We start from the raw sequence: 109,332 nt of genomic DNA, 5'->3' as shown, positions 1-109,332 counted from the left end.
ATAATTCAATGAGAGCTTGGTTTACAACAAATCACGACGAAAACTCCTGGAACGGGACGGAATATGAAAAATATGGATTGATTACAAAACCAATGGCCGTTTTTTCTGCTACTTGGAATGGTGTTCCGTTATTATATTCAGGGCAAGAACTTCCGAATATGAAAAGATTGGAGTTTTTTGAAAAAGATGTCATTAAGTGGACGAATACGTATCAGATGGCAGATTTTTATAAGACATTATTAAATTTAAAATCATCAAACTCTGCATTAAGAGGTGGCGATTCAAATGTTACAACGTATCTTTTAAACACAACTGCAAACGACAAAATTTTAGCTTATATCAGAAAAAATGGGAACGATGAAGTTCTAGTTGTTTTGAATATGTCAAAAGAAGTTGTCAATTTCTCTATTGAAGATGAGCACTTATCAGGCAGTTTTAAAAATATATTTGATAAGATGAAAAGAGATTTTAATGAAGAAAAAAACTTCAATTTCAAACCTGGTGATTATGCCGTTTTTGAAAAGTAATTGTTTAAAATTTGAATGAAAATAAAAATCCCCGTTACTATATCTGTGACGGGGATTTATGTTTGTGTTTCTAAAATCTGTTATTGTGCCTGTAGTTTTACGTTATCTATTACCCAAAGTTCAGAAGAAGCATTATTTCTTAAACCAATTCTTACTCTTAGTTGACTTGAATTTGGAATTCCGGTTACAGATAATTTTGTGATTGCCTGTGCCCCGGTAAGTGTAATTCCAGATGTAGATGATGTACTAGGTGACGTTACATTCAGGTTGGATGATGCAAAATCATTTGTACCAGTTCCAGTTCCTGAGAATGCCCATCTTGTATTTGAACCTGAACCTGCGTTTCCTCCAAGCAGGGTAAGTTTTGTTGCATAATTAGATCCTCCATCTGTACTTATTTCAACAGAAACAAGATCTGCAGATTCCATTCCGTTTCCGGTACTTCCTATAGAGAATGCAGCAACATCAAAACTTAATGTAATATTATTTGTATACGATGAAGCATCAATTGTATTGAATTCTACATAAGTGCTTGTTACAGTACCTGTTGTAGGGTTTGAATATCCATAACCTCTTGCTCCTGTAGAGAATAGTGGTGATGAAGCTGGGGCGTCTCCAGATGCTGCTGTATTTCCTGAAGTGAAGTTTAAACTTGATGTTGAGAATCCTGAAGTTGTATAGTTAGCAGTTTCGCCTGTTTCGAATCCTTGTGTGAAAATAGTTCCCGAATTAAGCGTTATAATTGGACCTTTGAAAGGTGAACCGGTTTCTGATCCTGTTGTAGTACCTGTAGAAGCAACAGGAGTTACATAAAATTTGATGTATTTTCCGGCATCTCCCGCTGTAATAGTGTAAGTTGTGCTATTAGCTCCGGAAATATTAGATTCATTTGTTCCTGAAGAATCATCAGAATGAGTCCATCTAAATGTTGATGCTCCCTGAGCGTTTCCTTCAGCATCGCTATATGTGTAAGTTCCCGTTAGGATTTGTCCGATTGCTGTATTTCCTGTGATATTTACAGAAGAAGCTGTCGGAGCCTGATTCGCAATTACTGAGCCTCCCCATGGAGAACATTTGATGCTTCCTGGTGATGCACCCACAGATGATCCCGGAGTTACACAAAACTGAAGATATTTTCCCTGATCTGCTGCAACAAGAGTATAGTTCTGTGTCGTAGCAGAAGGTATAATCATTGTATTTGTGCCAGAACCATTATCTGCTCTTTTCCATATAAATGTACTCGCATCATCCGGATTACTTTGAGCATCAGAGAACATATAATTTCCGGTTAATAATGAACCTGTAGAGTAATTTCCTGTAATTGTTACATTGGTTGCAGTAGGAACTGTGTTAATTTCCTCATACCCTAAGTTTTGCCATTTTGTACCATCCCATCCAAAGAATGTTTTTTTGTCTTTATCGAAAACAATTAGACCTTCATTTGCAGCTGTAGAAAGATCATTCACTGCAGTTGTTGTAAGTCTTGGAATCAGCAGTCCTTTTGTATCAGAGGTCACATCCAAAACAGAAGAAGGGTGTGGTGTAGTAGTGTTAATTCCAACTTGCGAAAAAAAGGATGTAGATGTTGAAATTAATGTAATAACGAATATTTTTTTAGTCATGATTAATTAAAGTAAAAATTAGAAGGCAAATATATATATTATAGTATTTTAAAAATTAAATCGTAAAAAAATTAAATATTTGTTAATAATGTGATAAAAATTTAAATTAAGTAATGTTGTTTTATTTTTAATAAATGATATTGAAATTTAATTATTATGTTAATTGTTTTTATTTTATATCTAAAAATTGGGAATATTTCACCATTGGAAATAGCTTTGTATTAGGATGTGCAGAGAATTAATAATTCAAAAAGAATAGATATAATTGAAGTGTTGGTAATATTATGTTATCTACAAATGAGATAATTTTAAATTGAATTAATTTAATACATTTGAAGTTTAACATTAAATTTCAACAATTAATTTCATGGACAAATCAAAAATATTAGATATCATAAAGAATAAAATCACCGAAAAAATTCAAAATTTTGAAAATTTGATCGCAGAAACCCGTGCTTCGAACAACGATACCAAAAGTTCAATGGGAGATAAATACGAAACTGGTCGCGAAATGCTTCAACAGGAAATCAATAATTTGCAAAGGCAATTGAATGAATGTCTCAACCAACAGACGATTATTCAAAAAATAAGCGGTGAGTCTTCTTCAAAAGTGCAAAACGGAGCTTTAGTGAAAACTAATAAAGGCTTATTTTATGTTTCAGCTTCTGTTGGAGAAATTGTTTTTGATAATGTTAAAATAATGACCGTTTCCGCAGAATCCCCTTTGGTAAAAGCAATGAATGGATTGAATAAAGGGCAGGCTTTTTCAATTAACAATACAAATCAAATTATTGAAGAGATTTGGTAAGTAAAAAAGATTGATAATTTTAAATTTTACTTTATTAAATTAAATGTCTTATACAAACCTATGTGTTTAACATATTTAATATTTCATTTGAAAATTTAAGAAAATTTTATTGCTTACTTTTGAAGCAATAAGCATTTTAAGTCGTAAATTGTATACAATTAATTTAATAAAAATCATATTAAAATTTTATCAATATGGGAATTTTAAATAATAAAGTAGCCTTGGTTACAGGTGCCGGTTCAGGAATCGGATTGGCGATTGCTCAGGCGTATGCAAAGGAAGGTGCAAAAGTAATTGTATCAGACATCAACGAAGAACATGGCAACGAAGCCGTTGAAAAAATTAAATCAGAAGGAGGTGAAGCGTCTTTTGTAAAGGCAGATACATCCAATGCAGAGCAGGTTGAAGCCCTTGTAAAGAAAACTGTTGAAATCTACGGAAAATTGGATATCGCCTGCAATAATGCCGGAATCGGTGGCGAACAGGAACTGACGGGAGATTACAGCCTTGATAGTTGGAGAAAAGTATTGAGCGTGAATTTGGATGGTGTTTTCTATGGTTGTAAATATGCGTTAGAACAAATGGATAAAAATGGAGGCGGAGTAATTGTAAATATCGCTTCCATCCACGGAACAGTTGCAGCACCGTTTTCTTCTGCGTATACTTCTGCAAAACACGCAGTGGTAGGACTTACAAAAAATATAGGTGCAGAATACGGACAGAAAAATATCCGTTGTAATGCGGTTGGTCCAGCCTATATCGAAACCCCACTTTTGGAAAGCGCAAGTGGAGATATGAAAGAAGCTCTGATTGCAAAACATCCAATGGGAAGATTGGGCAGACCGGAAGAAGTTGCAGAATTGGTTTTATTTCTAAGTTCTGATAAATCTTCGTTTATGACAGGAGGTTATTATCTTGTAGACGGTGGTTATACTGCAATATAATTGGCTGGAAGCTAGAAAAAGGAAGCTGGAAGTTTATATCACGATTAAAAAATAATCATATAATAGTAAAACTTCCAGCTACCAACTTTTCAAAAACTTTTCCCATTAATATATTCCATCAAAGAATCTTTATAATTCGGGGCGATAGTAATGTGTTGATCTCCAATGATGATGTGATTTCTTTCAATCGCTTCAATTTTATCGAGCGCGATGATGTACGAGCGATGAACTCTCATGAAATTTTCTGATGGAAGTTCTTCTTCGAGTTTCTTTAAACTCATTAAAGTTAATACTGGTTTTGGATTGTCTTTAAGGAAAATTTTCACATAATCTTTTAATCCTTCAATAAATAATATTTCAGAAAAATTGATTTTAATTTGTTTGTATTCAGATTTAACAAAGAAAAATTCATGTTTTTTTTCTGTTTTTTCTAAACTTGGCTGAAGGTTTTCAAAATAATTTTTAGCTTTTGTTGCAGCATTTAAAAATTCAGTATAATCGAATGGTTTTAAAAGATAATCTAATGCATTTACCTTATAACCGTCAATTGCATATTGTTCGAAAGCTGTTGTAAAAATCACTTTACTTTTTTGTGGAAGCAGTTTAGAAAATTCCAAACCTGTCAAATCCGGCATCTGAATATCAAGAAAAAACAGATCGATTTCTTTTTCATCCTCCAGCTTTTGCATGGCTTCGATCGCGCTGCTGCATTTCGCTTTTAATTCTAAAAAAGGCGTTTTCAGAACGTAGCTTTCAATTAAATTTAAAGCCATTGGTTCATCGTCGGCAATCAGGCAGGTTAGTTTTTTCATGCTTATTTTAGTTTATCCAAGTTCCTCCGCTTTCAAGAATTTTCCATTTATTGTTTTCTTTTTTCAGAATGTATGCCATTCCTTGACCAAAATAGCCTTTAGAATGATAATCTAATTCGATATATGCAGTTTTGTGATCTGCTGAGAAAACAGGAATTGAAAATTCGTAATATTGGTAATACTTTTTATTTTTTCTGTCTAATAAGATTTTAGGAAGGTTAGAAAAATTATATCTTGATTTCAACTCATTGCTAATTTCCAAAGTATCAGGATTAATATTTTGAGATAAAAGATAAATTGAATCATTTTTACTAAATGGTTTTTTCAGATTGAAATTAAGAATCCAATCTAATGTTCTTTCATTTTCATTTATCGGACGGATTTCTTCAGGTTTCGGAGTAATAATTTTAATTTTTTTAAAAAACTGTGTCATTGTATTTTTCTCAATATTATTTTTCTCAATATCGATCCTGTCAGTTTCTATAATTGTGGTAATAATTGCGTTAATGTCATCTTTTCTTTCTTGAATATTAAATTCAGACTTAGAGCAACTAATAAAAATTAACAGTAAAATAAACAATGCAAAAAATTTTTTCATAAATTGATCTTATTTTGTATCCAATTTCACTTCCGCAATATACATTCCATTGTTCAGGTGAGAATGAAATTCGTGTTTTTCTGGATATAGCAAAGTAAGTCTTTTTTTAAGATTTTCAACACCGATTCCAGAACCGCTTTTATCCGTATCCGTCTTCGGAAAATTAGAATTGGAAGCCGTAAAATGAATTTCATTTTCTATAATTTCCATTTTGAAATAAATATCAGAATGTTGCGTTGCCGAAATTCCATGTTTAAAAGCATTTTCAACAATGGAAATAAAAAGTAACGGTGCAATTTTCATATCAGGAATCGTCTTTGGAAAATTGGTATAAACTTTTGTATTATCCGTCAATCTTAAAGACATCAACTCGATATATTTATTTAAAAATTCAACTTCTTCGGAAATGCTAATTCTCTCAACATCAGTTTTATATAAAAGATGTCGCATCAATTTACTTAAACTGTGAATGCTGTGTTTTGCTTTTTCCTGGTCGAAATCTATTAACGAATAAATATTATTTAATGAATTAAAGAAAAAATGTGGCTGTAATTGATATTTTAAATGTTGAAGTTCAGATTGCAATTTAATATTATCAGCTTCAATTTTCATTTCTTCCGCTTTCTGAATTTTCTTTCCTGCATTAATAGCGATTGAAAATGCTACCGGAATCATATAAATCAGGGTATCCATAAAATAAAATACTGCTGCCGGAGGTCTTCTGCCATTAGGATTGTATCGACGGGGTTCTAGCCAGTCGGTAATCTGATTTTTTAAAAATATTAAGGATAAAATCAACAGAAGATTAACTAAGAAAAACCATACTTTTTTATTTTCGAAAAGATGTTTTGTGAAATAGATATAATTGGCATAAAAGACAACAGCAAGGAAAATAAGCTGTATCCAAAAGCGACGGAAAAGATCTTTCCAGTCTGCGTCCGAGCCAAAGGAAAAAGCGGCAGGAAGAAAGAATAAAACCAACCAAATCAGGAAATGTAGGCTGATTTCAACGTTTTTATTTTTTAGATTAACCATTTACAGGTTGTGTATTTTAAAATTTATATTTTTTTAAACCTTCAAAAAATCTGAATCTGTGAAACTTTTGAAGCAGTGAATTTAGAATTTTTTCTACCATTTCTTCGACATTTTTATTAAACTTGCTTAAACAATTATTATGATTCCAAAAGTCATAAAAGGTTAATACTTTATTTGCAAACATTTATTTTATTAATATTTGAAATTTTCTGATTACTGTTCTAAAATTCTATTATTTAAGAAAGAAAATCAAAACTATTAGACAAACAGTACTATTTTATAGAAGTATTGCTTTTTTCTATCGTTACAGATTTTTAATTTCCAATTATAAAAGAACTATTTTAAATTAAAAATCCTTTATTTTGCAAAAAATCAATGGCGGTTTTTTAACGATAAAATTTCAGGAAGATGCAAAATTACTTAGACCTTTTACAACATATTTTAGATAACGGGACAGATAAAACCGACAGAACAGGAACGGGAACAAGAAGCGTTTTCGGATACCAATTGAGATATGATTTGTCGAAAGGTTTTCCTTTGGTGACGACTAAAAAGGTGCATTTGAAATCTATTATTTATGAATTGCTTTGGTTCTTAAAAGGCGATACAAATATCAAATATTTAAAAGATAACGGAGTTTCAATCTGGGACGAATGGGCGAACGAAAACGGAGATTTAGGTCCGGTTTACGGAGCACAATGGAGAAGCTGGAACGGAGCAGATGGAAAAGTTGTTGATCAGATTACAGAAGTTATCGACCAGATCAAAAAAAATCCGGATTCCAGAAGACTGATTGTTTCAGCATGGAATGTTGCAGAAATTCCGAATATGGCTTTAGCGCCTTGTCATGCGTTATTTCAGTTTTATGTAGCGGATGGAAAATTGTCACTTCAATTGTATCAGAGAAGTGCGGATGTTTTCTTGGGTGTTCCTTTTAATATTGCAAGCTATGCTTTGTTATTGATGATGGTTGCGCAGGTTTGCGATTTGGAAGTTGGAGATTATGTTCACAGTTTTGGTGATGTTCATATTTATAATAATCACTTTGAACAAGTTCAGAGACAGCTTTCAAGAGATCCAAGACCGCTTCCGACGATGAAATTAAATCCTGAAATTAAAGATATTTTTGGTTTCGATTTTGAAGATTTTACACTGGAAAATTACGATCCGCATCCGGGAATTAAGGCTCCTGTTGCTATTTAAAGAATTATTTTAATTATATACATACATAACCAAAAGTGAAGCTCAAAACTTCACTTTTTTTGTAACATCTTCTGAAATTTTTCAACCTATTGATAAATCTCAAAGTATGTTTAAAAAGTTACTTCTTCTATCAGCAATCGGTATTTCCAGCATAGCATTTTCGCAAAGTCAGGAGAGACAGAAATTAATGGATTATCTGGATTCTCTGAATGTACATCATAAAGTAATGGGAAGCTTTGCGTTTGCATACAAAGATGAGCCTACTTTCCTTAAAGTTACGGGGTTTTCTGATGCCGATAAGCAGCAAAAAGCCAATATTAATACACAATATCGTATCGGTTCTATTTCTAAAACCTTCACCGCGGTATTGATTATGAAAGCTATTGAAGATAAAAAGCTTTCTTTAACTACAAAATTATCGGATTTTTACCCTGAAATAGAAAAAGCCAATAAAATATCCATTGAGCAATTATTGCAGCACAGAACGGGAATCCATAATCTTACCGACGACGAGGAATATTTTACTTATAATACTCAACCTCAAACTGAGAATAGTTTAATTTCAATCATAAAAAAATATAAAAGCGATTTTAATCCGGGAATTAAGTATGAATATAGTAATTCAAACTATATTCTGTTGGGATATATTTTGGAGAAAGTATATAAGAAAAGCTATGCCCAACTTATTCAGGATAAAATTGCAAAACCTTTAAAACTCACTCTTACTAAAGTCGGCGGGAAAATTAATCCGGCAGAAAATCAGGCACTTTCGTATAATTACGAGGGCGACAAATATGTTGCTTGGCAAGAAACGGATATGAGCGTTCCTATCGGGGCAGGAAATATTATTTCTACGCCTACAGAACTTTTAAAATTTATTATCGGACTTGAAAATGGAAAGCTTATTACCAAAGCAAGTCTTAAAGAAATGAAAAACTATGTTGATAATTACGGTTTCGGGCTCACGAAGGTTCCGTTTGGGGGAAGCTGGGGATTTGGTCATAATGGAGGAATCGATCAGTTTAGATCAGTCTTGTATTACTTTCCGGATTTGAAAGTTGCTATCAGTTTTGTTACCAACCAATCAAATTACAATAACAATGATATTTCGATCAAAATGTTGCAGACTGCTACAGGGCAGAATTTTGAAATGCCGGAGTTTAAGGATGTCGCTGTTTCTACGGAAGTTTTGAAAAAGTATGAAGGAAATTATAAAACCAAAGATTTTCCTTTAGATATTAAAATTTTTATAGAAAACGGCGAATTAAAGGGACAGGCAACCGGGCAAGGAGCTTTTCCTTTGGAAGCGGTTTCTGAAAATGAATTTAAATTTGATATGGCGGGAATTAAAATGAAATTTAATGCAGAAAAAGGAACAATGGATTTTGCTCAGGAAGCCAATAAGTTTACCTTTAAAAAAGAATAAATACAATGAAATATTTAAAAATAAATACAGAAGAAACCGTAGATCTTGAAGCGCTGAAAAACGCAATACTTCAAATGAAAGGTGTAGATTCTGTAGAAATTATCGACGACGAAAATCCTGAAAGTGAACTGAAAAAAGCTTTTAATAAAACTAAGGAGCAGTTCAAAAAAGGGGACTACGAAACGGTAGTCAATGATATTTTTGACATTTTAACAAAAAATAATTCTAAAAAATAATAATGAAAAAAGCCATTTTATCGATTGCTTTATTGAGTGGAGTTTTCTTTTCCACAAATGTAGCAGCACAAACCGAAACTTCGGGTAGAGAAAAGGTGTACAGAGCCACTCACACGAAAGTGACGGAACTAAAACATACGAAGCTAAAAGTAAATTTCGACTATCAGAAGGAACAAATGAATGGGGAAGAATGGCTTACTGCTGCTCCTTTTTTCTATCCAACCAACGAATTGACGCTAGATGCAAAAGGAATGTTGATTCATGAAGTAGCTTTGGATATCAATGGTAAAAAATCTCCTTTAAAATATGATTATAAGGATGATGTATTGAAAATCACTTTAGATAAGACCTATCAGAAAAATCAGGATTACACGGTTTATATTAAATATACAGCACGTCCGAATGAGGTGAAACAACAGGGAAGTGCTGCAATTAATGATGCTAAAGGTTTGTATTTCATTAATGCACAAGGAAAAGATCCGGATAAACCAACACAAATCTGGACTCAAGGTGAAACTGAATCTTCTTCGGCATGGTTCCCGACGATTGATAAATCGAATCAGAAAACAACTCAGGAGATCTACATGACGGTTCCTGATAAATATGTGACGCTTTCCAACGGACTTTTAAAAGATTCTCAAAAAGAAGCAAATGGTTTAAGAACAGATCATTGGGTGATGGATAAAAGACATTCAACTTATCTTTTCTTCATGGGAGTGGGTGAATACGCGATTGTGAAAGACAAATGGAGAAATATTGCGGTGGATTATTATATCGAAAAAGAGTACGAACCTTACGCAAAACAGATCTACGGAAATACTCCGGAAATGATCGAGTTTTTCTCTAAAAAATTGGGTTACGATTATCCTTGGGCGAAATATGCGCAGATTTCAGGAAGAGATTATGTGAGTGGTGCGATGGAAAATACAACAGCAACGCTTCACGGAAGTGATATTTTGCAAAAACCGGGACAATTAATCGACGAAAATACTTGGGAAGATACAATCGCTCACGAATTATTCCACCAATGGTTTGGAGATTTGGTAACGGCAGAAAGCTGGAGTAACCTGACTGTAAATGAATCTTTTGCAAATTATTCTGAATATCTTTGGAACGAATATAAATATGGAAAAGACCAGGCAGATTATCATCAGATGAAAGATGTGGGCAACTACATTCACAATCCTGCCGATTTCAAGAAAGATTTGGTAAGATTCGATTATGATTCTCGTGAAGATGTTTTCGACTTGGTGACGTATCAAAAAGGTGGAGGAATTCTTCATATGTTAAGAAATTATTTGGGTGACGATGCTTTCTTTGCCGGTTTAAACGATTATCTGAAAACGTATGAATATCAAAACGGTGAAGCGCATCAATTAAGATTATCTTTTGAAAAAGTTTCAGGACGAGACCTGAATTGGTTCTTCAATCAATGGTATTTTGGAAGCGGACATCCGAAAATTAAATATTCTTACACCTTCGAACCGGTTAAAAAACAAACAACTGTTGTTATTGAGCAAACTCAGGATCAGCCATTCGAATTTCCTTTGGCAATCGATGTTTACGACAACGGAAAACCTAAAAGATATAATGTTTGGGTAAATGCAACGGCTAAAAACAGCTTCAATTTTGATGTTTCTAAAAATGCAGATTTAGTAAATATCAACGCAGATGGAATTTTGGTTGCAGATATTACCGATACAAAAACTCCTGAGCAAAATTTGATGCAATTCTTAGGTTCGAAAGAATTTAAAAGCAAATACAATGCTCTAAACGGAATAAAAGATCAGGTTGGCAAAAATCCTGCAGCGACAAAATTATTGGCGGCAGCGATCAAAGATCCTTTCTTCAGAACAAGAATTAAGGCTTTGCAGTTGATGGATTTATCAAATCCGGAGCAATTTAAAGCGATGGGTTCTGATGTTGAAAAATTAGCAGCAAATGATCCGAAAACCTTGGTTCAGGCAGCTGCCATTTCAGCTTTAGCAAAGACAAAAGATAAAAAATACATTCCTCTTTTCGAAAAAGGAGTAAATGCAGTTTCAAACGCTGTGAAAGGTAGCTCTGTAAGTGCAATCGTGGAAATCGATCCTTCAAAAGCAAGTGCTTATGCTGATAAAATCGATTTGGAAGGCGCTCCGGACAGTTTGCTGGATAAATTATTGCCAATTATCGTTAAAAATAAAGTAACTTCTCAGATGGCGAATATCGCTCAGGTGGCGGCTTTCTATCCTTTCATTAAATTCCAAAATGCTGAATTAGGAAAGTCTGCGGAAGAAGGATACAACTGGATCATGAGTTCAGATAACTTAAAAGCAACAGAAAGCATCACCAAAATGTTGGGTCAGGCAAAAGGACAAATGGGTGACAATCCTCAAGTAAAAATGATGATAAGCCAGATGTTGAAAGAGGGTCTTGCTAAGAAAATGGAGCTTTTGAAACAAAATCCTCAAAACGCGGCAAGCATTAATAAACAGATTGACGCTATTAATAAATCAATTGAAGATTTTAAATAAATTTCAATTAAAATAATTAATTAAAAAAATATGATAACCGTTATTTTTATAGCGGTTATTTTTGTTTTTAAAATTGATTATTGTTAAGTTTAATTTAAATATTTCGTTAAAATATTGATTATTTAATTTTATAATTATAATTTTGTTGCGAAATTAATATAATTAAATTTATTCAATGAAAACAACTTTATTTTCTAAAAATTTAAAAAATCGGTATTTTTTGCCGTCCATATTGGCGTTTTTGTCAATAGGTGTACAAGCGCAGGTTTCTACCTTTCCCTGGACAGAAACTTTTGAAGATAATTCTCCAACAAGATCGAGCTGGACGCAGATTTATGAAACCAACAACATGACTTGGACTTTTGCATCATCTGCAACAACAGGAAGTTCGGGAGTTACAGCTTTCGGAGGAACAAAATTTGCAAATTTTCCTGCTAATTCTTCGAATGCCGACAAGACTAAACTGGTGAGTCCGCCACTGAATTCGTCTGCACTTTCTTCTCCGAAAATAAGTTTTTACCTCATCAATCCTCAGCAGAACGGAAATGCAAATTGGGTAAGAATCTACTATCGTATGTCTGCAAATGATCCATGGAATACTTTAATGGGGTTTCAGCCGCCATTTAATTCGTGGTATTTTTTCGGAAACATCGGAATGCCGCCTAATATTTATCAGATTGCCATCGAATGTGAAAATGCTCAGGGATATTCTACATTAATTGATAATGTGACGATCAGCAATGATGTTCTAAGTGTAAATGATGTTTTAAATTCTAAATCAACGATTAAATTTTATCCAAATCCTGTAAAAAGCATATTGAGTTATACAGGTAGGGAAAAGATCAACGAAATTACTATTTATGATGCGAACGGAAGGAAAGTTAGGACGGAGAAAGCAAATTCGGAACAGGGAAGTGTTGATTTTTCTGCATTAAATAAAGGAATGTATATTATTTCGGGAAAAACAGATCAGAGAACGGAGACTTTTAAAATCATTAAAAATTAAATAAAAGCAACAGGAAGATTTAAACTTAATTGATAATTTACAGTAAGACATCTCTTTTGGGATGTCTTTTTTAGTAAAATTGTTTTTATTCAAAAAAATCAAAAAATTTGGTAAAAATCATAGATGATTAAACGTTTACATTTTTTAAATTCGTATAAAATTAAAATAGTATGACTTTTGGAATTGAGGCGGCAAGCTATTATGTGCCCTCTTTATATTTGGAAATTAAGGATTTAGCAGAGAAAAGAGGAATTGAACCTGCAAAATTGGAAAAAGGTTTGGGGTTGCATAAGATGGGGTTTCCTGATGTTCATGAAGATGCAGCAACGTTTGCAGCAGAAGCTTTAATGAAACTGATTAAAGATTACAACATCAATCCAAAAGAAATATCAAGGATTTATCTAGGTACTGAAAGTGCCTTGGATGCGGCAAAACCAACAGCTTCCTACGCGATGCAGATGGTTGAAGAAGTTTTGGAGGCAGAATTTGGAGAAAGGTGCTTCAAAAACTGTGACGTTGTAGACATGACTTTTGCATGCATTGGTGCAGTGGATGCGTTACATAATTCGTTGGATTTTGTAAGAGCAAATCCTGATAAAAAAGCGGTTGTAATTGCAAGTGATTATGCTAAATACGAATTGGCTTCTTCCGGAGAATACACACAGGGTGGTGGTGCAGTAGCTGTTTTGGTTTCTTCAAAACCGGACTTAATTGAGATTGAAAATAATTGGGGTGTTGCAACAGAAAGTGTGTTCGATTTTTTTAAGCCTAGACGTCATTTCAAAAAAGAAGACTTGACAAGTGCCCCCGAGAATTTCCCTGAAAAAATTGAAATTTTTACGGACGAGCCCGTTTTTGATGGACAATATTCCAATCAATGTTATCAGGATAGAATTCGTGAAGCATATAACCATTACAAAGAAATCACAGGAAAAAATAAACCATATGAAGCTTGGAAGTATCTTATTTTTCATCTTCCTTATGCTTTCCACGGAAAAAGAGTTTTCACAGAAATTTACAGCTTAGAAAATGAGTTGTCTTTCAAAACGCCTGAAGACCAAAAAGCAGTGGCAAAATCAGAGAATTATATTCAGTTTATTAATGATAAAATTGAAAAATCTCAACGTGCTTCTTCCGAAATTGGAAATATGTACACAGCCTCGATTTTTATGGCTCTACTTTCTGCGTTACAGACCTCTTTCAATGAAAATGAAGAATTGGCAGACCAAGAAATTGGTTTTTTAGGTTATGGAAGCGGTTCAAAATCCAAAGTTTTTGCCGGAAAAGTTTCAGAAAACTGGAAAAATGTGGTGGCAAAATGGGATTTATTTGAAGGTTTGAAAAACAGAACAGCTATTGATTTTAATACTTATGAAAAGCTTCACAGAAAGCAATTGGAAAAGTCTGTTAATGAAAATTACAAAGGTTTTGGATTGAAATCTGTGGAATTGGAAAATCCGGTTTTGAAAGGAGCAAGGTATTATGATTATCAAGGATAATTAAATTCAAATATAAAATTTTAAAAACATCTCAAGTATGAGGTGTTTTTTTAGTGGGTTAAATTGTCATTTTGTGAATTAATTTCATTATTAATCTTAAAGGAACTTTTTTAATAAAATTTTTTCGTTTGAAATTAAATTTTAAGAATTGTTATTAATTAATTGTCAAAAATATTAATCTGAATAATATTTTTTTTATAATTTAAAAAAAATCACAATAATTAGTATGGATAAAATATTTTTAATAGACTTAAATTAAATTATAATTAAATCTTTAATCTAAAATTGCATTTTATTGAAATTTTTCGTTTTATTTATTTGATTTTCAAATAAATAAAACTTTGATTCTTTAAAACTTATTAACATTTTTGTTTCGTAAAAATGCAAAAATTTAAAAACATGAATGTTAAACTGTGTCTTGTGACAACTGGTGTTTTATTTTTCACCGGTCAGTTTGTAATGGGGCAAAAAAAAGAAAAAGATTCTTTAAAAGAAAAATCTATTGATGAGGTAGTTGTAACAGGATACCAAAAAAAATCTAAAGACGAGGTAACTTCCGCAATTACGGTAGTTTCTGCAAAAGCACTATCCAATTTTTCTTCTTCCACTATGGGTACTAACGCTTTACAAGGGAAAGCAGCAGGCGTAAATATTTCAGCTTTAAATGGTAAGCCCGGAGGGGGATCTGTAATTAATATACGTGGTCTTGGAAATATTACGACAAGTGTAGGAGCCTCAAATCCATTGTTTGTAATCGATGGCTTTATTGTAGGAAATGATCAAAGAGCCCAGGATGTTTTCAATTCAATTAATCCTAATGATTATGAAAATATTTCTATTTTAAAAGATGCAGCAGCAGCTGCTATTTACGGATCTCAGGGTGCGAATGGAGTTATAGTTTTGACTACAAAAAGTGGAAAATCAGGGAAACCGGTTATTACTTTAAGCTCACGTATTGGCTTCTCAGAAAAGATAAAGGATATCAATTTCAGAATGATGAACGCTTCTGAAAAGATCGATTATGAGAAGAAAATGTTGGCGCTAGGTATTGCAGGATACACATCTTGGACGGATGCAAATATGGCTACAGCATTATCCATGGATCATGATTGGCAAAAAGATATTTTAAGAACTTCGGCTATTGAATCTTACCAAGTTGGGATAAGAGGCGGAAACGATAAGTCAAAGTACACTTTCTCTTTAGGATATGATTCGGATAACGGGATTGTTGAGAATATTCACGCTTACAAACGTTATACAGGAAGAATGAAATATGAAGCCAATCCTACAGACAGATTGAGTTTCGGAGCTTCAATGGGGGTAAATTACAGTATGTCTCAAGAAATTAGAGATAGAAATAATGCTCAAAACCCTTTTAGAGCTATGTATTCCTATAATCCTTATGAACCTGTTTATAATGCTGATGGTTCTTATAATCCAACAAAACAGGGCTTCCCGATTTTAGAGGCTCTTAAATATAACCCCGAAAATATTAATTCATTAATTTTTGACGGAAACGTTTTTGCTCAATATAAAATAGTAGAAGGCTTAAATTTCAAAACACAGCTTGGCGGATATTTTAATAATTTAAGAAGAACGAGTAAAGTTCTTAGAGGATCTTATTTAGATACTGTTTTAGGTATTAATGGAAGTGTAGTTGAACAAAACCAAAATCGTTTCAGATATATTAATTCTAATACTCTTAATTACGTTAAAACTTTTGGTGATCATAGCATAGATTTATTAGGATTGGTGGAGTATGCAGAGTTTAAAAATGATTATATAAGTGGAACCGGAAGAAACTTTTCATCTCCTTCTTTAAGCGAATTAGATAATGCTTCTACCCCCTTTGCCGTTGCAGGATATGATGAATTATACAGAACTTTCTCATATGGTGCTTTTTTAACATATGATTTTGCTAAAAAATATATTTTGACAGCATCAATAAGACAGGATAAGGATTCCAGATTTGGTAAAAATAATGTTTTGTCTGAACCATTCTGGTCATTAAGTGGAGCTTGGAACATTACAAATGAAGATTTCCTAAAGGGCAATAATATTCTTTCTTTATTGAAGCTTAGAGCATCCATAGGTACAAGAGGTTATAACAATATTGGACTTAATTTAAATAATATTTTGATGTCTGGTGGCGCAATTGGAACTTTTCCTACAATAAATCCAAATTTAAACTATGGTAATGTTGATCTAAAATGGGAGATTACAAAATCTCAAAACTATGGAGCTGAATTTGGATTGTTGAAAAATAGAATAAGAGGTATTGTAGATTATTTTATTGATCAGAAAAAAGATTTTATTTTGTTTGTTCCAAATCTTGGTTCTGAAGGAGGAGCTTATACACAAAGTATTAATGCTGGAAACCTGAAAAATAAGGGATTAGAAGTTAGTTTATCGGCAGACCTAATAAAATCAAAAGATTTTGTTTGGAGCGTAAGAGCCAATACTAGTTTAATGAGCTATAAGTTGAATAAATTGAGAGAAGGAGAAAAAGAAAGAATTCAAGGTATTAATATACTGAGAGAGGGTGAAGAACCATTTTCTTTCTATTTAGTAAGAAGTGCAGGTATTAATCCAAATAATGGAAATGAGATTTATTATACCAAAGACGGCGGTACAACTGAAATATATAATGCAAATGATGCGGTATTACTACAAGGAAAATCTCCTCTTCCAAAATTATTCGGAGGTTTTGGTACATCAGTTTCGTACAAAGGGTTAGATATTCAGGCAGATTTCACTTACAAATCAGGAAATTATACTTATAACTACATGACTCGAGATATGCTTAATTACTCTAGTGGTGCAACAAGTAATATGAGAGCAGATGCTGTGAATTATTGGACAACTCCAGGTCATACAGATGTTTTGCCAAGACCTAATAATACTACAAATGCCCCAGGAGGAATTACAGGGTTGCAAACTACAGACAGGTTTTTACAAGATGCTTCTTATATAAGATTACGAAATGTAAGTATAGGATATACATTCGATAAGAAATCCTTTGGAGAATCTTTTCCTGTAAATAAAATTCGAGTTTCATTAACAGGACAAAACTTGGCAACTTGGACGAAATTTCAAGGAGATCCGGAAGTTTCTGTAGGATCTGGAGAAAATCAGACGGGAGCAGGGCAAACATTTATCAATGGAGCCTTTGCACAATACAGTTATCCTGCTGTAAAAACTTACTTATTTGGAATAGAAGTAGAATTTTAAAACACAACGAAATATGAAAAAAATAATTAGTATATCTTTATTATCACTAGCAATGTTATCATTATTGCAATGTAGTGATGAAAGATTTGATATCCTTCCGAATAATCAAGATGCGCCTTCAACTATTTTTACAACTGAGTCAAATTATCGATTGGTTTTGGATGGTGCTTATGACGCTTTTAAAAGTCCAACTTATTACAATGGAGATACTGGAAGTTCTATCATTTTAGGGGATGTATTGGCAGATAATCTTATTTTAAATCCACAAGGAAGACAAACCAATAAAAAAGCTTATGAATGGTCATATACTCCGCAAGATAATGCTGTTACGGCATTATATGCTTCAGCATATCAGGTAATATCAAGAGCAAATTATGTTTTAGATAATCTAAACAAAGTTCCTTATACAAATTTCATGAAAAATGTAGAAGCGGAGGCAAAGGCTATAAGAGCAATAGCACACTTTGATTTGGTGAGAGCTTATGCCAAAATTCCGACTCAAAGTTCAGGTGCCTCATCTTCATTAGGTATTGCTTATGTTACAACTTTTAATCCGGAAATAAAGCCTTCCAGAGATGCTACAGTAACTGCTTCTTATGATAAAATTATAGCCGATTTACAGGATGCGTTAGCTAAAATTAATGCTAATAATGGTTCAATAGGGCGATTAAATAAAACTTCAATTTTAGGATTTTTATCAAGAGTATATCTATATAAAGGTGATTATAATAATGCTGTTTTATATGGTGAACAATGTATTGCAGCAAATCCTTCTGTAGGTACGAATGCCAATTTCATAAATATTTGGAGAGATGCTTCAGATGATGGAGAATTATTTACAATTTTAAATTCAAATTTAAGTACTGATAATGTTACAGTTGGTGTAGCCTATAATCAAAATTCATCTGGAATTCGTTCAGAATATAATGTGGATTATGATTTGTTTAATAAGTATGGAGGAACAGGTGCAAATGCAGATATAAGAAAACCAGCTTATCTACTTACTGCAAATTTTGGCAGCATACCATATAATCATGTTATTAAGTATAGATCAAGAACAGGTTCAACAGTAGGTCAAGTCGTAGACATAAAATTTCTTAGATCGGCAGAAGTTTATTTAAATGTTGCAGAAGCATATATGAAATCTACAGCTCCTAATCCTACAAGAGCGCTTCAGTTACTTAATATTTTAAGAACTCAAAGATATGGAACTACAGATTCTCCATATGTCCCGGGAACAGAAACCGGAACAGCTTTATTAAATGCAATTTACAACGAAAGAAGATTAGAATTAGCTTTTGAAAACGATAGATTCTGGACAATCAAAAGATTAGGACAATCTGTAGTGAGATCCGATTTTGGATCGTCAGCAAACGGCGGTGGTGGAGATGCTCCAACAGGAGCTTTAAAAACTCTTCCGGCAGGTAACTTCAGATTTGTTTTACCTATTCCTCAAGATGCAATTAATTTAAATCCAAACTTGGTTCAAAATACTGGTTACTAAACACTTCATACAACAAATTTAATATTTTGGCTCTGTCTTTGGACAGGGCTTTTTCATTCCAAAAATAAGATCTTATCCTGATAACTCTTCGGCGTCACCCCCACAAATTGCTTAAAAACTCTAGTAAAATAATTCGCATCCGAAAAACCAGTCTGATAAGCTGTTTCCTTTATACTATTCTGACTTGCTAATAATTCTTTAGCACGATTAATTCTTTCCTGCAAAATAAACTCATTAGGTGAAGTTCCTAACTCATCTTTAAACATTTTAAAGAAATTGGATTTACTTACATACGCCAATTTTGCGATACTATCAATAGATAATTTTTGATGAAGATTTTTTCGTATATAATCTACTGCAAAACCAATTCTGGATTTATTTTTAGCAATATTTTTCTCTACCATACTTCTCGCCTGAGTCTGCATCAATCGGATTAAAAGCTCCTTCAATGCAAAATCTGCCATAATATCTTTTTGTGAATTATCATCCATCGCAATTCTCATAATATTGTTGGTGGCAGAAGCAAGAGATTGATTATTAAATAAAAAATATTCATCCAGCTCAATATTCCACCGGGAAGTTTCATCAACTTTTGGAAGATGATAATTTAAATGATTTAGAGAATTTTCAATAAATTCAGGATTTAGGCTCAAAGAAATGCACTGTGATGGGGTTTCATCGGCTTCAGGAAAATCAATAACCATCGTTTCTCCTGGCGAAACCAATACACTTTCTCCGGGGAAATAATCAAAATAATTCGTTTTATGATCAATTTTCATGTGCTTTTTGCCGCGAAGCATTGCAGTGAATGCAATCGTTTCAAAATGCAGTTTTATGTCAAAAGCTGCTTTGTGAGTCTCATAAATACTGAATTCACAATTGTTTAGATTGAATTTTGTCTGATTTTCAACTAAACTCATTAGCTGGTTTTCCCTTTTCAGTTCAGGAGTTTTTAATAAAATCTTGCTATTGTTCATTTCTAAACATTTTTTATTGCCTATATATTCAAATATAGAAAATTATCAACGTATTCGATTGTTAATGAAATTATAAAATTAGCACTCTGCACGATTTTGAAGTTTTTTTGTACGATTGTGCTATTCGAATGTTGTAGGTAAGTGTAATTTGGTGAGATAAAAAAATTAAAACGTACGAATATGAGCACTACAACACAACAACAATCAGACACGCTATTGCAGTGGCCTGAGTTCAAAAACAGATACGATAACTATATCAATGGAAAATTTTCAGCTCCCGTAAACGGACAGTATTTTGATGTAGTTTCTCCGGTTGACGGCAAAAATTTCACTCAGGCAGCCCATTCCTCCAAAGAAGATTTGGAATTGGCGGTAAATGCTGCTGAAAAAGCCATCCAAACCTGGAAAGACACTTCCTCAACAGAAAGAAGCATTATTTTAAATAAAATTGCCGACAGAATCGAGCAGAATTTAGAATACATTGCAACGGTAGAAACCATCGACAACGGGAAAGCAGTAAGAGAAACTTTGGCAGCAGATATCCCTTTGGCAATAGACCATTTCAGATATTTTGCTTCGGTAATCAGAGCAGAAGAAGGTTCTCACAACGAATTGGATAAAGATACGGTTTCTTTAATCGTTCACGAACCGCTTGGCGTTATCGCTCAAATCATCCCATGGAATTTCCCTATTTTGATGGCGGTTTGGAAATTAGCTCCGGCTTTGGCAGCAGGAAACTGTGTCGTTTTAAAACCGGCAGAAAGTACTCCGATTTCTATCATGATTTTAATGGAAATCATTGGCGATTTGCTTCCTCCTGGAGTCGTGAACATCGTTAATGGTTTCGGGGCAGAATTAGGAAGAGCATTGGTTACCAATCCAAAAGTGAATAAGGCAGCGTTTACTGGTTCTACAGCGACAGGTCGTTTGGTGATGCAGTACGCTACAGAAAATATTATTCCTGTAACATTGGAATTGGGAGGAAAATCTCCAAACGTTTTTTTCAGTTCGGTAATGGATGCGGATGACGAATTTTTAGATAAAGCCATCGAAGGAGCAGTTCTTTTCGCTTTAAATCAGGGTGAAATTTGTACTTGCCCGTCAAGACTATTGGTTCAGGAAGATATTGCAGATGCTTTCATCGCAAAAGTTATTGAAAGAGTAAAAGCAATTAAAGTCGGAAATCCTTTGGATAAAACGGTGATGATGGGCGCTCAGGCTTCTCAGATTCAAAAAGATAAAATCCTTTCTTACATCAAATTAGGAAAAGAAGAGGGTGCGGAAGTGCTTGTAGGAGGAGATACCAACAATGTAGGAGATGGTCTGGAAAGCGGTTATTACATCCAGCCAACGATTTTTAAAGGCAACAATAGAATGAGAATCTTTCAGGAAGAAATCTTCGGACCTGTCTTAGCGTTCACAACATTTAAAGATGAAGAAGAAGCGATAAAAATTGCCAACGACACAATTTACGGATTGGGAGCAGGAGTTTGGACTAGAGATGCGCATCAATTATACAACATTCCGCGTCAGATTCAGGCGGGTAGAGTTTGGGTGAATCAATATCATTCTTACCCTGCAGGAGCACCTTTTGGAGGATACAAGCAGTCAGGAATCGGTCGTGAAAACCATAAAATGATGCTGGATCATTACCGTCAGACTAAAAACATGTTGATTTCGTACAACAAAAACAAACTAGGTTTCTTTTAATTTTAAATATTAGGGCGTGCCCGTTTTCCCCGTCTCGGCAACGGGGAAAAACGGTCGGGCTATCCAGGGCTACACTTCGTTTCGGTGCTTTGCACTCTCGTTTTTCAAACGAGACCCTTCCTATCCCTCACGCGCAGCACAACTTTAGAAGCGGTGTTCAGTAAAAGAAAGTGACATCAAATTTTTAATTTTAATAAAAAACGACCTAGGAAATGGAGGCGTTAAGAAAATGATTTTTGTGAACGTTAAGAAAATTCTACGCGAGTTTTAGAATTTTTAGAGAATAAAATTCATTTTTAGCCGGAGTTTCCAAGTCTTGAATTTTTCGTTCTTTTGTTTCAATACAAAAGGACATTTAATAAAAAATATTATGCAAACCAAAATATCAAGACTCTCAGCAACAGAAAAAGCCTTAGAAGTAATTTGGGAGTTAGAAAAAAAGTACGGTAATTTGATGTTCTATCAAGCCGGAGGTTGTTGCGAAGGAACTCAACCACAATGTTTCGAAAAAGGTGGATTTTTCCCAAGAATGAATGATGCTATGATTGGAACCATCAATAACCACGAATTCTGGATCGACCGAGATTTATTCGAATATTGGCAATATTCACACTTTACATTGGATGTTGTAGACGGTTTCGGACCGGGTGGGTTTTCTTTGGAAACACCTTTAGGAAAAACATTTAAAGTTATTTATACACTTTTCACTCCCGAAGAGCTTAAAAATCTAGAACCTGTAAAACGTAGTGAGTAAAAATCTGCTCAATCAGCAAAATCTGCGAGATAAAAAAATATAAAGTTTCACGCAGATGACGCAGATGTTTATGTTTAAAAAGTCATTAATGAAAATTCGTGTAAACATTAGTGTAATTTGTGTTTAAATAATCAAACCTTCACAAACCGACTCACAAACATCGAAGCTACCAATTGTCCAACTGCATTCAAGACTGTTGCCAAAGGATCAACCAAAGTTCCGATAATCATCACAGCAGGAATGGCTTCCTGAGGTAATTTATAAACAGAAATCATCAACATTTCCCCAATATATCCACCATTCGGAATTCCTCCTGCAACAATGCTGACAAAAACAGTAATTCCTAAAGCCAACAGTAAATTCATCGGATCAAAAAAATCTCTTCCGATAATTAAAAAAGCCACATAAATTTTAATAATCGAAGACATCGACGAGCCATTTTTATGCAAAGTCGTTCCAATCGGAATCACAATATTTGAAATTTGACTTGGAACTCCAATTTTTGAGGCAGCCTGTAAATTGGCAGGCATTGTTGCAAAACTACTGCAAGTACTTAAAGCTGTTAAAGTCGGATAAATCGCGTTAGTCCAGAAACTTTTCACACCATTCTGACCTTTTGCCATAAAAGCATACAATGAAAAAAATACTAAGAAATAAACAATTCCTGCAATATAATACAGTCCCAAAGGTTTAGCATAAAATCCGAAAAGCTGAGGTCCTAAAGTGGCCACCTGAAATGCAAAATATGCTCCCAAACCAATCGGAGCAACCTTCATGATTAATAAAAGCAATTCTTTCATCACCTCATATCCTGAAGCAATAAACGACCTGAAAGCCTGTCCTTTTTCTCCTGCTTTTCTTGCGGAAAATCCTGTCATGAAAGCAAAAATTAAAAGAGCTAACATATTTTGTCTTGAAAAAAGCTGAGTAAATTCTCCAACAGTAAAAAATCCTACAATTCTGTTTCCCCAGCTATCATTATTCGTTGCTTCTTCAACAATTTCCTTACTTCCAGAAACTCCCGAAACAGGAAAAACGTACACTGCACAAATCGTGAAAATTGCTGCTGTTAAGATAAAAAACAAGAAAGTAAAAGCCATCGTCACCATGATTTTTCCAAATTTAGATTCCTGTTCTAACGATGCAATCGAATTAGAAACCGCAAAAAATACCAATGGGACAACGCTTACGAAAAGTAAATTCAGAAAGATATCTCCTAAAGGTTTTATATAATCGACAATGGAAGGAGCAACAATTCCGATGATGCTTCCAACCGTGATCCCTAAAAGTAAAAGTATGATTCCCGAATAGTTTTTCAACACTTCTTTCATGCGGTGCTTTTTAATCAAAGATAGGTTTATTTTTAACATTCCGTTATATTAATTTCATTCATAAAATCCTTAAATTTGAGTAAAAACGTTTCTATGGCTTATATAGATTACTATAAAATTTTAGGCGTAGACAAGAATGCAACGCAAGATGATATCAAAAAAGCTTATCGAAAATTAGCAAGAAAGCATCATCCGGATTTGAATCCTGATAATAAAGAAGCTGAAAAAAAATTCAAAGAGCTGAATGAAGCCAATGAAGTTCTCAGCAATCCTGAAAATCGTGAAAAGTATGATAAATACGGTGAAAACTGGAAGCATGGTGAAGAATATGAAAAAGCTCAGCAACAGCAAAGGCAATATCAACAAAGTCAGGGTGGAAATTTCGGAGGTGGATTTTCAGGTGCTGATTTTGGGGAAGGTGAGGATTTTTCAGATTTTTTCCAGAATATGTTTGGTGGAGCAGGAGGTGGTTTTGGTAGAAGTTCGAGGGGAAGTGCTTCGGGAAAATTTAAAGGTCAGGATGTCAATGCAGAATTGAATTTAAGTTTAAAACAAGCCTCAACAACACATCAGCAGACTTTTGATATTAATGGTAAAAAAGTGAGAATTACTATCCCTGCAGGAGTTTATGACGGACAACAAATCAAGTTGAAAGGTCACGGAAATCCGGGTTTTAATAATGGTCCAAACGGAGATTTATACATCACTTTTAATATTTCTGCTGATCCGAATTTTGAAAGAATTGGTGACGATTTGAAAACAAAAGTTTCAATTGATTTGTACACTGCGGTTTTAGGTGGAGACGTAAAAGTAAATACGTTGGATGGAAGCGTAAATCTTAAAGTAAAACCTGAAACCCAAAACGGAACAACAGTTAGATTAAAAGGAAAAGGTTTTCCTGTCTATAAAAAAGACGGTGAATTTGGTGATTTATTTGTAACCTACGAAGTGAAATTACCAACCCATCTTACCGAAAAGCAGAAAGAACTTTTTGAACAACTTAAAAATTCCTAAGCCATGAGTGAAAGAATATCACGAGAAGAACTCGTAAAAATATACAATATCGAAATTACTTTTTTTGATGAATTGGTAGATTCCGGTTTGTTGAATATTCAGACAGAAAATGAAATCCGTTATCTGATGTACGAAGATTTACCTTCTTTTGAACGGTTCACCAATTGGCATTACGATTTGGAAATCAATCTTCCCGGACTGGAAGTTATTCATGAAATGCTGAAAAAAATGGAGGATTTAAAACAAAGAAACCGAGAATTGATGAATAAACTTTCGGCAATCGGGGATGGGTTTGTTGATGGTTGATGGTTTTTGGTTGATAGTTGCGCGGATTTATTGATGATAGAATGAAAAAACTATATTTGCAAACAGAAATTAATAAGTATGAGTGACGAAAAGGTAATTGTTTTAAAACCTAAAAGAAAAGATTTCGAGGATATATATTTTAGTGGAAACCAAGGAAGTTTGTTCTTTTCATCGACGACAAGAGGAAAAATGATTACTACAATTGTTGTAGGATTAATCTTACTGTTAATGTTTTTCTTTAAAGATGATTTTACAAAAGAAAAAGCAGGAATTTTATATTTTGTGAGCTTTCTGTTTTTATTGTGTGCAATTTTCCTTTCTGTCAGCATTAATAAAGTTTCAAGATGGAAAAAGCAGGTGAACAGTTATTTAACCAAACTTGAAAACTGCAAAGTCTACGAAATCACATTCGACCAGAATTTCTTCACTGTAAATATTGATAGCGAAAAAGAAACCAGCGAATGGAAAGACTTCGAATATTTCGATAGCAATAGCGAATTTATTACCGTTGAGGGAAAATACAGTTATATGTTTCCCAAAAAATCGATGAGTGAGAAAGATTACAGTATTTTAAAACAGGTTTTAAAGCAAAAGATTAAAGAATAAAAAAACTCAGAGCAAATACTCTGAGTTTTAATTTTATATGAAAAGCTGATTAATCCAACCAACCCATTTCCTTCATCCAATCATCGTTGTAAATTTTTCCGACGTATCTTGAACCGTGGTCATGAAGAAGTACAACAATAACATCATCTTTCGTGAACTGATCTTTCATCTGAACCAAAGAAGCAATCGCACTTCCCGCAGAATATCCACAGAAAATTCCTTCTTCTTTTGCTAATTTTCTGGCATAAACAGCTCCATCTTTATCAGTAACTTTTTCAAAATGATCGATCACAGACATATCGTAGTTTTCAGGAAGAATATCTTCCCCGATCCCTTCTGTAATATAAGTGTAAGCATTTTCTAAATGAATTTCACCTGTTTCGTGGATTTCTTTCAAGATCGAACCATAAGTGTCGACTCCAATCACCTTAATATCAGAATTTTTCTCTTTAAAGAATTTTCCACAACCTGTAATGGTACCTCCTGTTCCGGCTCCGACTACGAAGTGTGTCAGTTTACCTTCTGTCTGTTCCCAGATTTCCGGTGCAGTAGACTCATAATGAGCCGCTCTGTTCGATAAATTATCATATTGATTCACGTACCAGCCATTTTCCGTTTCCTTAGCCAATCTCTTTGAAACTGAATAATAAGAACGTGGATCTGTAGGTTTAACGTCTGTAGGACAAACAATTACTTCAGCTCCAACGGCACGAAGAATATCACATTTTTCTTTTGACTGCTTAGAATTCGTAACAAAAATACATTTGTAACCTTTGATGATAGCGGCAAGAGCCAGTCCCATCCCCGTATTTCCGGAAGTACCTTCAATAATGGTTCCTCCAGGTTTTAATCTTCCATCTTTTTCTGCGTCTTCAATCATTTTCAGAGCCATTCTGTCTTTCACAGAGTTCCCTGGATTGAATGTTTCAACCTTTGCCAAAACCAAAGCCGGAAAATCTTCACCCAATACTTTATTAAGTTTTACAACTGGCGTATTTCCTATGGTTTCAAGGATGTTTTGTGCGTATTTCATAAATGTTTTTTAAAGCGATGCAAAGATACGGCTTTAAAATGATTATCCGAGTTAAGGGAGAGTTAAAGAAGTGAATTGTGAATTTGCTTCCCTTGTGAATTTTTTAATTGACCATTCACCAATTAATTATACTTAATCGCCTTCACAGGAGAAATTTTACTAATCAGGTAGCTTGGAATAATTAAAGCCAAACCTGAAATAATTAAAATTCCAACAGAAATTGAAATAATTGCAATAGGATTTAAATCTACCGGAACAGTACTTACATAGTAGTTTTCAGGATTTAATTTAATTACACCAAAGAATTTTTGAATTAAAATTAAACCAAGACCAATTGCATTTCCATACAGCAATCCGGGGATCATGATAATTAAAGTATAATTAATAAAAGTCGCTCTAATCTGAGAATTACTTGCTCCTAAAGTCTTCAATAAACCGATAGAATTTGTTCTTTCGATAATCAAAATTAAAAGAACCATGATGATATTAATAACAACAACGATTAGCATAATGATGATAATCAATGCAATATTTGTATCGAAAATACTGATCCAATCTGTGATTTGAGGGAATTTTTCAGTTGCTTTTTCAGCGTAATTTTTATAACCTATCAACTTTTCGATTTCTGGAAAATCTTTGTCGATATCGTTTACATTTTGCAGAAAAATATCAATTCCACCCACTTCATCGGGTTTCATATCCTGAATTTTTCTTACATGATTGATATCTCCGATAACAAATTGATCGTCAATCATTTTAATGTCAGTTTTGTAAATTCCCAAAACCTCAAATTTCCTGTAAATAGGCTTTTGATCTGCTTTCGAAAAAACCGTCACAATGCTGTCTTTTACTTTTAAATGGAGGTCATTCGCAATTTTCTGAGAAATCGTAACGCCATTGTTGTAACCTTTGTCTTCCATTTTTGGAGTGGTTCCGGAAACAAGAAATTTTTTGAATCTTAAACTGTCAAAATCTTTTCCGACACCTTTAAAAATAATTCCTGCAAAGCTGTGTTCATTTCGCATAATTCCTGTAATCGTAGCATATTTTTGAACAGTTTCTACATCAGGAATTTCTTTTATTTTCTGAATATTTAAACCCTGATTATCAAGAACGGAAGTATTGTACGAAGAATTTGATCTTGTAGATTTTACAGTAATATGTCCGCTGAAATCTGCCAATCGCTCTTTAATCGCTTTTTTAGAACCGAATCCTGTGGAAACGGTAATCAAAGAAACAATGATTCCCAGCGCGACGGAAAGTCTGCCGATGAAGATGATAACCCTTGATAGGTTATTTTTGTTATCTTTGGAAAACGCTATTTTTCTAGAGAAATATAAAGGAAATTTCAAGCTTATGAATTTAGATTTCAAAATTAAAAATTTACTTCTGATTTGCCTAATTTTTTTAGGAGTATTCAACCAATATTATTCTCAAACTCAAGATAAAGTTGATTTTAAAACGGGTGCAGATCAACCGGAATTGTATTTACCTTTATTAAAAGGAAAAACAATCGGAGTTGTCACCAACCAAACCGGATTGATGAGCGACCGAACTCACGTTGTCGACTTTTTGGTGAAAAATGGAATCAATATAAAATCAATTTTTGCTCCTGAACATGGTTTCCGAGGAGATGCAGATGCAGGAGAAAAAGTAAAAAACGGAGTTGATGTAAAAACCGGAATTTCTATCGTTTCTTTGTATGGAAACAATAAAAAACCAAAGCCGGAACAATTAAAAGGAATTGATGTTGTTGTGTTTGATATTCAGGATGTTGGAGTAAGATTTTATACCTATATATCAACATTGGCTTATTTAATGGAAGCCGGAGCAGAAAATAATGTTGAGGTGATGGTTTTAGACCGACCAAATCCGCATGATGGCTATACAGATGGACCTGTTTTAAAGAAGAAATGGACAAGTTTTGTGGGAATGCATGAAGTTCCTGTTGTTTATGGTTTAACTATTGGTGAATATGGAAAAATGGTAAACGGGGAGAAATGGCTGAAGAATGGAGTGGAGGCAAAATATACTTTAATTCCGATGAAAAATTATCATAAGAATCAACGTTATCCAATTTTAGATAAACCTTCACCGAATTTACCGAATGATAAGTCGATTAATTTATATCCAAGTTTATGTTTTTTTGAAGGAACGCAGGTTTCTGTGGGAAGAGGAACGGATCTGCCTTTCCAAATTTATGGTTCACCTTGGACAACAGATTTGCCTTATCAATTTACACCCAAACCAAACTTTGGAGCAAAAGAACCTTTCTTGAACGGAAAACTTTGTTATGGTGAAAATCTTTCTGGTTATCCTAATGATTTAAGAGAATTAAATTTAGAATGGGTAATTAAAGCATATAAAAATTATAAGAATCCACAACAAGATTTCTTCCTTAAAAATCTTTGGTTTGATACTTTGTCCGGAACGGATGAATTGAGAAAGCAGATTATCGCGGGAAAATCTATTGCTGAAATTAAAAAGTCGTGGAAATCTGATTTAGATAAATTCGAAAAGATTAGAACGAAATATATTGTTTACGAAAAATAAAAAAGTGAATTGTCAATATTCAATTTGCTTTGCAAGTCAATTTTTAAAATTCACAAGCGAAAGCGAATTCACTATTGACAATTCACCCTAAACATTAGTCAAAATTCTGAGGAGGAGTTTTATCATTCTTTCCTTTATTTAAGATAAAAAGTCCGATTGATAATCCGATAACTCCGGCTCCTGCAGTCATTAATGCTCTTTCCAGTTTATCAGCTTCTTGGCTGCCAATGTAATTCATTAAAAAAAGGATCACAAAAGTAATAAGCGAGATAATAATATGGTTTCTTCCGAATAGTTTCATAAGATTATTTTAATTTATAAGAAATCATTACACCTCCTCTGTAAGGAACAATTTCTCCACTTTTGTTATAGTCTTTTGCTTTGTCGTAACGATCACCTCGTACTCGATCATATCCTTTGTAGAAATCCTGAGAAGTACCAATTCCAGCATAAATATCGACATTCCAACGGTCTGAAATTTTAAATTGATAACCTCCCGTTACACCAAATATTACAGAATATCCTTTTTGGTATAGATCGGAATTGTTACGAGTAATCCCGGTTTCTTCATCAGTAAAAACAAAATCTTTCCAATAATTCCACTTTTGAGCATTAAAACGAGAACCTGCAATATTTGCACCGATGTACCAATGCTTAAAGGCTTCATCAAAATAATATCTTCCTTCTAATGAAACCGAATAATACTGCAATTCGTGACCTGCAAAAGATTTCCAAGGAGAGATCAAAACGTCACCCTGAACGGTGAATTTTTTGCTTAATTGGTGCTCCAGACCAAGATTTACAATTCCGATTGGGATGAATAAAGCGTTTCCTTTCAGATAAACACTTGTTTCGTGGTTTTGCTCTTGTTCCTGAGCATTTAAGCTTCCTAATAAAAATAGGGTTAGAAAACCTGTGATAAATTTAATTTTCGACATTTGTTATTTTATTTGTTTTAATAACTCATCAGCTAAAGTGGAATCTTTTTGTGCCTGATTAGCCAGATTTTTCGACATTTCGGCATATGTTTTTGCCATATCTTTATTTCCAGTCAAGAAATAAAGTTTAGCTAAAATAAACGTATTCTCGGAAGTTTCGCCCCTCATTACAGATTTTTCTGCCCATTCTGCTGCTTTTTTTAATGAAGAAACAGTTTTTACATGTTCAGAAAATACCCATGCTGCTTTTAATAATTCGTTGGGTTCGAAAGCTTCTGAATTTTTATAATAAGCTAAGGCAGCCTTTTCATATTCCGGAAAATTGGCGTTTTGTTCATAGAAGCTTAACTTGGTTTGATTTAATTTCACTTCTGCATCATGTTTTCCAACCAAAGGTTCGGCAATTTTCATGAAATAATCATCATTGATTCTTTTGTTGGTTTGATCAATAGATTGCTCAACAACTTTTGCTAATTTAATTTGATTATCAAACTCTTTATAAGTTTCTTCCGGTAAAAATTTGATGATCTCTGCTTTTCTGTCTGCAAAAACTTTATAATTTTTATCATCTGTTGATTTTAGGAAAAATAATAATAATCCAACATCATCCTTTGAAAATTCTTCAGTTTTTTTCTTGTTTTCGAAATATCTTTCAGATGCCTGTTTAGCAAAATTAAAATCTGAAGAAGAGTTTAATTTCATGATATTGATCAAAAATTCAGGATCTTTTTCACCTTTTGCAAATCGTTCTTTTAATGAACCTTTTTTGTTGTTGGGAGAATTTACATCCTGTGCCATTGTAAGAAACATACTTTCTTCCATGTATCCGAAGTTTTGGGAAACCAGCTCTCCGTCTCCGTTTAGGAATAGATAAGTGGGATAGGAACGAACGCCATATTTTGCAGCAATTTCTCTTCCTTCTCCTTTTTCCATATCGAATCTTGCGTTCACAAAGCTGGAATTGAAATAGTCTCCGACAGATTTCTGAGTGAATACATTTTTCTCCATCATTTTACATGGGCCACACCAAGAAGCATAGGCATCAATAAAAACAATTTTGTTTTCTTTTTTTGCTTTTGCAACAAGGTCTTTGAACGGCATATCCTGAAACTGAATAGCTTCCTGAGCAAAGGCAATTACAGAACTTAAAATAAACAATCCGGAGATAAACTTCTTCATTTGTCAATAAAATTAAAAAAGCGAAGATACTGTTTTCAACGTAAATGGAAGATGATTATTGCTGGAAATATAACTTGTTTTCATGAGTTTAACTAAGATTTAACATATAATTTTAACAAGAATTAGTTAAATATTGATGATTTAAAAATAAGAAAACCATCCTCTTGGGAAGGATGGCTTTCTGACCTTATATATGAACTGTGAAATTACTTTTTAATAATTTTTTTGACAATTGTAGAGTCATTTTCCTGATCTATTTTCAGAAGATAAACTCCTTTTGTAAGACCTGAGATGTCAATAATATTTTTGTCGTTAGCTGTAAGAATTAATTGACCTGCTGCGCTGTATAAGGTTGCTTTGAACTTCGGCGTGTTTTTACCAAATTTAATATTGATCACATCTGAAGCCGGATTTGGATAAATACTGATATCATCTTTTGTGATCACCGGATCTGTAGTTCCAAGTGTTGAGAAGTTGATAATATCTTTAATGATACCTAAAGAATTTGTAGTTAAATAAACTTCAGCCGTCGTAGGATTTACGAATCTAGCTGTTCCGTCTATCACTGTTGTATTGAAGTAAGTTGAGGCATTTTTTGTCTGCCAGTTTGCCCCGTTGTCATTAGTATAAACAACTCTTGGAAGCGTATCTAGATATGAATTGGTAATTGCGATGATTTGTCCGTTTTGTTTTGTTGAATGTTCAACTTTGTGGATCATTCCGTCATAGATCTTCGTCCACGTGTTTCCGGAATCGGTAGAAGTGTATATTCCGTTTGAAGCAGCCATTGTGTACTGATTCATATTTAAAGGGTTTTGAACTAAACTTAAAGCAATATTAGGTAAGGAAAGTCCCTGCAAACCTGCTGTAATTTCTGTCCAGCTTGTTCCTCCGTTTATTGTTTTAAATAATCTATTTCCTACCGTTACCAAAACTTCGTTGGAGTTATTTTGATTTACTTTAATTCCATAAATATAATCTCCATCATAAGGCAATGTGATAAAATCATTCACAACATTATTTGGATCAAGGAAATTAGATTTAAGCAAAGTAGCATTTGCCCCATTGAAAGTGGCAATCCAAGTTGTAGTTGGAGTGTTCGGATCTGTTTCTGCTGCAGTGAAGCCTGTATCGTAAGTTGTGTAAATAGGAGTTACGGTTGCTCCATAATCATTACTTACATTAATTGTATTACCCATGAAAGAAGTTGAGTAAGTATACACTCTTCCAGCTTTATTTCTGTCGGTATATATCAATCCGATTTGTCCACCAAGAGGGAATTCGCTTAAAGGGTATACGTTGATCGGTGTTTCCTGGTTTGTAATAAGATTTTTCACAGTATAACCATATTGTACACCATAAATTAGTTTATCAACATTATTATCATTCACAACATTGATTTTTCCCATTCCGATAAAAAAAGGATTTGTCATTGTAGTTAATGTAATTCCCTTATCAATCGATTTTTTTGAATATCTGTTGTTGGCAATTAAAACTTCATTAGAATTACTAGGATTAAAAGCAGTATTGATTCCGTAAAAATAAGAAGATCCATCAACAAGACCATTATGTACAGTAGTCGTCCAAGTACTTCCACCGTTCGTAGTTACCGCAATTCTGTCATCTCCTAATACTACCACATGGTTTGCATTATTAGGGTTTATCGAAATTTCAGGAACATTTCTTAGACCTGTTCCACTTGTAGACCACGAAATTCCTGTTTGTTCTGTCCAAGATGCAGCAGCATCTGTCGTTTTATAAATTGCTTGATGCTGAGTAGGATATGCCCAAAGAACTCCTGTTCCTGCATACAAAACTCCAGATTCATTTGGATCAATTGCAAGAGATTCAAGAATTAAACCGTTTAAAGATTCCGTCCATGTAGCTCCGGCATTTGTGGATTTTAATAGTCCGCCATCAACATTTCCGGGGCCACCACCACGAGCAATGTATAAAATCTGAGGATTGCTGAAATCCATTGCAATATCAGCTAACTGCACATTTCCAAAATCTCCTCCATCGTAGATTTTAGACCATGTTGTACTGCCATTTGTTGTGTAGAAAGCTTTGTCATAATTTCCGCTTGTTAATAACATTGCTTTACTCATAGTTCCATCATCATAAATCGCATAATTATTGATCTGTTGAACGGATTCATTCGTCGGAATATTAAATTGCTTGATGATGCTTAATGATTGGATATCTAATACAATTACCTTGTTTAAGGTGCTTCCTGGACCAAAATATTGAATGAAACTAAGTGCAGATCCATTATTTGTAAGTCGCATTTCCTGAATGTTTGGAGCGTATTCCGGATAGGGAAGAGTGTAAAGCACACTCCAGGTTGTTCCATTGTCATTAGAAACCATAATGTGTTTATCGACATAAGTCGTAGCGTAGATTTTGTTTTGAATAGTTTTGTCATAAACAAAATTCTTCAATCGTCCGTATTCCGGATTTCCTACAAAACTTACCTGAGCAAAGGCAAGCTGTAGAAACAGAATAAAAAATAAAGTAAATGTAGCTTTCTTCATAATACTGTTCTATTTGTTAACAGATACAAATTTATTTTTTGAAGAAAATAGTAAAGAAATTATGCAGGGAAATAGTAAGACTTCATACGGAAAAAGCGTGACATTTTTATTTAAATATTTGAAATGTAATTAAATAGATCATTAGAGTTAGAAAGATTCATTTTCTTTGAAATTCTTTCTTTTCTCTTTCTACACGCCTCGATTGTTATATTAAAAATAGACGAAATTTCCTTTGTGGAAAGATTCATGTAGACATAGCAGATGTATCTTATGTCGTTCAAAGTAAGATCAGGATGTTTTTCTTTAAGATGATCGATAAATTTACTGTTGATTCTTTCGAAGTGAGTTAAAAAATCGTCGTTATTATCTTCTTTCGTTAAAATTATTTTTAACTGATCCAATTGTTTTGAAAGCTGATCATTTTTTAAAATCTCCGGATTTTGCTTTAATTTTAAAATATATTGCTCAATCTTATCATTTCTCTGAGCAATGTGAATAGCATTTGCAGCCAATTTTCTGTTGCGACTTTCAAGCTCATTTTTCAACTTTTCTTTTTCAAGAAGAGCTTCAGTTTCTTTTTCTTTAATTTGTTGTTCAAGCAAAAGATTATAATTTTCTTTATTTTTTAATTCTAAAGAAATAATTTTCTCGTTCCTTTCAGCAATTGTCCTTTTTTGTTTGTTTTTTAAATGTAAAGTTCTAAAAAGCCAACTCAGCAAAGCTAAAAGTAAGATGCAAAATGCCGCAATATAAAACTTCAGTCTTTTTTCGCTTTTTAATTCCTTTTGCGAATCCTGAAGCTTCATTTTGATCTCGCTGTTTTGATACATCGCTTGATTTTTTATCGCATTGATGGAATCTTTAACAACAATCACTGAATCCTTGTACTGGAGTGATTTTGAATGATCTCCCATACTGAAATAGATACTCGAAAACTGATTGTAAATATCTTTTGTGTAAATATAATCCAGACTCTCTTTTTGGGCTTGTCTTACATAAGCAAGAGCCTGTTCGTTTTGTTTTTTTCCCTGATATAATTGAGATAGGATTATTAATGCTTCAATTTTATTATCGTTTTGATCCTTTCCATTTAATTTTTGCATTAAAGGTTGAATAATGCTTAAAGTCTTATCATAATCTTTTCTGAGCAGGTAATTTTGAGCTTCACTTATCGCAATATCAATAATAGATCGTTCTTCCTTTTTAGCAACAGCAATAGGTTTAGCGATATTAATGAATTCCAAAGCTCTTTCCAGTTGATGGGTTTTATTGTATAAACCAGCGAGATTGTTGGCATAAATGGCAATTCCTACACTGTCTTTATTATTGATGGCAAGTTCGTAGGCTCTTCTTTGATGTTTTTCGGATTCCTTATATTTACCCTGTTTGAGATAGACGAGAGCGATATTATTTAAAATCGTTTTTTCATTGTCTTTGTTCAAATGCTTCATGGCAATCGTATAGGCTTCCAGATAATAATCAAGTGCCTCACTGTAGTCTGCCATTTCATAATAGTTGAGTCCAATGCAGTTGGTTGCAATAAATTCTTGATTATAGAAATTACTTTGTTCCGAAATAGTTTTTACCTCCGTGAAAATTTCCAATGAAGCATTATGATCTTTTTTGTACAAGGCATCGACTCCTTTCTTAATCAAAGCATCACAATATTCTACAGAATTTTTATCGCTCTGAGCAGCAAAAAGAAACACAAATAAAATGTATAAATACTTCATTAATTTAGAATAATATTATGGTGTAAATCCCAATCTGAGACTAAAAGTACGTAAAATTATTCTATAAGCTCCTTGCTCATTAGTACTTCAATTATACTTTATAAATAAAAAATAATATTTTTTATAATTTTTAATTACTTGATTATTAATTTGATAAGTGTTTGTTGTAGAGCTTTAGTAATGCTTTTTTAAGCAACGTACAATATATTTGTAAAACAAATTTCAGCAAAATATACTAGCCAAAAAAATTATAATTTCTTTATAATATTTTTTTCATTCATGATTTTCATTGTGTATTGTGTTTTTAGAAGCAGGGATAGTTATCACTATCTCTGTTTTTTATTACAAGGTATTTATCCAATTATTCAAATTTGTATCTTCACTTAAATTTAGTTTCTTTTTAAGACGGTATTTTGTAGTTTCTGTGCTTCTTAGAGTCAAATTTTTAAATGAAGCAATCTCTTTATTGCTAAGATTAAGTCGTATATATGCACAAAACATAATATCATTGTCTTTAAGATTGGGAGCATGTTTTAATAATTTTACATAAAAATCAGGATAAACTTCTCTGAATCGATTAAGAAAAAAGATATCATTTTTTTTAGCGAGCTGGGTAAGCTCGTCAAAATAATTATTATCGTTTGTCTTTCTTTGAAGTTGAATTAATTTTAAAGATTCTTGTTCAAGCAACCTGTCTTTTTCCACTTGTTTTGAAAGATTAATTCTTCGGATAGTATAAATTACAATAAGAGAAAGCAGGCATATTCCTAAAATGAAAAGGTACATTTTATTTTTTTCTGTTCTTTTTTCGGCAGCTTCATCTAATGCTATTTTATTGACTACGATATTGATAGCTTCTTTTTCCTGATTTTTTATATCAGTATTAATAGATTTAAATTTCTTTAAATAATAATCGGTCATCGGAATATTATTCATCAAATTATAAGTCCCCGCGATAGAATCGTAAGCTGCTCTAATATGGTTTTTTGAATTTGCATTTTCATACATTTTAAGGGCTTCCATGTAGTAATTAAGTGCCTGTGCATAGTTTTTCTCAGTATAAGATAAGTTTCCAAAACCAAATAATGTCATTCCCTTTATTACTTTTACATCTTTATCTGTTGCTGTAAGAGCTTTATTAAGAAAATATTTTGCAGAATCTAAATTACTTTTATTATCAATAAACTTATCAGCCATTCTTGCATATACAATACCACTGGGCATTGCTTTCAGTGCTTTTTTTTCTACAATTCTTAAAGAGTCGTATTTGTGTGGAAAGTTCAGACGCTTCCATATATTGGCATAAAATAAAAGATAGTTTTGCTGTTTTTTATCTTTAATTCTTTTGGCGTAATTTATTGCTTTATCATATGTTGCGTTTGATTTGTCAAACATCCCTAAACGAGTATAGTTTTTCGCATATTCATTATAAAGTCTAGCCATAAGAAGAGGATTATTTTCTCTATTCCCAATTTCTTTTTGAGCTTTTTCTAAATAATCAAGACTTTTTGGGTAATCTGTATAGGAAAACAACAAAAAACCAATATTAATATATACATGAGCAATGGCTTCTTTATCATTATCCTTATAATATTTCTTAAGGGCTTCTCTATTATATTCCATTGCTTTTAAATATTCCCCTTTATTATAATATTCGGCTGTATTGCGAATACTTTCGGGAAAGAAAGAATAATCCTGTGATGAAAGTTTTAAAGAGGCCAAAGTAAGAACTAATAAAAGTCTTTTAAAAAAATTATTATCTAATGACATTCATTGAGGTTTTGGATTATCAAATGTATAAAAAAAACTGCCATTATAGAATTTTATATTCTACTGCAAATACACTGCTGCTTTAGTTGTAATTACATGATTAATAGTTTTTTATGTCTTTTGTTGCACACTTGTAGTAACAATTTTTTGAGCTGTTGGTTATAAATTTGCAACCACAAAGAACATCGAAATACTTGAACAATACTAGTTCCTTTTTGAGTATTGAGATACGATTCTAATTACACAAAATAAGGATAATAAAATTTTACTAATTTCAAAAAATTCAAGACAATGAAAAAAATTACGATAGCACTACTTACACTAGTGTGTTCTCAATTTACTCTTGCTCAGATAGGAGTCAATACACCAGATCCTAAATCAACTTTCGATATTACAGCAAAAGCTTCCACTGGCAAATCAAACGTTCCCGAAGGCTTATTAGTTCCTCGAGTAGATAGAGAAAGGGCTCAGTCTATGATTGGGACAGCTATTTCTACTTTAATATATGTAAACGACATTTCAACAGGATTACAGACAGGAACAGCTATTAATATTGATGCTGTAGGATACTACTATTTTGATGGTAGATTCTGGATAAAACTAAATAATGATTCTGCAATTAGCCCTATGGTAAATATATATAATACCAATGGGGAACTTACAAGTAATCGTACTGTAGAGCAGAAAGATAAAAACATTATTTTTAATAGTACCAGTGGAAACTTTCAAGTTTTAGGAAATAACAATACACTTACACGTAGTTTCTTCAAAAATACAAATACTGGTTCTACATCTCGAATGGATCTAAATGTGGGAGCTGGTTCTTCAAATATTTATTTAGGTATTGATAACGGTTCAGGAATTTTTGGGGCTGATGCCAAGGGATATCTGGATAATCGTACAGGTGGTCGCTTTGTAATAGGTACGGCAGGTGTAGAACATCTTACTGTTGATAAAACCGGGAATATAGGAATTAGAACATCTGCTCCCGCTACACCACTAGATATTCTTACAGGAAGAGGATATGGTTTGCAACATAGTGATGGCAATATTAAATTACGTACTTTTTTAGGAGCTAATGCGGCTAATGGTAACGTACAAGCAGGATGGATAGGTACATCTTCTAATCATTCATTGGATTTAATGACAAATGATCTCCCAAGAATAAGAGTATCTGAAACCGGAAATGTAGGAATTGGAACATCCACTCCACAAATAAAATTAGACGTTAATGGTGGTGTGGCAATCGATGCTGCCACTACTGCAAGTACAACAAAAAATGTTCTAGATATTAATATGGGAAGAGATGGATATGCTTACGGTAACAGAGGAAACGATTTTGGAATTAATATGAAAACATCATCTTCTGTACATGCAGGAAATGTTGCACGTATTAATTTCGGAGATATAGGAACTTCTGCCAATGTAGGAAATAGATATCTATCATTCAGTGTAGGAAAAACTTTAAAGGAAGTTATGTATATAGATGATGTAAATGATGGTAGAGTGGGAATAGGAACAAGCAATCCTTCGTCGAGTGCTATACTAGAATTATCTTCTACCAATCAAGGGTTCCTACCTCCAAGACTAACTACAGCACAAAGAGATGCCATTCCAGCAGCAAATAGACCAGCCGGTCTAATGATTTATAATACCAATACCAACTGTTTGAATTTTTGGAATTCATCCGAATGGGTTTCTACATGCGGCGGTTCAACTCCTGTTGCAGGTTCTATTACAGGTATTACCTGTACCTCAGCAACAAATTCAGGAAATTTATATGCGGGAAGTCCAGCTTCTGGAGTAATATCTACTATCCCTTATACGGGAGGAAATGGAGGATCGCATGGAGGGCAGACAGTATCTTCAACAGGAGTTACAGGTCTCACAGCTACTCTGTCAGCAGGCAGCTTTGCAAATGGAAACGGGAGCATTTCATATTCAATTTCTGGAACACCTTCAGCAGTAGGAACAGCAAGTTTTGCCATCAATATTGGAGGAAGAGTATGTACATTAACAAGAACAGTCGCTGAGGTACCTCCACCAACTCCAGATTTAAGCAAATCATGTACAGGTAGTCTTTTACCTCTAGGAGCTTTGGGTGTTACTAAAAATTTTACAGTTGATGGTAAAGCTATGCAAATAAGCTGGTCATCTTATAATAATGTTAGAACTTCTTCCGCTATAAATGGTAGTTGTGACTTAAATCTTGAAAGCAGTTCTTATTCATATTTTTTAGGAAGCAACGGTAGCGGAGGAGATCAAGCTTCTTCTTATACAGTTAAATTCACTAGAGCAGTAAGCAATCTTAAAGTAACTCAGATAAGAACAAGTATAGGAGAGAATTTTACCTATACTTTCAAAAGAGGAGGTGTTGTAGTAAAGCCAAATGTTACTTTTTCTAATCAATATGGGTGTGTTGGTGGTTTTAAATCTACTTCTTCAGGCGATAATACGATAATAGAAAATAGTTCTAGTGATGATTCATATAGCAGCACTCTTTACAATTTTGGAGGAGTTTGGTTTGATGAAATGATAGTTTCAACACCAGGAACTAGAGCAGGATCTATGTTTAATTATTGTGTTGGTGCTGCTAAATAAGAATAATAATTAATCTTCAACAGGTATTTTATTAGTGTTTATACCTGTTTAAAAAAAAATTATTTTAAACATAATTTTAAGTTAAAGTAATTTTTTTCTATATGTGTTTGGCCGGAGGTTTTGTTTTGACCCTCCGGCTTTTTTGTATACTTTATTGATTTCAGTTTATATTAATTAGGTCACGTTTTGTATTTTTCTTTTTTGAAATGATCTTTTACTTTATTTATTACTATTTAAATCCAAGCATGAAGTAATAGATCATTCCAAATGTTATACTGTCTATATTCAAAAGGTGGAGTAGTACCCGCTCTTTGAAACTGCAACATCAATTATTCTGTACTAAAAGGATTTTCATTATACCGAGCCCATTCTTCTAATACTTCGTAAGCTTGTCATTTACACAAAAATCTTAAATCCCGTTTCCTTTTTTGTTCAGATATTCGCAGGAAAACAACATCTTTTCTCGTAATCATTGTCTATTGCAATGTGCTTTCTAAGGTTTTCAAAAAAGTGTAATGTTCAGAGTTCTATTTTTGTTTCAAAATTAGTCTCTGATACAATCGAAAATCTTTTTAAATTGTCCTCAGGGACAGTATAGGGACAAAAAAGGACTAAATTTGGTGAAACATTATTAAACATCACTAAAATAAAAATCCCTTCTAAACATTGTTTAAAAGGAATTTTATTGATTGTTTAAGTTAAATTGTGTTTAACTTCTGTGGTTTCTCCAGGAATCGAACCAGGGACACATGGATTTTCAATCCATTGCTCTACCAACTGAGCTAAGAAACCATTTAATTTTTACTTCTTTTTTGAAGTGGTGCAAAAGTAATAATAATTATCGACTCCCGCAAATCTTATTTAAAACTTTGAAAATAAAACCACCTTTTTACAGGTGGTTTTTATTAAGTGGTTTCTCCAGGAATCGAACCAGGGACACATGGATTTTCAATCCATTGCTCTACCAACTGAGCTAAGAAACCATTCTTGTTACTTCGTTGTTTTAAAGTGATGCAAAAGTAGTAAGTTTTGGTATATGAAGCAAGTATTAACAATACTTTTTTTAACAAAACTTAAAAACTTATTGATTCTCAGTCTGATTATTTTCCTGTTCCTTGCGGATTTGATCGCTCATTTCCTCTAATACAGGCTTTATCGTGCTTTCCGGAAGATCACTAATTCGGATATACATCAACCCATCGATCGCATCATTGAAGTTTGGATCAACATTAAAGGCAATAACTTTGGCGTTTTGCTTGATGTATTTCTTAATTAAAACAGGCAATCTCAACTCCGGTTCAAGGTCGTCGATGATTTTATCTAATTTATTTAAATCAGATTCCATTTCCTCGAAAAACAGATGCTTGTCTCTGTCGCGAAGTTTTACCTTATATTCATTTCTTGGAGTGATGTATTGAGCAACAGCAGAATCGTAATAATTCGAACGCATAAACTCAATCATTAAAGATTTTGAAAACTCAGAAAATTTATTGGAAATACTTACACCTCCCATCAAAAATTTATGATCCGGATTTCGTAAGCAAACGTGTACAATTCCTCTCCACAAAAGGAAAAGTGGAAGTGGTTTCTGTTGGTATTCCTGACAAATATAAGCACGTCCCATTTCAATCACTTTTTTAAAGAAAGGATGAATGTCCTGCTCAAATTCAAACAAAGAACTTGTATAAAATCCTTTAATTCCAGATTTTTTCATGACTTCTTTACCCAAAGCCATTCTGTAAGCTCCTACCAGTTTTTCCTCTGCATTATCCCAAAGGAAAAGATGATGATAATGTTTGTCGTATTCGTCCAAATCGAACGGAAGATTGCTTCCTTCACCCACCGCACGGAAAGTAAGTTCTCTCTGACGACCGATTTCCCTCATGATAGAAGGAATTTCTTCGTAAGCCGTAAAATAAACTTCATAATTTCCGTTGCTGAAAAACATTTTATCAGTGCCTTTCAGTTTACTGATGTCTTTAAGAATATCTTCTTTTGGCGTTTCATCAATGATATTCTGAACGATATTTTCTTCCTTTAATAAAGGAAATTTTACCGATAAATTCTGAAGATTAATAACCTGCGCAAGCGATTTTCTTTTTTCATAGTAAGATTTCATCATGTAAACCTTACGTTTAAGAAATTCTCCAAGTTCTTCGATGGTCTCCATGTCATCCATCGCTTTTACAGTGATTGGCTTTCCAATTCTTATACGGATTGGCTTTTCCCTGTCGTTCATCATCTCTGCAGGAAGCATCAACGTCTGTAAATTTGGATGTATTTTGGAAACCTGATAAAATAATCGGCTGTTTTTTGCATGAAAATACATAGGAACGACCGGCACTTTTGCCATTTTGATAAGCTTAAGAGCCGGTTTTTCCCATTCTTTATCTAAAATTTCTCCGTAAGGATTGTTCTTGTTCGAAACTTCTCCTGCCGGAAAAATACCTACGCAACCTCCGTTTTGCAAATGCTTCAATGTTTCGCGCATTCCGGAAGAGCTGCTGTAAGCTCCTTTTCTATTTTCAAAAGGGTTTACAGAAATTACGTACGGTTCCATTGGCTTGATTTTTTCCAGAAGAAAATTACCCATTACCTTAAAATCCGGACGTACTTCTGATAAGACTTTGCACATTAAAATCCCGTCTATCGCACCAAGCGGATGATTCGAAACCAAGATAAACGGTCCCGTTTTCGGAATTTTTGCCAAATCTTCTTCAAAAGCTATATAGCTTAAGTTTCGCTCCCTTACAAATGAGTCGAAAAAGTCTTTACCTTCCTTGTCCTTTAGTTTGTCGTATAATTTATTTACTTCATTTATTTTAGCAATGCTCATCACAGCAGATGCTACAGGATTCTTTAGAAACCCTATTTTACTTAAGCCGGAAGCTTGAATTAAATCGTTTTTCGAAATTAAACTCATATTGTGTTTAGTCGCAATTTATTTTAATGTGTTACCATTTGAAGTGTATTCTTCGAAATTTGCTCCAATAATACACTTTTTTCTTGGTAAAATTTATCAATATTCTCCATCTTCGCATTTCTTACGGTAAATAAAGATACATTTTTTACAACTTCTGTTTTGAATACTTTTTGAAGTTCTTCATTTAGTTCGTCTACATTGTTGAATTTATCTTCCAAACATAAAGCTAGTGAAATTGCAGAATTCTGCATCAGAGAAACTTTAATTTTATTCTTAGATAAATGTCCGAAAACCATACTCATATGATCTTCAGCGATAAAAGAGAAATCTCTCGTTGATATTTTCAACAAAGTTTGATTTTCTTTCAAAATATAAGATTCTTCACTTTGATTTTTGTCTGAACTTCCAACTTTCGTCCCTTCTTTTGTAGGATCTACAAAAGATTTTACATAAAAAGGAATGTTTTTTTGCTGAAGCGGCTGTAATGTTTTTGGGTGAATTACGCTTGCTCCGTAATACGCCATCTCAATGGCTTCTTCATATGAAATATTCGAAAGTAAAGTAACATCCTTGAATTTTCTTGGATCTCCCGTCATTACTCCCGGAACATCTTTCCAAATCGTCATTGCTTCTGCATTTAAACAATAAGCGAAAATTGCCGCTGAATAATCCGAACCTTCTCTTCCTAAAGTTACGGTGAAATTGTTATCATCTGAACCGATAAAACCTTGAGTAACGTAGCAGATTTCTTTATTTAAATTGGAAATAAATTCTTCTGTTTTTGCCCAATCAACCGTTCCTTCTCTGTAAGAATTGTCGGTTTTTACATAATCTCTCGCGTCCAGCCATTGATTGGTAAACTGAATTTCGTTTAAATATTCACTCACTATTTTAGTTGAAATCATTTCTCCGCAACTTACAACCTGATCATAAACGAAGTTGTAATTCGGAGATTTGTTTCTTCTTAAAAAAGAATCGATATCATCGAAAAATAAATCGATTTCCGCAAAAACAGCATGGTTTTCAGGGAATAGACCCTCCGCGATTTCCATGTGTTTTCGTTTTATCTTTTCAATTTCAGTTTGATAGTTATCCTTCTTGAAATAAAGTTCTACAACTTTTTCCAACTCATTAGTCGTCTTGCCCATTGCTGAAATTACCAGCAAGCATTTGGCAAATCCCTGGCTTTGTAATACCATGGATACATTTTTTACACTGTCAGCATCCTTTACTGATGCTCCACCAAACTTGAAAATTTTCATTAAATTGTTAATAATAAAATTGTTAGATAAAATTTGTGGGAATATTTTACGGGTGTCAAAATTATAAATTTACAACGAGATATGAAATAGCCTGGCGAACGGATAGGCTTAAGATTTTATTAAAATTAAAAATTGGTTGAATTTATTAGCCCTGCTTCTACAAAATGGGAGAAGTTTTTTATGATAAGGTTGATTATTTAATATGAAATATATCTTGTATGATATTGATAAACAAGGGGTAAAGTCTTTTATGAATATTATTTTCCAAATGTAATAAATTTTACGAAATTTGGAGAAAACGTAAAAAGAAAAATATGTCAGAGCAACCATTACAAACTTTAGGAGAGTTTCTTATTGATAGACAAGATGATTTTCAGTATTCTACAGGTGAATTTTCTCGTCTTCTGAGTGCGATAAGATTGGCTTCAAAAGTTGTAAACAGAGAAGTAAACAAAGCAGGAATTGTAGATATTGCAGGTGCTGCCGGAAACCAAAATGTTCAGGGTGAAGAACAGCAGAAACTGGATGTGATTGCCAACGAAATTTTTATTACGGCTTTGTCTCAAAGAGAGGTTGTTTGCGGAATTGCTTCTGAGGAAAACGACGATTTTATTGATATTAAATGTGGCGAAAACGGACATTTAAGTAAATATGTCGTACTAATCGATCCTCTTGACGGCTCTTCAAATATCGACGTAAATGTTTCTGTAGGAACGATTTTCTCAATTTATAGAAGGGTTACCGAGCCAGGAACTCCTGTTCAGCTGGAAGATTTTTTACAAAAAGGGGTTAACCAAATTGCGGCAGGTTATGTGATTTACGGTTCATCTACAATGATCGTTTACACAACAGGAAATGGCGTGAACGGATTTACTTTGGATCCATCTTTGGGAACATACTATCTTTCTCACCCAAATATGCAATTTCCGAAAACGGGTAAAATTTATTCTATTAATGAAGGAAATTATATTAAATTCCCTCAAGGAGTTAAAAATTACCTTAAATATTGCCAGATGGAAGAAGGTGACAGACCTTATACTTCAAGATATATCGGTTCTTTAGTTGCTGATTTTCATCGAAATATGCTAAAAGGTGGAATTTATATTTATCCATCTTATTCACAAGCTCCAAACGGGAAATTAAGATTGTTATACGAATGTAACCCAATGGCTTTCCTGGCTGAACAAGCAGGGGGAAAAGCTACAGACGGTTTCAGAAGAATCCTGGAAGTTGAGCCGACAGAATTACATCAAAGAATTCCGTTTTTCTGTGGAAGTATCGATATGGTGGAAAAAGCAGAGGAATTTATGAGAATCGATAGTGTAAAATAAATGAAAGCAGAATATTCTAAATATTTATTACAATTTAAACGCCCGAGTGGAACATCTCGCGGCGTTTTGCTTGAAAAAGAGACTTTTATTCTTGAAATTTCCGAAAACGAAGAAAGAGGAATAGGAGAGTGCGCGATTTTCAGAGGATTAAGTTTTGATGATCGGCCAGATTATGAAGAAAAACTGCAATGGCTTTGCGAAAATATTCAACAGGATTCTGAGTTTTTAAAGGAAAATTTAAAAGAATTTCCATCGATTTGGTTTGGTTACGAACAAGCTATTCTGAATATAAAGCACGGGAAAAATCTTTATTTCCCAAGTGAATTTACGGAAGGTAAAGCTCCAATTATCATCAATGGTTTGATTTGGATGGGCAATATCAATTATATGGAAGAACAAATTCAGGATAAACTTGAAAATGGATTTCATTGCATTAAATTAAAAATCGGTGTCGACTGGAAATCAGAGCACGAAATTCTTCAGAAATTAAGACAAAAATTCTCAAAAGAGACTTTGGAATTGCGTGTTGACGCTAATGGAGGTTTTACAAAAGAAGAAGCAAAAGTTGTTTTACAGCAATTGGCAGATTTAGATATTCATTCCATCGAACAGCCGATAAAAGCAGGAAATTGGAATGATATGGCAGAATTATGTGCCGAAACTCCAACTCCAATTGCATTAGATGAAGAATTAATTGGAATTGTTGATTTTAATGAAAAGAAAAAGCTTTTAGAAGCAATAAAACCACAATATATTATCTTAAAGCCAGCTTTAATAGGAGGTTTTTCCGGTTCAGATGAGTGGATTTCTCTTGCTGAAGAACAAAATATCGGTTGGTGGATTACTTCCGCTTTGGAAAGTAATATCGGATTGAATGCAATTGCACAGTATACGTTTACCAAAAAAAATCCGATGCCTCAAGGTTTGGGCACCGGAGCTTTATTTACTAATAATTTTGAATCCGATTTGGAACTCAAAAATGAGCTATTATGGTTCAAAATATGATTGAGAAAAGTTTGATTAACAACTTGGAGATGGTGAATCCGGACAAGTAGCATTACCACAGTAATCCGGAGCCCAAGATCTACAACACATCGCTGCAGGATTCCAGTTGTTGCATCCTAGAGGTGGTCTTCCTCCTTGAATTGTCTTTAATGTTTCTCTTTTGATTTTTTGTAAATTTTTCATAATGAACATTTTAATTTGATTTGTAATGTAAATATGAAATTCTTTTTTTATTGGACAAAAAATTTAACTTAAATTAACGCACATTGTTGTGAATTAAATAAATTTTAAACAATAAAAACTATGCAAAGCTCTGAAACTTTGAAAAAATAAAATGAGATATGAAAGGTGAAGACTATTTTTATGAAAAGTAATTGTAGGTTCGAATAATTTTGTGTGTTTTTAATGGTTAGTACTCCGTTGATTAAATCACGTCTTTTACGAAAATCGCTTTCTTAATGTATTCCAACATTGAAGAAAACTTTCTTTTTACTTTTTCCATGATGTAAAATTTAGTATTTCTCTGTTTGATGATTTTGCAATCTTTATGCCAACTTGAGCGTTTAAATTAGGCTTTAACATTGAGTTTTATGGTTTATTTAATTTTAATTGATTATTAAGAAATAATTGTGAAAATATTTTCGTTATTTTTGGATCGATGGGTAATAAGATTCCTATCTATACCATATAAATTTTGAAAGATATCACTTTGAACTTGCGAGCTTGAAAGGTATCCCCAATGATTTCCGACATCATACTTAAATCCGGTGAGGACATCATCTTCCACAAAAGTACAATCGATAATAGAGACTACATCTTTGAATTTATCAATATCACTTGGCCCATTTTTACCCAATCTTGGAGTGAGAATATTTTTGGTAAACTGCGAAATTCCGAGAATGGTGTCTTTTCTGTTTAAATAAATCGAAATTCGGTTTGCCAGTAACGGAAGTTTGTTAAATGAATCTTCAGAGTCCTCAAAAACCTTATAAGTCACATCCGAATTCAGCAATAAAACCTGGTCGATTACTCTTAAAATATTTTCTTTTTTCAAACTATACAGCATGCTTTGAAGCACCCGGTTTCCCATCGAATGTGCCATAATATGAATTCTCTGATTACATGGAATCAAATCGCGATTAGAAAAAATATCCTTTAAAAACTGAGTATAAAAGTAAAATAACCTCATCAGTGAAGCTCCTGAATTAATGCTTGAAGCCTTATCATCGAAATAAGTTAAAGGCATGATGGTGCTCGAAGCTGGCCAGCTCACAAATAAAATATGCTCAACAGGTGACGCGGGATTGTCAATAAATAATTTTTTAAGATCAAGAATGGCTTTCAATTCATCATCAAAATCATAAGCATACCCATGAATAAATAGTAAAACATCGCTTCTATCCTTTGTAGAAGACATATTTTTATATAATTCATAAAACATTCTTTGTGTTCCACCGAGATTATTAGCCGTTAAAGTTGATTTTTTAATGCCCTTTTCACTCAGCAAAACATCCAAAACATCTTGATACCCTTGTTTTTCGGGTTCAGAGAAAAGTTTGTAGTTTAAAATATTTCGATTGGTATAATCTTTCTTCTTTTTGGCTGCAGCAGTAGGCTCTTTATAATTTTCAAAATCACATTTCGCAATCCTAAAATTAGGAATGGAGTATTCATCATTGGAAAAAGAATCTGCTTTTTCACCTTTATGACGAACAATTTTCCGATTGCTTAAAATGTAAACAGCCATGTTCGATAGATTTGAGTACGGGTTTTTAGTTCTTTCGAAGTTAAACAAAAATATTGAATCATTAACAATTATTGTTTTAAATTATAATTTCCTTAAACCCTTTAATTTTCTTAAATTTGCAAATTGTCGTCTCAATCGACATTTTAAAGCGAATTTTAATGGAAGAAGAAAAAAAATCACTCAATTTTATTGAGCAAATTATCGAAGATGATTTGGCAAACGGTCTTAAAAGAGATGAGATCCGTTTCCGTTTTCCGCCTGAACCAAACGGTTATCTGCATGTAGGTCATACAAAAGCGATCTGCATCAACTTCGGTTTGGGTGAAAAATACAATGCTCCCGTAAACCTTCGTTTCGACGATACGAATCCTGAAAAAGAAGAACAGGAATTCGTAGATTCTATCATGAAAGACGTTGAATGGCTAGGTTTCAAATGGGATAAAGTTTTGTACGCATCCGATTACTTCCAGCAGCTTTACGATTGGGCAGTTCAGTTGATTAAAGATGGAAAAGCTTACGTGGATGAGCAGCCATCTGAAGTGATTACTGAGCAAAGAAAAAATCCTGCAGAACCGGGAATTGAATCACCATACAGAAATCGTCCTATTGAAGAATCTTTAGACTTATTCGAAAGAATGAAAAATGGTGAATTCGAAAGCGGTTCAATGTCTCTTCGTGCTAAAATCGACATGACTTCACCAAACATGAATATGCGTGATCCTGTGATGTACAGAATTTTGAACAAACCTCACCACAGAACAGGAACGGCTTGGAAAATTTATCCAATGTATGACTGGGCACATGGCGAATCCGATTATATCGAGCAAATTTCACACTCGCTTTGTTCTTTGGAATTTGAAAACCACAGACCGCTTTATAACTGGTATTTAGATCAGGTTTATGAAGAAGGAAAGGTGAAAAATAAGCAAAGAGAATTTGCTAGAATGAATGTTTCTTACATGATTACTTCCAAAAGAAAACTACAAAGGCTTATTGCTGAAAATGTAGTCAACGGTTGGGATGATCCTAGAATGCCTACGATTTCCGGAATGAGAAGAAAAGGTTTTACACCGACTTCTATCAGGAATTTTATTGAAAAAGTTGGCGTTGCCAAAAGAGAAAACTTAATTGAACTTCAGTTATTGGAATTCTGCGTTCGAGAAGACTTGAACAAAGTCGCAAAACGTGTAATGACTGTTGTTGATCCTATTAAATTAGTCATCGAAAACTATCCTGAAGGAAAAGAAGAATGGCTGGAAACTGAAAACAATCCTGAACAGGAAAATGCAGGGACAAGAGAAATTCCGTTTTCGAGAGAATTATATATTGAGCGTGAAGACTTTAAGGAAGAAGCTAACAATAAATTCTTTAGACTAAAATTGGGTGGCGAAGTTCGTCTGAAATCTGCTTACATCATTAAAGGTGAAAGAGTAGAGAAAGACGAAAATGGAGAAATCACAACAATTTATGCAACTTATGACGAAAAATCTAAGTCAGGAAGCGGAACTGAAGAAAGTTTAAGAAAAGTAAAAGGTACGATTCACTGGGTTTCTGCGAAACATGCAATTCCTGTGGAAGTAAGAAATTACGATAAGTTATTCACTGTGGAACAGCCTGATGCTGAGAAAGATGTAGATTTTTTAAACTTCATCAATCCAGAATCTGTTACAACAGTTCAGGGATTTGCTGAACCTAGCTTAAAAGATGTGGCAGTTGGAGAACCTCTTCAATTCCAGAGAATTGGCTATTTCACGAAGGATCAGGATTCTACGGATACAAATTTTGTATTCAACAGAACTGTGACTTTAAAAGACTCTTATAAGCCGGAGTAAAAATTATTTATATCAAAATAAATGAAACAGGGCTTAATTTTTTAAGTCCTGTTTTTTTTTCGTCAGTTCGAATGTTTTATGAAATAAAATAAAGAAAAATGTATTGAGAACATTACAATAAAAATTTCTTGATACGGTTTTCAAACTTACTCGAAATGAATTCGATGAATTGATCATCAAATTAAAAGAGTCCCGAAGGGACGAATTAACATAGGATAGAATCCTATCAAAAAATAAAATAAATTAAAACTTGAGAAATTGTGAAAATTATAAACATATATACCAACTCATTCAAAGGTCTTTCGAAAGAGAGCTGGATGTTGGCGCTCGTGATGCTCATCAACCGTGCGGGCTCGATGGTGCTTCCGTTTTTGGGCGTTTACATGACCAATCATTTACATTTTAGCATTGAAAATACAGGAGTTGTACTGAGTTTTTTCGGAATAGGTTCCGTATTAGGTTCTTGGCTGGGCGGATTTATTACAGATAAAATCGGAGAATATAAAGTTCAGTATATGAGCTTATTGCTGAGCGTTCCTTTATTTTGTTTAATTCCTGTTTTTAAAACTGAAATCGGAGTTGCTTCCATCATTTTACTGCAAAGTATTGTAAGCGACACTTTTCGCCCTGCAAACTCGGTAGCGATTACAAAATATGCAAAACCAGAAAATATCACAAGAGCATTTTCATTAAACCGAATGGCAGTAAATTTAGGATTCTCAATCGGTCCTGCTTTGGGAGGAATTTTATCGTCGATATCGTATGAATTTTTGTTTTACAGCAATGCTTTAACGGCTTTATTGGCAGGGATTTTATACATTTCATTCTTTTCAAAACGAAATAAATTAGCCAAAATAAAAGCGAAAAAAGTAAAAGAAGCCATCGAAATCAAAAAAGAAAATTCACCTTACCGAGACGGCAGATTCTTGGTTTACTGTTTTTTTTGTATGCTATTTTCAATCTGCTTTTTCCAGTTATTCAGCACATTAACGATCTTTTACAAAGACGTAGCAAAATTAAGTCAACAAAACATTGGCTACATTTTAGGATACAGCGGATTTTTAATCGTATTACTCGAAATGGGATTCGTACAAATTGCCGAAAAATATTTCAATTTGGCTGTCACCATGTTGCTGGGAACCTTCATTTGCGGAATTTCATACGCAATGATGGCATTCGATTATAGCATCATTACGCTGGTTATTTCCATGACCATCCTTTGTATCGGAGAAATTTGGACACTTCCTTTTATGTCAACAATTACCGCATTAAGATCCGGTGAAAACAACAAAGGCGCTTACATGGGACTCAACGGGATTTCGTTTTCTATTGCATTTATTGTGACTCCATATTTGGGAACGATGTTGGCAGAAAAGTTCGGTTTCAATGCTTTGTGGATCGGAACAGGAGTTTTGGCAACCCTCATTGCGATTGTGTTTTACTTCATCATTCCATGGCTGATTGGGGATAAGAAAAAAGAAGCATAATATTTTTATTGGCGTGTCCCTTCGTTTCCCAAGCTGGAACCATCCCAACCTCGGGTCGGGCTGCTTCGGGGGACGCTTCGCTTCCGTACTCGTTCGTTCCTCACTCGCACCGGCTCCTTCGTCGCCGCCCTGCACATCCCTCACGCAAAAGTACGTCCTGTCAAGATTTCAGAATGTTGGCAGGATGTTTTTCTTTATATCATCAACCGTGTCAAGGTTCAAACTTTGATACGGTTTTTTTTTGTAAAATGGGATATTCACAAAGTTTTAATATTTTAAATCAAAAAAAAGAATAATTTTTGCTATAACTCATCCAATGGCAAAAATTTATTTTCTACTTTCCGTATTTTCTGTTTCATTTTTCTTTTCACAAAAGAAAGATTCAGCAACATTGATTTCAGAAGTTCAGATCGACGCTTACAAAAAAGCGACACCTTTTATGGCTTCAACCAAATCCGTTTCAGTGGTTTCCGAAAATTTACTGAGTCAAAATACACCCGAAAGGATGTTAGAATCCATCAACCAAATTGCCGGAGCAAGAATGGAAGAACGTTCACCCGGAAGCTACAGGATTTCCCTTCGTGGAAGCACGTTGAGGTCGCCTTTTGGGGTACGGAATGTGAAAGTTTATCTAGATGATTTTATTTTATCAGATGCTTCCGGAAATACATATTTAAATATCATTTCTCCGGAGTTGATCGATCGTATGGAGATTTACAAAGGTCCGGAAAGTGGAGATTACGACGCCGTGACGGGCGGAACCATTTTGCTTCAAACCAAAAAATCAGAAAATCTTTCAGCCAATTTATCGATAGGAAGTTACGGAACTTTCAACCAGAGTTTTGATTTTTCGAAGCAGTTGGGGAAACACTTTTTTGAGATCTTTCAGAATTATTATCAAACAGATTCTTACCGTGAACAATCTTCTGTGCAGAGAAAACAAATTTTCATGAAAGACAATTTTCAATATTCAAAAAAAGGATTGTTGAAGGCAATGGTTTTGTATTCAGATTTAAATTACGAAACTCCGGGTGGTTTGACATTACAGCAAATGGAAGCCAACAGAAAACAGGCGAGACCAGCGACTGCAGCCGTTCCGGGAGCAAAAGATCAGGATGCAGGAATTCAAAACAAAATGATTTTAGCCGGAATTTCTCATGAATTTAATTTTAATCCAAATTTTTCGCATTTTATTTTAATTCAAGGGTCTTATGTTGATTTTGAAAATCCATTTATCACCAATTTTGAAAATCGCTTTGAAAAGAATTTTGCTTTAAGAACGCATTTTAATTATGAGAAAAATTGGAACAAAGTTTCTCTAGCCTACAGATTTGGTTTTGAAGGTGGAATCAACGATATTTTAGTCAAAAATTACGATAATAATAAAGGAATTGAAGGAAACCCACAGAATTTTGATCAAATAAAAAACAGATCAGGATTTTATTTTCTTTCGCAAAAACTGAATTTTGGCGAAAAATTATTTACAGATATTTCAATCAGCTTAAATTCGAATTCTTACGATTGGGAAAGGACGTATCCAAGGTCTGAAAGCGGAAATGTTCATTTTAAAAATCAATGGCTGCCGAATTTTGGATTTACTTATCTTTTAAGTAAAGGTTTTTCCGTGAGGGGGAAGGTTGGAAAAGGAAATTCTGCGCCGACAAATGAAGAGATCCGTTCTTCCAATCAAGAATTTAACCAAAATTTAAATCCGGAATACGGTTGGAATAAAGAAATTGGAATCAGGAAACAATTTGGAAATTCCTTTTTTGCTGAAGGAAATTATTTCGATTTCCGGATGAAAAATGCGATTGTAAGACGGCAAAATGAAGCAGGGCAGGAGTATTTTGTCAATTCCGGCGCAACGGTGCAAAAAGGATTCGAAGTCTTGCTAGAATCTAAAAACTTCAGCCTGAAAAATAATTTTCTGAGCAATTTTAAATTCAGATTTTCAGGAAGCTTTTACAATTTTAAGTTTGAAAATTATAAACAGGTTGACAGCGATTTTTCAGGAAATGATTTAACCGGAGTTCCAAAAACAACGATTAATAGTTTGTTGAATTTTACTTTCTTTAAGAGGCTTTCTGTTGATTATTCACATTTTTACACATCAAAAATTCCTTTGAATGATGCCAATTCTGTTTGGTCAGACTCAAGTTTGGTCGGGAATATTCAATTTAGATTTCCTGTAGATTTTGATAAGACAAAATTGAATTTATATTTACAAATTCAGAATCTTTACAATACCGATTATGTTTTGGGTTTTGATATTAATGCTTTTGGAAGCCGTTTTTATAATCCTGCTGCAAAACGGAATTTTATTTTTGGAGCGAGGATTGATTTTTAATGTAAAAGAATATTCTGAATGATCATCTCTGCATGAATTCTTGAGTTTTCAATGAACCACAGATGCGTGTCTTTTCCACCACAAACAACGCCTGCCAAATACAAGTTTGCAACATTGGTTTCCATTGTTTCCGGATGATAAAGTGGATTCAGACAATCTCCTTGTAATTCTATTCCTGAATTTTTTAAGAACTCAAAATCTGGAAGATAACCGGTCATTGCCAAGACAAAATCGTTTTGAATTTCGTGATTTTCTCCATTTTTATCTTTAAAAATGACAGAATTTTCTTTAATTTCTGTAAGTTCAGAATTAAAATGGGCTGTAATGCTTCCTTCTGCAATTCGGTTTTCTATATCTGGTTTTACCCAATATTTCACACTGTTTGAAATCTCGGAATGTCTGATAATCATCGTTACCTCGGCTCCCTTTCTGTAGGTTTCCAGCGCAGCATCAACAGCAGAATTACTGCACCCAACAACCACAACTTTTTGTTTTGCGTAAGGATATGGTTCTGTATAATAATGTTTTACTTTCGGTAGATTTTCTCCCGGAATATTCATCATATTCGGAATATCATAGAAACCTGTTGAAATAATTACATTTTTTGCGAAATATTTTCCTTTCGTGGTTTCGATGGTGAAAACATCATTTTCTTTGATAACTTTTTCAACCTTTTCGTATAAATTGATGTTTAAATTTCGCTGTCTAGTAATTCCCTGATAATATTCTAAAGCTTCCTGTCTACCGGGTTTGGGTGCTGTCGAAATAAATGGAATGCCTGCAATCTCCAACTTTTCAGCAGTCGAGAAAAACCTCATATATAAAGGATAGTTGTAGAGAGAATTTACGATTGTTCCTTTTTCAATAATTAAATAAGAGAGATTGTTTTTCTGAGCTTCCAAGGCACAATTCAATCCAATTGGGCCACCTCCGATGATAAGAATATCTAGAATTTCCATGAAACAAAAGTACAAAAAAGCTATAAGCAATAGGCTTTAAGCAATAAGCAAAAAACTATATTCAAAATAATTAAAGTCTATGTTACGAACTCCAATATTAAAACATTCAAAATGCTGCAACACTCAGGCTCTCAAATGCTAAAAAACCTTCAACGCAAACATGGCATTGGATTTGGTAAATTTTAATCTTAACATTAAAAATATGAAAAAATTATTCTTTTCAGTATTGATTCTGAGTATTGTGGCATGTACCAAAAATCCTGAAAAATTTGTAAATGACAAAGCAGATTCTACTTCTAAGATAAAATCTGACAGCGCAACTGTTGATCAAAATATTGTGAATAAAGAAGTGGCTTTAAAACAAATTAATGAAGAAGTTGTACAAACTTTAAAGGATAAGGATTATAAAAAAATCGCAGAGTTTATTCATCCTGAAAAAGGAGTTACATTTTCGATGTATGGTTTTGTAAATCCAAAAGAAGATAAACATTTTTCCAAAGCGGATTTTGAAAAATATGAATCAACGAAAACCCTTTTTACTTGGGGAACAATGGACGGATCTGGAGATTTGTACAAATCAACGATTGATGATTATTTAACGAAATGGGTGTATTCAAAAGATTTTGCGACAGGGCAGGTTTCGTTTAATGAATTTCAAGGAAAAGGAAATTCGCAGAATAATTTAAAGGAAATTTATCCAAAATCCGATTTTACAGAAAATTTCATCAAAGGTTCTGAAGCCAATGCTGAAATGGATTGGAAATCGCTTCGATTGGTTTTCGAAGAATATCAGGGAAAGTATTATTTGGTAGGCATTATAAACGATCAGTGGACAATTTAATATAGAAATTTACCGCAAAAGATTTTAACATATTAGAACACTTAAGAAAGTTTTAAATTTTAATTTTAACTATTAAGAAATATTTAAGAGATTTAGAAAATTAAGAATAACTATGCTTTTATCTTTTAAGATAAATGATATTGCTTAAACTAAGCTCCTTAAATATTTCTTAATAGTTTAATAATAAAATTATGAATCTAAAATTTCAACCAATTTTTTAGTCAGATTCTTTCTTGAGAATTGCTCAATATTTTGAACGTTTTCAACAAGATTCCCGTTTTTCCAAAGATCGAATTTTTCTAAAATAAACTCTTTAATTTTTTCAGAATCTTCATAACTGAAATGTTTTCCAGCTTGGGTTTCATCTAAAATTTTTGCAACATCTGCATCGTTTGGCCCAAACGAAATGATTTGCTTTCCCGTAGCCAAATATTCGAAAATTTTTCCAGGGATAATTCCTTTTGAAGATTCATTTGGAAAGTTTGTAATTAATAAGATATCAGAAGTTTGCATTTCTGAAACAGCTTTATCATGAGATAAATATCCCAAATTCAAAATGTGATGTTGCAAACTTGAATTCTCAATTGAGGATAAAATTTTATCATCGATTCTTCCTGCAAACTTTAAAGTGAAATTCTCTGCAAAATCGGAATTGGTTTTAATTAAATTATCCAACGTTTTCCATAGATTCTCAGGATTTCTCAATTGTTCCAAAACACCAATATAACTTAGCGTGAATTTGGGTTTAAGAGTTTGAGGGTTTGAGGATTTGAGAGTTTCTGTGCTTGTATCTGTTTGATCAAAACCGTTTGTGATGCAAATTGCATTGGCTCCGTTTTTTTTGAAATTTTCTGCATCCGTGTAGCTTGTCGCTAATGTAATATCTGCAATTTTAAAGACATCACTTTCTAATTGGCGATGTTTTTTATCGGAGCCTTTTGTGAGTTTTAAATGTTTATAATAAGAAATTTCCGTCCAAGGATCGCGGAAATCGGCAATCCATTTTAGGTTGGGAAGTTTCTTTTTTAAATTTAAACCAATCAAATGCAGGGAATGTGGCGGTCCGGAAGTTACGACCACATCAATTTTATTTTCTTTTAAATACTGTTCTAGGAATTTTACCGAAGGTTTTACCCAAAAAACTCTGGCATCGGGAATGAAAAAATTTCCTCTTACCCAAATCGAAAGTTTAGATTTCCAGTTTTGGTTTTTCCCAACATCAAACTGCCCGGCTTTGAATTTTTTATTGCTTTTATTGAGTTTTTCGGCTAACTGATAAGGTTCCCAGATTTTGGTTTTTACAATTTCCAGATCTTGCGGAACATCTTTCATCAGGCTTTCATCCAATAAAGGATAGCTCGGATTCTCCGGTGTGTAGATCACAGGTTTCCATCCGAATTCGGGTAAATATTTTGCAAATTTCAACCACCTTTGAACACCAGGACCTCCCGCAGGAGGCCAGTAATAAGTGATGATTAATATTTTTTTTTGAGAATTCATTTATAATTGTTTTAACCGCAAAAGTGGCAAAAGATTACTATTACTTTTTAAGTTATTTAAAAGTTTACAAAATGCAACCCAATATTTTAGTCATATTGCTCAAAATATTTATTGATAAACGTTTCTTGACCGAAATGATAAATATTTTTGACGTTAAAATTTACTAAAATTCCTTTTGGAACTTTTAATAGATTCATATAATTCAAAATCTGAGATTTATGAATTTCCAAAAGAGAAGACACAGCTTTTATTTCTAAAACAATTAAATCTTCAATTAAGAAGTCACATTTAAAATCACAATTTAAATTTTCATCCTTGTAAATTACAGGAATCTGAAACTCAGATTTATATTCAATATTTCTTAATTTAAATTCTTTTTCTAAAGCTTTATGATATACAATTTCTGATAATCCTGCTCCCAAGATTTTATGGACTTCTATACAAGCTCCATTAATTCTATAGGTAAGATCTGTAATATATTTTTGAGTAATCATAAACACAAAGCTTTTTCAAACTTTTGAATTTCTAAATATTTTCGAGTTGTCTTTTGTCTCTTTTGCGGTAAACGATATAAATTCCAAATCCGCTTAATAAAATAAACAGTCCGAAACAAATAAGCGAAATCCATTTTCCTTTTTCAATAACTTCTGGTTCGAAAACCATTCTTACATGGTGATTTCCTGCAGGAACATGAACGGCACGAAGCAAATAATCTGCTTTGATGTAAGGAACTTCCTTCTCATCAATGAAAAATTTCCATCCGTGAGGATAATAAATCTCAGAGAATACAGCCAATTGCGGTGTTTTTGATTGAGATTTGAATTCCAGTTCGTTCGGTTGATATTTTGTTAAATTGATGAACGCTGTCGAATCTGCCTTAACAGGTTTTCCATCAAAATATTTTTTATCAGAAGCAGCAATTACAGCTGTTTTTTTACTATCAATTGTACCGATTGCCTTAATTTCCTGATTTGGAGATTCAACAAATTTAAGATCGCTTACAAACCAGGCATTTCCGTTTGCCTTTGGATTTGGCATTGCCTGAGGCTGTTCAGGTCCGCCTGCAACCCAATATTTTGCATTTAATAAATTTAAAATATTAGGAACTTTTACAGAATCCATCGTCTGGAAATATTCGTTGATAACGTCGTCGTATCTTCTCAATTTCACAGCGTGATAACCACCAATTGAAGATTTAAAATAAGAAGTATTTGTCTCACTGAACGTTCCTAAAATATTATTGAAAATTCTGTAATGTGTTTTATCTCTTTCTGCAATTGTTTCAAGCGTTTTATTAACATTTACATTCGCAACTATCGATTCTAGACTTGGATTTCCCTGAACTTTTTCAGCCAAAAGATCTGAACTTTCTGTCTGGAAAGGATTTTCTGCAAAAATTTTATCAACGTAATTATCATCGTTTAAGTAACGTTTGTTTACTGTCCAAAGATCAAATAAACTTACAACGCCAAGGATAACTAAAGCGATATTCTGATTTAATTTTTGTTTTAAAACCATGAACAAAGCTCCAACGGCAATCGCAACATAGATGAATGCTTTAATGGCATCAATTCTGAATAATTTAAATCTTTCCTCAGTTAGATAATCTAATAGGAAAGGAGGAAGATAAGTTTTTTCGTTTTCTGTATGGAAACCTAATAAAGATTTTCCGAAAACTAATAAAATCAAAACAAAACCTAAAGTTCCGCCACCAACGTAAAGAAGAATTTTCTTTTTGTATTCTTCCGTTAATTCATTATCTGTGAAAAATCTATAAAGTCCAATAATTGCAATTAATGGAAATAATAATTCCACAACAACCAAAATTGAAGACGGCGCTCTGAATTTATTATAAAAAGGTACGAAATCGATAAAGAAATCTGATAGAGGCATGAAGTTGCTTCCCCAAGCCAAAAAGACTGTTAAAATAGAAGCTCCTAAAATCCAGTAACGGTATTTTTTTGATGCGAAAAAGAATCCTAAAAGTGCTAAGAAACATACAATTGCACCTTGGTAAGCAGGACCTGAAGTTCCCGGTTGATCTCCCCAATAAGTTAAATTTCCAAAACCTTTGGAAATTCTGTCCATTTCAGCTTGTGAACCTACATTTTCCTGCACCAGTTCCTGAACTTTGTTCATCATTTCTTTTCCCTCCGGCTCCTGACTTCCGCCGCCCATTAGTCTAGGAATGAATAGATTAAGTGTTTCCAGTTTTCCGTAACTCCACATTAGCATACTTTCTTTGTCCATTCCGGAATTTCCTTCTGTATGACTGTCATTCGTTAAAATTTGCTTTCCACGAACGGTTTCTTTTACATATTCGGAATTCGCCATGATTCTTTGTGAATTCATTCCAACTCCGATTAAACATGAAGCGGCAACTATTCCCGAAGAAATCAGGAAGTGCTTCATTGGCATTTTTTTCTGAATGGCTCTGATTAATTCAGATAAAAATAAAAATCCTAAAGCCAGGAACAGATAATAGGTCATCTGTGGGTGATTCGCTGCGATCTGAAGTCCCATAAATAGGGTAGTGACGATGAATCCCCAAATGTATTGTTTTCGAATATAGACGAGTAAAATTCCGGCTAAAAGTGGCGCGAAATACTCAATAGTATTAATTTTACCATTGTGTCCGGCTGCAATTGCAATATAAAAATAGGTTGAAAGTCCGAAAAATGTTGCTCCCAAAAGCGCATATTTCCAGTTTCTTACCACGACCATTCCCAAAAGAAAAAATCCGGCAGAAAGCAGGAAAAGATAATTAACCGGTCTTGGAAGGAAGTTTAATTTACTGTCAAGATTTTTAATGATGTCGCCTTTAAATTGGCTTCCCATCTGGTAAGTCGGCATTCCTCCAAACATGGAATCACTCCAATAAGTTTCGTTTCCGGTATCGGCTCTGTAGTCGAGAAGTTCTTTTGCGCCGCCTCGATATTGCACAATATCATGCTGGAAAAGTTGTTTTCCCGAAAAAACGGGAGTGGAGTATAAAAATGCTAAAACTATAAATACAACTAATGAAATTGCAATATAAATTAAGTTTTTATTTTTCGCCATGTTGATGGTTATTATCTTTTATTTTCGGAATTATTACCTTTTTTCATTATTATCTTTCACTTCTTCGTAGTCTACGGTTTCTGCATCCCACTTCAGATTTTGGTTATCCTTATTTGAGTTTTGTATGTCCTGCTGCCTGTTATTCTGATTATTGTTATTGAATCTGTAACTATAAAACGTCTTGAAGAAAATTCTTTTAAGAATATTCCAGACAAAGAAAATAATGATAGCGCTGAGTACGAGCTCAAGAATATATTTCATAATAATTAAATGTTTAAAGTTCAGGGATTAAAGCTCAAATTTTTTAAATTCTAAAACAGTCCAATCCCAAAACTCATTTACTTTTATTTAGCAGACGGATTCACCATCACAGAAGATTTGTTTACACTCTTCATCGATTGAGACTCTTTTCCATTAGAAATTGTTTCAATCTGAGTCGTCACCACATTAATGTTTTGGTTCGTGATCCATCCTGTATTTTGGTCAAACTTAATGGTTCCGTTTTGTGTAAGTTCGCTGCTTAGGCTGTGCGTAACCTCTCCCTGATTTTGTTTTTCAACTTTTTTAGGAATTCCGCCCGTTACACCAATTTCAGCAATACCGTTTCCAACACTGTTTAAAACATAGTTTGATGTTACTTTAATTTTTCCATTTGGATCAGCATTTTCGCTATTTGTCCATTTTTCTCCAATTTTTGCTCCCTTTTTAGGAATAATGGTTAAATTTTTACTGAATTGGTCTTTCAATACTTTTTCATTAAAAGATTCTTTCAAACTTGCCACAACGCTTGCTTTTTGATTGGCATCTTTCACTAAAGTACCGACAGCATTAGAAACTTTAGTATAAACGGCATCAAAACCAGTAATAGAAATTACATTACCTTTTGTGTCCATTTTCATGTTTAACTTATTGCCTGTCAATGCTCTGTTGATGTTCCAGATCATTTTTAAATCATCTTCTTTTGGAATTGGCAATTTTGTATCCACAACGATTGTTTTCCCTTGTGCTGTCTGAGAATTTCTTTTCGCAATAAGGTTTAAAGTAATATCATAAATATTTCCTTTAATATCATTTACTGTGAAAGACATTTCATCCGTAGATTCGCTTGTTCCGTTCATGGTTTGACCTTTCGGATCAGTCATTGTTTTCGTATCTCTCTGATATGTTGTTAAAGGATACGTTTTCCCTTTTTCCAATTTAAAAGTCTGAGTGAAAACTCCCGCAGAATCTTTGATTGCAGGGTTTGCTTCTACTTTTGCCACAGAATCCGCCGGAACTTCTACCGTGATTGTTTTTCCTGTTTTAGGATCTACTTTTGTAATTTTTGTCGTCTCTTTTTTATTACAAGAAACTACTGCTATTGCTGAGATTAGCGCTAATGCTGCTATATTTTTCATTTGAATTTTTTTAAATTTTTACTACTTCTTTTTAAATTTTGAAAGCTTTTACAGACTTGAATTTGCAGTCATTTTCTGTCTTACCGCTTCATATAAAATCGCTCCACAAGCCACGGAAACGTTTAGAGATTGAGTTTTTCCTTCAATTGGCAGCTTTATTTTTTCGTCTGCGTGATGCAAAACTTCTTTTGAAATTCCAGTTTCTTCGTTACCCATTACAACAGCACAAGGTTCTTTAAAATCTACATCATAAATTAATTTTTGAGCCTTTTCACTTGCTGCAAACACAGAGATTCCGCTTTGTTGAAGGAAATCTACAACGTGAGCCAAATTGGGAACTTTACAAATTTTAATATTATAAATACCTCCGGCTGAAGTTTTTATCGCATCTGAATTAATTGGCGCAGCTCCTTTTTCCGGAATAATAACCGCATCAACTCCCACACATTCTGCTGTTCTGCAAATTGCTCCAAAATTTCTAACATCTGTCAATCGATCCAAAATCAATAAAAACGGCGTTTTTCCTTCTTCAAACAATTGAGGAACAATATCTTCAATTTTATGGAACGGAACATCCGAAATAAATGCCACAACACCTTGGTGATTTTTTCTTGTAAATCTGTTCAGTTTTTCAACCGGAACATAATTGGGACGGATTTTATTTTTCGCTAAAATTGTTTTCAATTCGGCATAAATATCTCCCTGCAATGCGTTTTGTACGAAAATTTTATCAATCGTTTTTCCCGCTTCAATAGCTTCAATCACGGGACGCAGCCCGAAAATAAAATCGTCTTTTTTATCTGTCATTTTAATAATTTAAATAGTGAATTGTTAAATGTAAATCTAGCTTTAAAAATCAATTTTTAGTTGAAAAAAATCACGCTTAATAATTGACTTGCGTAGCAAACTTACCCTCAAAACTATCTTCCTTTTTCTCCTAAAATTGCTCGTTTTTGCGATAAAATATATCCATAATGGATGCTTTCGTGCATATTGTTGAAAATAATTGCATCCTGAATACTCTTCAGATCCATCCCGAAACTTGTAGTGTAAGGTGTGTAATCTGCAAAAAAATCGCTGTCGTAATCTTTCATTAAAATCTTTGATGTTTCCACTAATAAAAACTCCAGATCTTCAACTTCCGATTTTTGAACATCCAAATTGGGAAGCGTTCCTTTTTTGTAGGTTTCAACCCAATATTTATCGATTCTGAAAGGGTTTCCGCTCAGATAATAATGCAAAAGTTGCTGTGTGGCAACAGTGTGAGCAATATTCCAGTAAATATTGTTGTTAAAACCATCCGGAATCAACAAAAGATCATCATGAGATGTATTCTGCAGGATATCCAAAAGGTTCTTTCTTACTTGTCTGTGAGCTTGAAAATGATAATTCATTTTGCAAAAATTTTAATCACCAAAAATAGTTTAATAAACTGGAAATGACAATTTTTGAACGGTCGATTAAAGCAAAATTTATATATTTTTATGAAAAATTTTAATAATCTTATTGAGTTTTAAGGTTTCATCTATTCTGAATCTCGCATCAATGCTGGAATATTTAACAAACTTTAACTCAAAAATGGCATTTTTTGTGTTGATTAATGCAAGTATTTATTAGAAATTTACCAATTATTTTAAATAAGACTATGTCAGATACATATCAAGCGGAAGATATTCGTCAGTTAACGGAGCAGGTAAAGGAAGCCAACTTCTATTTTGCCCGTCTTCGAGAGGAAATCAATAAAGTTATTATCGGTCAGGAATATATGATTGATCGCCTTTTGGTGGGACTTTTGGGGAACGGCCACGTTCTTTTGGAAGGAGTTCCGGGATTGGCAAAAACATTGGCTATTAAAACATTGGCAGAAGCAGTTCATGGAGAATTTTCGAGGATTCAGTTTACGCCGGATTTGCTTCCTGCAGATGTTGTAGGAACCATGATTTACAATGTGAAAGACAATGATTTTTCGATTAAAAAAGGTCCTGTTTTTGCAAATTTTGTGTTGGCGGATGAGATCAACCGTGCTCCCGCAAAAGTGCAGTCAGCTCTTTTGGAGGTGATGCAGGAAAAGCAAGTAACAATCGGTGATGAAACGATGAAACTTCCAAAGCCATTCTTGGTGTTGGCGACTCAAAACCCTATCGATCAGGAAGGTACGTATCTTTTGCCAGAAGCGCAAAGCGATCGATTTATGCTGAAATGTACGATCGATTATCCTAAATTTGAGGATGAAAGAACGGTCATGAGAATGGTTTCGACTTCTCATCAACCAACAATTAAACCTGTAATTTCTCTTGAACATATCGTTGCGGCAAAAGAACTAATCAACCAGATTTACCTTGATGAAAAAATTGAGAAATATATTCTGGATATGGTTTTTGCTACCCGTTTCCCTGAAAATTACGGACTTTCCGAGCTTAAAAATTATATAAGTTTCGGAGCTTCTCCGAGAGCGTCGATCAATTTGGCGATTGCTTCAAGAGCCTATGCATTCTTGAAAGGAAGAGCTTTTGTTATTCCTGAAGATGTAAAATCTTTAGCAAAAGATGTTTTAAGACACAGAATTGGTCTAACTTTCGAAGCTGAGGCGGAAGAAATTTCATCAGAAGAAATCATTAATAGAATTTTAGCGAAAATTCAAGCTCCGTAATGAGTGAAGTTGTCATTAGAAAAGCCATTCAGGAAGATTGTGCTTCAATGTTGGAGTTAATCAAAGAATTGGCTGATTATGAAAAGGCTTTGCATGAAGTTACGCTCACCCTTGAACAGTTTATTGAAGATGGGTTCGGAAAATCTCCGGTTTGGGGAGCTTTTGTAGCGGAATTTAATGGAGAAATTGTTGGAATTTCATTGTATTACGATAGATATTCTACATGGAAAGGCAGAAGATTGTATCTGGAAGATCTGGTGGTGACGGAAAAATTAAGAGGAAAGCAAATCGGAAAGAAATTGTTTGAAGCAACCCTGGAACACGGAAAATCTAACCAATACAGCGGAATGGTTTTTCAAGTTTTAAATTGGAACGAACCAGCCATTAATTTCTACAAAAAATACAGCCCGAAATTCGATGATGAATGGTTTAATGTTTCGATCGAGTTTTAAGTTATAAATTATGAGTTATGAATTTCCGGCTAATTATCATCTAAAACCTGCAACCTAAATGAAAATAAAAGATATTGTAAAAAAAGTCAAGCAAATAGAAATCCGCACTCGTAAGAAGACGGAAGCTACTTTGATGGGGCAATATCACAGTGCTTTTAAAGGTCAGGGAATGACTTTTTCTGAGGTTCGACCATATCAGTTTGGTGACGAAATTAGAAGAATCGACTGGAATAAAACAGCTCGTTTCCGTGAGCCATTTGTAAAAGTAATGGAAGAGGAAAGGGAGCTGACGATGATGTTGGTTGTCGATATTTCTGCTTCAATGGATTATGGGACTAAAACTCAGTTGAAAAGAGAATACGTGGCAGAAATTGCAGCCAGTTTAGGCTTTTCAGCAGCAGGAAATAATGATAAAGTGGGATTGATTTTATTTGCTGATAAAGTGTATAAAGTAATTCCGCCACAAAAAGGAAGAAAACATATTCTTTCGATTATCAGTACGATTCTAACGGCTGATTATGTTCCGGCAGAATCGAAGATTGATAAAGCTTTAGAATACATGATGGGAATTTTTAAAAGAAAATCTCTGGTTTTCTTATTCTCGGATTTTGAAGATGAATATGATTCTAAAATGTTGAGAGTAGCTTCTAAAAAACACCAATTGTTGGGAATGAGAATTTTTGATGAAAAAGACAATGAAATTCCCGATGTAGGATATACCTTATTATATGATGCGGAAACCGGAAAGCAGGTCTGGGCAAATACTTCCAGCGCTAGATGGCGATATACGTTTGCAGAGGCTCAAAAGAAGAAATTGAGAGCTTTGGAAGAAGATTTTGCCAACAGTTCCGCGAGTTTTATGAATATTAATACCGGTGAGGATTATTCTAAATTGTTATATAATTATTTTCAGAAGAAATAACATCAATAGGAATAAGTATATCATCCTGAGCTTAGTCGAAGGAAGTCCATTTAAAAATTTAAAGTAAACATTAGGCTTTAGCCAAAACCTATTAATTGAAATTGAAAAAACTATTATTTATATTTTGTTTTTTAATCTGTGCAAACGCCTTTTCACAGATCCTTTCTTCCAGTGTTGAGAAGAGAACTATTGCTTTGGGAGAAGTGAATCATATCGTTATTACGATCAATAATCTACATAACGAAAAGGTTTCTGCGGCTCCCGAAAACGAACTCCTGCCTTTCCATTTTGAAGAGGTAAAAGACAGTATTGCGCAAACTCAGGATGTGTATTACAGAAGAATAGAATTTGCTGTTTTTGATGAAGGAAAATTTACGATTCCCGAACTGGAATTTAAAGTTGGAGGTAAAGTTTTAAAAACAATTCCTTACGAAATAGATGTAATCAACACGGCTCAAAAAGGCGATCCGATCACAGATATCATGAATAATAAAAATGTAAAATTGGAAGCGACGGATTATTGGGAGCTTTATAAGTTTTATATTTTAGTGGCAATTGCAGTTATTGCTTTAATTATTTCCATCATAATGTTTGTAAAATACGGAAGGAAACCGAAGGATTCACCTGTTGTAACGACCAATCAAACATTAAAGGAATTAGATTCTCTCAAGAAGAAAAAATACGTGGAAGCAGGGAATTACCGTTCATTTTATGTTGAATTAATTGATATTTCAAGAAAATTTATCGCTAAACAATACAACTTACCTGCAGATGTTTTACTAACAGATGATTTAATTGATCTGATGAAGAAAAATAACACTATTTCTCAGGAAAACGAAAGGGTAGTGGAAGATGTGTTTTTAAGAGGTGATTTGGTGAAATTCGCGAAAACTTTCCCGGATAAAGAAGCAATGGAGAAAGATTTTAAAGATATTACTGACTTTGTGAAAAGATCATCAAAGGATTTGGAATTCGAAAATTTGAGAAAAGATGCCTGATTTTGAGTTTTATAGTCCTTGGTTTTTAGCGCTTTTTTTGCTGTTTATTCCGCTTTTATTTAGAGATGCAAGTAGACAGAAAAAGAAAGGTATCAAAGTTCCCACTGTTAAAAATATGGGCGACAGTGGCGGAATTCAGTTTGTGATGTTTATTCTGAGAATTTCAAAATACATCATTCTTTCATCTTTAATTATTGCGATGGCAAGACCAAGAACTTTTACCGTTTCTCAGGACAGAGACGATACGAAAGGGATTGATATCATGCTTTCTGTTGACGTTTCATTGAGTATGTTGGCTAAAGATCTTACGCCGGATCGTTTAACGGCTTTGAAAGATATTGCGATAAAATTTGTTCAAAAACGTCCGAATGACAGGCTAGGTTTGGTGACCTATTCAGGAGAAGCGTTTACGAAAGTTCCGGTAACTTCTGATCATCAGGTTGTTATTGATGAACTTCAAAATTTAAATCCATTGGAATTGCAACCCGGAACTGCGATTGGAGAAGGACTTTCTGTTGCGGTCAATCACCTTAAAAACAGTAAAGCAAAAAGTAAGATCATCATTCTGATGACAGATGGTGTAAATACGATTGAAAACGCAATGCCTCCTGCAATTGCAGCAGAGTTAGCAAAGAATAACGGAATTAAAGTGTATTCCATCGGAATCGGAACAAACGGATATGCTTTGATGCCAACTCAGACAGATATTTTTGGTGATTTGGTTTTCACAGAAACGGAAGTGAAAATTGATGAACCTATTTTAAAGGAAATTGCTCAGATGACGGGTGGAAAATATTTCAGAGCGACATCCAACAGCAGCTTGGAAGAAGTATATGATGAAATTAATCAATTGGAGAAATCTGATGTAAAAGTTTCTAAACTGTACAATTATCAGGAATATTTTAAAATTTTCCTTTGGATTGCTTTGGGAATGTTGTTCATTGATGCCTTATTGAGATGGGTGTTTTATAAAATTTTAAGTTAATGGATTGGTATTTAGGTAATTATTGGTATTTGTTGTTGCTGTTGCTTTTGCCGCTGTTAGCTGTCTTTTTGGTTCGATTTTTAAAATGGAAAAAAAGAAAAGAGAAATTTTTGCAGATAGCCAGTTTCACGAACATTTATTTGAGAAAAGATCAGGATTTACGAAATTTTTTCCTGCTTTATATTTGATTGCAACATTATTTTTAATTTTTTCTATTATTGATTTATTAAATGGTTCAGAAGAAATTAAATCCAATCAAAAACTGAATAATGTAATTTTCTTACTGGATGTTTCTAACTCGATGAATGCGGAAGATATTAATCCAAGTCGTTTGACAGAGGCTAAAAACCTAATGATTCAGACGATGCAGAAAATGAAGAGTGATAAGGTCGGAATTGTGATTTTTGCGGGACAGGCAACGTCAATCATGCCTTTAACAACAGATTACAACTCGGCGGAAACTTATATTAGCGGAATTGAAACGAATTCAATGCAAATTCAGGGAACAGATTTTCTGGACGGTATGAAAACTGCTGCTGAAAAGTTTAAGAATGTAAGCAAAGACGCAAGAAAAGTTATTTTGTTAAGTGACGGTGAAGATAACGAAGGAAATGACGATGCTGCAATAAGATTAGCCAAGAAAGAAGGAATCATGATAACTTCTGTCGGAATCGGAACCGAGGAAGGAGCTCCTGTTCCGGAATATGTCTTCGGACAGTTGATGGGATATAAAAACGATATGAATGGGCAAACCGTCATTTCGAAAAGACAAACAGAGGCTTTAAAAAAGATGGCTGATGCAACAGGCGGATCATACATCGACGGAAATAACATTAATGAAGCTCCGGACAGAATTGTTGATGCTTTAAGCAAGAAAATGACTTCTTCCGAAACATTGGTGAAATCGCAAAACGCAAATCATTATTATCAATATTTCCTCGCTGTTTCACTGCTTTTCTTCTTTTTAATTTATATTTTTAATCCGAAAAGAGATTTTAATGTTTAATATTCAAATTGTGTGTCTCATTTTCAGACAATCATTTTAACCCAATTTTAACAATTAAACACCTGTTTATTAACATTTAAAGGAATAATTTTGCACTGGATGAATACTAAAATCATTTTTTTATCGTTTATATCTGCTTTCTTGTTTTCAGGATTTCTGTTTGGTCAGAAAAACTACAGAACTTTAGTGTATGAAGGAAACGAGAAATTTAATGGTAAAGATTATGATGGAGCGTCCTCAAAGTACATGGAAGCGATCAAAATAAATGGAAAAGATTTTGCTGCACATTACAATTTGGGAAACGCATTGTATAAAAGCAAGAAGTATGAAGAGGCAAAGGCAGAGTTTGAAAAAGCACAGAAACTTTCTCAGACAATTCCTGATAAAGCGGCAGCGCTTCACAATTTAGGAAATGCTTACATGCAGATGAACCAGCCGGAAAAAGCTGCGGAATTTTATAAGCAATCCTTAAAACAAAATCCTTACAGCGAGGCAACAAGAAAAAATTACCAGATTGCCAAGCTGAAAGAAAAAGAAAACCAACAAAAGAAAAACCAGCAAAATAACTCAGGTAAAGGAGGCGGTGGTAAAGACCAAAAACAAAATGATGATCAAAAAGGAAATCCTAAAGATCAAAAACAAGATCAGGGACAAGGGCAACAAAATCAAGGAAAAGGACAAGGGAATGACCCCAGCCAAAATCCTAGTAATGAAGGCAAACTTCCCAAAGATCTTGAAAATCAAATACTGAATAAAGTAAGCGACAAAGAAAAAGAAACCGCCAGAAGAATTTTGAACAAAAATTCTTATTCGATGCCTGAAAGCAACGAGAAAGATTGGTGATGCAAAGCAGATTTACCTACATAATGTTCCTTTTTATATCCGTAATTTCTTACGGACAGGTAAATCTTAGTGTCGTTCCGGATAAAACAACCTACAGTGGAAACGAAATCGTAAATCTTAATATTGTCCTTGAGATTGAAGGTAGTGAATACAATCAGCAGACAAAACTGCGCTTACCAGATTTTTCTAAATTTAATCTTATCGGAAGCGGATCTGTGAATAATGCCTTTATGGATCCCGAAACCAATACGGTTGTTTCTCAGTATGTAACGAGATTGGCTCTTGAACCTAAACAAAAAGGAAAGGTAAAGGTCGGGTCATTTCTAGTCACGATTAATAACAGAATTTACAAAACAGAACCTTTCGACATTTTTATAAAAGATGCCGAGAAAAAAACTGTTGCCACAAATACTTCGAAAGATGTTTATCTGAACATGGAAATCGAAGATAAAGATGTTTATCAGGATCAGCCGACTATTGCGGTTTTGAAGGTCTATTCTAAAAATATGGATAACTTCAGAAAAGTGAAAAATATTCACCTACCTGAACAAAATAATCTGGATGTTTTCCCTGTAAGCTTTGCTAAATCCGATATCGATCCTTCTGATATAGGAAATATGTCTTCACAGATATTAGCCGTATTCATGGTATTTCCAAATGCAGCGGGATATGTAGATGTTCCGGGAGTTTCTGCCACAGTGAATTCTTATTCCAACAAAAATAAAATTGTTTCCAATAAAGTAAAAATCAACGTTAAAAAGCTTCCGGAAGGCTCTCCTGAATCCTTTAAAAATGCTGTTGGTAACTTCAATGTAAGTGTTTACAATGCCTCAAAAGAAAAAGCGGAGGTGAAAAAACCGATCAACGTTGTTGTAAAAATAAGTGGCGAAGGAAATTTGAAAACAATGGAGCTGCCTAAGCTGGCAGCATCTCCGGATTATGAAGTTTTCGCTCCGAAAATTACCTCAAATGTTGCTGTCGGAACTACGGGAATGAAGGGAGATATTTTTGCTAATTATGTTGTAATTCCCAAAAAAGCGGGTGACATTGCTATCAAAACAGAGCAGTTTGCATTTTTCGACCCTTCAAATAAAGAATATATAGATCTTGGCGAGCAGACTTTGGCAGTGAATGCTTTTTCTCATGAGCAGATTATGGATGCCAAAACAACGGTTGAGAAAGTGAATGAATACACCAATACTTTTCTGGAAACGGTAAATACTCCTGTTCTGAAAACAACTTCATTCAAGGTAAAAGAAAAAAGTAAATTCCACTGGAATACGCTTTTAATCAATATTGCTATTTTACTAGGATTATTTATAGTTTATCTTTTATTTAAAACTTGGCAAAAAAAGCGTAAATTAGTTAAGGAAACTGTACCTGTAAAACCATTGGGTTCTGTGGCTGAAACCGAGCGGGAAATAAGAGAAAGTTTGAAAACCGATATCAACGATTATTTCAGCTATCTGGAAAATCTTAAAGATAATGGCGATTATCAGACATTCTTTCAAACGGTGGATGAATTGGATGCTGAGGTTAGAAATCAATATTCTCAAAGCTCTGCCGAGGATTTCAGAAGTTTTCTTGAAAGTTATAAAGGTTCTACGATTGCTGAAGAATACAGAAATCTTTCTCAAAGAATTCAGATAGAGAAATATGCTCCGGTAAAATCTGCAGAAGGAATTGAGGAACTTTTAAGAGCGATTGTTAATTTGTATTCTCAGATTAGCAAATAATCAATTTATTTTCATATTTTTGCGAAATTTTTAATTACAAAGAGATGGAAATTTTTAATGATTTTTCTATAAAAGAGATCATAACCTGTTTTATGGTTCTTTTTGCAGTGATTGATATCATTGGTTCTATTCCTATTATCGTAAGTTTACAACAGAAATTCGGACAAATAGAGTCTCGAAAAGCATCTCTTACGGCCGGAGGAATTATGCTTGTTTTCTTATTTGTAGGAAATAAAATTCTAAAATTTATCGGAGTTGATGTAAATTCTTTCGCAATAGCAGGTGCTTTTGTGATTTTTATCATTGCTTTGGAAATGATTTTAGGAATTGAAATCAATAAAAGCTCTGAGGCAAAGGCCGCATCCATTGTTCCCATCGCATTTCCGCTGGTTGCAGGAGCGGGAACTTTAACGACGACGCTCTCCCTGAAAGCTGAATTCCATGATATTAATATTATTTTTGGAATCATTCTCAATACAATTTTCGTATATTTGGTGCTGAAATCTGCGACCTGGCTGGAGAAGAAAATGGGCGACGCCACATTGGCTATTTTACAGAAAGTTTTCGGAATCATCCTTTTGGCAATTTCAATTAAATTATTCACCGCAAATTTTGCGCAGTTGGTGCAGAATTATATTAATTTTTAAGAATCATGCAGAAGTTTTATAAAGTATTTTTTATACTGTTTATCGTTTTCATCGCAATCAATCTTTACGCTGTAGACTGGCAGACAGATGTTCTATCTGAAGACAACCTGAAATTTATCTTTTCAGCAGCTGCGGCAATTATCGGTTTAATCATCGTTTTCGTTATGAATACGTGGAGCAAAATCGGCGTGAAGAAATAATTTTCAACACATTTTATTCTATATAAAAACCTCTTTCAATGCGAAAGAGGTTTTTTTAAGAACTTAACTTTAATTTATTTTTTATTTAAGAAGCTTAATCCCGCTTTCCACTATATCTTTTTGGTTACGGCTCCGCTTCGCTCCGCCGCAACCAAAAAGGATGCCGTTGCAATCGGGGCTAGGAACTTGCGACCGTTGAAACTGTTAAATCTCATAGGCTTCAAAACTTATAAGGATTGAAGCCACGAAGTTTGTCTTTCCGTAGGAATTTAAACTTAGTATTAGAAATTTATATGAAAGATTCGTGCTTAGATCCTTGACAGAATAAAAAGTTCAATGAAATTTTATTTTTAAGAAACCACCAAATTTTTCAAAATCGCTTCAGACTTCAGCTCCGTTTCTCTCCATTCTTTTTCTGGGTTACTTTGTGCGGTAATTCCGCCTCCAACAAATAAATGAACAGAGTCTTTGTACAATTTAGAACAACGAAGATTTACAAAATACTGAACCGTTTCTTCTGTTTCGATTTTAATATATCCCGCATATAATTCACGTGGAAATTTTTCAACCTTTTGAATATTTTTTTTACAAAAATCCTTAGGAATTCCGCAAACTGCCGGGGTTGGGTGCAATTCCTTAATAATTTTATCCAAATCAGAAGGTCGTATTTTTGCTTTGAAATCTGTTCTTAAATGTTTAATATTTCCCGAAATATGATCGTATGTTTCGGATTCATCAATATTTTCAGAATAATTATTTAAAATATTTCTGATGTAGTTTGTAACTGGTTTTTGTTCTTCAATTTCTTTTTCTGACCAATTTTCTGAAACGGGAAGTGTTCCGGCAAGACTCATCGTCTCGAAATCATGAGTTGATTTATTGAATTTTCCTAAAACTTCTGAAAATGCTCCCATCCACGAAGTTTCGCCATCAATAAAAATATATCGGAAAGCATTGGGATAAGATTGACAAAGTTTTTTAAAACTTTCTTTTACATCAATTGTACTAAAATCAGTGAAAATTTTTCTTCGGGAATAAACCAATTTCGGAAGCTGATTTTCTTTAATAATTTCAATTACTTTTCCTAAATTATTTAAATATTCTTCTTTAGTTTCAGCAATAAAATTGTTTTCATCGTTAGCTAAAGAATCGTTCGAGATAATTAGCTGATCGAAGTTTTCATGATTTATTTCAATAATTTTTCCGTTAAAATTGATTTGATCTAAGCCATCAAAAGAATGAAAATTAATATGGGTTTCATCTGTATTTTCATCTGTTGAATACAGCTTTTCGTCGAATGGAAATTTGAAATAAATCATCGTATAAAGGATTTTTAGAAAAACTATTTCGAAATCGTATAAACAATTCCAAGGTTTATTTTTCTTTCTGCAAAGGTATTATTAGTCTTAAAGATGTCAAAATCAAACGAGCTGTTTTTTAAGGAAACATTGTTCATTTGGTATTGCTGATAATCCAGAGCCAGCAAAATTTTCCTGAAAAGCCTGTATTGGATTCCTAGCGAAAACCCCATATTGATCTGTTTACTTTTAAAGTCTTCCAATTTATTCAAAACTCCATTTTCCGGAACTAAAAATTGCATTTTGTAAGAATTTCTGTTGACTAAGAATCCTGCAAACGGACGAAAATTGTTCCATTCGTAGAATAATTTTAACTGTAAAGCGTATTCAAAGTGTTTATTATTAAATTTTTGAAAGAGTAGTGGTTGCGCATCTTTCGTAAAATAAAAACCGTTGAAATTTGTATCTTCTTTATTTGCATCCAGATCAAAACTGGAATTCCAATCATAAACATTAGCTGATAATTGCAATGATAGTCGGGGATCAAAAATGTTTTTAGAAAACCAAATTCCAAGGTTTTCGCCAAATTGAGGATTATTAGAAAAGTCTTTCGCCCAAGAACTAAAATGTAAACCTGTTCCCGCTTCCAATCCAAATTCGAAAGTTCTTACTTTTCGTCTTCTTGCTCGATTTATAGCTCTTTGTTTTTCGATTTCTTCTTTGTAAATGTTTCGGACAAATTTCGTTTCTTCAACTTTAAACTCAGGAAATATTACGTCATTTTGAGCAAATTTTGTTGGTTTCATCAAGTATACCGTATCGTAAACAACAACATTTTCGTATACGTAGACTGTATCGACTTTTTTCCTTTTCTTATGTTTTTGAGCAAACGAAAAATTTACAGTTATGACTAAAAAAAGAAATAATAGTTTTTTTAAGAACATCATTTGTTATCCAATTTATTTATCTACAAAAATGGTATCTCGCTTAATAATTTTCTTTACGACGATTACTTTCTGCGGAGTTTCATTTTCATCTTCTACAACGTCTTTTTGACTTATTTTTTTTGCAGTTTTTGTTTTTACAACCTCTTTTTCATCTGAATTTATTTGAGCTTCTGTGAATTTTGTTTGAGGATTTATTTTATTTTCAGAACTTAGTTTTTCATTTGAAATTTTATTTAAAGTAATTTCAGAAGTCTTTTCGACAGTAGATTCTTGAATTTTATTTGTTGAAACTTCCTGCCTTTCTTTAATCAATTTAGATTTTACAATTAAATTATTTTGTGAAGAAAGCGAATTCTTCGGACTCAATAAAAAGACAGAACCGGCTACAATAACTAAAGTTGTACTTCCAAAAATGACCTTCTGAGTTAAAGCCTGACCTGAAATTTTTGAAAATCCTGTGCTAAAATTATTAATGGAAATGTTCTCCGGGATAGTAAAATTTTTGGAAGGTGAAATTTTAAAATCTGAAAATTTACTTTTAAAAGTCTGTGCCCATAACAATCCTCCCAAACCGAAAATTACCAGAAGCTGAGCCTTTTTTTTGTTTTTCGGTGTATCTTGATTCACGAAATTATTCATCAGAAAATTCTGAACGGCTTTCTTTGCTCTCATCAAATGAGATTTAGACGTATTCACAGTGATTCCCAACATGCCCGATATTTCTGCATGTGAATGGTTTTCAATAAAGAATAAATTGAAAACCGACTTGTGATGTTCCGGCAAACTGTCGATCGATGACAAAAGCTGATCTCTTGTGAAATCGTAAATGAAAATATTTTTTTCGTCTAAAGGGGGATTCATCTCGTAAAGGGTATCTGGAATTTCTGAGGGTTCGGTGCTTACAAAAACCGCTTTGCTGTGTTTTCGCAAGTGCATCAATGCATTATTTACAACAATTTTTTTGAGCCAGCCCATCAAAGCTTTCTCATCTTTCAGCTGATGATTGTTTTGTATGGCCGTAATAAAGCTGTCCTGAACAATATCTTCAGCAGTATAAATGTCCGGAATGTATCTACGGCAGATCCCCAAAAGTTTTGGGGAATACTCGCCGTAGACCTTTTGCCAGTCTATATTATTATTGCTTTGCTTCATATTTTTTAATTTGGAACGACAACAACAGAGTTAAAACATCCTCTTGATGTATCTGGAAGGCTCATGATTTCTGTATTGTTAATAAAGAATTTTACGGCTGTTCCATTTGTGTTTGTTCTTGTCATGTAAATATTTTGATCTTTTGCTATAAAATGCCCAATATTGTTAAAATTATTCGGATCTGAAATTTGTACCTGATTGTTGTTTTTAAAATAGAAATTTTTTCCAATATAATATATATCGGATCCATCCCAGGAAAAATCTGTAATACCGCTTTGTGAAATATTTGTTGGCACTGTAACATCGGTGTTGGTAAGAATATTTTTCAGATAAAAATTACCATTCATATCAACTAAAGATAAGTAAAGTACTGAATTGTCGGACAAGAATTTGCGCGGAATAAGACTGTTTGTAAGAAAGTGATAAACATTATTTTTATAGTATCCGACCTCCCAGTTGGTCCAGTTACCCGGTGTCCCATAATAACGTTTTGAGATATAAACATCGTTATTAAAAAAGCCATAGGCTCCTAAAGTTAAGCTTGCTGCAGTTTCGCTTGTTTCTAGAACTGTCCTAACACCATTTTTCCAAGAACAAAACAAATATTGGTCTGTTGTAGATGTTGGGGTAGGATTTTTCATAATTCCATTAAAATAAATATCTCCATTTTTTATTGTCAGATTATTATAAAGCTGAAAATTATTAGGTTCATTTATTGTATTTGGAGTAACATTTAGATATTGAGCAACATTATATTTTACACCATTTTTCCAAAAATACCACGCGGGAATTGTATTGCTTCCACCAAGCGAACCGATATTATTGGCGAGCATATAAACGTTGTTATTTTCTACAGCAATGTAAGTTCCCTGTAAATTTTCTCCGCCGGCTAATGAAACTTTTTGTCCGTTTTTCCAGTAACAGGCGTTGAATTCATCGACACCGCCAACATAAACGTCGTAGGATGTTGTTTTTTCCTGAATGGTTTCCATATCGTTTGTTGTACAAGAGATTACAAACGTTAATAAAAATAAGAAAGATAAAATGTGAGTTCTCATGGTTGTTATTTTTTCTTATAAGATGCAAGAAAAGAAAAAGGTTGCAGTATAAAAACAAAAAAAGCTCAAAATTATTTTTGAGCTTTGTATTTTAACTTTGTTTGAAGCTTATTTTTTATCTGAAATTATTCATTTAGTTTAATTTAGATTCGAGTCTTTCCTTTCAACTTTCTAGTACAGTACTTATATTCCTACGGAATTACAAACGTTGTGGTATTTTTCGAATGTTTAATTGAACGACAAAAACCCTAGCCCCGATTGAAACGGCATCCTTTTTGGTTGCGGGCGGAGCGAAGCGAAGTCCGTAACCAAAAAGATACAGTGGAAAGCGGGAAAAAGCTTCAAATAAAAATTAATTTTATCGATTAATAATATTATTCGTCATCGTTGTATGATTGATCAACTGACCTTTTTCATCACGAATTTCAATTTCAGAAACGTGCATGGTTTTTCCTTTTCGGATGAATCTCGCAACGGCTGTTACAAGTCCGTCTTTTTTGCTTCTTAAATGGTTTGAATTGATATTCGTCCCAACTCCATAATATTTTGAACCGTCTATAAAAATATTAGACAGGCTAGAACCCATCGTTTCTGCCAATACACAGCTTGCTCCGCCGTGAAGAATTCCAAAAGGTTGGTGAACTTTCGGTTGCACGGGCATTGTAGCCGTCATCGTCTCGTTTTCAAGATCGATATCGATGAATTTTATTTCTAAATTTTTCGCTAAAGTAACTTCGCCACCCCAACTGTTTAGAAATGCTAATATTTCTTCCTTCGTTTTATCTTTAGTATAGTACATTATTTTGTTGATCGTTATTAGTTGCTGGTTGTTGGTTGAGATTCAGAGTCGCTTCCCATGATGTTGGGATTCCAGTTTTCTGGGATTTTAGGAACGATGTCATTTTTTACGTAATAATCCTGAATTTCCTGCATGATTTCTACAAAAGGAACGGATGCAATTCTTTCATAAGGAATGGTATAACCTAAGTAAACGATTTTTCTTTTAAAATCTCCCGCTGCCAAAACGATCGGAACTTTTGCTGCTAAAGCCATGTGATAGAAGCCTTTTCTCCATTTCGGAACCCAGCTTCTTGTTCCTTCCGGAGTGATTACCAAACTGAAATCGTCTTTTGCAAACTGTTTTGCCACAAAATTCACAAGGTCATTTTTCTGGCTTCTGTCGATTCCGATTCCGCCCAACCCTTTTACTATGCTTCCGTACCAGGCTTTTGTGTGGGCGTCTTTAATAATGATTTTTAATGGTTTTTTTAATGACCAATAGGCAAGATTTCCTAAAATGTATTCCATGTTGTGGGTGTGTGGAGCGACCACAAGAATACATCGGTTGAGACTGCTTTCGTCGCCCTGAAGAACGACTTTCCAGCCCATTAATTTTAACATCAGTTTGCCAATCAGCTTTCTCATATAGTTTTAGATTAAAAACAAAAAAGTATAACCAAAGTGGTTATACTTTACAAATATATTGAAATATTATCGCTCTTAAAACAAACTGCTGATTAAATCAACAATTTTCATTATAATTTCTAGTGCTAACTGTACCATGATTATTTAATATTTTTTGAGTGTTTTTGGTTATTAATTTTTTTCCTCTACAAATGTAAACTTTTTTATTAACATGAAGAACAATTATCTTATATATTTTTGTTCTTTCTGAGAGAAGAAGAGTGTGAATTTCAAACGGTTGTGTTATTCATTCACACCTTCTGCCACTCTCTGCAGTTAATTATTTAGTTTTTATAGAAATTTCGTTTTTACCTTCGTTTACTTTGATGTCTACGTTACCGCCTTTCATTTTTTTGATGCTGTTTTTCATAGAATCAATTACCTGATCTGCCTGGTTGCTCGGAACTTTTTTTCCGTTTACGATGATGCTGTCGCTGTCTTCATCGTTAGAATTATATTCAATCGTAGAACCGTTTACTGTGATCTTATTTTTTTCGATTCTGATGTTTCCATCTTCATCTCTGTCCTGATCGTCGTCATTGATTCCGTCTCCGTTTAAATCTCCGTCGAAATCGATTCCGTCTCTTTTTACCGGTATTACAACTGATTTTGAAGGAATTACCAATTCATAATCGATGCTGTAATCTCTGAATCTGTGTTCGTAAGGATATTTAATATAGTTTGGAAGAATTACTCTGTTGTTTACAATTTCTACCGGAACATTTACATTCAATGGCAGATTGTATCCTTTAGCTTCTTTTTTAATAATCAGATAAGGAGTTTTGATATCTGCTTTTCTTGTAACATCTACATGAATCCAATCTTTTTTATAAACTGAAACTTTATCAGAATAAAGATCATCATCGTATCCTTTAAAGTTTTGAGGAATGGTAACTTGCTTGAAATCAACATAAATACTGTCCGATTGTGTGTTGATAGAAACTTCTTCTGTATCTTCTTTATGACCTTTCAGGAACATTTCTTTTTTCGCCATGCTGAATCCAAAATAAGTACCCAAAGAGATCAATGCAAGAAATATCGCCCCGATTACCCAACCTGTGTTTCTTAATTTTGTTTTAGGAGAAATTAGTTTAATACTTAAAATTCCGAAAACCATTGCAGGCAGTAAGCTTCCTAATGTGATCAATGCCATGATTACATATCTCATGTTATCATTATCGAAATAGAAATTCATTTCGCTGATAGGAGGGAAGTCGCTGTCTGCTCCCATGAAACCGAATACTACAAATACTCCGATTAAGCAAGAAATAGACATTAAAGCGAAGATTCCACCTAAAATATATCTTATCACATTCCAAAGTCCGCTCCCGGCGTTGTTGATGTATGGTTTGTTTTCGATATAGATTTCTCCGACCCTCTGAGTAGATTCATTGGCAAATTGCACCAACTTATTAGACTCATTCTTAAGATTGTCGAAGTTCATAGGCTTTCCCTTCATTTTCAGGAAATCTGCCGCAGTTTCTGCTTTTGGCAACACCGCCCAAAGGATGATGTAAAGCAGGAAAACCAACGTTGATGAAACGGCTGCTGTGAAAATTCCTAAGATGAAAATTCCCAGCCAGATTGCTCTCATTGCAGTAATATCCATTCCTACGTAATGAGCCAGACCTGCGCAAACACCGGCAATTTTTTGTCTTTCAGGGTCACGGAATAATTGTTTTTTATCAGAATATTCAGTTCCTGTTGTGTTATTTCTTTTTGTATTTTTTTCAGAATAGTAAGCTTCTTCCTGTTCTTCGATTTTTTCAGGAGAACCGATCTGTGCGATTACTTTCTCTACATCTGTATCGTTGATTACTTCACGTTTTCCTAAAGAATCTCTGAAGATTTCCACCATTCTGATTTCTATGTCATGCATTACCTCATCTGCTTCCGAAGCGTCCAGAGAGCTTCTAAGAGCATTCAGGTAGTCGCTCAGCTTTATATATGCGTGTTCTTCTATAGTAAAAGAAAAACCTGCGAGTCCTATTGAGAGTGTCTTGTTCATAGCTTTGTTTTTATTTGATTTGAGTGATTTGGTTTACGGAATCTGTTAATTCGTTCCAGGTATTTTGAAGTTCATCTAAAAATAATTTACCTTTTTCTGTAATCTGGTAATATTTTCTTGGTGGTCCTCCTGTAGATTCTTCCCATCTATATGAAAGAAACTCGCCGTTTTTTAATCTTGTTAAAAGAGGGTAGAGTGTTCCTTCCACTACATCCAGTTTTCCTTTTTTTAGTTCATCTATTAAGTCGGAAACATACATTTCGCGATGATTGATGAGACTTAAAATACAGAATTCCAGAATTCCTTTTCGCATTTGCGCTTTGGTATTTTCAGTATTCATCTTTAATAAGTTTTGTTAATTAGTTATATAATTTTCGAAGTTCGGAACCTAGCTAGATGTACCTGCTTCGATTTTACATTACAAAGATATGTAAATAAAATGGTATTATGCAATACAAAGTAGTGAAAAAATATAAATAATTATTGTAACTAATTGAAAATCAGATTAATTATTTTTATTATTGAATTTTATGAATGTGGATTTTAGAAAAACTAGGCTAAATTTTTAATAATCTTTCCATTTAAGCTGGTTGTTCTTAAAGTTACCAATGCTTTTTTCTCCAATTCTTTCTGATATGATACAAAACTGTAGTTTTTGTAGAATTTACGGACGATAAGAACCATCTCCATCATAGCAAAATGTTCACCGATGCAAAGTCTTGGACCTGCGCCGAAAGGATAGTAAGCGAAATTCTTTGCATTTTCATCGTCAAAACGTTCCGGAATAAAGGAATTTGGATCATTCCAATACTTCGGATTTCTGTGCAAACCTGCAATATAAAGAATAATTAGTGTTCCTTTTTTCCAGGAATAATCTTTAAAGCTGTCGTCTTCTAAAGCCTGTCTATCGATTGCCCAAGCCGGAGAATGCAGTCGCATCGCCTCTTTAATAATATTGGAGGTATAAGATTTTTTCATTAAACTTTCTGTTGTGAAAATATTTTCGCCTTCTTCCTCAATTTCTAGTTTTAATTTCTTTTCCGCTTCAGGATTCTGGCTGATTTCAAAAAAGATAAAGCTTAAAGCATTTGCAGTCGTTTCGTGACCGGCGATGAAGAGAATAAGCATTTCATCAACAAGCTGTTCATCGGACATAGGAAGTTGTGTATCTTCATATCGCGTATGAATAAGCATATCCAGCAAATCGTTTTTTTCTTCCCCCGAATCTCTTCGTTTATCCAAAACGCTTTGAATAATGGCTTTTGATCTTTTACTTTTTTCAATTGTTTTGCCAATCACACCAAATATTTTAAAGATCTGAGTGTAAAATGGCAAACGAACTTCTTTTGCAAAAACTTCCTGAACTTCGGTAATAATTTTACCTAATTCTTTCACCTTACTTTCATCAATATCTGAACTGAAAAGGGTTTTAGCAACAATATTAAAAGCCAGCGTATGAAATAAATCGTATAAATCGATTTCTGGTTCTTTATCAAAAGATTGGAAAGCGGCATCAATTTCTTCTTCCATAATGGAAACCAGATTCGCAATTTTTGCTTTGCTAAAACCAGGTTGAATCAATCTTCTTTGTTTGAGCCAATCTTTACCGTTATTTGTCAGCAAACCGTTTCCAAGATATTTTCCTAATGTGACGGATTGTATTTCAGATTTGAAGTAATTTTTATGATTTTGTTTTAAAATGTATTCAATAAATTCTTTATCCTGAGAAAAAATAAAGTTTTTATTGGTAAAACTTGCTTTAATATAATAACTATCCCCTGCAATTTTGTGGTTTCCGCTGATGACTTCTAGAGGATCCTTCACCCCTCTAAATAATGAATACAACTTTCTTGTTCCTTTTATTTCTGTCGGATAATTGAATTTTGAAGTCATGTAGAATATTTCCATTAAAAGTACGACTTATGGTTTAAATTATTTGAAATTTTATTGATCATGTTTGTTACTTTTTCTTTTGATTTCTTTTTCACAGTGTTTGTCATTCCGGAGGAATCTAAGCGTAGTATTAGAGAAAAGTTTTGGGTCATTGCGAACCGTAGGTGAAGCAATCTTTAGAAATTGAAACATAAAATTTATAGAGATTGCTTCGTCATTTCACTCCTCGCAATGACGACAAAGTGCTGTTCTAGCCCCGATGTTCTATGTTAATATGCAAATTCTTCAAGTTAAAATTTTAAAGTTTTTCTGATAATCTGCTTGATAAGCTATTTTATTTTTGACCACACCGAAACAGATTCTTAAGAGTTTATTACAAACGGCAATCAATGCCAATTTCTTAGGTTTGCCTTTGGCCAATAATCTTAAATAAAGTTCTTTGCAGTGAACGTTGTGTTTTATTGCGGTCCACGAGCAAACATACAGTAGACTTCTGATATGAGTTTTAGAGGTTCTGCACTTTCCCGGAGAATAACATTTTTTTCCAGACTGATAAATTCTGGGAGCCAATCCAAAATATTTAACCAATGACTTTGCAGATTCAAAATTCTTAAAACCGGAAGTTGCTGCCATTAATTGTAATGAAGTCTTTTCGCCAATTCCCGATACACTTTGTATTAAATCCTTCACTTCCTTAAACTCTTCATCCTGAAGTTTTGGAAGGCGTTGCTCAACTTCATTGATTTCTTTTTCCAACTGTTTCAACCTCCTTTCATAATGCTTTTCTGTATCTGGATTTAGGTAAGGATTAAAACGAAGCGATTTTAGTTTTACAGCATATCGGCGTTTTTCTTCTTCCAAATCATTCAACAGTTTAATCTCTTGGTCAAGATGTTCAATCTCAATACTTTTGGGCATGTAATTCTCAGGACGGAACATCTCACCATAAAGCCTGATCAACTTGGCGTCTTCGGCATCAGTTTTTGTAATAATATTTTTCATCCTTGCAAAATGCTTGACAGACATACAGTTTATAAGGTTGGATTTAAAATCTTTACCCAAAGAAAAATGAAGAATTCTACTACTGTAATTACCGGTAGCTTCAATAACAAAACAATAATCATCTGAGGATATTTTCTTTAAAAATGATAATATCGAGCGCTGATTGTTTTCGATATTACTAATTTGATCCTGACCATTGTGATCATTAAAACTCAACGTTAAAAAACTTAGACCCTACATCTACTCCAATCACTTTTTTTGATAATTTTGCCATCATAAATCTTTTTTATAAAGAGGTTTTCTTCTGATCCATCATGGTAAAAGTTATTACCAACAATGTTCTATCCGGATTTGGAAGAAAACAGCAGCAGGGGAATAAAATCAGGGGCGATATCTATCTATCAATTGAACGTCTGTCTTTATCCTGCTGCTTTTTCTTAAAGTTAATTTTTTTAACTAATTTATAAATCGGTTTTTCTTAATGCAAACTTACCATTGGAACGACATCCTTTTTGGTTGTGGCTGGAGCGAAGCGGAAGTCGTAACCAAAAAGATACAGTGGAAAGCGGGATTAAGCTCCAAATAAAAAATAGCCTTGCAATGAATCAAATAGCTCCTTAAAAAAATATCAACCCAAAAGCTTTAAATCAAAAGCTGTATTTTTGCACAGAATTTGTTTACAGAATTTAAAAAATACACATATGATACATTCTCGATTTTTATTACCCTTTGTTCTTTTGGGAACGACTGTTTTCGCTCAACAACAATTTGAATTAAAAGACGCATCCAAAAATTATGATGTTAAAATTAATGTTGAAAATTGCAGTAAGGAAGAATGCCAGGGAAAGGCTTCGATAGAATTGTTTGATAAAAAGACTTCGAAAAAATTTCAGACGCTGACCTCAGAAAATTTAAACTTTTATCTAAATGAAGATCAGAAACCGACAGCGAATATCATTCGATTATACGATGAACAAAGTCCGTTGATTTTTGACGATTTTAATTTTGACGGAACGGAAGATATCGCCATCAGAAACGGAAACGAAAGTGGTTACGGTGGACCTTCTTACGATGTTTATGTTTTTAATATTACTAAAAAGCAATTCGTTTTAAGCGAAGAATTAACAGGATTGGCTCACGAAAATCTAGGAATGTTTAATACCGATTCTGCTCGAAAAAGATTAATTACGTATTCTAAATCAGGATGTTGTTGGCATATTACGACGGAATATTCTGTGCTGCCGCAACGTGGTTTATTTAAAGTTTATGAATTGGAAGAAGATGCAACCGGCGGTGAAAAAGTGAAGGTGACAAAACGTGAATTTATAGATGATAAATGGATTACGAACACGAAAGAATATCCGGTCAACGAATATTATAAAGAAAATTAACAATGAAAATACAAAAGGAGATTGATTTTATTCTGGCAGTTGATGCCCTGAAAAATGTACAGCGAAGAAATTATAATGCCGATGATTCAAGAAGGGAAAATACGGCTGAACATTCGTGGCAGATCATTATTTTGGCCCAGATTCTTTTTCCATACGCAAAAAACAGAGCGGATATTGATTTATTAAGAGTCATCAGAATGCTGTCTATTCATGATTTGGTGGAAATTGAAGCGGGTGATACTTTTTTATTTGATGAAGCTGCAATGGTCGGAAAGTTTGAAAGGGAGAAAGCTTCTGCTCAAAAGATTTTCGGAATTTTGGATGAACCATTGAGAACAGAGTTTTTCAATATGTGGCTGGAATTTGAAGAGGAACAAACTCCTGATGCAATTTTTGCCTGTGCGATCGACAGAATTATGCCTTTTATTCTGAATTCTCATACTTCAGGAAAAAGCTGGACGGAAGCCGGAGTTACAGAAAAACAAATCCGAAATATGCTTGAAAATGCAATTGTGAGAGCTTCGGATGAAATGGGAGAGGCGTTTCAGCATTTATTGATTAGAAATTTGGAGACTGAGAAGGTTTTGAAATAGTTTTTCATATTAACTTGAAATCTATGGGAGATAAAAATAAATAAAATAAAAAGTTTCGGCGGGCTAAGCCCGCCGAAACTGCTTTAAAAAAACATTGTAAAAATAAGGGTTCCGGCGGCGAAGCCGCCGGAACCTTTTCATTTATAGTATTTGGATTGGTTTCTTGAATTCGTCAATTGCTACAAACGTAAAATCTCCGACAATCGCTCTTTCTCTTTCATAAGAATACATTTGTTCCGTAAAAATCTCAACATTTACTTTCATACTCGTTTTTCCGACGTGTACTACTTTTCCGATCAGTTCTACGATGGTTCCTGCGGGGATAGATCTTTTAAAATCGATTTTATCGCTGCTTACCGTTACCACACGTTTTCTTGCAAAGCGAGTTGCTGCAATAAATGCCACTTCATCCATGAGTTGCATCGCCGTTCCTCCGAAAAGAGTATCGTAATGATTGGTTGTATTGGGGAAAACTGCTTTAAAGATTCTGGTTTCCGATGCTTCAATTCTTTCTTCTGTAGTCATATTTCATTATTAATTAAAGCGAAATGAAATAGATCGGAACAACAGAACAATGACAGGAATCCGAGAAATCCCTGAAACATCCATTAGATCAATAAACTTCAAATCGCGAAAGTTTTTTTGTTTAAAAAATAGGCAGGTCTCCTGACTCGTAACATCTTCATCTCCTTCCCATCCCGCTATTTAGGCAAGAGACAGTGGATCTGTGATAAAGACTTTAGTTACTTACAGTTGCGCGACAGTTCGTGATTTTCACACGATTCCCTTTTAATCTGCGGTTAAGCAGAACCAATTTCCTGAAAAGTTATTCACTTTTCGGTTACAAAAATAATGATTATTGACGAATTATCGTGGATTTTTATAAATGATCTGACTTTCAACTTTTCCTTGCTTGATTGTCCAAATCGTAGTGTATCGGTTTTCACCAGAACCATTAATCATATAAAGGAAAATATGATCGTTGTCGATCGCTGTAACACCAACATTGCTGAAATCCATTGTAGGCTGAAACATATTTTTGATTGCGTCTCTTACAAAAACAGAACCTCTTCCCGGTTGTTGAACTCTGATGGATTTAATTTCCGTTAAATCTTCAGGAAGGTCTTTTCCAATTCCCCAAGGCTTTACTTTATCAAGTTTAATGATATTTCCTTCAGCATCTTTTTCCTGTTTCTTAAGTTTTGCATACGAAGGATAAACATCGATGATTATTTTGGTTCTTTGATTTCCCGGAATTTTAGGATTGGTATCATCGGTAAAAATTAATGATCTTCCGTTTTTAGATTTTGAAGGCGTAAATTGTGGTAGTTTATCAACAAAAACAACACGATTTTTGTTCACCATCCCTTCTTTATTAATGCTGTCGTACCTTTCGAAAGGTTTTTCGCTATCGTAATCTCTATCAGGATATTTGATCCAAAGCCACTCTGTTTCTCCCGGCGCCGGTTTATCATAAATGAAAACATCTCCTGTTTTCATACGAATTTTATCGATGATTTTTCTGTAATTATCTTTATGAACACGTACCATCGCATAGCCTTCTTCAGCTTTTACAACACCAAAAGGAACTTTATCCTGAGCTTTTACAAGACCCAAAGAAAAAAGACTGAAAACAGATAAATAAAATGCTTTGTTTACGGAAATCATCATAAAAATTTTTTAACAGTTCAAATATATAAATTAAATACTTTTCGGAAGATAATTATGCTGTTGCAATTCTTTTAAATCTTTAATTTGTTTTAAATAATTATTGTCAAGCAGATAAATTTCATCAGAAATCTTCAAAATATCCTGATAACGATGATCGGTAATGATAATTCCTTTTTCTTTTGATTGTTCCCTAATTATTTTCTGAATTTCAGAAACCATTTTTGGAGATAATGCATTAAAAGGTTCATCCAAAAGAATAAATTTCGCATCGGAATGAATGAGTAATAAAATCTCAACAATTTTCTTTTCACCTCCTGAAAGACTGCTCGAGGTTTCGTTTAAAAAAGGTTTTATAAGTTGAGAATGTAAAAGTTTTTCGGTATTTGTTTTATTACAAAAAAGCGAAATCAGTTTTTTTATTTTTATGCCTCTTGGAAGAAAAGAATATTGTGGCAGGTAGGCAATTCTTCCTTTTCGATCCATTTGGTTTTGTAAAACTTTATCATCAACTCTTACGAATTGTGAATCTCCTTTTTCAATTCCGAAAATGATTTTGAGCAGAGTAGATTTTCCCGAACCATTTCTTCCCAATAATCCTACTACTTTTCCTGTTTCGCAGCTGATGTATATTCCTCTTAGGATAGTCTTTTCATCAAACGATTTTGTGATGCTGTCAACATGAAGATTACTCATAAAAAATTGGCTCCCATATTTATTATTAAACTTATTGATGCTGTCACAATCCAAAGAGATAACCTCGAAAACCCAAAATTGGCAAAAAAAGTATACTCATTTTTTAATCTTAATTCATAAATCAAAAAATGGAATGCCGGAAAGAATATTAAAAAGCACAATCCGAATTTATTAAAGGTAAATCCCAATAATGAAGTTATTACAATTGAAAATGAAATCGATGGGATTAATAATTTCAAATAAAAAATCCACAAAACCTTAAGATTTTTGATCATGCATCAAAATTAATAGAAATATTTTTGAATTAATTTTAAAAATATAATTTTTGACTTATAATTTATAATGCCAATTCGAGTTTTTGTCTTACTTTTAATTAAAATCTAAAACCATTTAAACTTATGACAAAAAATCTACTTTTTGCATTCCTATTTCTATTGGGAATTTCTTTTTATCAAAGCAAAAATATTGTAACAGAAACACCAAAACCTGAGTTTTTCTGCGACAATCTTCCTCCTGCAAACGTTCAGATTTCCAGTATTACGATGACTTCGGCAGTTATCACCTGGACGGCAGATCCTACCGTTGCCAACTACGTTTTAAGATATCGCATACCTTTGGGAACTTGGACGACTGTTACCAATATTATTCAAAATTCATTTACTCTTACAGGTTTAATGCCATGTCAAACTTACGAGGTACAGGTAGCAAAACAATGTCCTGCAACAACGACAATTGGAGCTTGGTCGAATGTCTTAACATTTTCAACGTATCTTAATTATTGTGCTGCAGGTTCTACAGATACAAGTATGATGCATATTTCCAATGTTACGGTTACCCCTTCCGGCGGACTTCCGCAGATGATAAGCAATTCCGGAGCATCAAATTATACAGATTATCGTCCGGATCCTACGCGCAAAGTTCAGTTGTTGGTTGGTAGTGCAAATAATTCAATTTCGGTTTCCAAAACCTGGGCAACAGCTCCTTCGGGTTCTGCTGCAGTCGGTGTTTGGATCGATTTTAATGCTGACGGAATTTTCCAGGACAACGAAAAATTGATGTCTTCGCCGGCAAATACTTCTTCAATAGCAACAACATTTTTTACTGTTCCTGCAATAGCTTTTCAGACGGGAGCAAATTGTGGCGTGGCAATGCGTGTTATCATTACTCAGACAATAAACAGTTCTGTTTGTGGATCTTTCACTTATGGAGAAGTTGAAGATTACGGCGTTTATTTATCAAATACAGCCAATCTTTCTGTAAATGAATTGAACAAAAATAAGGAAGGAAGTATTTATCCAAACCCTACTTCTGATATTTTAAATATTTCAGGAATCTCAGGGAATGAATTTGAAATTTATAATTCAGTCGGACAAAAAGTAATGCAAGGAAAAATTTCAGATGAAAAAGTAAATGTTCACGATCTTACAAAAGGTGTTTATTTTATTCAAATTAAAGAAAAAAATAATGTAACGCGATTGAAATTTATTAAAGAATAAATTAAAAGTGACTTATGAAATTTTTTTGTTGGAAAATCGCAAAGACTCAAAGTTTATTTATATTATTCCGTTTTTAAGACACAAGAAAATCAAAGATTTTCGAAAATTAAGACGTGGGAAATTTTATCGAAGATAAAATCCTTGTGCCCTAAAAGAATATATTTTTTTATTGTCTTTGCGCCTTTGTGATTTTCCAACAATTTTAAAATAAATTCAACAAAAAAAGAGTGTTCAAAACAAATGAACACTCTTTTTATATTATTAATTATAATTTTTAAGATTCAGGATTCTTTCTGGGAGAACCGTAAATCGTTTCCGGGCTATTCTTTAAATAATAAGAAAAAACTCCAAAAAAGGCTAAAATTAAAAGGTAAATAATTCCACAAACATAAAACGCTGTTCCGAATCCATAACTGATGGAAATATCGCTTCCCATACCCATTCCAAGATTATTGCTTCCCAAACCTTCCATTTGGGATTGAAAGCTCCAATAGAAAATAAGAAGAGAGGCAAGACCTGCAATTGAAAAAATAATATGGAAAATATATTTCTTTCTTACACTTTTAATTAATTGAATTACAATTCCTGCAACCGCCATTAAAAATGTAACGATAATCAATGGATTTGGTGGGATGTTTTCCTTTTCTTTTTTAGTAGGTGTAGATTCTTTAGAAGATTCCGTTAGTGGAGAATATTCATTGTCTGTATTTGATTTGGTTTCATCGCTTTCATCCTGTCCAAGACTTTCTCCAAATGCAGAACCGAAAGGCGAACTTTTTTTCATGGTTTCCTTCATTCTGTCGCTCATGGCTTTTTTGGAAACTCCGGTTACCAGATCTGTTCCTTTAATAGACATCAATGTTGTATCTCCACATTTTATCAAAAAAAATGGAAAGAAAAAACACAGGATAATTACCGTATAACTTGGTATTGGAAGAAGATCTGATAATACTTTTAGTGGCTTCATAAATTATTGTTTTCGGTAAAAATAGAAAAAAATATCAGATTTCAAAGTCTTTGAGGAATGTTAAAAAAGAAAAGAGAGCCATAATGACTCTCTTCTTGTATTTCGATTTTTCTTAATTAATCGTTTCTCAGTTTAGCTTTTACATTATTAGTTTTAATAATATTTCTAAGCTCCGAAATCTGGTATTTCGTAAAATATTTCTTCGGAACCATATTCATGACTTGAGCGCTTTGATAAATCAAAAACCATTCTTTGTTTTCCTTTACTTTATGAACGGTTTTCCATGTAAAATCTCCTTCAAATGTTTCGCCTTTTGTATAAATATTTTCATCTGTAAAAGTATAGGAAATCATTTCCTATATTTGCTTATTTGAGTGGAAAATATTTTTTAAGCGGAAATAGGAACGAACAACAATAAAAACAAATGCGAAAATAAGCCACATTGTTGCATATTCTAAAACATCTCTTTCATTGCTTTCTTCCATGAAAAACTTTATTACAAAAAGAGCTAAAGCTAATAATGGAAAAACAAGAATCCTTGACAATGAATTTTTTAAATTAAAAATCAAAAAATCCTTAAAAGTGATATGAGTTTTTACCGTTATCATTTTACATTAAATTCTTTCCAGTTCATCTGCATCAATCGTCGTTTTGAACGTTCCGTAATTCACAATCACCTTGTTTCTCGAGATCTTTTCAATTGTTCCGACACTTGTACTTCCCGAAATTCTTACACGTTGCCCGATTTTCATCCAAAGAGCTCGGTCGGTTTTGCGTTTTTCCTCCAGTTTTTCGTTGGTTTCCGTGATTTTTTCGATGACTTCTTCTTTCTTCAATTGTTGCGTGATTTTTCTTTTTACAACCTGAAGTCGTTTAGATTCATCCTTATCTGCTCCGATTTTTCTGAACTTTTCCTGTTCCAAAATTTTCACAAAATCTTTCACCACATCTTTTCTCGATTTTCCTTTTACGTAACTGTCGATAAAAGATTCGATTTTCGTTCCGAATTGAAGTTTACGATGTTCTTCCTCATACAATTTCTGAAAATTGAATAACTTTTGCTGAAGCTGTTCATTCAGTTTTTGCAGATTATCGCGCTTGTCTTCAACGGATTCTTTTCTTTCGGCAAGATCAGTTTTAAGCTTTTCAACTTCGTATTTTTCCTGTTGAAGTTTTACAATCGTTTTATCTAAATTCACGATATCATGTTCCACTTTTTTCTTCGCAGAATGAATGATAAATCTCGGAATTTTATTCTTCTCTGCGACCTCAAAAGTAAATGAACTTCCTGCTTGTCCGACTTCTAACTTGTACATTGGCTCCAGCGTTTCTTCATTAAACAACATTGCTGCATTCTGAGCATTAGGAAGTTGTTCTACCGCCAGTTTAATATTGGTGTAGTGGGTTGTAATGATGGCAAAACTCTTTTTATCGTAGAAAAACTCAAAGAAACTTTCTGCCAAAGCGCCACCCAATTCAGGATCGGAACCTGTACCAAATTCGTCAATCAACAACAAGGTTTCAGAATCTGCCTCACGAATGATTCCGCCCATTTTCTTTAATCTTGATGAATAGGTCGAAAGATGATTTTCAATAGATTGATTATCACCAATATCGGTCATTATTTTATCAAAGAAAAACATTTCAGATTTCGGATGAACCGGAACTAAAACGCCACTCTGAATCATCAATTGAAGCAACCCAACAGTTTTCAAAGTAATGGATTTTCCACCTGCGTTTGGACCCGAAATACATATGATTCTGTTGTGTTCCGTTAAAGCCAGTGTCTGGGAGAAAATCGTTTTGTTTTCCGCTTTATTTCTCAGCCACAATAATGGATGAAAGGCTTCTCTTAGTTTTAATGTTTTATGACGATTAATTTTCGGTAAAACTCCGTTGATGAGTTCTGCAAATTTGGCTTTCGCTCTCGTTAAATCAAGGTCGAAAATATACATTTGATATCTCCAAAGCTGAGGTTGGAATTCTGCCAGTTCTGCGGTTAATTTTCGTAAAATCTTGTCAATTTCCTTTTTTTCTTCCTCTTCACTTTCCTTTAATTTAAAATAATGCTTTACAACGCTGTCGGGCTGCATGTAAGTAATGGAACCTGTTTTTGAAAGTCCTAAAACTCTTCCTGCCACTCTTTTTTTATACGCAGATTTTACAGCTAAAACCCTTTGATCATCAATAATTGTTTCGCGAATATCATCCAGAAAATCACTTTGCCCATAATTGAACAAAGCGCGGTTGAAATTTTCCTGAATCGCTTTTCTTGCCAGTTGAATTTCGGCTCTCAATCCTTTTAAAATCGGGGAAGCTTCACTTTTTACCTCGCCAAAACGGTTGAAAACCTTATCTACTTTATCAATAATTTCTTTTTTGAATTCCAAAACAGAAACGTCTTGTATCAATGTAGGAAAGGTTTCGGGCATGGTTGGGAAAAACTTCTGCAGTTTTCCTATCTGTTCCGTGATGGTTTTGATTTTGATGAAAGCGCTGTTTTCAAGACGATAATTTTCGATCAGCATGAGTTTCAACTCACTTTCAATATCTTCATATTCATCAAACGGAATCGCATTTGAACTTTCAAAACTCGATAAATATTCGGAAGTTTTTTTCAAAGAAAGTTCTGCCTCGTCTATTTCCATCGGACGAAGTTGAAGAATTTTTTCTCTTGTTTTCGGAGAATACGCAAAAGGAGAAATTTCCGCGAGCAATTGCGGAAACTCTAATTCGTTTAAATCTTCTTTATTTATATACACACTGCAAATTTAGTGAGAAAATGTGAATTTTACTTTGGAAATGAGTTTGTTTGAATTTTATTTAACCACAAAATGCACAAAAGATTTTAACAAGTTAATTATTTTAAGTTAAATTTTTACCACATAGTTTGTCATCCCGTAGGGATCCAAGCATAGTATTGGAAAAAAGAATGGACAGATTCGTGCCTAGATCCCTACGGGATGACAAACTGTATGGTAATTGATCCTAATCAGAAAAATAAAAAAACTATTTTATCTCATGGTTTAGTTTTTACTAAATTTGAGATATGAAACTAGAAACCCCAAGATTAATTTTAAAAGAAATCAACGAAAGCCACGTCGACGATATTCTGAAAATTCGTAGTAATGCAGTTATCAATCAATATGTGCAGAGAAAATCTCCGAAAAATAATTATGACGCGCTTCAGTTTATTTTAACTATTAAAGAAAGAACTAAGGATAATCAATCTTTTTATTGGGGAATTTCGCTTAAAAATCAATCGAATTTAATTGGAACAATTTGCCTGTATAATTTTTCTGAGGATAGAACTGTTGCAGAAGTTGGTTACGAATTATTACCAGATTATCACAGGCAAGGAATCATGTCAGAAGCTTTGACTGCAGTTGTAAATTTTGGTTTTAATGAATTACATTTGCATGAAATGGTTGCAATGACCAATAAGTTTAATGAAAACTCGAAAAGTCTTCTTTTGAAATATGATTTTGTTTTGGAAGAGGGGAGAGAAGATGAAGGTTTTCCGGATAATTTGGTTTTTAGTTTGAAGAAGTAACGTCTCATTTGTCATTTAGACGAAAGGAGAATTCTAAATAAATAGAGAATGGGATTAGATTATTCTATTATAACTTTTGTAAGAAAAGAAAAAATTGAAGATTCATTAAATTGGCTTAATCAAAATTCTATCGGAGATGATAGGATTACTTTGAGATTAGATAATGAAAAATATGTTGATTTTTTAGGACATTATTTCAATGAGAAGTCTCAAAAAATTGAAAATGAGAAAATATTTTATGATATCGATGATTTAGATTTTTCAACGTCACTAATTTTTGATATTGATCCTGAAATTTTTCTAAGTTTTTACAATCCTTATTCTGGCTCTCCTATTGAAGATTTTAAAAAACATTTTGAAGATTGGTATTTAGGGAATGGCAAAATATCAATTGGATCTTTTGATTCGACTATTAATAAGCATAAGGATTTTGATGTTTATACGTTTTCTTTTACAGCAGTTACAACAAGTATGAGTGTGATGTTACACGAATCACTAAGTGTTAAAAATTGGATACATGAATTTTCAAAAGTCTCAGATTCTATAGTTACTTTTATTGATTTGGAATCTTCAGGGGATAAAATACTTTATTATAAAGGAGAAAAAGTAGAAATTCTAGTTAAAGATGAAAAACGTAATATTAAACTGGAGGATTTAGAGAATTTGGAAGAAAACCATCTTTATGAATATTATAAATTAACTGAATTTTATTATCAATAAATAATTAAAAAATGACCTGGACAGAAATACTATCCCCCATAAAAAATACCCCATACTTTACCAGCCTTTGGGAAAAAGTAAAACAAGAATACGCAACCACAAAAGTTTTTCCACCGAAAAATCAGATTTTCAGAGCATTGGAAATTACGCCTTTCGAAGATGTTGAGGTGGTAATTATCGGGCAAGATCCCTATCATAATGATTACCAAGCGAATGGTTTGTGTTTTTCTGTTTCGGAACAGGTTGCAGCACCGCCATCTCTTAAAAATATTTTTATTGAATTAAAAGACGATTTAGGAATTGAAAGAACTTCTAAAGAGCTTGACGATTGGGGAAAACAGGGCGTTTTGTTATTAAATGCAACCTTAACGGTTCGCGCACATACGCCAAATTCTCATAAAGATTTGGGTTGGGAAAATTTTACAAATTATATCATTAAAGAAATTTCAGATAAAAAAGAGAATGTGGTTTTCGTATTGTGGGGCGCTTTTGCACAAAAAAAAGCCGAACTTATTGATCCGGCTAAACATTTTATTTTAAAATCTGCACATCCTTCACCGTTTTCTGTGTATAGAGGATTTTTTGGGAGCAAACCTTTTTCAAAAATTAATGAATATCTTGTTTCAAAAGGGAAGAAGCCTATTTCTTGGTAGAATCTTCACCTCCTTTTTTAATGGTAATTCCGATTTTGTATTTTCCATTTAAAGCTTTTGCACCTTCTTCCGCTCCGGGATAAGGCTGAACATCGGCTAAAGAAATCGTATATCCATTGAATTGTGCAGATTGGTTGTAATTTCTGCCTTTATTATCCAAACTTGCAAGATTCAAAGTCATTGGTCGGGTTGCAGCTCCCATTACTTCAACCTGTACCACGGCAACTCCTGCCCAAATGCAATTTACATCTTTTGGGCAACGGCTGTCTTCGGAAACCCCTTTGAAAGTCACGTTCATTTGGTATTCTTTCAGGAATTTATTTTCACCTTCGTTCAGGTAAATAATTTCGCCGTCTTTATTGGTAATTTTAGTAACTCCAGTTTTATCAACGTTCACTTTTGTTGAGGTTTTGGTTTCTTTTTGAGCATTACAGTTCGTTAAAAACAATAATCCTAAACTTAATACAATAATTTTATGTAGCATGATTTTCTTTTTAAATAATATTCAGCATATCTAAACTTACTACCAAAAACATTGCCACAGCCACCACAAAACTGAATCCTGTTCCGTAAATAAATCCTATAAAAGCTCCTTTTGTAGATTTTAAAGCCTTGTTCATATCTTTACTGTCATGTAGAAGTTCGCCTACAAAAACTCCGGCAAACATTCCGATCAGAAAACCTAATGGAATGGGTAAAAACATTCCGATAATCATTCCGATTACAGATCCGATGCTTCCCCAACGTGTTCCTCCGTATTTTTGATTTGTTTTTGCCGGAATAACATAGCTTAAAACTATAGAAATTACCGTTAAAATTCCAAAAGCCCAAATGTAAATCATCGAAAGATCTGCATCTGTCCCGAATTTATAGATCAGTAAACCACAAATACTCAGTAACAACCCGGGTAAAATAGGTAAAAATGTTCCTAAAATTCCTAAGAATAATAAAACCAGACAAAAGATGTTGATTAATGCTGTATCTATGTTCATTGCTAAAATTTATATATGCAAGATAAAAAAAAGTGGCCTTAAAAAAGCCACCTTTCAGTCTAAGTTAAAAATTTATTATAAGTTTAAGATTACATATTGAAGAATTACACCGGCGTTCCCAATGTTTCCTGAAGCATGATTGTGGAAAGTTGTATAATAAATATATCCACTCGTTGAAGATCCAGAACAAGATCCTACTGTTGCGCCCAAAGCCACCAAATACGGAACCAATATCTGCGGAACAGAAATACTGATCTGGATATTTCCCGGAAGCGTAATACAAACCGTTACAAATGTTGTGTTTGTCCCGATCGGAGTAGTAGGAGTACCTGTTGCTGTAAAATGATTGGTTCTAATCATTAAAGCGTCACTCGTTGAAGTTTCTTTAACTAAAACTTCCCAATAAGCAGGATCATAATTAATTATTTTTTGCCATGCACCTAAATCATAATTAATATTAAGTGTATTGAAACCCAAAGCTGTCGTTAGTCCCGCATTATTTACCGTAGCACCTACCATTCCTACATTTCCTATGTTTTTTGAACATAATTTTGTGTCAGGAACAAATCCTCCTGCAAGCGAACAATTATTGGTATTGCTCGTTCCGCCTACTAAATAGGCAACGTCCCAATCGGAAGCGTAAATACTTCCCCCATTCGCAACGAATGTTGCTAAATTCGCATCAATAGCCGTGTAAAGCGCAGGATTTGAAGAGTAATTATTTCTTGAACCACAGTTTAGAAAAATAATGTCATACTGTGCAATAGTCGTTAGATTAGCAAGATCATTATTAGTGATTTCGGTAGCAGTATAGCCTAAAGTCGTTATAATATCTTCAATTTTATCATACGTTCCTTTTACATAAGCAATTTTTGCAACCTGATTTAGTTTAGTCTGGCTTACATCGAGATTTAGAGTTTCGTTGTCTTTTACATTTGCAGAAATTTCAGTACGGAAGTTGGTACCATTACCTGTTTGAATGTAAATTGTGTGATTTCCTTCCGGAGCATCCAATGTGAATTTTCCTTCTGCATCAGAAGTGGTGTAATAGATTTTGTATTTGTCGTCAAAAGTGAAAACCGAAGCTCCGCCAATAGGTGTGGTTCCGTTTTGGGACATTACTTTTCCGGTTAGTTTTCCAGTTTTTACAGCCGCTGCCGTTGTGCTTGCAGTTGTTGTGGTTAAGGAATCGTCGCCTCCCGAACAATTCGTTAAAAGTGTGAACACACACAGTAAAATAAATAAGTAGTGTTTTCTCATATCTGATTGATTTTGATTTGTTTAGTTTTAATCAAATTTAGAAAATAATTAAATATAAAATCATAAAAGCGGTATTTATTTTAATATAATTAATTGATTTTTTTAAATTGTTAGTGAAATTTTCATTTATTGATCGGGCTTTGTGAAGCTTTGATAATTTCTTAAATTAAACGTTGAATATTTTATTAAATACCAAACTCAAAATCAATTTGGGATGAAAATTGATAGAGAAGTTTTAATTAAAATCAACCTTAAATTTCCTAAATTTGCTGTAAATGAAAGACGAAATACAAGATACCAAGAATTTTGTTCAGGAACTGAGCGAAATACTTTATAACTATATATCGGGAATAGCTCCGTCCGGGACAGAATTTATTCTTCATATCGTTGTAAAGATCGGTTTGCTTATCGGAATATTTTTAATCATCGATTTTATTTTTAAGATTATTATTAACAGCGGTTCGCGCTTTTTTAGCAGTCAGGAAAAATATCCAATCCTGAATTCTATTAAAACATCTAAAGTCACGAATTCGGTTGCTCATTTTATTGCTTTAACGATCGTAGGCGGAATTCAGAATTACATTTTTACCAATCATATTCCAAGTACAACTTTTTTTATTGTAAGAATGGTAAATCTTGGATTGGTTCTCATTATTGCAGGAATGCTTTACCGATCATTAACAGGTTTCCGAAACTACTTCGTCATCAAGCAGGATTTTTACAATATCATGGCGCTGAATGCCATTTCAGAAACTGTAAAGATTCTGGGAATTTTCATCTTTTCAATTGTTGGTGTGTGTGTCATTTTTGGGATCAAAGGAACAACAATTGTAGGAAGTTTAGGGGCAATTACAGCTGTTTTGGTCTTGGTTTTCCGTGATACGATTTTAGGATTTGTAACAGGTATTCATGTTGCTACTTCAAAAAGTTTAAAGGTAGGAGACTGGGTGAGTATTCCGAAATACAGTATTGAAGGAAATATTGCAGACATCAGTCTTTTAACAACAAAAATTACCAATTTTGATAAAACTGTTTCTACAATTCCAACATATGATTTGTTGACAACGGAGATCAAAAATCTTCAGGTCATGTCAGAATCGAATACAAGAAGAATTAAAAAATCTATTTATTTTAATATTAATTCTTTTAAATTTTTGACGGAAGAAGATGTTGAAAGATTAAAGGAAGTTAACCTTATTTCAGAATATCTTGAAGGTAAAAGTATTGAATTAAGAAAGGAAAAAGAAAATCTGAAGCATAGCGATAAAATCATCAACGGAAGACAGTTGACGAATATTGGAGTATTTAGATATTATGCTCAAAGATATCTGGAAAACGATCCCGATGTCGATCAAAATGGAGCCATGATGGTTCGCCAGTTGGATATTACACCGCAAGGTTTGCCGTTGGAGGTGTATTGTTTCGCTAATGATTCGAAATGGGAGCATTTTGAGCAGATTCAAGCAGATATTTTTGACCATTTGTTGGTCGCTTCAAAGGAATTTGACTTGCAGGTGATGCAGATAAGCGTGAAAGTATAGTAAAAGAAATTAGAAGTTAGATATTAGAATTTAGTTTTTGAATCTGGCTTTTATAAAAGAATAAAATTAATAGAAATTGGAATTTGAAGTAAAATCTTACAAATCATTTAGACTAACTTTTAGAATCTAATTTCTAATATCTAAATAAGAAATGACAAAACTAAGTGTAAACATTAATAAGATTGCAACTATTAGAAATGCAAGAGGAGGGGAAACGCCAAGTGTAACAGAAGCTGCAATCAAGATTCAGGAGTTTGGTGGACAGGGAATTACGATCCATCCAAGACCTGATGAAAGACATATTACAAGAAAAGATGTTTATGATCTGAAACCATTGGTAACGACGGAATTTAATATCGAAGGAAATCCTCACAGATCGTTTATCGATATGGTTTTGGAAGTAAAACCAGAGCAGGTGACTTTAGTTCCCGATGCAGATGATGCAATTACTTCCAACGCGGGTTGGGACACCAAAAAGCATTTGGATTTTTTAACGGATATTATCGCTGAATTCAAAAATGCAGGAATTCGTACATCAATTTTCCTTGATCCGACTCCGGAACTGGTAGAATACGCTTCGAAAACTGGTACAGACAGAATTGAATTGTACACAGAAGCCTATGCAAAAAATTATACTATAAATAAAGAATTAGCATTAAAACCTTACTATGACACGGCAATCGTTGCGGCTGATTTTGGTTTGGGGGTAAATGCTGGTCATGATCTAAGTTTAGATAATTTAAAATATTTTGCCGACAATATCCCAAATTTATTAGAAGTTTCCATCGGTCATGCTTTGGTTTCTGAAGCATTGTATATGGGATTAGAAAATACTGTTCAGGCATATTTGAAGAGGCTGGCAAAATGGTAAAAATGCTGGAAGCCGAGTGACGGAAGCCGGAAGTTTAATAAATGCTGTTTTTAAACTTTCAGCTTACATCAGCCATCTTCCAACCAAAAATTAACACTTATGGAAATTTTAAATTCAAAAATATTTGGCGAAAATCTTTCGTCGACACCACTTTTGGTATTTCACGGATTGTTTGGAATGCTTGATAACTGGGGAACTTTTGGTAAAGATTTAGGAGAATTTTTGCCGGTTCATTTAATTGATTTGAGAAACCACGGAAGAAGTTTTCATTCCGAAGATATGTCTCACGACGATTTGGCGAACGATATTGCGAATTATATGAGTCATTACGGAATAGAGAAAGCTCATATTTTGGGACACTCTTTAGGCGGAAAAGCAGTGATGCAATTCGCTATCAATTATCCTGAAAAAGTTGAGAAACTGATCGTTGTCGATATTTCCCCAAAAGCATATCCTCCACATCATCAGGGAATTATCAAAGCTTTGGAAACGGTAGACTTCAATACTGTGACTTCAAGAAATGAAGTGGAAGCAGTTTTAAATCAATACATTCCTGAAAAATCTACGATTCAGTTTTTAACTAAAAACTTGTATTGGGATGATAATAAGAAGCTAAATTGGAGATTTAATTTAAAAACTTTATCCGAAAAATACAATGAATTTGTTTCTAACGCGATAAAATTTGGTGTTTTTGAAGGGGAAACATTATTCATTGCCGGAGAAAAATCAAATTACATACTTCCGCAGGACGAATTCTCGATTAAACAACAGTTTCCCAAAGCCAAAATTGTTACAGTAAAGAATGCAGGACATTGGGTTCAGGCAGAAAATCCCGTTGATTTTGCTATTATTGTTAAGCAATTTTTGAATTTAGGCTAAAATAATTCTGTTTTTCGTGATAATTTGTTAAAATTTTCTTAAAATTAAAATTTATTCTTCCGTGTGTGAATTTTTTTATACTTTAGAGACTCTAAATCACTAAAAATTAACACTATGGAAAACAAAAATTCTAAGAAGCCATTCTTTGCGTCTTTTTTGGAAAAACAAGTTCAGGATCCTGAAAAAGTTAAAGGTGGATCTGGTTCTATTACAACTGCCCTTGAAGATGCCGTGACGGATGCGCTTAAGGACGGTGTTACTTCCACACTTTTTGATGCACCTACAAAACCTCAGAACGATCAGGCGCAGACCATGAAGTATCCTTCTGATGGTGATGAGAATGGAGATGCCATCTAGAACATTTTTAACCAAATATTAAACAATCATGAAAAACAAAGATTCAAAAAAGAAGCCTTTTTTTGCTTCATTTTTAGAGAAACAACTTCAAGATCCTGAAAAAATTAAAGGAGGAACAGATGTTACAATTGCTACTCAAGATGGCGTGATCACTGCAAAAATTACAGATCAGCCAACTAAACCAACTTTGGATATGGTTCACACGATGAAATATCCTTCTGATGGTGATGATGATGTTCCAACTGTATAAAAATAATTTGTTATTTAAAGACAACAGATTAATATAGTAACATTCAAAAGGAAACTTACATTCTAAGTTTCCTTTTTTAATAAAACGGCAAATGATTCTTTGTATTACGCATTCCAAAGATTTTTACAACATCGATATCTTTTTTGAATATTTAAAAACGAAAAATATTCCTTATTTTAGGTTAAATTCAGATCGTTTGAACCATCTTCAGAAAATTAGCATTAATGAATTTTTTTTCGAATTAACAGACGAATTTGGAAATTATTTCAATTCTAAAAATATTCAGGCAGTTTGGCACAGAAAGTCTTGGAGGATAGATATTCCTGAAGAATTAGATCAAGATTATCAGAAAATTTTCCTGAAAGAATATTCAACACTTCGATACAATCTTTTTACCATTTTAGAGGATGTTCCGTGGATCAATCCTTTTGAAAATGAGAATAAAATTGATGGAAATAAAATGTTCCAGCTAAAGATTGCTCAAAAAAATAGTCTTCTCATTCCCAAAACGATTTTTTCCAATGATGAAGAGAAAATAACCACTTTTTTTCATGAGAACTGTAATGGAAAAATGGTGGCAAAACTTCATGGAGTAATTTCAAAATCGATGGGTGGTGAAGATCTTTTTTCCACAACGATAATTGATGAGGATTCTTTAGAACATATTTCTGATATCGCTTATTGTCCGATGATTTTTCAACCTTATATTGATAAAGAATATGAGTTGAGAATTCTCTATATGGATGGTGAATTTTTTACAGGAAAAATTAATAATAGCGAAAATGCTGACTGGAGGGTCGCTGACGGAAATTATTTCTGGTCTGAATATGATTTGCCTGAAAATATTAAGTTTAATTTAAATTCAATGATGAAAGAAATGGGATTGTACATTGGAGCAATTGACATGATCAAAAGCAAAGATGGAAACTACTATTTTCTTGAAGTTAATCCACAAGGAGAATGGGGGATGCTCCAAAAAGAATTAAATTTCCCAATTGCAGAAAGAATTGCCGACAACCTTATAAAAAGAATGAAAACCAATGAATAAAATATTAATAATCACACATACACAAGATAATTTTTCAATCGAAAAAGTAACAGAATATATTGATAAAAATGGATGCGAAGTTATTCGGTTTGATGTGGATGACTATCCGTTGAAAAATAAATTATCAACTACTTTCCAAAACGGAGAATGGGTCACAACTCTTGAAACTCCGGAAAAAAAACATCGTTTAGATGATATTGCAGCAGTTTGGTACAGAAGAGCTTACAATGTTGGAAATGGTTTGAGAGAAGAAATTGATCCTAAATTTTACGGTGCTGCAATGGGTGAGATCCGCAATACACTTTTTGGATTTTTGGAGTCGATTGATGTGTATTCATTAGGAAAACCAGGGATCTACAGAAGACTGGACAGCAAAGAAGAGCAGTTGAAAATTGCAGACAGGATAGGACTTAAAATTCCAGAATCTTGTATCACCAATAATCCAGAAGAGGCAAGAGAATTTATCGTGAAGCATAAAAACGTCATCGCAAAAATGCAGACAGGATTTGCTATTTATGAAGATGGTGTTGAAAGTGTGGTGTTTACAAATGTTATTAAAGAAGATAAGTTGGAAGAACTCGACACTCTTTTATATTGTCCAATGCAGTTTCAGAGAAAAATAGAGAAGAAAAAGGAGCTTCGTGTAACGATTGTGGGGCGCGATGTATACGCTTTCGAAATAGATTCTCAGCAATCGGATGCCGCAAAAATAGACTGGAGAAAAGACGGAGTAAATCTTATTGACAAATGGATTTCGACAGATTTACCTTTGGATGTTGAAGCAAAATTACTGGAACTTTTAGATGTGTACAACGTTGATTATGGAGCAATCGATATTATCGTTTCGCCTGAAGAAGAATATTATTTTATCGAAATAAATGCCGCCGGAGAATTTTTCTGGCTCGATAATTTAACGGAAGGAAATCTTATCTCAAAGAGCATCGCAGATATTTTATGTGATAAAGCTCCAAGAAGAAACAATATGGTTTGGGCGTAAATTTTAAATGAGAACTAAAGATTTTCAAAATTAATTTCAAAATACAATTCAATAGGAACGGGCTAATGCCCGTTTTTTTATATATCATTTGCTGAGTGAAACGTCTTTGCGAACGAAAAATATTTTCAAGCTTAATTAAAATCTTTTGCGATCTCTGCGTTTAATGAATTTTAAGCAAATTAATCTAAAACTTTTCCTGTTTTTATCATTTTAAAAATTGAATTCTGCTTTAAAAATCGCAAATTTGCATAACGTAGAATATTGTCATATTTTAGACAGCAATCAAGTAAAAGTAATTGATGGTTTTTGTAACGGGAGCTACCGGAATTTTGGGCAGAGTGATCGTTTTAGAACTCCTTAAAAAGGGGAAAAATGTTCGTGCAGCAAAAAGACCGACAAGTAATTTAAACGAAGTAAGGCATTCCTATAAATTTTATACGGAAAATCCCGACGATTTTTTCAATAAAATTGAATGGGTAGATGTGAATTTTGATTATATTAATTCTTTACAAAACGCTTTAAAAGGCGTTGAAGAAATATATCATTGTGCTGCAAAAGTAAGTTTTCATCCGAAAGATGAAAAAGAAATGTATCATACCAATATAAAAGGCACGGAAAATCTTTTGTACGCTTGTGAAGGTTCTGAAGTTAAAAAATTTCTTCACGTAAGCTCGATTGCCGTACTTGATAATTTTAATGAAAAAGGAGAATTGGATGAAGAATCTGATTTTAATCCCAAGTTAGAACATTCAGCATATGCTTTATCAAAACATCTTTCCGAGATGGAAGCTTGGAGGGCTTCTGCAGAAAATTTAAATGTTGTGATCATCAATCCGGGAATGATTATTGGAAGCGGAAATTGGGGAAATAGCAGTGGTGATATTTTTCCAACTTTTGAAAGAAATAGCTTTACATTTTCAGGTGGAACAAGCTATGTTGATGTAAGAGATGTTGCAAAAATATCTATTGAACTAATGGAGAAAAATATTTTCGGAGAGCGTTTTATTATCGTTTCTGAAAATAAAGGATATGCAGAATTGGGAAAACAAATCAGATCTAAATTAGGGTTAAAAGAAGCCAAAATTCTTTCAAAATTTCAATTAAATCTTGGAAGATGGGCAAACATTCTTTTCGGATGGTTTATTCCTAAACTAAGAATGATTACGAAAACTAATATTGAATCGATCTCTACACTCAATATTATTTCCAATCAGAAAATTAAAGAAAAACTTGATTATCAATTTATTCCTGTTTCAGAAAGTATTGATTTTCACTTGAATAATTATATGAACGATAAAAAGTTGAAGAAATGAATCTTGCAGAGGCAATTATCCAAAAGAATATAGAAAAACATCCTATAAAATCTGCTATTGGATTTAAAAAGAAAGATGCACCGTGGAAAGAACTGAGCTGGAAAAAATTCAGTGAAATTGTTTTTAAAACGGCAAATGCACTGAAAAATGCAGGAATTCAGGAAAATGATAAAGTTGCTATTTATGCAGACAATTCTTCTGAATGGATGATCTTTGATTTGGCAATATTAGCAATCGGAGCCATCACAGTTCCTATCTATTCGACCAATAATGCAGAACAGGCAGAGTATATCATCAACGATTCTGGTGCCAAACTTATTTTGGTAGGCGATCAGTCTCAATATGACGCTTGTTTAGAGCTGGTAAAAAAAGAAGATTGCACACTTAAAACGATCATAATTTCTAAAAAAGCGGTTTGGATCAAAAAAGAATTCAGCAGTTTTTATCTGGAAGATTTTATTGCCAAAACTTCTCCAAAAATTGAATTCTGCAAGAAAGAATATGAAGATATTGCCACTTTAATTTATACTTCCGGCACGACGGGAACACCAAAAGGAGTAATGTTGACACACGGAAATTTCATCAAAGCATTCGACGCTCACTTTGAATTTTTTAAGTTTAAAAATTTTGGAGAAGAGTTGTCATTGGCATTTTTGCCATTAACACACGTTTTCGAAAGAAGCTGGAGTTTACTATGTCTGTATGGTGGTGCAAGAGTTTATTTCTTGGAAGATCCAAAAAACATTGCAAAAGCTTTAGAAGAGGTAAAACCAACGATGATGTGTGCTGTGCCGAGGTTTTTCCAAAAAGTTTACGCAGGTGTTTTGGAAAAGGCCGATGAAGGTTCAATATTAAAGAAAAAAATCTTCAATTGGGCGTTGGAAACTGGTTGGCAAACAGCAGAATTAAAAAGAAATGAAAAGCCAATTTCATTGGGTTTAAAAATAAAAGAAACAATTGCAGACTCTTTGGTTTTCAGTAAAATCAAAGAAAGAATGGGTGGAAGATTGTGGTTTTTACCTTGTGGTGGTGCGTCGCTATCACCAGAAGTAACCAAGTTTTTCGAATCGGTCGGCATTCATGTTACGGTTGGGTACGGTTTAACAGAAACTACAGCGACATTAACTGCTTTTCCTCTTACTCATTTTGAGCATGGAACTTGCGGAAAACCTTTGCCGGGTGTAGAAATTCGCATCGGAGAAGGTGACGAAATTCAGGCTAAAGGAAACGGAATAATGAAAGGGTATTACAACAAACCTGAAGAAACGCAGAAAGTTTTTACAGGAGATGGATGGTTTAAAACCGGAGATGCTGGAAAACTCGATGATAAAGGAAACCTTACGATTACAGATCGATTGAAAGATTTGATGAAAACATCCAACGGAAAATATATTGCTCCTCAACAGATCGAAAATATTTTAACCAATAATAATTTTATTCAGCAAATTGTTCTGATTGCGGAAGGAAGGCAGTTTGTTTCTGCATTGGTTGTTCCGAACTTTGAATTTTTGCAGGATTATTTGAAAAAAAATAATATTAAGTTTACCAATTGGGAAGAAATCGTGAAAAACGAAAAGATAAACGATTTTTACAAAGAAAAAATTAAAGAATTACAAAGCCACTTATCCGATTTCGAGAAGGTGAAGAAATTTACACTGATGCCTGCTGAATTCGACATCAACACAGGCGAAATCACACCGACATTGAAGGTGAAGAGAAATGTGGTTTTGAAGAAATATTCAGATCTTATTGAGAAGATGTATTAATAAGGTTGAAGTTAAGTTTGAGTCTTTAAGGCGATTACAAAAGCATTAGGTGAAAACCTGATAAACATTAAAATTATGACAACAACACAAGAATTTTTAGGAAAAAAAGAATTTACGATAAATAATCAAACGGTTTCGGAAAGCTGCCCGTCAAATATTGCCTTGATCAAATATTGGGGCAAATATGACAATCAGATTCCTGCAAATCCGAGTATAAGTTTTACTTTAAATCATTGTAAAACCAATACAACAATGGAGTTTTTTGCCAATGAACCATTTTCTGTTCAGACTTATTTAGCTGGAAACGAAGAAGTAAAATTTGCTGAAAAAATCGAAAAATACTTTAAAAACATCGAACAGTATCTTCCGTGGATTTTGGAGGGAAAATACATTATCAGAACAGAAAATACATTTCCTCACAGTTCAGGAATTGCAAGTTCGGCTTCTGGTTTTGGAGCAATCGCAAAATGTCTGATGAAGTTAGACGAGATTTTTTCCGGAATTGATACGAAAGAAGAGTCACTAAGGAAAGCCTCTTTTTTAGCAAGATTAGGAAGCGGAAGCGCTTGTAGAAGTCTGTACAATGGATTGGTTGTTTGGGGACAATCTCAGGTTAAAGATAGTTCAGATCTTTTTGCTGTTCAATATCCAAACGATGAAATTCATGACATTTTTAAAGATTTTAATGATTGGGTTTTGTTGATTCATGAAGGTCAGAAAAGCGTTTCTTCAACGGTTGGTCATGGTCTAATGAATACGAATCCTTATGCAGACAGAAGGTTTCAGGAAGCAAGGGAAAATTTTGGTCCGATGAAGGAAATATTGGAGAGTGGAGATATGCAAAGATTCATCAAATTGGTTGAACACGAAGCATTAACTTTACACGCCATGATGATGATGAGCGATCCTGCGTTTATTTTAATGAAAACAGGAACTTTGGAAGTGATCAATAAAGTTTGGGATTTCAGAAGAGAAACTGGTTTGCATTTATTCTTTACATTGGATGCAGGTGCAAACGTTCATCTTTTATTCCCAAATGACGGTTCTGAAGAAAAAATTAAATCTTTTATTGAAGCTGAATTATTACAGCACACTCAGAATAATGGAGTGGTGAAGGATGTGATGAAGTTTTAAAATTTTGGACCAGATTCCTATGAAATAACAAACAATATATTTTATCTAATTTACGCGTCATGTTTGTCATTCCGTAGGAATCTAAGCGGTTTTAAGTTTCTTAATTTTTAAGATTAAATACACAACACAAATGATAGAGTTTTCAGAAGGAATTTATACGTTCTATGTATATATCCTTACAAACAAAAGAAAGACAGTTCTGTATACAGGAATAACAAACAATCTTCATAAACGGTTATTTCAACATTCAACGAAACAAAATAATGATAGTTTTACAGCAAAATACAATGTTGAATTTTTGATTTATTATGAAAAATTCGGTTGGATTCAACAAGCTATTGAACGTGAAAAAGAGATCAAAAATTTTCCTCGAAATAAAAAATTAGAACTGATTTGATCTGTGAATCCTAGTTTAGATTTTTGGAATGATTTATTTGAACAAAAAGTGTAAAATATTGTTGCTTAGATTCCTACGGAATGACAAATATTACAAATAATTTATTTCTGTAAAAAGCTGAAATTCAATCCTCAGTCACCACTGCATCACGCTCTCCATCCTCTTTCTTCCCTTCCTCGATCATTTCTTTGGCTTCGGCTTTTTCTTCCTGAGTTGCATAATCAATACGTTCTTCCTGTCCTTCATTTTCATGATCGATAAAAAATTCGCAGAATACTGGAAGATGATCAGAACCAAAATTTTCAAGCGTGTTTAAATTTTTAATAAAAATATTTTCGCTGTGAAACATTAGGTCAATGGGAAATCTCAGCAAACGATATTTGGCGTGAAAAGTAGATACAAAAGAATGCCCGATCCTCGGATCGATAAGATGACTTGTTTTTCTGAATAAAATGGATGATTTTGACCAAGCCACATTATTAAAATCACCCACAACAATAACAGGTTTTTTGATTTCCGTTACACGTTTTGCAGTACTCAACAAATCGCCATCCCTTTCCTTGGATGTTTCTTCTTCGGTCGGACTTGGCGGCGGTGGATGAACCCCGAAAAATACAAATGAAAATCCATCTTTTGTTTTCAAATGAGCTTCAATACTAGGAATATCATCGGCTACAAAATAATGAGTCTGTGAATTTTCTATTTTAATTTTTGAATAGAAATGCATCCCGTAAGTATTTTCCAGTGTCACTTTATGCTGATATGGATAATCTTTTTCTAAAGGTTGGAGTGCTTTTTCCCAGTCTCCATTACTTTCCATTGTAAGGAACATTTCCGGCTGATATTTTTCGATCAGTTGAATAAATCGATCATATTCTTTGTTAAATTGATAAACATTTGCAGAAATAAAATGAATTTTTTCAGATGATTGATGTTTTTGATTAAATTTTTTAACAGGATATAGCGGTGTATACTTCACAAGGGTAATGCTGTGATGAATAAACATTACCAGTAAAAGTCCCTGAAAATACCATAAATTTTCGTTCGGAGTATTCACAAAGCCTAAAGCAAGCGTGAAAAGTATGATGAAAGTAAGCTGTATTTTTCCAAATTCCGGAACACGGAAAATCCAGTGTGAATGCTGGATTTTTGGTAATATTGTTAGAATCAGTAATAAAACAGTCAGACTCAGATAAAATATCCACATATAAAATCAAATAAACGATAAATTTAATTCAATTTTATAAGTTTTCAAACGAATTTGCGTTTAAACTTTGTTAATGAATATTGAATTTAAATCTATTTTCCTTATTTTTATTAAATCAGGTGATTAAAAAATAATAACATGAATAAAATACTTGCTATCGCGCTGTTAATTGGTAGTTTTTGTTTTGGACAGCAGTCTCAGAATCAGGAAATTGAGAAACCAATTCGTAATTTATTTATAGCTATGAAAAATGCAGATCCGGAGTTGTTAAAATCAACCTTTTCGAATTCAGCGATTCTACAAACCATCACAAAAGATGGCGTGAAAAATGAAGATATCAAAGATTTTATAGCATCCATCTCAAAGTATTCCAAAGACGATCTGGATGAGAGAATTGTGATTGAAGCCCTTCACACAGACGGAAATCTGGCGAGTGTTTTTACACCCTATTCATTTTATTTTAAGGGAAAATTTTCTCATTGCGGAGCAAACAGTTTTCAGTTGGTGAAGCAAAACGGTGAGTGGAAAATTCAATATCTAATTGATACAAGAAGAAAAGAAAATTGTAAGGAAATCAAATAATGAGAAACAAAAACCTGATCTTAAATTACGTTTTTTTAAGCTG

At 33.5% G+C, this 109,332-nt stretch carries 98 protein-coding genes, 2 tRNA genes, 1 pseudogene and 1 riboswitch (2 of these 102 only partly in view); of the genes and pseudogenes, 53 read left to right on the top strand and 48 right to left on the bottom strand.

Going from position 1 to position 109,332, the window contains the following annotated elements:
* A protein-coding gene (locus tag ACKX2A_RS06335) for an alpha-amylase family glycosyl hydrolase (RefSeq protein WP_415328428.1) crosses the window boundary here: on the top strand, positions 1-527 show its final stretch. It extends 820 nt beyond the left edge of the window; only the last 527 of its 1,347 coding nucleotides appear in the window; the start codon falls outside the window, past its left edge; its stop codon occupies positions 525-527.
* Positions 528-607: 80 nt separating this feature from the next.
* Here ACKX2A_RS06335 and ACKX2A_RS06330 read toward each other — a convergent pair whose 3' ends face one another.
* A complete protein-coding gene (locus ACKX2A_RS06330) occupies positions 608-2,149 on the bottom strand; it encodes a hypothetical protein (protein WP_415328426.1) in 1,542 nt (513 codons plus the stop codon).
* Positions 2,150-2,516: 367 nt separating this feature from the next.
* Between ACKX2A_RS06330 and ACKX2A_RS06325 the strand changes: the two genes are divergently transcribed.
* The gene (locus ACKX2A_RS06325; RefSeq protein WP_415328424.1) at positions 2,517-2,957 is read left to right on the top strand and encodes a hypothetical protein; all 441 of its coding nucleotides are present in this window, start codon (positions 2,517-2,519) and stop codon (positions 2,955-2,957) included.
* A 194-nt stretch (positions 2,958-3,151) separates the two neighbouring features.
* Entirely contained in the window at positions 3,152-3,901 is a 750-nt protein-coding gene (locus tag ACKX2A_RS06320) for an SDR family NAD(P)-dependent oxidoreductase (RefSeq protein WP_415328423.1), read from the top strand.
* Positions 3,902-3,990: 89 nt separating this feature from the next.
* Here the strand turns inward: ACKX2A_RS06320 and ACKX2A_RS06315 are convergent, their stop codons facing one another.
* Genes ACKX2A_RS06315 through ACKX2A_RS06305 form a run of 3 tightly spaced genes read right to left on the bottom strand, consistent with a single transcriptional unit; the run spans position 3,991 to position 6,346 of the window.
* Positions 3,991-4,713 (bottom strand): LytR/AlgR family response regulator transcription factor, encoded by a 723-nt coding sequence (locus tag ACKX2A_RS06315; protein ID WP_415328421.1) that lies wholly within the window; start codon positions 4,711-4,713, stop codon positions 3,991-3,993.
* Between the two features lie 7 nt (positions 4,714-4,720).
* Positions 4,721-5,311 carry a hypothetical protein gene (locus tag ACKX2A_RS06310; protein WP_415328419.1) on the bottom strand — a complete coding sequence of 197 codons (591 nt, stop codon included), beginning with the start codon at positions 5,309-5,311 and terminating at the stop codon, positions 4,721-4,723.
* 9 nt (positions 5,312-5,320) lie between these two features.
* Positions 5,321-6,346 (bottom strand): sensor histidine kinase, encoded by a 1,026-nt coding sequence (locus tag ACKX2A_RS06305; RefSeq protein WP_415328417.1) that lies wholly within the window; start codon positions 6,344-6,346, stop codon positions 5,321-5,323.
* Between the two features lie 408 nt (positions 6,347-6,754).
* Between ACKX2A_RS06305 and ACKX2A_RS06300 the strand changes: the two genes are divergently transcribed.
* From ACKX2A_RS06300 to ACKX2A_RS06265, 8 genes are all read left to right on the top strand, one after another.
* On the top strand, positions 6,755-7,549 hold the full coding sequence (locus ACKX2A_RS06300) for a thymidylate synthase (protein WP_415328415.1): 795 nt from the start codon (positions 6,755-6,757) through the stop codon (positions 7,547-7,549).
* A gap of 106 nt (positions 7,550-7,655) precedes the next feature.
* Complete coding sequence (locus ACKX2A_RS06295) at positions 7,656-8,975, top strand: serine hydrolase domain-containing protein (protein ID WP_415328414.1); 1,320 nt, start codon at positions 7,656-7,658, stop codon at positions 8,973-8,975.
* A gap of 5 nt (positions 8,976-8,980) precedes the next feature.
* Complete coding sequence (locus ACKX2A_RS06290; protein WP_415328413.1) at positions 8,981-9,211, top strand: hypothetical protein; 231 nt, start codon at positions 8,981-8,983, stop codon at positions 9,209-9,211.
* A 2-nt stretch (positions 9,212-9,213) separates the two neighbouring features.
* On the top strand, positions 9,214-11,727 hold the full coding sequence (locus ACKX2A_RS06285; RefSeq protein ID WP_415328412.1) for a M1 family metallopeptidase: 2,514 nt from the start codon (positions 9,214-9,216) through the stop codon (positions 11,725-11,727).
* Positions 11,728-11,902: 175 nt separating this feature from the next.
* Entirely contained in the window at positions 11,903-12,733 is an 831-nt protein-coding gene (locus ACKX2A_RS06280) for a T9SS type A sorting domain-containing protein (RefSeq protein ID WP_415328411.1), read from the top strand.
* A 170-nt stretch (positions 12,734-12,903) separates the two neighbouring features.
* On the top strand, positions 12,904-14,232 hold the full coding sequence (locus ACKX2A_RS06275) for a hydroxymethylglutaryl-CoA synthase family protein (RefSeq protein ID WP_415328410.1): 1,329 nt from the start codon (positions 12,904-12,906) through the stop codon (positions 14,230-14,232).
* A gap of 399 nt (positions 14,233-14,631) precedes the next feature.
* On the top strand, positions 14,632-17,463 hold the full coding sequence (locus ACKX2A_RS06270; RefSeq protein ID WP_415328409.1) for a SusC/RagA family TonB-linked outer membrane protein: 2,832 nt from the start codon (positions 14,632-14,634) through the stop codon (positions 17,461-17,463).
* Between the two features lie 13 nt (positions 17,464-17,476).
* Positions 17,477-18,967 carry a RagB/SusD family nutrient uptake outer membrane protein gene (locus ACKX2A_RS06265; RefSeq protein ID WP_415328408.1) on the top strand — a complete coding sequence of 497 codons (1,491 nt, stop codon included), beginning with the start codon at positions 17,477-17,479 and terminating at the stop codon, positions 18,965-18,967.
* Positions 18,968-19,020: 53 nt separating this feature from the next.
* On the opposite strand, the gene ACKX2A_RS06260 is transcribed toward ACKX2A_RS06265, so the two are convergent.
* Positions 19,021-19,944, bottom strand: a complete 924-nt coding sequence (locus ACKX2A_RS06260; protein ID WP_415328407.1) for a helix-turn-helix domain-containing protein — start codon at positions 19,942-19,944, stop codon at positions 19,021-19,023.
* A 180-nt stretch (positions 19,945-20,124) separates the two neighbouring features.
* On the opposite strand from ACKX2A_RS06260, the gene ACKX2A_RS06255 reads away from it, so the two are divergent.
* A complete protein-coding gene (locus tag ACKX2A_RS06255; RefSeq protein ID WP_415328406.1) occupies positions 20,125-21,654 on the top strand; it encodes an aldehyde dehydrogenase family protein in 1,530 nt (509 codons plus the stop codon).
* Positions 21,655-22,024: 370 nt separating this feature from the next.
* Complete coding sequence (locus ACKX2A_RS06250) at positions 22,025-22,408, top strand: DUF779 domain-containing protein (protein WP_415328405.1); 384 nt, start codon at positions 22,025-22,027, stop codon at positions 22,406-22,408.
* A gap of 131 nt (positions 22,409-22,539) precedes the next feature.
* Here ACKX2A_RS06250 and ACKX2A_RS06245 read toward each other — a convergent pair whose 3' ends face one another.
* Entirely contained in the window at positions 22,540-23,739 is a 1,200-nt protein-coding gene (locus ACKX2A_RS06245; protein ID WP_415328404.1) for a dicarboxylate/amino acid:cation symporter, read from the bottom strand.
* A gap of 93 nt (positions 23,740-23,832) precedes the next feature.
* On the opposite strand from ACKX2A_RS06245, the gene ACKX2A_RS06240 reads away from it, so the two are divergent.
* The 3 genes from ACKX2A_RS06240 to ACKX2A_RS06230 all read left to right on the top strand — a co-directional run bounded on the left by ACKX2A_RS06240 (position 23,833) and on the right by ACKX2A_RS06230 (position 25,665).
* A complete protein-coding gene (locus ACKX2A_RS06240; RefSeq protein WP_415329420.1) occupies positions 23,833-24,753 on the top strand; it encodes a DnaJ C-terminal domain-containing protein in 921 nt (306 codons plus the stop codon).
* Positions 24,754-24,756: 3 nt separating this feature from the next.
* Entirely contained in the window at positions 24,757-25,059 is a 303-nt protein-coding gene (locus ACKX2A_RS06235) for a chaperone modulator CbpM (RefSeq protein WP_415328402.1), read from the top strand.
* A gap of 78 nt (positions 25,060-25,137) precedes the next feature.
* Positions 25,138-25,665 carry a hypothetical protein gene (locus ACKX2A_RS06230; RefSeq protein WP_415328400.1) on the top strand — a complete coding sequence of 176 codons (528 nt, stop codon included), beginning with the start codon at positions 25,138-25,140 and terminating at the stop codon, positions 25,663-25,665.
* Between the two features lie 49 nt (positions 25,666-25,714).
* Here ACKX2A_RS06230 and ACKX2A_RS06225 read toward each other — a convergent pair whose 3' ends face one another.
* Both ACKX2A_RS06225 and ACKX2A_RS06220 read right to left on the bottom strand, forming a co-directional pair.
* A complete protein-coding gene (locus ACKX2A_RS06225; RefSeq protein ID WP_415328399.1) occupies positions 25,715-26,698 on the bottom strand; it encodes a PLP-dependent cysteine synthase family protein in 984 nt (327 codons plus the stop codon).
* 122 nt (positions 26,699-26,820) lie between these two features.
* Positions 26,821-28,050 carry an ABC transporter permease gene (locus tag ACKX2A_RS06220; RefSeq protein ID WP_415328397.1) on the bottom strand — a complete coding sequence of 410 codons (1,230 nt, stop codon included), beginning with the start codon at positions 28,048-28,050 and terminating at the stop codon, positions 26,821-26,823.
* A gap of 4 nt (positions 28,051-28,054) precedes the next feature.
* On the opposite strand from ACKX2A_RS06220, the gene ACKX2A_RS06215 reads away from it, so the two are divergent.
* A complete protein-coding gene (locus ACKX2A_RS06215; protein WP_415328395.1) occupies positions 28,055-29,251 on the top strand; it encodes an exo-beta-N-acetylmuramidase NamZ domain-containing protein in 1,197 nt (398 codons plus the stop codon).
* Positions 29,252-29,345: 94 nt separating this feature from the next.
* On the opposite strand, the gene ACKX2A_RS06210 is transcribed toward ACKX2A_RS06215, so the two are convergent.
* From ACKX2A_RS06210 to ACKX2A_RS06185, 6 genes are all read right to left on the bottom strand, one after another.
* Positions 29,346-29,552 (bottom strand): hypothetical protein, encoded by a 207-nt coding sequence (locus ACKX2A_RS06210; RefSeq protein ID WP_415328393.1) that lies wholly within the window; start codon positions 29,550-29,552, stop codon positions 29,346-29,348.
* A gap of 4 nt (positions 29,553-29,556) precedes the next feature.
* Entirely contained in the window at positions 29,557-30,189 is a 633-nt protein-coding gene (locus ACKX2A_RS06205) for a DUF3575 domain-containing protein (RefSeq protein ID WP_415328391.1), read from the bottom strand.
* Positions 30,190-30,192: 3 nt separating this feature from the next.
* Positions 30,193-31,368 (bottom strand): thioredoxin family protein, encoded by a 1,176-nt coding sequence (locus ACKX2A_RS06200; RefSeq protein WP_415328390.1) that lies wholly within the window; start codon positions 31,366-31,368, stop codon positions 30,193-30,195.
* Positions 31,369-31,574: 206 nt separating this feature from the next.
* Positions 31,575-33,902, bottom strand: a complete 2,328-nt coding sequence (locus tag ACKX2A_RS06195) for a T9SS type A sorting domain-containing protein (RefSeq protein WP_415328389.1) — start codon at positions 33,900-33,902, stop codon at positions 31,575-31,577.
* Between the two features lie 110 nt (positions 33,903-34,012).
* Positions 34,013-35,635, bottom strand: a complete 1,623-nt coding sequence (locus ACKX2A_RS06190; protein WP_415328388.1) for a tetratricopeptide repeat protein — start codon at positions 35,633-35,635, stop codon at positions 34,013-34,015.
* 342 nt (positions 35,636-35,977) lie between these two features.
* Positions 35,978-37,405 carry a tetratricopeptide repeat protein gene (locus tag ACKX2A_RS06185; protein WP_415328387.1) on the bottom strand — a complete coding sequence of 476 codons (1,428 nt, stop codon included), beginning with the start codon at positions 37,403-37,405 and terminating at the stop codon, positions 35,978-35,980.
* Positions 37,406-37,729: 324 nt separating this feature from the next.
* Between ACKX2A_RS06185 and ACKX2A_RS06180 the strand changes: the two genes are divergently transcribed.
* The gene (locus ACKX2A_RS06180) at positions 37,730-40,006 is read left to right on the top strand and encodes a hypothetical protein (protein ID WP_415328385.1); all 2,277 of its coding nucleotides are present in this window, start codon (positions 37,730-37,732) and stop codon (positions 40,004-40,006) included.
* Positions 40,007-40,725: 719 nt separating this feature from the next.
* Here ACKX2A_RS06180 and ACKX2A_RS06175 read toward each other — a convergent pair.
* From ACKX2A_RS06175 to ACKX2A_RS06160, 4 genes are all read right to left on the bottom strand, one after another.
* A tRNA-Phe gene (locus ACKX2A_RS06175) sits at positions 40,726-40,798 on the bottom strand.
* Positions 40,799-40,916: 118 nt separating this feature from the next.
* Positions 40,917-40,989: transfer RNA gene (locus ACKX2A_RS06170), tRNA-Phe, on the bottom strand.
* A gap of 98 nt (positions 40,990-41,087) precedes the next feature.
* Positions 41,088-42,929 carry a lysophospholipid acyltransferase family protein gene (locus ACKX2A_RS06165; protein ID WP_415328383.1) on the bottom strand — a complete coding sequence of 614 codons (1,842 nt, stop codon included), beginning with the start codon at positions 42,927-42,929 and terminating at the stop codon, positions 41,088-41,090.
* A 23-nt stretch (positions 42,930-42,952) separates the two neighbouring features.
* Positions 42,953-44,191, bottom strand: a complete 1,239-nt coding sequence (locus ACKX2A_RS06160; protein WP_415328381.1) for an aspartate kinase — start codon at positions 44,189-44,191, stop codon at positions 42,953-42,955.
* 314 nt (positions 44,192-44,505) lie between these two features.
* Between ACKX2A_RS06160 and fbp the strand changes: the two genes are divergently transcribed.
* Positions 44,506-45,522: a class 1 fructose-bisphosphatase gene (gene fbp, locus ACKX2A_RS06155; RefSeq protein ID WP_415328379.1), complete on the top strand. Its 1,017-nt coding sequence runs from the start codon at positions 44,506-44,508 to the stop codon at positions 45,520-45,522.
* On the top strand, positions 45,523-46,527 hold the full coding sequence (locus ACKX2A_RS06150; protein ID WP_415328377.1) for an o-succinylbenzoate synthase: 1,005 nt from the start codon (positions 45,523-45,525) through the stop codon (positions 46,525-46,527).
* A gap of 15 nt (positions 46,528-46,542) precedes the next feature.
* On the opposite strand, the gene ACKX2A_RS06145 is transcribed toward ACKX2A_RS06150, so the two are convergent.
* Both ACKX2A_RS06145 and ACKX2A_RS06140 read right to left on the bottom strand, forming a co-directional pair.
* Positions 46,543-46,710, bottom strand: coding sequence for a bacteriocin-like protein (locus ACKX2A_RS06145; protein ID WP_415328376.1), 168 nt, complete (start codon positions 46,708-46,710; stop codon positions 46,543-46,545).
* Positions 46,711-47,143: 433 nt separating this feature from the next.
* Positions 47,144-48,274: an alpha/beta hydrolase gene (locus ACKX2A_RS06140; protein ID WP_415328374.1), complete on the bottom strand. Its 1,131-nt coding sequence runs from the start codon at positions 48,272-48,274 to the stop codon at positions 47,144-47,146.
* Between the two features lie 158 nt (positions 48,275-48,432).
* Between ACKX2A_RS06140 and ACKX2A_RS06135 the strand changes: the two genes are divergently transcribed.
* The 3 genes from ACKX2A_RS06135 to ACKX2A_RS06125 all read left to right on the top strand — a co-directional run bounded on the left by ACKX2A_RS06135 (position 48,433) and on the right by ACKX2A_RS06125 (position 53,940).
* Positions 48,433-50,106: a glutamine--tRNA ligase/YqeY domain fusion protein gene (locus tag ACKX2A_RS06135; protein WP_415328372.1), complete on the top strand. Its 1,674-nt coding sequence runs from the start codon at positions 48,433-48,435 to the stop codon at positions 50,104-50,106.
* Between the two features lie 317 nt (positions 50,107-50,423).
* The gene (locus ACKX2A_RS06130) at positions 50,424-51,593 is read left to right on the top strand and encodes an MFS transporter (protein ID WP_415329418.1); all 1,170 of its coding nucleotides are present in this window, start codon (positions 50,424-50,426) and stop codon (positions 51,591-51,593) included.
* Between the two features lie 316 nt (positions 51,594-51,909).
* Entirely contained in the window at positions 51,910-53,940 is a 2,031-nt protein-coding gene (locus ACKX2A_RS06125; RefSeq protein WP_415328370.1) for a TonB-dependent receptor, read from the top strand.
* Here the strand turns inward: ACKX2A_RS06125 and ACKX2A_RS06120 are convergent.
* Positions 53,937-54,899 (bottom strand): YpdA family putative bacillithiol disulfide reductase, encoded by a 963-nt coding sequence (locus ACKX2A_RS06120; RefSeq protein WP_415328368.1) that lies wholly within the window; start codon positions 54,897-54,899, stop codon positions 53,937-53,939. The genes ACKX2A_RS06125 and ACKX2A_RS06120 overlap by 4 nt on opposite strands.
* A gap of 202 nt (positions 54,900-55,101) precedes the next feature.
* On the opposite strand from ACKX2A_RS06120, the gene ACKX2A_RS06115 reads away from it, so the two are divergent.
* Complete coding sequence (locus tag ACKX2A_RS06115) at positions 55,102-55,740, top strand: hypothetical protein (RefSeq protein ID WP_415328366.1); 639 nt, start codon at positions 55,102-55,104, stop codon at positions 55,738-55,740.
* Positions 55,741-55,929: 189 nt separating this feature from the next.
* Here ACKX2A_RS06115 and ACKX2A_RS06110 read toward each other — a convergent pair whose 3' ends face one another.
* The 7 genes from ACKX2A_RS06110 to ACKX2A_RS06080 all read right to left on the bottom strand — a co-directional run bounded on the left by ACKX2A_RS06110 (position 55,930) and on the right by ACKX2A_RS06080 (position 63,091).
* The gene (locus tag ACKX2A_RS06110; protein ID WP_415328365.1) at positions 55,930-57,240 is read right to left on the bottom strand and encodes a glycosyl transferase family 1; all 1,311 of its coding nucleotides are present in this window, start codon (positions 57,238-57,240) and stop codon (positions 55,930-55,932) included.
* 86 nt (positions 57,241-57,326) lie between these two features.
* On the bottom strand, positions 57,327-57,734 hold the full coding sequence (locus tag ACKX2A_RS06105; RefSeq protein ID WP_415328363.1) for a GxxExxY protein: 408 nt from the start codon (positions 57,732-57,734) through the stop codon (positions 57,327-57,329).
* 31 nt (positions 57,735-57,765) lie between these two features.
* A complete protein-coding gene (locus tag ACKX2A_RS06100) occupies positions 57,766-60,300 on the bottom strand; it encodes a hypothetical protein (RefSeq protein ID WP_415328362.1) in 2,535 nt (844 codons plus the stop codon).
* A 33-nt stretch (positions 60,301-60,333) separates the two neighbouring features.
* Positions 60,334-60,561: a hypothetical protein gene (locus tag ACKX2A_RS06095; protein WP_415328360.1), complete on the bottom strand. Its 228-nt coding sequence runs from the start codon at positions 60,559-60,561 to the stop codon at positions 60,334-60,336.
* Positions 60,562-60,644: 83 nt separating this feature from the next.
* Positions 60,645-61,697 (bottom strand): DUF6263 family protein, encoded by a 1,053-nt coding sequence (locus ACKX2A_RS06090; protein ID WP_415328358.1) that lies wholly within the window; start codon positions 61,695-61,697, stop codon positions 60,645-60,647.
* Between the two features lie 48 nt (positions 61,698-61,745).
* Positions 61,746-62,504 carry a 23S rRNA (guanosine(2251)-2'-O)-methyltransferase RlmB gene (rlmB, locus tag ACKX2A_RS06085; RefSeq protein ID WP_415328357.1) on the bottom strand — a complete coding sequence of 253 codons (759 nt, stop codon included), beginning with the start codon at positions 62,502-62,504 and terminating at the stop codon, positions 61,746-61,748.
* 113 nt (positions 62,505-62,617) lie between these two features.
* Positions 62,618-63,091, bottom strand: a complete 474-nt coding sequence (locus tag ACKX2A_RS06080) for a DinB family protein (protein ID WP_415328355.1) — start codon at positions 63,089-63,091, stop codon at positions 62,618-62,620.
* Between the two features lie 251 nt (positions 63,092-63,342).
* Here ACKX2A_RS06080 and ACKX2A_RS06075 point away from each other — a divergent pair, with 251 nt between their 5' ends.
* The 10 genes and pseudogenes from ACKX2A_RS06075 (at position 63,343) to ACKX2A_RS06030 (ending at position 72,136) form a co-directional block, all read left to right on the top strand.
* Positions 63,343-64,347 (top strand): AAA family ATPase, encoded by a 1,005-nt coding sequence (locus tag ACKX2A_RS06075; protein WP_415328353.1) that lies wholly within the window; start codon positions 63,343-63,345, stop codon positions 64,345-64,347.
* The gene (locus ACKX2A_RS06070; protein WP_415328351.1) at positions 64,347-64,799 is read left to right on the top strand and encodes a GNAT family N-acetyltransferase; all 453 of its coding nucleotides are present in this window, start codon (positions 64,347-64,349) and stop codon (positions 64,797-64,799) included. The genes ACKX2A_RS06075 and ACKX2A_RS06070 overlap by 1 nt, the downstream gene beginning before the upstream one ends.
* Positions 64,800-64,857: 58 nt before the next feature.
* Positions 64,858-65,721 (top strand): DUF58 domain-containing protein, encoded by an 864-nt coding sequence (locus tag ACKX2A_RS06065; RefSeq protein ID WP_415328350.1) that lies wholly within the window; start codon positions 64,858-64,860, stop codon positions 65,719-65,721.
* Between the two features lie 101 nt (positions 65,722-65,822).
* Complete coding sequence (locus tag ACKX2A_RS06060; protein WP_415328348.1) at positions 65,823-66,719, top strand: BatD family protein; 897 nt, start codon at positions 65,823-65,825, stop codon at positions 66,717-66,719.
* Positions 66,712-67,704: a VWA domain-containing protein gene (locus ACKX2A_RS06055; protein WP_415328346.1), complete on the top strand. Its 993-nt coding sequence runs from the start codon at positions 66,712-66,714 to the stop codon at positions 67,702-67,704. Before ACKX2A_RS06060 ends, ACKX2A_RS06055 begins: the two co-directional genes overlap by 8 nt.
* Positions 67,704-68,710: pseudogene (locus tag ACKX2A_RS06050) on the top strand (vWA domain-containing protein). The gene ACKX2A_RS06055 and the pseudogene ACKX2A_RS06050 overlap by 1 nt, the downstream one beginning before the upstream one ends.
* Positions 68,711-68,809: 99 nt before the next feature.
* Entirely contained in the window at positions 68,810-69,553 is a 744-nt protein-coding gene (locus tag ACKX2A_RS06045; RefSeq protein ID WP_415328344.1) for a tetratricopeptide repeat protein, read from the top strand.
* A 23-nt stretch (positions 69,554-69,576) separates the two neighbouring features.
* On the top strand, positions 69,577-71,289 hold the full coding sequence (locus ACKX2A_RS06040; protein ID WP_415328342.1) for a BatD family protein: 1,713 nt from the start codon (positions 69,577-69,579) through the stop codon (positions 71,287-71,289).
* A 44-nt stretch (positions 71,290-71,333) separates the two neighbouring features.
* Positions 71,334-71,936 carry a MarC family protein gene (locus ACKX2A_RS06035; protein ID WP_415328341.1) on the top strand — a complete coding sequence of 201 codons (603 nt, stop codon included), beginning with the start codon at positions 71,334-71,336 and terminating at the stop codon, positions 71,934-71,936.
* A gap of 5 nt (positions 71,937-71,941) precedes the next feature.
* Complete coding sequence (locus tag ACKX2A_RS06030; protein WP_415328339.1) at positions 71,942-72,136, top strand: hypothetical protein; 195 nt, start codon at positions 71,942-71,944, stop codon at positions 72,134-72,136.
* 350 nt (positions 72,137-72,486) lie between these two features.
* Here ACKX2A_RS06030 and ACKX2A_RS06025 read toward each other — a convergent pair whose 3' ends face one another.
* From ACKX2A_RS06025 to ACKX2A_RS05980, 10 genes are all read right to left on the bottom strand, one after another.
* On the bottom strand, positions 72,487-73,455 hold the full coding sequence (locus ACKX2A_RS06025; RefSeq protein WP_415328337.1) for a chorismate-binding protein: 969 nt from the start codon (positions 73,453-73,455) through the stop codon (positions 72,487-72,489).
* A 23-nt stretch (positions 73,456-73,478) separates the two neighbouring features.
* Positions 73,479-74,381, bottom strand: a complete 903-nt coding sequence (locus ACKX2A_RS06020; protein WP_415328336.1) for a hypothetical protein — start codon at positions 74,379-74,381, stop codon at positions 73,479-73,481.
* Positions 74,382-74,393: 12 nt separating this feature from the next.
* Positions 74,394-75,533, bottom strand: a complete 1,140-nt coding sequence (locus tag ACKX2A_RS06015; RefSeq protein ID WP_415328334.1) for an RNA polymerase sigma factor — start codon at positions 75,531-75,533, stop codon at positions 74,394-74,396.
* Between the two features lie 5 nt (positions 75,534-75,538).
* Positions 75,539-76,591, bottom strand: coding sequence for a hypothetical protein (locus tag ACKX2A_RS06010; protein ID WP_415328332.1), 1,053 nt, complete (start codon positions 76,589-76,591; stop codon positions 75,539-75,541).
* A gap of 358 nt (positions 76,592-76,949) precedes the next feature.
* Positions 76,950-77,390: a PaaI family thioesterase gene (locus tag ACKX2A_RS06005; protein ID WP_415328330.1), complete on the bottom strand. Its 441-nt coding sequence runs from the start codon at positions 77,388-77,390 to the stop codon at positions 76,950-76,952.
* A 17-nt stretch (positions 77,391-77,407) separates the two neighbouring features.
* Positions 77,408-78,016 (bottom strand): 1-acyl-sn-glycerol-3-phosphate acyltransferase, encoded by a 609-nt coding sequence (locus ACKX2A_RS06000; protein WP_415328328.1) that lies wholly within the window; start codon positions 78,014-78,016, stop codon positions 77,408-77,410.
* Positions 78,017-78,335: 319 nt separating this feature from the next.
* Positions 78,336-80,063 carry a PspC domain-containing protein gene (locus tag ACKX2A_RS05995; RefSeq protein ID WP_415328326.1) on the bottom strand — a complete coding sequence of 576 codons (1,728 nt, stop codon included), beginning with the start codon at positions 80,061-80,063 and terminating at the stop codon, positions 78,336-78,338.
* A 10-nt stretch (positions 80,064-80,073) separates the two neighbouring features.
* Positions 80,074-80,403, bottom strand: a complete 330-nt coding sequence (locus ACKX2A_RS05990; protein WP_415328324.1) for a PadR family transcriptional regulator — start codon at positions 80,401-80,403, stop codon at positions 80,074-80,076.
* Positions 80,404-80,615: 212 nt separating this feature from the next.
* Positions 80,616-81,971: a cytochrome P450 gene (locus ACKX2A_RS05985; RefSeq protein WP_415328323.1), complete on the bottom strand. Its 1,356-nt coding sequence runs from the start codon at positions 81,969-81,971 to the stop codon at positions 80,616-80,618.
* Between the two features lie 270 nt (positions 81,972-82,241).
* Positions 82,242-83,174 (bottom strand): IS110 family transposase, encoded by a 933-nt coding sequence (locus tag ACKX2A_RS05980; RefSeq protein WP_415328321.1) that lies wholly within the window; start codon positions 83,172-83,174, stop codon positions 82,242-82,244.
* A gap of 485 nt (positions 83,175-83,659) precedes the next feature.
* On the opposite strand from ACKX2A_RS05980, the gene ACKX2A_RS05975 reads away from it, so the two are divergent.
* Together ACKX2A_RS05975 and ACKX2A_RS05970 are read left to right on the top strand one after the other, a co-directional pair.
* Positions 83,660-84,349: an XAC2610-related protein gene (locus tag ACKX2A_RS05975; RefSeq protein WP_415328319.1), complete on the top strand. Its 690-nt coding sequence runs from the start codon at positions 83,660-83,662 to the stop codon at positions 84,347-84,349.
* 2 nt (positions 84,350-84,351) lie between these two features.
* On the top strand, positions 84,352-84,942 hold the full coding sequence (locus ACKX2A_RS05970) for an HD domain-containing protein (protein WP_415328318.1): 591 nt from the start codon (positions 84,352-84,354) through the stop codon (positions 84,940-84,942).
* Between the two features lie 141 nt (positions 84,943-85,083).
* On the opposite strand, the gene ACKX2A_RS05965 is transcribed toward ACKX2A_RS05970, so the two are convergent.
* The 3 genes from ACKX2A_RS05965 to ACKX2A_RS05955 form a co-directional block, all read right to left on the bottom strand.
* Entirely contained in the window at positions 85,084-85,467 is a 384-nt protein-coding gene (locus ACKX2A_RS05965; RefSeq protein ID WP_076392338.1) for an acyl-CoA thioesterase, read from the bottom strand.
* Positions 85,468-85,580: 113 nt separating this feature from the next.
* Positions 85,581-85,772: riboswitch (cobalamin riboswitch) on the bottom strand.
* A 37-nt stretch (positions 85,773-85,809) separates the two neighbouring features.
* Positions 85,810-86,613 carry a hypothetical protein gene (locus tag ACKX2A_RS05960; RefSeq protein ID WP_415328315.1) on the bottom strand — a complete coding sequence of 268 codons (804 nt, stop codon included), beginning with the start codon at positions 86,611-86,613 and terminating at the stop codon, positions 85,810-85,812.
* A 30-nt stretch (positions 86,614-86,643) separates the two neighbouring features.
* Positions 86,644-87,306 (bottom strand): ATP-binding cassette domain-containing protein, encoded by a 663-nt coding sequence (locus ACKX2A_RS05955; protein ID WP_415328314.1) that lies wholly within the window; start codon positions 87,304-87,306, stop codon positions 86,644-86,646.
* A 398-nt stretch (positions 87,307-87,704) separates the two neighbouring features.
* Between ACKX2A_RS05955 and ACKX2A_RS05950 the strand changes: the two genes are divergently transcribed.
* Positions 87,705-88,802: a GEVED domain-containing protein gene (locus ACKX2A_RS05950; protein ID WP_415328312.1), complete on the top strand. Its 1,098-nt coding sequence runs from the start codon at positions 87,705-87,707 to the stop codon at positions 88,800-88,802.
* 274 nt (positions 88,803-89,076) lie between these two features.
* Here ACKX2A_RS05950 and ACKX2A_RS05945 read toward each other — a convergent pair whose 3' ends face one another.
* The 3 genes from ACKX2A_RS05945 to ACKX2A_RS05935 all read right to left on the bottom strand — a co-directional run bounded on the left by ACKX2A_RS05945 (position 89,077) and on the right by ACKX2A_RS05935 (position 92,531).
* Positions 89,077-89,769, bottom strand: coding sequence for a hypothetical protein (locus ACKX2A_RS05945; protein WP_415328310.1), 693 nt, complete (start codon positions 89,767-89,769; stop codon positions 89,077-89,079).
* A gap of 116 nt (positions 89,770-89,885) precedes the next feature.
* Complete coding sequence (locus ACKX2A_RS05940; protein ID WP_415328309.1) at positions 89,886-90,122, bottom strand: YcxB family protein; 237 nt, start codon at positions 90,120-90,122, stop codon at positions 89,886-89,888.
* Between the two features lie 261 nt (positions 90,123-90,383).
* The gene (locus tag ACKX2A_RS05935; RefSeq protein WP_415328308.1) at positions 90,384-92,531 is read right to left on the bottom strand and encodes an endonuclease MutS2; all 2,148 of its coding nucleotides are present in this window, start codon (positions 92,529-92,531) and stop codon (positions 90,384-90,386) included.
* 287 nt (positions 92,532-92,818) lie between these two features.
* On the opposite strand from ACKX2A_RS05935, the gene ACKX2A_RS05930 reads away from it, so the two are divergent.
* The 3 genes from ACKX2A_RS05930 to ACKX2A_RS05920 are packed head-to-tail and all read left to right on the top strand — an operon-like array spanning position 92,819 to position 94,695.
* On the top strand, positions 92,819-93,322 hold the full coding sequence (locus ACKX2A_RS05930; protein ID WP_415328306.1) for a GNAT family N-acetyltransferase: 504 nt from the start codon (positions 92,819-92,821) through the stop codon (positions 93,320-93,322).
* Positions 93,323-93,370: 48 nt separating this feature from the next.
* Complete coding sequence (locus ACKX2A_RS05925; RefSeq protein ID WP_415328304.1) at positions 93,371-94,042, top strand: hypothetical protein; 672 nt, start codon at positions 93,371-93,373, stop codon at positions 94,040-94,042.
* 11 nt (positions 94,043-94,053) lie between these two features.
* A complete protein-coding gene (locus tag ACKX2A_RS05920) occupies positions 94,054-94,695 on the top strand; it encodes a uracil-DNA glycosylase (protein ID WP_415328303.1) in 642 nt (213 codons plus the stop codon).
* Here ACKX2A_RS05920 and ACKX2A_RS05915 read toward each other — a convergent pair.
* The 3 genes from ACKX2A_RS05915 to ACKX2A_RS05905 all read right to left on the bottom strand — a co-directional run bounded on the left by ACKX2A_RS05915 (position 94,682) and on the right by ACKX2A_RS05905 (position 96,947).
* Positions 94,682-95,179: a hypothetical protein gene (locus ACKX2A_RS05915; RefSeq protein WP_415328301.1), complete on the bottom strand. Its 498-nt coding sequence runs from the start codon at positions 95,177-95,179 to the stop codon at positions 94,682-94,684. The genes ACKX2A_RS05920 and ACKX2A_RS05915 overlap by 14 nt on opposite strands.
* 10 nt (positions 95,180-95,189) lie before the next feature.
* Positions 95,190-95,687 (bottom strand): DUF456 domain-containing protein, encoded by a 498-nt coding sequence (locus tag ACKX2A_RS05910; RefSeq protein WP_415328299.1) that lies wholly within the window; start codon positions 95,685-95,687, stop codon positions 95,190-95,192.
* Between the two features lie 75 nt (positions 95,688-95,762).
* Positions 95,763-96,947 (bottom strand): carboxypeptidase-like regulatory domain-containing protein, encoded by a 1,185-nt coding sequence (locus ACKX2A_RS05905; protein ID WP_415328297.1) that lies wholly within the window; start codon positions 96,945-96,947, stop codon positions 95,763-95,765.
* A gap of 275 nt (positions 96,948-97,222) precedes the next feature.
* Between ACKX2A_RS05905 and ACKX2A_RS05900 the strand changes: the two genes are divergently transcribed.
* The 11 genes from ACKX2A_RS05900 (at position 97,223) to ACKX2A_RS05850 (ending at position 107,500) form a co-directional block, all read left to right on the top strand.
* Positions 97,223-98,488: a mechanosensitive ion channel family protein gene (locus tag ACKX2A_RS05900; RefSeq protein ID WP_415328296.1), complete on the top strand. Its 1,266-nt coding sequence runs from the start codon at positions 97,223-97,225 to the stop codon at positions 98,486-98,488.
* Between the two features lie 151 nt (positions 98,489-98,639).
* The gene (locus ACKX2A_RS05895; protein ID WP_415328295.1) at positions 98,640-99,359 is read left to right on the top strand and encodes a pyridoxine 5'-phosphate synthase; all 720 of its coding nucleotides are present in this window, start codon (positions 98,640-98,642) and stop codon (positions 99,357-99,359) included.
* A gap of 99 nt (positions 99,360-99,458) precedes the next feature.
* On the top strand, positions 99,459-100,238 hold the full coding sequence (locus tag ACKX2A_RS05890) for an alpha/beta fold hydrolase (protein ID WP_415328293.1): 780 nt from the start codon (positions 99,459-99,461) through the stop codon (positions 100,236-100,238).
* 114 nt (positions 100,239-100,352) lie between these two features.
* Complete coding sequence (locus ACKX2A_RS05885) at positions 100,353-100,595, top strand: microviridin/marinostatin family tricyclic proteinase inhibitor (RefSeq protein WP_415328292.1); 243 nt, start codon at positions 100,353-100,355, stop codon at positions 100,593-100,595.
* Positions 100,596-100,623: 28 nt separating this feature from the next.
* Positions 100,624-100,845 (top strand): microviridin/marinostatin family tricyclic proteinase inhibitor, encoded by a 222-nt coding sequence (locus tag ACKX2A_RS05880; protein ID WP_344832229.1) that lies wholly within the window; start codon positions 100,624-100,626, stop codon positions 100,843-100,845.
* Positions 100,846-100,936: 91 nt separating this feature from the next.
* Positions 100,937-101,893 carry an MvdC/MvdD family ATP grasp protein gene (locus ACKX2A_RS05875; protein ID WP_415328289.1) on the top strand — a complete coding sequence of 319 codons (957 nt, stop codon included), beginning with the start codon at positions 100,937-100,939 and terminating at the stop codon, positions 101,891-101,893.
* Positions 101,886-102,890 carry an MvdD family ATP-grasp ribosomal peptide maturase gene (locus tag ACKX2A_RS05870; RefSeq protein WP_415328287.1) on the top strand — a complete coding sequence of 335 codons (1,005 nt, stop codon included), beginning with the start codon at positions 101,886-101,888 and terminating at the stop codon, positions 102,888-102,890. Before ACKX2A_RS05875 ends, ACKX2A_RS05870 begins: the two co-directional genes overlap by 8 nt.
* 299 nt (positions 102,891-103,189) lie before the next feature.
* Positions 103,190-104,203, top strand: coding sequence for an NAD-dependent epimerase/dehydratase family protein (locus tag ACKX2A_RS05865; RefSeq protein WP_415328285.1), 1,014 nt, complete (start codon positions 103,190-103,192; stop codon positions 104,201-104,203).
* Positions 104,200-105,969: an AMP-dependent synthetase/ligase gene (locus ACKX2A_RS05860; RefSeq protein ID WP_415328283.1), complete on the top strand. Its 1,770-nt coding sequence runs from the start codon at positions 104,200-104,202 to the stop codon at positions 105,967-105,969. Before ACKX2A_RS05865 ends, ACKX2A_RS05860 begins: the two co-directional genes overlap by 4 nt.
* A gap of 75 nt (positions 105,970-106,044) precedes the next feature.
* Positions 106,045-107,103, top strand: coding sequence for a diphosphomevalonate/mevalonate 3,5-bisphosphate decarboxylase family protein (locus ACKX2A_RS05855; RefSeq protein WP_415328281.1), 1,059 nt, complete (start codon positions 106,045-106,047; stop codon positions 107,101-107,103).
* A gap of 130 nt (positions 107,104-107,233) precedes the next feature.
* Positions 107,234-107,500 carry a GIY-YIG nuclease family protein gene (locus ACKX2A_RS05850; protein WP_415328280.1) on the top strand — a complete coding sequence of 89 codons (267 nt, stop codon included), beginning with the start codon at positions 107,234-107,236 and terminating at the stop codon, positions 107,498-107,500.
* A 124-nt stretch (positions 107,501-107,624) separates the two neighbouring features.
* Here ACKX2A_RS05850 and ACKX2A_RS05845 read toward each other — a convergent pair whose 3' ends face one another.
* The gene (locus tag ACKX2A_RS05845; protein WP_415328278.1) at positions 107,625-108,707 is read right to left on the bottom strand and encodes an endonuclease/exonuclease/phosphatase family protein; all 1,083 of its coding nucleotides are present in this window, start codon (positions 108,705-108,707) and stop codon (positions 107,625-107,627) included.
* A 138-nt stretch (positions 108,708-108,845) separates the two neighbouring features.
* On the opposite strand from ACKX2A_RS05845, the gene ACKX2A_RS05840 reads away from it, so the two are divergent.
* Complete coding sequence (locus ACKX2A_RS05840) at positions 108,846-109,289, top strand: nuclear transport factor 2 family protein (RefSeq protein ID WP_415328276.1); 444 nt, start codon at positions 108,846-108,848, stop codon at positions 109,287-109,289.
* On the top strand, positions 109,289-109,332 hold the 5' portion of the coding sequence (locus ACKX2A_RS05835; RefSeq protein ID WP_415328274.1) for a hypothetical protein. Its footprint extends 889 nt past the window's final position; 44 of the gene's 933 nt are visible here — the first part of the coding sequence; its start codon is at positions 109,289-109,291; the stop codon falls past the right edge of the window. The genes ACKX2A_RS05840 and ACKX2A_RS05835 overlap by 1 nt, the downstream gene beginning before the upstream one ends.

The sequence above is a fragment of the Chryseobacterium sp. MMS23-Vi53 genome (assembly GCF_047651245.1).
GTDB lineage: Bacteria > Bacteroidota > Bacteroidia > Flavobacteriales > Weeksellaceae > Chryseobacterium.
This window is presented reverse-complemented; position numbering and strand designations above follow the sequence as displayed.

Bases quoted from the DNA above. Each gene is read 5' to 3' on its own strand.
- ACKX2A_RS05925 (WP_415328304.1), top strand. From the start codon at position 93,371: ATGGGATTAGATTATTCTATTATAACTTTTGTAAGAAAAGAAAAAATT.
- ACKX2A_RS06165 (WP_415328383.1), bottom strand. From the start codon at position 42,929: ATGAGTTTAATTTCGAAAAACGATTTAATTCAAGCTTCCGGCTTAAGT.
- ACKX2A_RS06275 (WP_415328410.1), top strand. From the start codon at position 12,904: ATGACTTTTGGAATTGAGGCGGCAAGCTATTATGTGCCCTCTTTATAT.
- ACKX2A_RS06005 (WP_415328330.1), bottom strand. From the start codon at position 77,390: ATGTACTATACTAAAGATAAAACGAAGGAAGAAATATTAGCATTTCTA.
- ACKX2A_RS05885 (WP_415328292.1), top strand. From the start codon at position 100,353: ATGGAAAACAAAAATTCTAAGAAGCCATTCTTTGCGTCTTTTTTGGAA.
- fbp (WP_415328379.1), top strand. From the start codon at position 44,506: ATGTCAGAGCAACCATTACAAACTTTAGGAGAGTTTCTTATTGATAGA.
- ACKX2A_RS05970 (WP_415328318.1), top strand. From the start codon at position 84,352: ATGAAAATACAAAAGGAGATTGATTTTATTCTGGCAGTTGATGCCCTG.
- ACKX2A_RS05990 (WP_415328324.1), bottom strand. From the start codon at position 80,403: ATGAATACTGAAAATACCAAAGCGCAAATGCGAAAAGGAATTCTGGAA.
- ACKX2A_RS06010 (WP_415328332.1), bottom strand. From the start codon at position 76,591: ATGAGAACTCACATTTTATCTTTCTTATTTTTATTAACGTTTGTAATC.
- ACKX2A_RS06190 (WP_415328388.1), bottom strand. From the start codon at position 35,635: ATGAAGTATTTATACATTTTATTTGTGTTTCTTTTTGCTGCTCAGAGC.
- ACKX2A_RS06065 (WP_415328350.1), top strand. From the start codon at position 64,858: ATGAAAATAAAAGATATTGTAAAAAAAGTCAAGCAAATAGAAATCCGC.
- ACKX2A_RS06140 (WP_415328374.1), bottom strand. From the start codon at position 48,274: ATGGCTGTTTACATTTTAAGCAATCGGAAAATTGTTCGTCATAAAGGT.
- ACKX2A_RS05865 (WP_415328285.1), top strand. From the start codon at position 103,190: ATGGTTTTTGTAACGGGAGCTACCGGAATTTTGGGCAGAGTGATCGTT.
- ACKX2A_RS06150 (WP_415328377.1), top strand. From the start codon at position 45,523: ATGAAAGCAGAATATTCTAAATATTTATTACAATTTAAACGCCCGAGT.
- ACKX2A_RS05945 (WP_415328310.1), bottom strand. From the start codon at position 89,769: ATGAAGCCACTAAAAGTATTATCAGATCTTCTTCCAATACCAAGTTAT.
- ACKX2A_RS05905 (WP_415328297.1), bottom strand. From the start codon at position 96,947: ATGAGAAAACACTACTTATTTATTTTACTGTGTGTGTTCACACTTTTA.
- ACKX2A_RS05960 (WP_415328315.1), bottom strand. From the start codon at position 86,613: ATGATGATTTCCGTAAACAAAGCATTTTATTTATCTGTTTTCAGTCTT.
- ACKX2A_RS06245 (WP_415328404.1), bottom strand. From the start codon at position 23,739: ATGAAAGAAGTGTTGAAAAACTATTCGGGAATCATACTTTTACTTTTA.
- ACKX2A_RS06125 (WP_415328370.1), top strand. From the start codon at position 51,910: ATGGCAAAAATTTATTTTCTACTTTCCGTATTTTCTGTTTCATTTTTC.
- ACKX2A_RS06225 (WP_415328399.1), bottom strand. From the start codon at position 26,698: ATGAAATACGCACAAAACATCCTTGAAACCATAGGAAATACGCCAGTT.
- ACKX2A_RS06040 (WP_415328342.1), top strand. From the start codon at position 69,577: ATGTTCCTTTTTATATCCGTAATTTCTTACGGACAGGTAAATCTTAGT.
- ACKX2A_RS06265 (WP_415328408.1), top strand. From the start codon at position 17,477: ATGAAAAAAATAATTAGTATATCTTTATTATCACTAGCAATGTTATCA.
- ACKX2A_RS06240 (WP_415329420.1), top strand. From the start codon at position 23,833: ATGGCTTATATAGATTACTATAAAATTTTAGGCGTAGACAAGAATGCA.
- ACKX2A_RS05840 (WP_415328276.1), top strand. From the start codon at position 108,846: ATGAATAAAATACTTGCTATCGCGCTGTTAATTGGTAGTTTTTGTTTT.
- ACKX2A_RS05940 (WP_415328309.1), bottom strand. From the start codon at position 90,122: ATGATTTCCTATACTTTTACAGATGAAAATATTTATACAAAAGGCGAA.
- ACKX2A_RS05900 (WP_415328296.1), top strand. From the start codon at position 97,223: ATGAAAGACGAAATACAAGATACCAAGAATTTTGTTCAGGAACTGAGC.
- ACKX2A_RS06210 (WP_415328393.1), bottom strand. From the start codon at position 29,552: ATGAAACTATTCGGAAGAAACCATATTATTATCTCGCTTATTACTTTT.
- ACKX2A_RS05855 (WP_415328281.1), top strand. From the start codon at position 106,045: ATGACAACAACACAAGAATTTTTAGGAAAAAAAGAATTTACGATAAAT.
- ACKX2A_RS05890 (WP_415328293.1), top strand. From the start codon at position 99,459: ATGGAAATTTTAAATTCAAAAATATTTGGCGAAAATCTTTCGTCGACA.
- ACKX2A_RS06030 (WP_415328339.1), top strand. From the start codon at position 71,942: ATGCAGAAGTTTTATAAAGTATTTTTTATACTGTTTATCGTTTTCATC.
- ACKX2A_RS06095 (WP_415328360.1), bottom strand. From the start codon at position 60,561: ATGAAATATATTCTTGAGCTCGTACTCAGCGCTATCATTATTTTCTTT.
- ACKX2A_RS05895 (WP_415328295.1), top strand. From the start codon at position 98,640: ATGACAAAACTAAGTGTAAACATTAATAAGATTGCAACTATTAGAAAT.
- ACKX2A_RS06285 (WP_415328412.1), top strand. From the start codon at position 9,214: ATGAAAAAAGCCATTTTATCGATTGCTTTATTGAGTGGAGTTTTCTTT.
- ACKX2A_RS06235 (WP_415328402.1), top strand. From the start codon at position 24,757: ATGAGTGAAAGAATATCACGAGAAGAACTCGTAAAAATATACAATATC.
- ACKX2A_RS06290 (WP_415328413.1), top strand. From the start codon at position 8,981: ATGAAATATTTAAAAATAAATACAGAAGAAACCGTAGATCTTGAAGCG.
- ACKX2A_RS06100 (WP_415328362.1), bottom strand. From the start codon at position 60,300: ATGGCGAAAAATAAAAACTTAATTTATATTGCAATTTCATTAGTTGTA.
- ACKX2A_RS05920 (WP_415328303.1), top strand. From the start codon at position 94,054: ATGACCTGGACAGAAATACTATCCCCCATAAAAAATACCCCATACTTT.
- ACKX2A_RS05870 (WP_415328287.1), top strand. From the start codon at position 101,886: ATGAATAAAATATTAATAATCACACATACACAAGATAATTTTTCAATC.
- ACKX2A_RS06120 (WP_415328368.1), bottom strand. From the start codon at position 54,899: ATGGAAATTCTAGATATTCTTATCATCGGAGGTGGCCCAATTGGATTG.
- ACKX2A_RS06330 (WP_415328426.1), bottom strand. From the start codon at position 2,149: ATGACTAAAAAAATATTCGTTATTACATTAATTTCAACATCTACATCC.
- ACKX2A_RS06020 (WP_415328336.1), bottom strand. From the start codon at position 74,381: ATGATGTTCTTAAAAAAACTATTATTTCTTTTTTTAGTCATAACTGTA.
- ACKX2A_RS06105 (WP_415328363.1), bottom strand. From the start codon at position 57,734: ATGATTACTCAAAAATATATTACAGATCTTACCTATAGAATTAATGGA.
- ACKX2A_RS05955 (WP_415328314.1), bottom strand. From the start codon at position 87,306: ATGAGTAATCTTCATGTTGACAGCATCACAAAATCGTTTGATGAAAAG.
- ACKX2A_RS06090 (WP_415328358.1), bottom strand. From the start codon at position 61,697: ATGAAAAATATAGCAGCATTAGCGCTAATCTCAGCAATAGCAGTAGTT.
- ACKX2A_RS06325 (WP_415328424.1), top strand. From the start codon at position 2,517: ATGGACAAATCAAAAATATTAGATATCATAAAGAATAAAATCACCGAA.
- ACKX2A_RS05915 (WP_415328301.1), bottom strand. From the start codon at position 95,179: ATGCTACATAAAATTATTGTATTAAGTTTAGGATTATTGTTTTTAACG.
- ACKX2A_RS05875 (WP_415328289.1), top strand. From the start codon at position 100,937: ATGATTCTTTGTATTACGCATTCCAAAGATTTTTACAACATCGATATC.
- ACKX2A_RS05845 (WP_415328278.1), bottom strand. From the start codon at position 108,707: ATGTGGATATTTTATCTGAGTCTGACTGTTTTATTACTGATTCTAACA.
- ACKX2A_RS05975 (WP_415328319.1), top strand. From the start codon at position 83,660: ATGATACATTCTCGATTTTTATTACCCTTTGTTCTTTTGGGAACGACT.
- ACKX2A_RS05850 (WP_415328280.1), top strand. From the start codon at position 107,234: ATGATAGAGTTTTCAGAAGGAATTTATACGTTCTATGTATATATCCTT.
- ACKX2A_RS06230 (WP_415328400.1), top strand. From the start codon at position 25,138: ATGAGTGACGAAAAGGTAATTGTTTTAAAACCTAAAAGAAAAGATTTC.
- ACKX2A_RS06070 (WP_415328351.1), top strand. From the start codon at position 64,347: ATGAGTGAAGTTGTCATTAGAAAAGCCATTCAGGAAGATTGTGCTTCA.
- ACKX2A_RS06025 (WP_415328337.1), bottom strand. From the start codon at position 73,455: ATGATTTATTTCAAATTTCCATTCGACGAAAAGCTGTATTCAACAGAT.
- ACKX2A_RS06160 (WP_415328381.1), bottom strand. From the start codon at position 44,191: ATGAAAATTTTCAAGTTTGGTGGAGCATCAGTAAAGGATGCTGACAGT.
- ACKX2A_RS06075 (WP_415328353.1), top strand. From the start codon at position 63,343: ATGTCAGATACATATCAAGCGGAAGATATTCGTCAGTTAACGGAGCAG.
- ACKX2A_RS05950 (WP_415328312.1), top strand. From the start codon at position 87,705: ATGACAAAAAATCTACTTTTTGCATTCCTATTTCTATTGGGAATTTCT.
- rlmB (WP_415328357.1), bottom strand. From the start codon at position 62,504: ATGACAGATAAAAAAGACGATTTTATTTTCGGGCTGCGTCCCGTGATT.
- ACKX2A_RS06320 (WP_415328423.1), top strand. From the start codon at position 3,152: ATGGGAATTTTAAATAATAAAGTAGCCTTGGTTACAGGTGCCGGTTCA.
- ACKX2A_RS05860 (WP_415328283.1), top strand. From the start codon at position 104,200: ATGAATCTTGCAGAGGCAATTATCCAAAAGAATATAGAAAAACATCCT.
- ACKX2A_RS06260 (WP_415328407.1), bottom strand. From the start codon at position 19,944: ATGAACAATAGCAAGATTTTATTAAAAACTCCTGAACTGAAAAGGGAA.
- ACKX2A_RS06205 (WP_415328391.1), bottom strand. From the start codon at position 30,189: ATGTCGAAAATTAAATTTATCACAGGTTTTCTAACCCTATTTTTATTA.
- ACKX2A_RS06130 (WP_415329418.1), top strand. From the start codon at position 50,424: ATGTTGGCGCTCGTGATGCTCATCAACCGTGCGGGCTCGATGGTGCTT.
- ACKX2A_RS06015 (WP_415328334.1), bottom strand. From the start codon at position 75,533: ATGAAGCAAAGCAATAATAATATAGACTGGCAAAAGGTCTACGGCGAG.
- ACKX2A_RS06270 (WP_415328409.1), top strand. From the start codon at position 14,632: ATGAATGTTAAACTGTGTCTTGTGACAACTGGTGTTTTATTTTTCACC.
- ACKX2A_RS06305 (WP_415328417.1), bottom strand. From the start codon at position 6,346: ATGGTTAATCTAAAAAATAAAAACGTTGAAATCAGCCTACATTTCCTG.
- ACKX2A_RS06215 (WP_415328395.1), top strand. From the start codon at position 28,055: ATGAATTTAGATTTCAAAATTAAAAATTTACTTCTGATTTGCCTAATT.
- ACKX2A_RS05965 (WP_076392338.1), bottom strand. From the start codon at position 85,467: ATGACTACAGAAGAAAGAATTGAAGCATCGGAAACCAGAATCTTTAAA.
- ACKX2A_RS06115 (WP_415328366.1), top strand. From the start codon at position 55,102: ATGAAAAAATTATTCTTTTCAGTATTGATTCTGAGTATTGTGGCATGT.
- ACKX2A_RS06185 (WP_415328387.1), bottom strand. From the start codon at position 37,405: ATGTCATTAGATAATAATTTTTTTAAAAGACTTTTATTAGTTCTTACT.
- ACKX2A_RS06135 (WP_415328372.1), top strand. From the start codon at position 48,433: ATGGAAGAAGAAAAAAAATCACTCAATTTTATTGAGCAAATTATCGAA.
- ACKX2A_RS06045 (WP_415328344.1), top strand. From the start codon at position 68,810: ATGAATACTAAAATCATTTTTTTATCGTTTATATCTGCTTTCTTGTTT.
- ACKX2A_RS06145 (WP_415328376.1), bottom strand. From the start codon at position 46,710: ATGAAAAATTTACAAAAAATCAAAAGAGAAACATTAAAGACAATTCAA.
- ACKX2A_RS06280 (WP_415328411.1), top strand. From the start codon at position 11,903: ATGAAAACAACTTTATTTTCTAAAAATTTAAAAAATCGGTATTTTTTG.
- ACKX2A_RS05880 (WP_344832229.1), top strand. From the start codon at position 100,624: ATGAAAAACAAAGATTCAAAAAAGAAGCCTTTTTTTGCTTCATTTTTA.
- ACKX2A_RS06255 (WP_415328406.1), top strand. From the start codon at position 20,125: ATGAGCACTACAACACAACAACAATCAGACACGCTATTGCAGTGGCCT.
- ACKX2A_RS06000 (WP_415328328.1), bottom strand. From the start codon at position 78,016: ATGAGAAAGCTGATTGGCAAACTGATGTTAAAATTAATGGGCTGGAAA.
- ACKX2A_RS05910 (WP_415328299.1), bottom strand. From the start codon at position 95,687: ATGAACATAGATACAGCATTAATCAACATCTTTTGTCTGGTTTTATTA.
- ACKX2A_RS05995 (WP_415328326.1), bottom strand. From the start codon at position 80,063: ATGAACAAGACACTCTCAATAGGACTCGCAGGTTTTTCTTTTACTATA.
- ACKX2A_RS06300 (WP_415328415.1), top strand. From the start codon at position 6,755: ATGCAAAATTACTTAGACCTTTTACAACATATTTTAGATAACGGGACA.
- ACKX2A_RS05930 (WP_415328306.1), top strand. From the start codon at position 92,819: ATGAAACTAGAAACCCCAAGATTAATTTTAAAAGAAATCAACGAAAGC.
- ACKX2A_RS06035 (WP_415328341.1), top strand. From the start codon at position 71,334: ATGGAAATTTTTAATGATTTTTCTATAAAAGAGATCATAACCTGTTTT.
- ACKX2A_RS06250 (WP_415328405.1), top strand. From the start codon at position 22,025: ATGCAAACCAAAATATCAAGACTCTCAGCAACAGAAAAAGCCTTAGAA.
- ACKX2A_RS05985 (WP_415328323.1), bottom strand. From the start codon at position 81,971: ATGGAAATATTCTACATGACTTCAAAATTCAATTATCCGACAGAAATA.
- ACKX2A_RS06080 (WP_415328355.1), bottom strand. From the start codon at position 63,091: ATGAATTATCATTTTCAAGCTCACAGACAAGTAAGAAAGAACCTTTTG.
- ACKX2A_RS06055 (WP_415328346.1), top strand. From the start codon at position 66,712: ATGCCTGATTTTGAGTTTTATAGTCCTTGGTTTTTAGCGCTTTTTTTG.
- ACKX2A_RS06310 (WP_415328419.1), bottom strand. From the start codon at position 5,311: ATGAAAAAATTTTTTGCATTGTTTATTTTACTGTTAATTTTTATTAGT.
- ACKX2A_RS06295 (WP_415328414.1), top strand. From the start codon at position 7,656: ATGTTTAAAAAGTTACTTCTTCTATCAGCAATCGGTATTTCCAGCATA.
- ACKX2A_RS06200 (WP_415328390.1), bottom strand. From the start codon at position 31,368: ATGAAGAAGTTTATCTCCGGATTGTTTATTTTAAGTTCTGTAATTGCC.
- ACKX2A_RS06315 (WP_415328421.1), bottom strand. From the start codon at position 4,713: ATGAAAAAACTAACCTGCCTGATTGCCGACGATGAACCAATGGCTTTA.
- ACKX2A_RS06110 (WP_415328365.1), bottom strand. From the start codon at position 57,240: ATGAATTCTCAAAAAAAAATATTAATCATCACTTATTACTGGCCTCCT.
- ACKX2A_RS06195 (WP_415328389.1), bottom strand. From the start codon at position 33,902: ATGAAGAAAGCTACATTTACTTTATTTTTTATTCTGTTTCTACAGCTT.